Raw genomic sequence first — 99,981 nt, 5'->3', positions numbered from 1 at the left:
CAGAAGCAAGGGCCCGGCGATAGGACATGCAATTGGGATTGACAAACCAAGGCCCGTTACAGAAGCCCGGATGAGCGTCAGCGACATCCGGGGTCGCACAAGCTGCCGAGGAGACCCCGCATGTCGCTGACGCTCATGCGGGCTACGCGCTCTCACTCAGTTGAACAGATCTGGCTCCTGCGCCGTGATCCAGTCCCACAGCGGCTGGAAGCTGAAATAGCCGCCCTTGTGGGTACCGACTTGCCCCGCCGTGTGCTTGGCGATCTCGTGCGGAATGGGTTTTGTGGGCCCCGCGGCCTCGGCCAGCAACTGCGTGCGTGCGGCATTGTCCATCGCGATATACCACCACGCCGTCGCCTCGATGGTCGGGCCGACCGTCAGCAGGCCGTGGTTCTGCAGGATGGCAGCCTTCTTGGTGCCTAGCGCGGCCGCGATCTTCCTGCCCTCCTCGGCATCGAGCACGACGCCGGTGAATGGATCGAACAGCACGTGATCGTCGTAGAAGGCGCAGGAATCCTGCGTCAGCGGATCGAGCAGCTTTCCGAGCGCGGAAAACGCCTTGCCATAGGTCGAATGGGTATGCGCGGCGGCGATCACGTGCGGATGAGCGGCGTGGATCGCGGAATGGATGACGAAGCCGGCCTGGTTGATCGGCTTGTTGCCGATCAGGATGTTGCCGTCGTGATCGACGAGCTGCAGGTCGGAAACCTTGATCTGGCTGAAATGCGTCGACAGCGGATTGATCCAGAACCGGTCGGGGAATTCCGGATCGCGCACGGTGACGTGGCCCGCCAGACCCTGATCGAAGCCGTAGCGCGCAAACAGCCGGAAGGTCGCGGCCAGGCGCTGCTTGCGATGCAGCCGGTCCTCCTCGAAGGTGGCTGCGGGCGCACGTTCGACCAGCGCAAACTTCCTGGGGCGTTCGACGATCTCGTTCATGGTCGTTTCCTCCTGCTCGGCTGCGTCGATTGAAACCGTGTCTGCGTCAGCTCAGCGCTGCCTCAAGCGCCGATTGAGCCGGCGCGCAAGGTGATCGCCGACCGTCTGCACCGTCTGCACCAGTGCGATCAGCACGACCACCACTGCCAGCATCATCTCCGGCATGAAGCGCTGATAGCCGTAGCGGATGCCGAGATCGCCGAGGCCGCCGCCGCCGACGGCGCCGACCATCGCGGAGTAGCCGAGCAGGCTGACCACCGCGAGCGTCAGCGCCAGCACGAGGCCGGGCAGCGCCTCCGGGATCAGCACCTTGAACACGATCTGCAGCGGCGTCGCGCCGAACGAGGACGCGGTCTCGATAAGGCCGGCATCGACCTCGCGGATGGCCGCCTCGACCAGCCGTGCAATGAACGGCGTCGCTGCGACGGTCAGCGGCACGATCGCGGCGCCCGAGCCGATCGAGGTGCCGGCGACGAGACGCGTGAACGGGATGATCGCGACGACGAGGATGATGAAGGGCGTCGAGCGCGTCGCATTGACGACGACGCCGAGCGCCGCGTTGACGGCGGGAGCCGCGAACAGCTCGCCCTTGCGGCTGGTCGCCAGGAAGATGCCGAGCGGCAGACCGAGGGCGGTCGCGACCAGCGCCGCGGTCGACACCATGAACAGGCTCTCGCCGGTGGCCTGGACGATCAGGTTGATGAGCTCAGGCGACATAGCCGAGACGCTCCGCTGCGAACTGCTGTTGAGAGAGATAAGCGAGCGTCTGTCGCGCCGCGGCCTCGCCACCGGGGATGCCGAGGATCAGCGATCCGACAGGCTGGCCGCCGATCTCGTCGATGCGCGCCGACAGCAGCGCGACGTCGATCGACAGCTCGCGGGCGAGCCGCGCGACCAAGGTGTCGCCGGCATCGGTGCCGCGCACCTGCACGCGAATGACCGCCTGCCCGATTCCCGTCGGCTCCTGCACGAGCCGGCTCGCCAGCGACACCGGAACGGCATCGCCGAGTGCTTCGGCCAGGAAGGTCTGCGTGGTCGGGTGCTTGGGATGGGTGAAGATGTCAGCGACATGGCCGCGCTCGACCACGCGTCCGTCATCGATCACGACCACCTCCTTGGCGAGCTGGCGGACCACCGACATCTCGTGCGTGATCAGGATGATGGTCACGCCGAGCTCGCGGTTGATGTTGGCGAGCAGGTCGAGAATGGCGCGCGTGGTCTGCGGATCCAGCGCCGAGGTTGCCTCGTCCGACAGCAGCACGTCGGGCCGCGTCGCCAGCGCGCGCGCAATGCCGATGCGCTGCTTCTGTCCGCCGGACAGCTCCGACGGATAGCGGTCGTGCTTGTCGGCGATGTCGACCAGCTCGAGCAGTTCGCCGACCCGCGTTCGGATATCGGCCTTTGTCCAGCCGGCGACCTCGAGCGGCAGGGCGATGTTGTCGGCGGCCGTGCGCGAGGACAGCAGGTTGAAGTGCTGGAAGATCATCCCGATCGAGCGCTGCGCCAGCCGCAGTTGCTGCCCGCTGAGCGCCGAGATCTCGCGCCCATCGACGATGACCCGGCCGGTGCTCGGCTTCTCCAGCCCGTTGATCAGCCGCACCAGGCTCGACTTGCCGGCGCCGGAGCGCCCGATCACACCGGTGATCGAGCCGCGCGCGATGGCAAAATCGATCTCCTTGAGCGCTGCGACGGCCGGCTTGTCGCGATAGGCGGGATAGGTCTTGGAGAGCGCCTCGAAACGGACCATCGGCGCGGCGACAGCGGCTTCGGGCACGATCGCTTCCACCGGCCGGATCGGCTCGGCAACAGCGAGGGACGAGTGGGCATTCATGAGAGGACCTTGACTTGACGTGCTGCAGCGCACGCATTCAGCTCACCATCGCCCGCGATCAGCCCCGAGGCAATTTCAGAAATGCCCGAAGTCATGGACGAAGCTTCTCGAGCGATGGCGCGTCGTGAAACATCATGCTCCCCGATGCATTCTCAGCTGTCATGGAACACCAGCGTCCGCAGCTCGATGCTCTCGCGCGGCGCGGCATCCGCCGGCGTGGTCGGATCGACGAAGGCGGTATGCGGTCCGAACCGCGTGCGGCCGTCGGTCGCCGAATCGTAGCATTTCAGCAGCAGCGCCTCGTCCACCGTCATCTCCGGAAAATAGAACCAGCGATGCGCCGGATTGTACGTGACCGAATAGGTCTCGCCGTTGCGGTTCGGATAGATCAGATCGGAGGCGACGAGATCCTCCGGCGCGACGGTGGTGCCATCGCACATCGCGAGCGGGCTGTCACGGAGCGGGCCGATGATCGGGCGCCAGAGATTGATGACCTGGACCCGCCCTCGCAGCAGCGCGTCAGCCTCGTCACCGAGGTGCTCGCGCACCCGATTGACGCCCGATGTCACGGTCTGGTCGACATGGACGCGCGTCGCCGGCTGACGCGGCCCGCCATCGCGGACATCGGGGGCGCCGGGCACGCGCTTGCGCACGGTGTGATCGAAGATGACGACACGATCGGCCCGCAAGGTCGCGCGAATGAAGGCCTCCGCCGCCGGGTAATAGACGGAGCGGATTTCCTTTTCATTGGTGAAGTCGCGCACGAAGGTCGGGTGCCGCACCAGCGCAAAGCCCTCGCGGTCGAGCGAGAAGGATGACGCGATCGGGCGGCCGTCGAACACCGGCACCCGGTGCGGCTCCGGCAGCGCCGTGGATTTCGGCTCGCCCGGCGGCGGATCGAACGCGTAGGTCCGCGGCTTGGACGCAATGGGCGCCAGATAGTTCAGCTCGGCGAGCACGAAGGGCAGCGCTTCGATCTTTCTCTCGACCAGGCTCATGGGATGTCTCCGGGCAATTTCATGCGATTGCATGGAGCTTGATCGGCGCCGGCGGACAGAACAAGCCGATGCTCGAAATAGCAACGGTTCTGCTTCCGAGGCGGCCCGGCGTAGAAAGAGCTTGCCCACCGATTGAAGCTTGCAACCGTCGTTTTCTTCCGCTCGCCGCCTCCCACGCGAGGGCATGGCTGGCATGACATGGCCGCAACCGAGACTCTGCCGGCGGTCGCGTCGACCCAGCAGCAAATTGTTGCACGATCACACCGAAATTCGCCTGTCCCATTTCATTGACGACCTTCACCCTGCTCCTACACTGATCGATATTGCAACGCGCTCCCGACCAACAGCACCCATCCGACGCAAATGTCAGCCGCAGCTTCGCAGGTCTTCGCCATCGACCTGGGCCCGTACCCGGCCTTCGTGTTTGCCGCGAGGGATCACATCGCGGCGTAGAGCGTGGTGCGATCACCGGCCTTGCTGCGGGCAATCGACTCTTTCTGCCGGCTCAAACGTCCCGCGCAGGCAGAACGGCTCGCGCTGCGCGAGGCGACCCATGGCGAGACGGCGATCTATCTCGACCGCGCCGACGAGTTGGCCGACGACGCGGTCTGTCGCCTGCTCCTGGTTCATCTCGGCCCGGGCTGACGCCGCGGGAGAGATCGCTCTCGCCGCGGCGCGAACGCCCTACTCCGCAGCCTCGCTGAGATCGAGCCGTGCCCGCGGGCTCTCGCCGGTCACCACCGACACCCGCTCACCCCAGCGCTCCTCGGGATAGTAGTCCCACACGGCATGATGCTGGCTCGCCCAATTGTCCCACACGAGCAGCGAGTTGGGCTGCCACTGCACGCGGGTCTGCAGCGCAAGCTGGCTTTCGACATGGCGGAACAAGAGCTGCAGCAGCGCGTCACTCTCCCGACGCGTCAGCTGCACGATGTGCGAGGTGAAGGACGCGTTGACGTAAAGGAGTTTGCGGCCGGTGCGCGGATGGGTCACGACCACCGGATGCTCTGACTGAGGATAGGTCTTGCCGGGATCGGGCTTGGCGCCGTAGCCGGCGGTCCAGGCCAGGGAGCCGTCATGGATCGCGGTCAGGCCGTCGAGCAGGTGCTTGATCGGATCCGACAGGAATTCATAGGCAAGATACATGTTGGCGAAGGCGGTGTCGCCGCCGAGCGGCGGCGTCTTGGTCACCCGCAGCAGCGAGACCGCGATCGGGCTCGGGTCGCAGGAGACGTCCGGGTGCCAGCCGTCGCCGGCGGTGAAGCGCGAATTGGCGTCGGTCTTCCACGACAGGAATTCCGGATCGAATGGCCCATCATGACGGAAACGCGTCGCCGCCAGTTCGTGCCGATGCAGCGACTTGCCGAAGCGGCGCGCGAAGCGCTTGTGGTCCTCCTTGGAGATGTCCTGATCGCGAAAAACGATCGCCAGATTTTCGTCGAGCGCGCGGTGGATCTCCGCGAACTGCGCCTCCGGCACATCCTTGGAAAGATCGACCCCGCCGATCTCAGCGCCGACCGTCGGACCGAGTTGCCTGACCTCGATCGTCTCATAGGGTTCGCGCTTCCGGCCGTTCCAGGCCTGGATGGCGAGCTTGTCGTTGAAGTCCCTGTAGAAGCTCATGAGCGATATCCTTCGATGGCGATGGGATGAGTTAGACGGAGCCGCGGCGCAGCCGCCCGCCACCGCTGGTGACGAGCGCACGGGCTGCGCGCTCGGCATCGCGCGCCGATGTGAAGGACTGCCCTTCCAGGCTGTCGAACGCGCGCTCGGACGAGAAGAAGCTGAAGCCGCGCTCGTCGGCCGTGACGATGCCCGCGGTCCGGTTGAAGACTTCGATGACAAAGGCTGTCGGCATGACTGATCATTCGCCGCCTTGCGCAGCGGCGCTCCTGTCGGATCTGCAAATCGATGATTGAGGTGAATTCGGCTGCAGCGATCAGCAACAGGCCCCGGTCGCCGCCGAGAAGCAGCGTCCGGCAAGGCGCTTGCGCACCAGGCGGCGGGCTGCAGATCTCATTCTCATCTTGGCGAGTCCCGGTTGAGCGATGACGGCGCTGAATATCTGCGCAGGATGCGTTTTGGTCAATGAAATGGGCATTCAAAGATCAGAGCGCCGCGCGCTATTTGTTTCATGGCGACACACATCGACGCGAATAATCATTCAGATCGGCGCGAGATCAGATTGCAACCCATTTGCAACGCATAGATGCAGGATACGACGGAAAACCCGCACCGTGGGACCTTCTACTGCCAGGTCGTGAGCGCGAGAAACAGCGGCATGTTCAACGCGGCAACCGCCGTCTGAAAGCTGATGATGCCGGCCGCGACGCGGTGGTCGCCAGCCAAGAGCCGCGCCACGATGCAGGCAGAGGGCGTGCAGGGCTGCGCGTTAAACAGAACGAGTGTGATGAGCGACACCCCCTCAGGCCGCGGCGGCGTCCGATGCCGTAGGTAGCCATTGGGACCAGCGCCAGCCTGACCACGCTGGATTGCAGAATTGGCCCGCACCAGATGAGAGCAAAGCTCGGACGCCAAAGCGCGCCGCGAGGCGACTTTGCACATTTCGGAGTCGCTCCCGCCGCCTTCGTCGAGATCGCGATGGGCTCGCAAGCAACAATCAAATCGCGCCGAGCTTCAATCATACTTTGAGGTGTCTACGCTCGCGCGCGGCTTGCGATACTTGATGGCCCATAGCTATCGCGCTGGAAGGTCAATCGCAATGAGCCAGGCATCGGCCAAGACGTCGTTCTCCCCGGGCATGTCCACAAGCTTGATGTTTGCCATGGCGAGCGCCGCCGGCATCGCCGTCGCCAACATCTACTACAATCAGCCGATGCTGGCGTTGATCGAAGCCGAGTTGCCCGGCCGTCTTGCCGGACTGATCCCGACAGCGACGCAGCTCGGCTACGCCGCCGGACTGTTCCTGCTGGTCCCGCTCGGAGACATCGTCGAGCGCCGCCGGCTGATCATCATGCAATTCGCCTTCCTGGCCGCCTCGCTGGTCCTCGCCGCGATCGCGCCGAACGCCTTGCTCGTCGTGCTCGCTTCGCTCGCCGTCGGCCTGTTCTCGACCGTCGCCCAGCAGATCGTTCCCCTGGCAGCGCATCTGGCGACCCCGGAGCGTCGCGGCAGCACGGTCGGTACCATTCTCGCCGGCATCCTGACCGGCATCCTGCTGAGCCGCACCCTTGCCGGCCTGGTCGCGACGCATGCCGGCTGGCGCGAGATGTTCTGGCTCGGCGTCCCCCTGGCACTCGGCGCGGGAGGCCTCATGGCGTTGACGCTTCCGCACAGCCCCGCCGCTTCGAAGCTCGGATATCTGCAACTCCTCAACTCGATCGGTCATCTGTGGCGCGAGTTTCCGGAGTTGCGGCTTGCAGCCGTGACGCAAGGCTTGATCTTTGCCGCCTTCACCGCGTTCTGGACCGTGCTTGCCTTCCGGCTGCAGGCCCCTCCGTTCGGGCTCGGCGCCGATGTCGCTGGCCTGTTCGGGATCGTCGGCGCCATTGGCATCCTCGCTGCTCCGCTGGCCGGGCGCTTTGCTGATCAGCGAGGTCCGTCCTTCGCCGTTCTCGGCGGCGCGATCCTGACGCTGGTCTCCTGGGCGGTGTTCGGCCTCTGGTCGTCGCTGACGGGCCTGGTCGTCGGCGTCATCCTGCTCGATCTGGCGATGCAGACGGCCTTGGTCGGCAACCAGCATATCGTCTTCGCCTTGAGGCCCGAGGCGCGCGGCCGGCTGAACACCGCGCTGATGGGCTGCATGTTCCTGGGCGGCGCATTCGGCTCCGCGGCTGTGACGGCTGCCTGGCAATCCGGCGGTTGGCCCGCAGTCGCGACGCTCGGACTGGTGCTCGCCGGGTTGGCGACAGCGGCGCAGGCCAGGAATTTCCTTCGCCGGAAGGCCGGGACGAGCGGCGCTCCGATCAAAGGGCGCAGCGAGGTCTGACGGATGACTTCAGCCGAACGGCACTCCCCGAGCTCGATCAAGGAAGGCGACGTCGCATGAGAAGGGCGCGTGTTGTCATCGCAGCAGCGGCGATCGGCATCGTCGGAGCTGGAGCCGCTCTGTTCTATGCGTGGCAGCCGGCTCTTGCACCGATCACGCCGCCGGCTCCGGCCACGTTCGACCAGGCACTTGTCAGAAGGGGCGCCGAGCTCGCCCTGCTCGGCGATTGTCAGACCTGCCATACCGCGCCCGGCGGCCGCACTTTTGCCGGCAGCCTCGCGATGCCCACGCCGTTCGGAACGATCTACTCGACGAACATCACCCCCGATCCGGAGACAGGCATCGGGCGGTGGTCGGAGGCCGCGTTCGCGCGAGCTTTCCGTGAGGGCGTCGATCGCGAAGGACGGCACCTTTACCCGGCATTCCCCTACGATCATTTCACGTTGATCTCCGATGACGACGTTCGGGCGCTCTATGCCTTCTTCATGTCGCGCGAGCCCGTGACGTCGACGCCTCCGCCCAACGCCTTGCCGTTTCCAATCAATGTCCGCCTCGTCCTCGCGGGATGGAAGCTGCTGTTTCTCGATCGCGGCCGCTTCGAGCCCGACCCATCGCGTGACCAGCTTTGGAATCGCGGGAAGTATCTCGTTGAAGGGTTCGGCCATTGCGGCGGCTGCCACACGCCACGAAACGTGATGGGAGCCGAGAAGACGTCGCGTGCGTTTGCGGGCGGCGAAGCCGAGGGCTGGCGGGCCTACGCCCTCGGCGCAGCCTCTCAAGCGCCAACCCCGTGGAACGAAGCAGCGCTTACGCAATATCTGTCGCGTGGTTTTCATCCGCTTCACGGCGTCGCCCGCGGACCTATGGCCCCCGTGGTCGCGAACCTCGCTCAAGTCCCACAGCAGGACATCATTGCCATGGCCCGTTACATGGCCTCGCTGTCGAAGCCTGAAACCGCTGAAGCAAACGCCCAACCGGCTCAACCATTGCCTGAGCAGGGCCCAGGAATTGTCCCGCAATCCGCGGGCTCCCAGGCGCCCACGCCCGTGGCCGGCACGGCAGATGGAGCCGGCATCTACGCGACTGCGTGCGCGTCCTGTCACGCCAGCGACCGCCCCCTCCCCTTGGGTGCGATCCGGCTTTCACTGTCGACCGCGATCACGGACGACAGCCCGGACAATCTGATCAACATCATCCTGAGCGGAATTCCGGCCTCGAACGGCACGGCCGGTCCGATCATGCCGAGCTTCTCGAGCGCGATGAGCGCGGGGCAGATCTCCGACCTCGCGCGCTATCTCCGCAGCAGCTTCACCACCGCCGCGCCCTGGGCCGACGTCGACGACACCGTTCGAACGGCTATTGCCGAACAGCGGAAAGCCAGGGCCCAAAGACTCAACTCGGATCGATGAGGGGTATCGCCATGCTCACAATCACGCTGAATGGTACGCCGCGCGACATCAGATCCTCGCCGGATACGCCGCTGCTCTACGTGCTGCGCGATGAGCTCGGCCTGAATGCCGCCAAATATGGCTGTGGCCTCGGTCAATGCGGCGCCTGCACCGTGATCCTCGACGGCGATGCGATCTTCTCCTGCATCACGCCGGTGATGCTGGCGGCCGACCGCGAGGTCACGACGCTCGAAGGTCTCGGGACCGTCGAGCATCCCGGCCCGCTCCAGAAGGCCTTCATCGACGAGCAGGCGGCGCAGTGCGGTTATTGCATCCCCGGCATGATGATGCGGGCCAAGGCGCTTCTCGACAAAGTGCCCGTGGTGTCCGACGCGTTGATCCGCGAAGAGCTCCAACCCCATCTGTGCCGCTGCGGAACGCACATGCGGATCCTGCGAGCCATCCAGCGTGCCGCCAAGGCGGTTGCGACCTCGACGACGGCGGACGTCGCGCCATGAGCACGATCGTCACACGCCGCGATGTCTTGGCCGGCGCCGGCGCGCTGGTTCTGTCCTTCAGCATTGCCTCCCGACGGGCCTGGAGCCAAACGGCAACGTCCGCTGCTCCGCCAAAACCATCCTTGCCCGGCAGCCTGGCCGGCACGCCGCGGCTCGATGCCTGGATCCGTATCGATACAAGCGGCGATATTACGATCCTGACCGGCAAGGCCGAACTCGGACAAGGGCTGAAGACGGCGCTGCTGCAGATCGCTGCGGAGGAGCTCAAGGTCGATCTGAACGCACTTAAGCTGATCACTGCCGACACCGGCCTGACCGCGGACGAGGGTTACACGGCAGCGAGCCATTCGGTTCAGGATTCGGGAACAGCCATCCGCAACGCGGCGGCGCAAGTTCGCGAGATACTCATCGGCGAAGCGGCCCGGCGCCTCGATGTCGATCGGGCCATGCTCCACGCCGAGAATGGCGCGGTGGTCGGCAGCAACGGAGCTCGCCTGTCCTATGGCAACCTCGTCAGCGATCATCTCCTCGAAGTCAGCGCCGCGCCAAGCTCGAAGCTCACCGCAACCGCCGACTTCGAGGTCATGGGACGTCCGGTGCATCGCGTCGATATCCCCGCCAAGGTCACGGGCGGAGCGGCCTATGTCCAGGACATGCGCTTGCCTAGCATGTTGCACGGGCGAGTGATCAGGCCACCGAGTCCGGGTGCCGTTCTCGAACGCGTCGACAGCTCAGCGCTCCAGCACATGACCGGAATTGTGAAGGTGGTGCGCGACGGCAATTTTCTTGCCGTCGTGGCCGAGCAGGAATGGACGGCGGTCCAGGCCATGCGCGTGCTGGCCACTCACGCGACGTGGCGGGAAACAGCGACGTTGCCGGATCAAGAAGGGCTAGCCACCACGTTGATGGCCCTGCCGTCGGAAGACACCGTCATCCTCGACCAGGGGCAACATGGCGAAGCCGGGCACGCGATCGAAGCGACATTTACCCGCCCCTATCTCGCGCATGGATCGATCGGTCCGTCCTGTGCCGTCGCCCAAACGCAAGATGACGAGTTAACGATCTGGACGCATACGCAGGGCGTGTTTCCGCTTCGCAAGGCGATTGCCGAACTGCTGCGGCTGTCGCCGGACAAAGTGCGCTGCATCCATGCCGAAGGCGCCGGTTGCTACGGCCATAACGGCGCGGACGATGTGGCGGCTGACGCCGCCCTGCTCGCCGTCGCGCTGCCGGGCCGCGCCATTCGCGTCCAGTGGATGCGGGAGCAGGAGCATTCCTGGGAGCCGTTCGGTCCGGGCATGGTGACGAAGCTGCGCGCTGCCGTCGGCCAGGATGGGATGATCAGCGACTGGCACCACGAGGTCTGGAGCCAATCGCACATGATGCGGCCGGGTCCTGCCGGAACGTTGCTGGCGGCCCGCGACATCGCGAACCCGTTTCCGCCGGCGCCTCCGGTCGCGCTCGCGCAACCGGAAGGCGGCGGCGATCGAAACGCGATCCCGCTATACAAGCTTCCCAATGCAAAGGTCGTAAGCCATTTCCTCCCGGAGATGCCGCTTCGTGGTTCGTCGATGCGCTCGCTGGGTGGCTATCTCAACGTGGTCGCGATCGAAAGCACGATGGACGATCTCGCGCGCGCCGCCGGCCACGATCCCGTCGCCTTCCGGCTCTTGCATCTCGACAACCCGCGTGGCCGTGCCGTCATCGAAAGAGCCGCCGACGAATTCGGCTGGTCGACGCGGCCTGCGCTGAAACGAGGCGGCGGTTACGGCTTCGGCTTTGCTCAATACAAGAACCTCGAAGCCTATTGCGCCATTGCGTTGGAGATCGCCGTCGACGACCAGACGGGCGTCATCAGCATCGCGCGCGTGATCGCAGCGGTCGACACCGGCGAGGTCGTCAATCCCAACGGCGTACGCAACCAGATCGAGGGCGGGATCATCCAATCCGCGAGCTGGACGCTGTTCGAGCAGGTCAGCTTCGACCGGACGCGGGTCACGTCGATCGATTGGTCGGCCTACCCCGTGATGCGTTTCGCCAGCGTCCCCGGCACGATCGACGTCCACATCATCGATCAGCCTGGCGCGCCCTTTCTCGGCATTGCCGAAGCTGCGCAAGGCCCGACCGGCGCCGCCCTCGCCAATGCGGTCCGCGACGCCATCGGACGGAGACTCTACCACCTGCCGCTGACCGCCGCGCGCATCAGAGAGGCCATGAACGCATCATGAGAGACGTTGCGGGAGATCTTTCGTGATCGCCAAGCCCACAGCTTCCGCACCTGGCGATTCCGACATTGCAGCGCGACGATGCCTCGAAGACTTGCTGCCGCCGGCCTTGAGCGTCATCGCCGGCATGGTCGATCTCACCGGCTTCTTCATGCTCGGCCACGTCTTCACCGCGCATATCACAGGAAATCTCGTGGTCGCGAGCGCGGCGGCCGTCGACGGCGGTCCCGTCTATTGGGCGCAGCTCGCAGCGCTTCCCATGTTCGCGAGCGCCCTGGCACTCCTCTGGCTCATCGCCCGGCTTTCAAAGCGCCGCGGCGTCTCGCTCGTGAGATTGTTGCTCGGCCTGCAGACCGGCCTGCTCGCCGCAGTGTTGCTGCTCTGCGTAACGGGTCGGCTTTCGGCAGCACCGCAGAGCCCGGTTGCGGGGATCGCCGTACTGCTCGCGGTCGCCGCCATGGCTTCGCAATATGCGCTGCTCCGGCTGGCGCTGCCTCAGGCGGTGTCGACCGCGGTCATGACCGGAAATCTCGCCAACGTCGTCCTGGGCCTGATGGACGCGCTCACGAACGGACATCCCCTGATGCGCGCGGACGATGGCCGGCTGAGGCGGGCTCTGCATCTGCTGGGCGGCTTCCTGACCGGCTGTCTGGTGGCCGCGCTGGCGATGCCGCTGATGCGGGAATGGGCATGGGTCCTGCCCGTCGCACTGGCTGCCGTGCTGACCATTCATCCCCTGCTCTGGGCCGACGCCGTCGGTGGATGATCGGCCGCGCGCGAGATCGATGCTGTTCAGGACTCGCGGCGGCGTCACGATACGCGATCATCTTCGCGTCCCGTTCGGGACGCGACGGGCTCCTCCGCAACGGGGATGCTGATGTCGAACGTGCTTCCCTGTCCGAGCGTGGATCGAACGCCGATCGTTCCCCGATGCAGTTCCACGATCGAACGGCAGATCGCCAATCCGACGCCCATTCCGGTCGTCTTGGTCGTGAAGAACGGATCGAAGATCTTGCTCCTGATCTCGTCCGACATGCCGCAGCCGTTGTCCTCGATCGAGAGTCGCACCGTGCCATCATCGGCGGCGACGGTCCTGATCACCACGCGGCGGACGGCCTGCTCGGTCTCCGCCATCGCGTGGATCGCATTCGTCACCAGGTTGAAGATGACCTGCTGAAGCTGAACGCGGTCGGCGGAAATGGTGCGCCGCTGCTCGGCGAGCTCGACCATGATTTTCACGTGACCGGCGTCGAGATCATCTGCGATCAGCCGCACGACTTCCTCCACGACCTCCTCCAGGGAGATTGGCGAGAACGTGGCCGGCGCCTGCTTGCCCAGCGATCGCAGCGATTTCACGATGTCGGCGGTACGGCGGCCGGAATTCCTGATCCTGATCAGCCCTTGGGTCACCTCCGCGATATCAGGCGTGTCCCTGTTCAGCCACCGCAGCGCCGCCTCGGTCTGCGTGATGATGCTGGCGATCGGCTGATTGATCTCGTGAACGATCGAAGCGGCGAAGCTGCCGAGCGCCGTCATCTGCGAGGTCCGCCCCAGCTCCGCGCGGGCCTCGCGCAATTCAAACTCCGCCTCGGCCCGCCGTCTGTTTTCGTCGATCAGGTTGCGATACAGCCTTGCCGCATCGAGCGAGATCGCAGCCTGCGCCGCAAGCACCTCCAGCATGGCGGTCCGGCTCGGCGTGAAGACGTTGGCGGAGAGAGAGTTCTCCAGATACAGCACGCCGACGAGATCACCCCGCTTGATGAAGGGAATGCAGGCCAGCGAGCGGGCGCCGCGATGGCGCGGCCCGGGAGCGTCGAGCTCGGGAGCATCCGTGGACACGTCCGCAAAGGTGACCGCTTTTTTCGTCCTCATGACGGATGTCAGCAGCGAGATCGGAAGATCATCGTCGGACGGAACGGCGCTGTAGAGATCGACCCGGATGCCCTGGTTCTCCACCCACGCCGAGGCCTCGATGCCCGGCACGCCGTCCTGAACCAGCAGAAACAGCCCGAACTGCGCGCCTGCATGGATGATCATGCTGCGCATCAAGGTGCGAAGCACCTGCTCGAGTCCGACCTCCTCGGCCAGGGTCTGCGCCGCCGCCGTCAGAGCCGCGAGATCGAGCTCCCGCTGGCTGACGGCGTCCTCCGACAGGCTGGTTCTCTCCGACCTCTGCGGAAAGCGAACCGCGAGATGGGTGGCCTTGCCGGTCGCCCCCCATTGTCGGTAGCAAGCCTCCGCAGCGATCAGGCACCCCTGGGCCGGAGCAGACAGACCCGCCTCCAGATAATATTGCCCCGCCAGTTCATGAGCCAGCGCCTGGTCATGGATGAAGCCGGTCTTCTCGGCGGCACGGGCCGCCTGCTCGTACAATTTCTGCGCGGCCGCGCCGTCGCCGCTCAGCCGCGCAGCCTCGGCTTCGAGCAGAAGCGACTTGCTCTCGAACGTATCCGGGTTCAATCGCGCCCAGGCAGCAAAGCGCGCGCGGGCCGCATCGAGGCGCGCCACCTTGTCGTCGACCGGCCGGCCGCCCGCGATCGATCGGCACGACGCCAGCGCGAAGAAGAAGCAGCACTGCGCCGTATCGATGTGAGCCGGCGCGGACCAGGATAGATCCATCGCCATTTCGAGATGGCGCAGCGCAGCGCCATCTCGATTGAACAGGAATGCCGTGACGCCGGCGTAATGATGCACCCAGAATTGGGTAATGACTGACGCGGCGGAGGCGTCGTCAGGACCTCGCTGACGGTCATTTTCGCCCGTCAGCAGCGCAGTGGCGAGGCGCATCTGGGCGTCCAGGATGAGCTCGATATCCCTGTATCCTATCTCGCTCGTGTATCTCAGTCCCTCCGTGATCTCGGCCCGAACGGCCGGGAGCGGTTCGCCGACCACGAGGAGATTGGAGGCGACATGATTGCGCGCGTAGCACGCCATCCCGAGATCGCCCGCAGCCTGCCCCACACGGACGCCGTCGCGGGCCCGATCGAGCGCAAAGCGCATCGGCTTGGTCCAGACGCTGACCTGGTCGAGCGCAAGGAGCGCGGCAGTTCGCTGTGCTTCGTAGCCTTCCCGCTCGACCATCCGGCAGGCCGTTTCAGCCCAGAGCAATCCCTGCTCGTAAGCCGCGAAGTGATGCGCACCGTAGACGCCGAACCATGCGAGGCCATAGGCCGATTCCGGCGTAACGCCATGGTTCAAGGTGACTTCCACGATCTTGAGAACGTGAAGAAAGCGCAGGTCACCCGGCACGAAGGACGAGGAGATCAGCGTCGACAGCAGGGGAAGTGCGGTGCGCGCAACCTCGTCGGAGGCGTCGGGGAGAGCCAGAAATCCGTCGGGGGTGAGTTCTTGCAGCCGCACGCAGCAGGCTTGATAGAGCCGCTCCAGATCATCCAGAGCAGGCAGACGCTCGATGGCAATACCGATCGCCGAGAGGCCGAGCAATGCGGCCTCGATCGCCTGATTATATTGCGACCTGATGATCAGCGCTAACGCCCGCAGACGATAGGTGTCGGCGATTTCCACGGGCGCGACGGCGACATCCAGCAAGACGTCGAGTCCCTGCAGGGCTTCCTCAACGCGGGCGAGCGCAAGCAGGCAGTCGCAGCGCAGCCACTCCGTGGCGAATGCCGGAAACTCGGGATCCGCCGCGCCGCCATCCGATCGCAGGTCGGCAGCGACATCGAGAAATCGCAAGGCCTGGTCCACTGCTCCCGTGGAGCGCGAGTGACGGGCCGCGGCCAGCAGCACGCGGGCGAACGCAAGACGCTCGCCATGTTCCAACCAGCTTCGATCGGCGCGTTCGATCTGCGATGCGATGTCGAGCGTCAGGTCGGAGCCGCAGTCACGATGAGCGAGGAAATGGCGAGCAATGCGCAAGTGCTCGATCGGCCGACTCTCGTCGTCGATGAGCGAGTAAGCGGCCTCACGAACGCGGTCATGCGAGAAGGTGAGGTGGTCCCCGCCGCGAGCCAGCAGATTGGCCTGCATGAGCTTCTCTGCCAGCTGAAGGGTCTCGTCATGGGACGTCGCCATCAGGGCGGAGAGAACACCGATCGACGCATGCCTGCCCAGAAAGGCGAGCGTTCGAAGCAAATGGCGCTCACGCTCCGGCAAGGCCGAGAGGCGCCGCGCCATGAATTCCACGACGGTACAGCCTTGAAGAAGGCGGGCCTGATCCCATCCCCATTCCCGCCGTCTCGGGTCGAATGCGATGACCTGCTCGTCGGTGAATTTGTGCAAGAGCTGGCTGATGTAGAACGGGCTGCCCTTGGTCTCGCGATGGATGATTGCCGACAGCTCTCCGATCCGATCAACAGCCTGGCCCAAGGCAAAAGCGACCAGTTCGGCAGTCTCGACCGGCGCCAGAGAGGACAAACGGATGTCGGTGCAGGGAATACCCGAAACCATGGCTTCATCGGACAAATCTCGCCACAGACGGTCGACACCATCGTCGCTGCGGCAACTGCAGATCAGCAAGATGGGCGCGGAATTCGCACCGAGCATCGCCTTTGCGAGGTCCAGACTGGCGCCATCGAACCACTGCAAATCGTCGAAGAACAGGATGAGCGGCACCTGTGCCGAAGCAATGGCAGCGAACGTTTCGCGCAGGATCCGCGTCGTTCGAACCTGCGCGAGATGAGCTGGCACCTCGGGGAGTGGCTGGCTTCCGCCCTGCACGAGCTCGACATCCGGAATGAGATCGGCCAACAACCGGCTGCAGCCGGGCACCTCGGCGAGGCGGCTGTGCACGGCATTTCGAACGTGCTGATCATGCGAATGGAGACTTTCCAAAGCCGAACGCAACGCCTGGACGATGGGCGCGTACGGGATCGCCTTGCGCAGCGGGTCTCCTTTTCCCGTAGCGCTGATGGCGTCATTCCGGTCCAAGCTCTTCAGCAGATGGCTGACGAGAGACGATTTCCCCGTTCCCGGAGCCCCCGACAACAACACTATCTCGGTTCTGCCGGATTGCCGAACGTTGCGGAACGACTGCGCGAGGCGCTCGACTTCCGCGCGGCGGCCGACGAGAGACTCAGCGAGCCGTTCCCTGACTGCGAACGTCGCTTCAGGGCTGCGGTAGACGCCGTCGCGCCCTGCCCTCGTCTTCGACGCAATGATGCCCGCGACATCGGCCCGAAGCTCTTCGGCGGATTGATATCGCCGGCTCGGCTCCTTTGCCAACAGCTTGAGCAGAACCTGATCGATGACGGGCGGAATCCCCGCCCGAACCAGGCTCGGCGCCGGCACGGTGATGGCGACATGGGCATGGAGCCACTCGGCGATGCTCCCGGCAAGCAAGGGAGGACGACCAACCAGGAATTCGTAGAGGATTGCGCCGAGGGCGTACAGATCGCTGCGCTGGTCAATGACGGGCCGTTCGCGTCTGGTCTGCTCAGGTGCCGCGTATCGGAAATTGGTCCCGGCGAACTCGGGGACGTCGGATGCAAGCTCCTGTCCCGACACATGCGCCCGTCCGAAATCCGCGAAACGCACCCCGCCCTGCTCATCAATCAGTACTTTGGCCGGCTCGAGAGCGCCGTGAACAATGTCGGACGCGTGAACCCGCATCAGCGAGATTGCCGCGCGTTCGGCAATCCCAAGAAATCGATCGAACGGGACCTCTCCCGGAGGAGTGTCCGCCAGCGTGTGATACACATCGGCGGGATAGACCAGGACGATCTTGTCTCGATGGCCGACATAGGCAGGTCGCTCGGCCGCGTCGCCACCAATCCGGGCTGCAATGGCCGCCTCGCGCTCCAAACGCGTGCCTGCCGACGTCCCGGCCGCCGCACTCCGGACGCGCCACCTTTCCCCCGCTTTATCCGCGGCGAAATAGGTCTCGATTCCCTCGGCCTGACCGGCAAACGTCAGGGCAAGGTCGGACCACCAACGGCCATCGATAGCCTCGTAGAGACTGGCCAAGCCGGATACGTCCTCGGCGGGCGTTTTGGCCTGACATGTCGTCTTGCACGTTGCCAAGCTTGGATCTCACCGCTGACGTTGACCTGATGTTCAGGCCTATATCAGCCACCTGGCCGGGTCTTTGCATGAACCAGCGAAGTTTTTGCCAGAATTGATATCCTTGATCCGGCGACCGGCCCGGCCCACATTGCAGGGCATTGCGAACGCGGATCGACGATGTGGAGCTAGACCAGATGCCGGGGCTTGAGGCGTTCGGAGACCGGAAATTCCCTGCTGCAGACCTTCTGCTGTCGTCCGAAGGGCGCGGTTGGCAAGGGGTTGGCCTCCAGGTTCGCAGTCATCCTGCGTGCGACATACCGGCCCCGATCCCTGATGAGATGGAAATCACCCTGGCGATTGCAGGCTCTGCGTCGGGACGGGTGGAGCGTTGCGCCGGCGGCAGCTTTCAGAAGACGGCCGCGAGATCCGGGACATTGTGGTTCTGCCCCATCGGCGTCACCGAGGATTCGATCAGGATCACTGAGCATCTTCCGGAGGTGCTGCACATTTTTCTGGCAAAGTCCCAGTTCGAGAGTTTGTCCGAACTGAGCTCGAGATCGCTAACGCCGGCGAGTGTCGCCTATCTTGCCGATGTCAACGACGAACTGGTGCGGCAGATCTGCCTGCGGATCTATCGCGAGGCTCAAGAGGAAAGCAGTGGTGGAAAGCTGCTCGTCGAATGTCTCACACAATCTCTGGTCGCCCATCTCATCACGAGCTATTCCAGCGACGGCCCTCGATTGGACCTGGATCACGGCAGCGGACACGGCAAGCTCGACGACGTCAGACTGACGCGGGTCCTGGAGTACATTCAGGCCAACATCGACCAAGATATCTCGCTCTCCAAGCTGTCGGACGTGGCCTGCCTGAGCAAGCACCATTTTGCCCGGGCGTTCCGAGAAGCAACCGGAACACCGCCGTACCGCTTCATCAGTGAACGCAGACTCGATCATGCACTCGATCTGCTGAAGCGCAGCGACCTGCCTCTGGCGACGATCGCGCATGTCTGCCGCTTCTCGTCGCAGGCAACTTTTTCACGAGCCTTTCGTCGTCACGTCGGCGTCGCGCCGGGGGAGTTTCGTCATCGCGCCCGAATCTGAGCGTCAGCTCTAAGCTGACGATGTCATTCTATTTCGACGCAGACGGGACAACTAGATCTGCTCCTGCGGGAGCGCTGCTCGGATCGATCGAAACCGTCGCGGTCAGGCCAGCGGCCAGCACAACCGATGGAGGGACATTGTCGAGCGCGATCCGAACCGGGACCCGCTGAGCCAGACGCACCCAGGTAAACACAGGATTGACCGTCGCGAGGCCGGATGGATCGGACTCGGCGTTGGGGACGGCGATCCCCCGCTCGATGCCGACGACGGATCCCGCCAGCGGTTCGGGATAGGCCATCAGGGCGACGCGCGCTTTATCGCCAACCCGAACTCTGCGCAGCAGCGTCTCCTCGAGATAGGCATCAACCCAGAAGCTGTCCTTGTCGACGACCGACAGCGCGCGCTGGCCGCTCGTCGCGTAATCACCCGGCTGAATAACCAGGTTGGTGACGTATCCATCGACAGGCGAGACGATCACGGTGCGACTGAGCGCCAGGCGCGCCTTGTCCCGGTTGCTGAGGGCCTGACGGTAGGTCGCAGCCGCCATGTCGGCCGCCGCCGTATAGATCTGCTGCTCCTCCTTCGAGACAGCCAGCGAGGTCAGGCGGGCGCGCCGCTCGGCCTCGGCCTGCTTGTTGTCGAGATCGGCCTTCGCGCTGGCCACGGTTGCTTCCGCGCTCGCCAGCGCAATTTCAAAGTCGGCCGGATCGATCTTCATCAAGACATCACCCTTGCGCACGGACTGCGCCGCCTTAACGTCGAGCTCCGCGATCCGGCCCGAGACCTGCGGGGTCACCGCGATGACGTATGCCCGGACCGTGCCGTCGCGCGTCCATGGCGCCGCCATGTAGGCCTGCCACATCATCCACGCCGCATAGGCGGCAACAGCAACCGTGCCGAGCGTGACCAGAACCGACAGGATCTGCTTCGGCAGCGTCCGACGCTTCTGCGGAGCATCAACGGCGGTCATCGCAACGCTCCTGAGACGACCACGATGGCGGAGAGGACGATCACGTAGATGGATAGGTTGAAGAGGCCGGGATGCCAGACCAGCCGATTCATTCGCAGCCGCGCTCCGAGAAAGCTGAGCGGCAGGGTCGCCACCCAGGCGAGCAGCAGCATCCCAACAAACGGCGCGAAGTAGACGCCGAACAGATTGATCTCCCGATACATCTCGTCTGAACCTCACTTGAACGCCGTGCCGGGGAGCTGCCAGAAGCGGAGCGGCTCCGCCAGCAATCCTGCATGATTGTCGATCGCATCGATGATGACAGCGGCGTCCGATTGGCACGCGATCCGCGCTTCGTCAGTCGCAGCGTCGACGGCCCGGTTCTCGCGACACCATGACATGAGCATGGATCGCGCCGCGAATGGACGGCCCTCGGCGAACGCCTTCAGCGCGGTCCGAACCGCTCGCTGTGTGCAGACGTCCGGAGCCGTCTGCTCCAGCCGCAAGGCTGCCCGGCCCACCGCATAGAGCGTGAGCAGGTCAGCGGCATCCTCCACCGAAGCTTGCAGTGGAAGCACCTCGATGCGTCGCGCCATGATCGCGGTCCAGCGGCGTCGATCCGGCGTCCACGCGCCGGCCATCAGACGACGAAGGTCTCGCGCCGACAGAGCAATGAGCCGCCGCGCGCGAACCACTGGTGGTATGACAGGGATCGCGACAAAGAACAGCGCGCCCACCGCACTCCCCGCCATGATCGCCAGCGCGAGATTGAAGTATGCGGCCGCGTCGTAGACGATCGGATTGCCGACTCCGAGTAGCGGCAGCGACGAGATCGTCATCGCAAGGAAGACAACGCTATGCCACTGTCCCGCCTGCATCGCGCCCAGCCAGACGAACAGCACCGACAACACACTGATCAGCGCGGCGAAACTGGAGAAAGCGGGCAACACTCCGAAATAGAGCACGCCACCCACGACGGCCATCAGCGTGACCCCGATCGTATAGTCCCGTGCGAGATCGCGCGCCAAGTCTCCGAACGACGCAAAGATCAACGTCGCGATCACGGCGAAAACGATCGCGAACGGACCCGAGGGCCACGCCGTGACCACCCAGAACCAGGCGGTGCACATCACGGCCGCCGCGGTCCGGGCGCCGTTGACGAGAGCCGGAAGCGGATCGGCGATCACCGGAAAAGCCGGCCAGCCTGCGCGCCCCGTTCCGATCAGCGAGCCTCTTGCCAGCACGCCATCGGCTGACGCCTCGAGGCTCAGCAGGATGGCTGCCGCTGCGTCCGACAGCGATGCACTCACGGCATGGCGGCTGCGCAACCCGTCGATCTCAGCAAGCGCGGCCTGGCAGTCCCTTCGCAATCCAGCCGGATCGCTTTCGAGCTGCGCGGTGTCAATTGTCCCGAGCACCTCCAGGAGCCCTCCCCGGCCGACCATCGATGCAGCTTCGTCGTGACCGTGGGCGGCGTTGCGCCAGCTCGTCAGCGCATCCAGCAGCTTCATCGGAATCCTGCGCAGCTGGCCGCGATCGCCAACGAGCGACTGCTCCCCCAGCGCCGCGTCGATCGCAAGGTTCAAGGGACCCAGCTGCCGCGCGATCACGATGCGTTCGGCACGCCCTCTCCCTGTCACCGACCCGGACGCAACATCCGCGCAGAAGCCGCGAAACAGCTTCACCGAGATTCGAGAGACGGTCTGAGAGAGGAGCCGTCCCGCAGTCCCTCGATCGGTCAACAGTGCCACAAGACACGCGGCGCCCACGCCGATACAGATCTCTCCGACGCGGACGATGGCCAGGAATGCGGCGGAGGATGGATCGGTCACGGTGTCGGCGAAGATGACCGCACCGGTAATGCCCGCCAAGGCAGCGGCGTAGGCAGCCAGGTTGCGCAGCAGGGTTGCCGCCGCGGCGCATGCGCCGCAGAACACGGCCAGCAGCAACAGCATCGGCTCGCGCTGCTGAGGACAGATCGCAAGCAACGCCACGATGACCACGGCTCCGATGCCGGAGCCGATCGCTCGAAATCGTCCCTTCTGAATGGAGGCACCAAGATTCGGCTGGCAGACGATGGCAGCCGTCGTTGCAGCCCAGAACGCATTCTGCAACTCGAGATAATAGGTGATGAACAGAGCCAGGCAGACCGACGCAGCCAGGCGCAGACCGAACAGAATCCGTGGCCCGAGCGGTTGAAACCACGCCAGCGTTGCGTGCCGCAAGTCCCGCCAATTCAGTCGACCACCGCGACCGTCTTCGTACGATGCAGTCATATCGGGCGACACCCCTGACGCTGAACGCAATCCACATGGCTTCAGGGACGAACGACCTCCATCATACCAAGGTTTACCGACATCGCTTCACGAGAACGATGAACGGAGCTCCCTTGCGGCCATGGCTGAGGAGAGGCTGGACAAACCTTCGTTTGCCTGCCCGGCCGTTCGAATTCGAAGACTGTCATGACATTTGAAAACGATAAGCGAGACCGCCACGCAAGTGATAAGGCACGGCAAATGGTTGCCGGTTGCACGAGGATCGAACGATGAAGAAGCTCTTGGTGTTGTCAATTGTGGGCGTCGGAATGTTGACGGCGACTGCGGCCTCCGCTGCGTCCAACAAATGGTGCGTCGACTACGGTTCGGCGAACAGCCTCGAGTGCGAGTACCAGACGCTGGCGCAGTGCCGGGCGAGCGCGTCGGGCGCCGGTGGAGAATGCACCGCCAATCCGGATCTGCTGTTCGCCAAGGCCCATCCGGCGACGGCGCACTGAGCCACTCGAGACGCATCCGGGACGCGCCGAGCTCATCGGCGCTCCCGCTTTCCTTGTATGCCCGAGCCCAATCCGGGCGATTGTCAAATCGGCCGAGCTGATCTCAGCAATGGCTCATTTGCCGCGGCGCCGAAGCCGTCTCGACATCCGATTGCATCGCAAGAACACCGGGCTCGTCCTTGCGCCGATGCGAAAGAGCCGCTCGGCTGCGCCCAGCCTGCGTCTTTCAAGAGCAACTCTCGGCTTAGCGCCCGCGCCCATTTGTTGACACCAGTCCAATATCTTTCCCTGTGAAACTGATCAGCCGTGCGGAGACCTGTCCTATTCCTGCGGACCCACCGTCACGGCGCCGATCGAATTGGCGGACGAGCGGGGAAGTTAACAACGAGCCGCGTCCCTGGTCGATTGTCTTCATGGCAGATCGTCGCGCCGATCCGCTCCGCAGCAAGGTCGATCACGCGGCTTCCAAACCCTGAGATCGATCGTGCGCCGGCCGGCATTCCACAGCCGGTGTCGGCGATCGACAAACGGCCCCAATCAGCCGCTCCACCGGCGAGGTGGATCACGATATCGCCCCGTTTGCCATCAACGTAGGCGTACTTGCAGGCATTCACGACAGCCTCGGCAACGATGAGGCCAAGGCTCGTCGCTGTTTCCGGTCTGACTGTCACGGGACGCAGATCGGCGACCAGCTTCCCCGAATTCAGAGACGGCAGGCAGAGAGGCCCGAGTTCCTCGGTCAAGGACGTCAGGTAGCTGGCGAGGTCGAGGCAGTCGACTTCGGGGGCGGAATAGAGCCTGCGATGCACGCCTGCGATGGCCTGGATTCTCACGCCCGCCATCTTCAAGCTCTGCCGCGCCCGGTCATCATGGATCTGCGTGCTCTCCAGCGAGATCATGGACGCCACCAGCTGAAGACTGTTGGCGATGCGGTGATGACTTTCGGCGTTCGCTTCGGAAGCGAACAGAGGCATCGGGAGCTTCGACATGCAATTGTCGACCTGACGCTCGTAGATCATTTGCCTATCTCCACATGGGTGGCACGACTATGCCAATCCGATCCGGCAACCGACACTGTACTCTGGTGTTAAATCAGCTCCTTTCACTCGCACGCTGGCCGACGCCGCTTGCAGCTTGCCGGCAGAGACAGGCTCAGCTGCCCAAGCTGTTCTCAACAGGCGCAGTGCCCCGCTCATCCCCCAAGCCATGCAGCGTCACGGCGTCCCGCCATTTTGCCGGTGTCGCGCCCGTGACCTTCTTGAACACGGTGGTGAAGTGCGCCTGCGTCTGGAAGCCGACTTGGATCGCGACCTGGACGATCGGCAGCTCTGTCTCCTTGAGAAGGTCCTTTGCCGCAGCAATGCGCCGCTGCAAGAGATATTGATGCGGTCGCATGCCGGTCGACTTGAGGAACAGCGCAGCGAAATGCATCCTGCTCAATCGCGCCGCAGCCGCCATGTCGGCCAATGTCACTTTCTCTCCGAGATGCGCGGTAATGTAGTCGCAGACCCGCCTGAGGCGCCATTTCGGAAGCCCGGCGCTCCCCGGCGGCCGCAGCTGCTGGATCGGCTCGACTTGCCCGTCGATGCTGAGGAGACGGACCATGGCGACGAGCCGAAGCGCGTCGGCATAGAGCGCAGAGAACTCCGAGGGGTCGCGCTCCGCGGCCGCGAGCGCCTCCGAGAGTCTGGTCACGACCGGATCTTGATCGGCGGAGACGCGGTGGTCGTCCTGGGAGGATCGATGCGCGACATCCGGAAAGCTCAAGAGAGTCTCTTGGCCGCCGTTCGCAGCACGGTGTCGCCATCCCTGCGGAGCCGCCGTGCCTGCGGCATCTACGCCGGTGACGATACTGATCGATGCGGCGATTCTCTTGAAATCGAACTTCTGAGACGGCGCGGATGCCCGCTCATGGTCCGGCTGATCAGGGGCTTCGGCTCGATGCTGGACGCAACCCGCCCTGCCGGGACCTGATTCGTCGGCGACCTGCCAAGACGGATACGACAACACTGACCTCCACATTGACGGTCACACGTCGCACGTGCGTATCCGTCCTATATGGAGAATAAGGCCGAGCCGACATCATACGCAGGTATGCGAAGGCTTACCGGCTCGAGCCCGCGGTCGGCATGTCGACATTGTGCCGCAGGGCTGCACTCACGCTCGTGATCTCGCGATTGCATCGATTGATGTCGCCGGCACGATCGGCATCGCGCGCGCGATCCAGCGCGCCGAGCGCCTGCACCAGTTCAGGATCGTCTTCTGCAACGGCCAGAGACCGTGGCGTCGGCTGATGGCCGCGCAGGGCCGACAGGCTCTCCGGTCGCCACGGCTGCGTCAGCGAGCGCGCCTCGATGGCCGCGTCGATGTTCGACTGCAGCATCGCAATCGAGCCGGCACATTGGCTGGCCTGCGCCGGACCAGATTCGGCGATGGACACGATCAGAATTGCAGCGATGGTCACTGTCCGGGTCACAGCGAGACTCCTTGTTTGGCTAAAGACGGGGCCGCGGCCGCTGGCCGGGTGCCTCCCTTGAGTGGGTGTTGCCACGGCCGTTCGCGCGTGTCGTGATCAAGACGATCAGTCAGTTCGACGAGAACCGACCGATCATCTTCCACGAACGTGTTGAATTTCGACGTTCGCACGATCTCAGCTCTGCGGGAAATCCGGCGACGGCTTGCTCTTGCCGCGAAACAGCCAATAGCCGTAGCCGATATAGGCCAGAATGACCGGCAGGATCACGACGATGGCGCCCGCGACGATGTGCTGCGTCCGTTGCATCGAGGAGGCCTGCCAGATGGTCATCACGCCCGGGATGGCCTCCGGCCACACGCTGGCGCCGAGCCCGGCGAGCGAGGTGACGAACAGCAGCAACGACAGCGCCAGCGGCGCCCATTCGCGCTCGCTCCAGCGCGTTAGCAGGACGCCGAACCAGGTGACCACCGCAATGATCGGCAGCGGCGCCAGCCACAGGAGATTCGGCCACGCAAACCAGCGCCCGGCAATCTCCGGTTTCGCGAACGGCGTCCAAAGGCTGATGAGCAGAATGGCGGCGCCGGAGCCGATCAGCGTCGGTAGCATCAATTCCCGGCCGAAATTCTGCGTCGACCCGCCGGTCTTCCAGACCAGCCAGCAAGCCCCCAGCAGGCCGTAGGCAGCGACCACCCCGAGCCCGGTCGCAATCGAAAACAGTCCGAGCCAGTCGAACGGCCCGCCCGCGAACGCGCCATTCGACACCGTGATGCTGCGTCCGACGAAGGCGCCGAGCACGGCTCCCTGGCAGAACGCGGCGATGAACGAGCCGACCGCGAAGGTCGCCGACCAGACGACTTCCAGCCGGCCACCCTGAGAGCGGAATTCGAACGCGACGCCGCGGATCACCAGCCCGAACAGCATCAGGCACAGCGGCACGTAGAACGCCGGCAGCAGGATCGCGAACGCCAGGGGAAATGCAGCCAGCAGCACCATCCCGCCGAGCACCAGCCAGGTCTCGTTGCCGTCCCAGAACGGTTCGAGCGTCGACATCATCACGTCGCGATCGGAGGCGCGCGGCGCAAAGGGAAACAGGATGCCGACGCCGAGGTCGACGCCATCCAGCACCACGTAGAGGCCGATCACGACCGCTGCGCTGACCGCGAAGAACGCGGCAAAGTCGAAGTTGGAGAGCATGCTCATTTCGCACCTTCAGCGGTTCGAGGAATCTGTCCGAGCGCCGCGGCCACCGTCGCCAATGGCACGGCCGGATGTGTCGGCAGTCCGCTCATCGGGCCCCGCCAGGCCAGCCGGCCCGCGTACCAGAAGAAGCCGAGCAGCAGCAGGTTGTAGAGGACAAAGGCGATCGCCATCGAGCTTGCGACCGCGCCGGTCGCGATCGGCGACACCGCCTGTGCCGTGCGGAACTGCCCGTAGATCACATAGGGCTGCCGTCCGACCTCCGTGACCACCCAGCCCGCGAGCGTGGCGATGAAGCCGAGCGGAATGCAGCCCATGCAGACATATTGGTACCAGCGCGCGGTGAACAGCCGACCGCGCCAGCGCAGATACAGCCCGGTGAAGGCGACGGCGAGCAGCAGCATGCCGCAGCCGACCATGACCCGGAACGCGAGAAACACGGGAAGCACGGGCGGGCGCTCCGATGCCGGCACCTCCTTCAATCCCTTGACCTCGCCATCCAGCGAATGCGTCAGGATGAGACTACCGAGCAGCGGAATCTCGAGCGCGTATTCGTTGCGTTCGGCCTTCTCATCCGGCCAGGCGATGACGTTGATCGGGACGCGTCGCGCCGTCTCCCAGCGCGCCTCGATCGCGGCGAGCTTCATCGGCTGATACTTGCGGGTGTTCAGGCCGTGCTGGTCGCCGATCAGCATCTGCGCGGGAACGAGCACCGCCATCAGGCCGAGGCAAACTGAAAAGGCCTTGCGGGCCGCCGGCTGATCGGCGGGACGGCCCCGCCAGAGCCAGAACGCGGACACGCCGACCACGACGAAACCGCCGGTAATGAAGCTTGCCGTCAGCATATGCGCCAGCCGGTAAGGCATCGACGGGTTCAGCACCACGCCCCAGAAGTCGGTCGCGACGAAGCGGCCGTCGGAGGCGATCGTGAAGGCGGTCGGCGTCTGCATCCAGGAATTGGCCGACACGATCCAGAATGCTGAAATCACCGTGCCGATCGCGACGATCAGGCAGGCCGCGAAGTGCAGCTTCTCCCCGACCTTCTCCTCGCCATAGAGCATCACGCCGATGAATCCGGCTTCGAGGAAGAAGGCCGTGAGCACCTCCAGCACGAACAGCGGCCCGATCACGTCGGCCGTCGCCCGCGCGTAGCCGGACCAGTTCAGCCCGAGCTGATAGGAGATGACGACGCCGGTGACCACGCCCATGCCGAAGGCGAGCGCGAACACCTTGGTCCAGAACCGCACCAGATGCCGATAGACGGGATTGTGCGTGCGCAGCCACAGCGCGCTCAAGACGACGATGAACCACGCGATCCCGATCGTAAAGGCCGGCCACAGGATGTGATAGCCGATCGTAAACGCGAACTGCAGCCGTGAGAGAAGCAACTGATCCATGTTTGATCCTGTTCAGTTCATGCGAGAAGGAGGGAACGGAGCGCAGGCGCCGCGTCTTCATGGGGCGGGACGGCAGCCGACGATGCCGTCGCGCGTCACGGCGCGATCTCCTGCCAGCGGCGCCTGGGCCCTGATGATCTTGACGGGGATCGATTTGTAGGACGGCGTCAGGCAGTCGGGATCGCGGAATTCGATCGCCACCAGCGGCTGGATCTCGGGGTAGTAGGACGCACAGCATCCGTCGGGCAGATCGTGGCTGACGAGGGTCAATCCCTGCACGATGCGATCGAGCCGTGCGAAGTCGAGCGCGGTGACCACGTCGACCACATCGCCCTCCGCGAAGCCGAGCCGCTCCAGTTCCCGCGGGTTCGCGAACAGCACGTCGCGACGGCCGAACACGCCGCGGTAACGGTCGTTGAGGCCATAGATGGTCGTGTTGTACTGATCGTGCGCACGCAGCGAGGTGAGCCGCAGCACTTCGGGATCCGCACTGGTCGCGTCCTCCTCGACACCGGCGAAGATCGCGAAATTTGCCTTGCCGTTGGGCGTGTTCCAGATCCGCATCGCCGCTGCATTCGGCAGCTGAAATCCACCGGGTTTGCGGATGCGATCGTTGTAGGCCTCGAACTCCGGGAACACCTGCTCGATCGCATCGCGGATCAGATCGTAATTGCCGGCAAGCGCCTCCCAATCGACGCGCGACCTGCCGGCGAGCGTCGCTTTGGCGATGCCGGCAATGATCGCCGGTTCGGAGCGCACCTGGTCGCTGGGCGGCATGAGAAAGCCGCGCGAGGCGTGCACCATGGACATGGAGTCCTCGACGGTGAGCGCTTGGCGGCCGGACACCTGGACGTCGTTGTCGGTGCGGCCGAGCACCGGTAACAAATAAGTCGTCCTGGCGGCCAGCAAATGCGTGCGATTGAGCTTGGTCGCGAGGTGCACCGCGAGGTCGAGCTGACGGAATCCCTTGAAGCAGGCCTGCGGGTCGGATGCGGCCATCGCCAAATTACCCCCCAGACAGATCACCGCCTTGGCGCGGCCCTCGCGCATCGCGGCGATGCTGTCGACCACCGAATGGCCGAAGGCGCGCGGCGGCTCGAAGCCGAACACGTCCCGGAGGCGATCGAGGAATTCGGTCGAAGGCCGCTCGGTGATGCCGACGGTGCGATCGCCCTGGACGTTGGAATGTCCGCGCAGCGGACAGATCCCCGCACCCGGCTTACCGATATTGCCCTTCAGCAGCAGCAGATTGGCGATCTGCTGCACGTTGGCAGTACCGGTGACGTGCTGGGTGATTCCCATGCCGTAGCAGACGATCGTGCTGTTCGAGGCGGCGTAGTCGTCCGCGATCGCCTCGAGATCGGCGCGTGACAATCCGCTGGCGCGCTCGATCGCGCCCCAGCTGCAACTTGCGAGATCGGCGGAGAACGCCTCGAACCCGGCGGTGTGGCCGGCGATGAACGGGTGATCGAGCAACGACGCCCGATCCGCGTCGCGTGCCGCTTCGTCCTTGGCGACCAGCGCCTTGCAAATCCCCTTCAGGGCAGCGGCGTCGCCTCCGACCTTGACTTGGAAATAGCGCGAGGCGATCGGCGTCGACGAGGTCGTTGCCATCTCGATCGGCGCCTGCGGCGCCTCGAAGCGCTCCAGCGCGCGTTCGCGCAGCGGATTGAGCACGATGATCTTGGCGCCGCGACGCGAGGCGTTGCGCAGCGGCGTCATCATCCGCGGATGATTGGTGCCGGGATTGTGCCCGATCGAGATGATGAGCTCGGCCTTGTCGAAGTCGTCGAGCGTGACCGTGCCCTTGCCGACCCCGATCGAACGTGGAAGGCCGACCGAGGTCGGCTCATGGCACATGTTCGAACAATCCGGAAAGTTGTTGGTCCCGAACTGCCGGCCGAACAGCTGGAAAAGGAAGGCCGCTTCGTTCGAGGCCCGTCCCGACGTATAGAGCTCGAGCTGATCGGGATGGTCGAGCGCATTGAGCCTGCCGGCGATATCGTCGAACGCGGCCTGCCACGCGACCGGTTCGTAGCGATCCGTCGCCGCATTGTAGCGGAGCGGATGCGTCAGCCGCCCCTGGTCCTCGAGCCAGTAGTCCGAGCGGGTCCACAGCGACGCAAGCGTATGCTGCGCAAAGAAGTCGGGGCCCGCGCGCTTGGGCGTGGACTCCCAGGTCACCGCCTTGGCGCCATTCTCGCAGAACTCGAACGCAGAGGTGTGCTTCGGATCCGGCCAGGCACAGCCGGGACAGTCGAAGCCGCCCGGCTGGTTCTGCTTCAGGAGCGTCGGAATGCCCTCGACGAGAAGCTGCTGCTGCTTGAGAGCCGAGGCCAGCGCCTTCAGTGCGCCCCATCCTCCCGCGGGATCCTCGTAGTCGCGAATTCCATCCGGGCGCTGCTTCGTCATGGTCGGCCTCCGCACATTTGTCGACTGGCCGGCGAGCGCATGACGGCTGCGCCATCATTTCGTTCGCCGGACTGGATACCTCGCCATCGCGGGCGCTTCCACGCGTTGCCCGCCTCTCGTCAGATGGAGATCTCGCGGCGGATGCGTTTTCATTTCGCATGATGTCTTGCGAACCGCTTGTCCGAGCATCGCATCGGCCCGAGGCTCGAGCCCCGGACAGACGAAGACGCGCCGCTCGAACGATGGCGCGTCCTCCTCGTGCGGACGTAGCCGTCTAGCGGGGCAACAGGTTCTGCTTGGCGAGATCGATCACCTCGTCGCCGCGCCCGCTCATCACCGCACGGATCAGCCACAGGCTGAAGCCCTTGACCTGCTCGGCACCGATGGTCGGAGGCATCGACAGCTCCTGCTTCGCCGTGACGACGTCCAGGACCGCGGGACCGTCATGCGCAAGGACCTCGGCGAGACAGGCTGGCAGCTCGCCGGGATCCTCGACCCGCACGCCATGAATTCCCATCGCGCGCGCCATCGCCGCGAAGTCGGGATTTTCCAGATCCGTGCCGAGCTCGACGAAGCCCGCAGCCTTCATTTCCAGCGCGACGAAGCCGAGGACGCCGTTGTTGAAGATGATGACCTTCACCGGCAGCTTCATCTGCTTCAGCGTGATCAGGTCTCCCATCAACATGGTGAAGCCGCCGTCGCCGGACAGGGAGATCACCTGGCGATCCGGCTGAGCCGCCTGCACGCCGATCGCCTGCGGCAGCGCATTGGCCATCGAGCCATGCACGAGTGAGCCGACCAGGCGGCGGCGGCCATTCATCTTCAGGTAACGCGCCGCCCAGATCGTCGGCGTTCCCACGTCGAAGCTGAACACCGCATCGTCAGCGGCGGTGTCACTGATCAGCTTCGCGAGATATTGCGGATGGACCGGCCGGCGCCCGGGCGTTCCCTTCGCGAGTTCGTCGAGCCCTTTTCGGGAGGCGACGTAGTGGGCGACGCTGTGATCGAGGTGGCCGCGGTCGGTCTTCGTCACCAGCTTCGGCAGCAGGGCCTCGATGGTCTCGCGGACACCGCCGACCAGGCCGAGCTCCAGCTTGCAGCGACGGCCGAGATTTTCGGCGCGGATGTCGACCTGCGCAATGCGCACGTGGCTCGGCAGGAATTGCTTGTAGGGAAAGTCCGTTCCCAGCATCAGCAGCACGTCGCAGGCATGCATCGCTTGATAGCCCGAGGGGAATCCGATGAACCCGGTCATACCGACGTCGTAGGGGTTGTCGTATTCGACATATTCCTTGCCGCCGAGCGCGTGCACGATCGGGCTCTTGAGGGCTTCGGCCAGCGCCATCAGTGGGGCATGGGCACCGGCGCAGCCGCGGCCGCAGAACAACGAGACCTTGCCGGCGTCGTTCAACAGCGTGGCGAGCGCGTCGAGCTCCTGCTCGGCGGGCGTCACCAGCGGCGCCGGCGGCAGCAGGCCCGCAGCCGGCGACACGCGCCGCTTGGACGCTTCACGCAACGCGACATCGCCCGGTATGACCACGACGGCGACGCCGCGGCGACCCACCGCCGCGCGGATCGCGTTCTCCATGACGTAGTCGAACTGCCCGGGGTCGGACACCAGCTCGCAGTACACGCTGCATTCGCGAAACAGGTTCTGCGGATGCGTCTCCTGGAAGTAGCCGCCGCCGATCTCCGCCGAAGGGATCTGCGCCGCGATGGCCAGCACCGGCGTCCGTGTCCGCTGCGCATCGTAGAGGCCGTTGATCAGGTGCAGATTCCCCGGGCCGCAGGAGCCCGCGCAGACGGCGAGCTCTCCGGTGACCTGGGATTCACCGGCCGCAGCGAAGGCCGCAACCTCTTCGTGGCGGACATGCACCCATTGGATTCCGCCGTGCTCGCGCAGCGCTTCCGTCAGCCCGTTGAGGCTGTCTCCGACCACGCCGAAGATGCGCCGGACTCCGGCCGTGTGAAGAGTTTCGACAATACGATCCGCAACATTGGGCATGCGCCCTGCTCCTTCGACTGGTCATGACGTCGTTGGCCTTCGGCGGCATCGCCTGGGGCCGAACCTGTCGGCAGGTGGAAAGTCCGTCGCGATTTCCCAAGCCCTCTTTCTCGGCGTTCGAACCGGCTGCACCTCTTCGAAGACCTGATCCCCCCTTCAACGTGCGATTTCGAAACGTCGCCTGACGCCGCCTCTTCATCTCTCGATCCAGCTCTCACGCATAGGAAAAGGCGGCGATAGCCGGCTTCTCGCTCGCAAGGACATCCTGACCATGCGCAACATGATCATCATCGCCGCGATGCTCGCCACCTCGGCAACGGCTGGAGGCCTGTGGTACGCGAGTTCCGGCGATTCACTCGCTGCAGCCGCTGTTGTCGCCGTGCCACCCGCGCCGGTGCCGGTGATCGCAGCCAAGGTCGCCCGCAGCGACGTGCCGATCTATCTGAAGGGCATCGGGACCGTGGTCGCGGACAAAACGGATGTGGTCCGCAGCCAGATCCAGGGCCAGCTCACCGAGATCAGCTTCACCGAGGGACAATTCGTCAAGGCCGGCGAGTTGCTGGCGCAGATCGATCCGCGTCCCTATCAGGCGGAGATCGCGCAGCTCAGCGCCAATCGCGACCGCGACACTGCGCAGCTCAGCAACGCTTTGGCCAATCTCAAGCGCGACACCCAGCTCGGCGACAAGGGCTTCGCCACGGCACAGCTGATCGAAAATCAACAGGCGCAGGTCACGCAGCTACAGGCGACAGTGAAGGCGGACCAGGCGCTCATCGACCAGGCCAGCATCCAGCTCGGCTATACGCGACTGACGTCGGCAATCCCCGGCATCACCGGCCTACGGCAGATTGACGTCGGCAACATCATCCATCCGGCTGATCCCAACGGACTGGTCGTCGTGACCCAGATCGAGCCGATCTCGGTCACTTTCGCGCTTCCCGAGACCGATCTGCCGCGGATCCAGGACCAGATGGCCCAGGGTCCGCTGAAGGTCATCGCCGACAGCCAGGACGGCAAGACCCGGCTCGATGAGGGAAAGCTGCTGCTCGTGAACAACCAGATCGCGCAGGGGACCGGCACCGTCGAGCTGAAGGCCGAGTTTCCAAATGCGCAGCACCGCCTATGGCCAGGCCAATTGGTCACCGTCAATCTGCTGCTGACGATGCGGAAGAACAGCCTCACCGTCGCCGGCTCCGCCGTGCAGCAAGGGCAGAGCGGCTCCTACGTCTATGTCGTCACAGCCTCGGGCACGGCTCAGTTGCGCCCCGTCACGGTCACCCAGATCAGCCAGGGCCAGGCGCTGATCGACAGCGGCCTTTCGGGCGATGAGACGGTCGTGGTCGACGGGCAGTCCCGTCTCAAGGACGGCAGCCCCGTGCAGCCATTGCACGGGAAGGCCGCGCGCGAAGCCGAACTGCAGAGCGCGGTCCAGGATGCCCTGCCATGAACCTCTCAGCCCCTTTCATCAACCGGCCGATCGCGACGTCGCTGTTGATGCTGGGCCTGCTGTTGTGCGGGCTGGCGACCTACAGGCTGCTGCCGGTCGGCGCGCTGCCGAATGTCAACTACCCGACCATCCAGATCTCGGCGCAGCTCCCGGGCGCCGATCCGCAGACGATCGCCTCGTCGATCGCCACGCCGCTGGAGCAGCAACTCAGCCAGATCCCGGGCGTTGTTCAACTGACGTCGTCGAGCGCGCTCGGCGTGGCCCAGCTGATCGTGCAGTTCGACCTTTCGCGCACCGTGGACAGCGCCGCCGTGGACGTGCTGGCAGCGATCAATGCCGCAAGTCCATTCCTGCCGCAGAACATTCCCTATCCGCCGACGATCAGGAAGGTGAACCCGGCGGAGACGCCGGTCATGCTGCTCGCGCTGACGTCGGACTCGCTGCCGCTCACCACCGTCGATGCCTATGCCGAGAACGTCCTGCTGCCGAAGATCTCGCAGATCCCGGGCGTCGGCCTGGTCGGTCTTGGCGGCCAGCAGAAGCCGGCGATCCGCATCCAGGTCAATCCCGAAGCGCTGGCGGCCCGTGGCCTGGCGCTCGAGGACGTTCGCAGCGTCATCGCCGGCGCCAATGTCGATCTGCCGAAGGGCACCCTCGACAGCCCCCGCGTCACCTATACGCTCAACACCAACGACCAGCTGCTCAAGCCGGAGCAATATGACTCGCTGATCGTCGCCTATCGCAACGGCGCACCGGTCCGAATCCGCGACATCGGCAAGGCCGTGGCAGGGCCCGAGAACGATCTGCTCGCCGGCTGGTACAACAGGGATCGCGCGATCATCCTGGCCATTCAGCGCGTGCCCGGCGCCAACGTCATCGAGACCGTCGACCGGATCAAGGCCCTGTTGCCGCAGCTTCAGGCCTCCCTGCCTCCGGCCATCAAGGTCTCGGTCGCCGCCGACCGGACGCTGACCATCCGCGCCGCGGTCTCGGACGTGCAGCATACCCTGCTGTTGACCATCGGCCTCGTCGTCATGGTCATCTTCCTGTTCCTGCGCAACCTCTGGGCCACCGTCATTCCCGCGGTGACCGTGCCGCTGTCGCTGGTCGGCACGTTCGCGATCCTCTATGTGCTCGGCTACAGCCTCGACAATCTCTCGCTGATGGCACTATCGATCGCGGTGGGCTTCGTCGTGGACGATGCCGTCGTGGTGATCGAGAACATCGTCCGCCATATCGAGAACGGACTTTCTCCGATGGAGGCGGCCGTCAAGGGATCGGGCGAAATCGGCTTCACCATCATCTCCATCACGCTGTCTCTGATCGCCGTTTTCATTCCGTTGTTCCTGATGGGCGGCTATGTGGGCAAGCTGTTCCAGGAGTTCGCCGTCACCATCACCGCCTCGCTGATCCTGTCGCTCGTCATCTCCCTGACGCTGACCCCGATGATGTGCGCGCGCCTGTTGAAGGACGAGAGCCGCACGCGACACGGACGGCTCTATCTGCTGTCCGAGCGGGCGTTCGATTCTCTCCTGGCGCTGTACGCGCGCGGCTTGAATGTGGTGCTCCGGCATCGTCTCTCGACGCTGCTGGTGATGCTCTCGACCATCGCGCTGACTTTTTATCTCTACACCGCGATCCCGAAGGGCTTCTTTCCGCAGGAAGACACCGGACAGATCGTCGGCATCACCGAAGCTTCTCAGGACATCTCGTTTCCGGCCATGTCGGAGCGCCAGCAGGCGATCGCCGGCGTGCTGTTGAAGGATCCGGCGGTGCAATCGGTCGCGAGCTACATCGGTCCGGGAGGACCGACCGCAACCCTGAACCAGGGCCGCATCTTCGTGATCCTGAAACCGCGCGCCGAGCGCGGCGTCAGCGTCGACCAGATCATCGCCCGGCTCAAGCCGGAGCTCGCCCGCATCCAGGGCATCGCGCTCTACATGCAGTCGGCGCAGGACATCACCATCGGCGCGCGGCTCTCCAAGACGCAATATCAGTACACCCTCACCGATGCGGACTCGGCCGAGCTGGCCCATTGGGCGTCGATCTATCTCGACCGACTGAAGCAGATCCCGGGGATCACCGACGTCGCCAGCGATCAGGCCAATGCCGGGCCGCGTCTGGACATCACCGTCGACCGCGAGGTGGCGTCGAGCTACGGCATCCTGCCGTCGACGATCGACAACACCCTCAACGACGCTTTCGGCCAGCGTATCGTCTCGACCATGTTCACATCGCTGAACCAGTATCACGTGATCCTGGAGGTCGATCCGCGCTTCCAATATGGCCCAGACGCGCTGAATCAGATCTATCTGCCGTCGTCCGGCGGACAGCAGGTGCCGCTCGGCACCTTGGTCCAGAGCAAGATCGTGCCGTCTGCGATCCTCGTCAATCACCAGAGCATGTTCCCCTCGGTCACGCTTTCCTTCAATCTGAAACCGGGTGTGGCGCTCGGCGACGCGGTCGCGGCGATCAAGGCGTTCGAGCAGGCGTCGGGAAAGCCAAAGTCGCTGGCGACCTCATTCCAGGGCAATGCCCAGGCGTTTCAGACCTCGCTGTCCGGCACGCCGCTGCTGATCGGCGTCGCGCTGATCGTCATCTACATCATCCTCGGCGTGCTCTATGAGAGTCTGATTCACCCGATCACCATTCTCTCGACCTTGCCGTCGGCGGGCATCGGCGCGCTGCTGCTGCTGATGGCGGTGAAGATGGACCTCAGCGTGATCGCCTTGATCGGCATCATCCTGCTGATCGGAATCGTCAAGAAGAACGGCATCATGCTGGTCGACTTCGCGCTCGATGTCCGGCGCACCCAGGGACTGTCGGCACCGGACGCGATCTATCAGGCCTGCACCTTGCGCTTCCGGCCGATCCTGATGACGACGACGGCGGCGCTGCTCGGTGGCCTGCCCTTGATGCTCGGGACCGGGACCGGATCGGAGCTGCGTCAGCCGCTGGGCTATACCATCGTCGGCGGCCTCCTGCTGTCGCAGATCCTGACGCTGTACACGACGCCGGTGGTCTACCTTTATCTCGATGCCCTCGGCGATTGGCTAAGCCGGCTGCGCCCATCGACGCCAAGCCGGCCCGATGCCGGCGCAGAGTCTGCTCCGGCACAGGCAATCCCAGGGGGCGATGACACGCCGGAGCCTGGCAGGCTCAAGCAAGCCGTCGCGTCCTAGGGCCGTCAAAAAGTCGTCCCCAATCGAGGATCAACTCGCGTGCAGACAATCCCGATCGAGGCGTATCTTCTCGTCGGCCTCGGCGGCGCCATCGGCGGAGCCTCCCGTTTCATCGTGTCGGACGGCATAGCGCTGCGATGGGGCACGACGTTCCCCTGGGGCACGCTGGTCGTCAATGTCACCGGCGCCCTGCTCATCGGCATGGTCGTTGCATTGGCGCGCGTCCATGGGGGCGTGTTTGCCGGCGCCTCCACGCATGACCTGGTCATCACGGGCGTGCTCGGCGGGTACACCACCGTCTCGTCGTTCAGTCTTCAAACCGTCAATCTCGTTCTGGACCACCGCACCGGGCTTGCGGCGCTCAACGTGATTGCATCGACCGTGCTCTGTCTGGCCGCGGTGGCGGTCGGCTATTTCGGCACGGTTGCTGTCGCGGGTCTAGGAGCGTGACAATGTCGGCCTCGCGCCTCGTCCTCTGCATGGCCGTGGGTCTTGGAAGCGCGCTGGGTGCGCTGTCACGCTACGGCACGACGTCGCTCATGGCGGAGCTGTGGGGCGGCGACCTCCTGGCGACGGCCTTCGTCAACATCGCCGGCTCGTTCATCATCGCCCTGTATGCTGTGCTCACCGACTCGCGCGGCCCCTTTCCGATGGGCGAGGTCTCACGTCAGTTCGTCATGGCCGGGTTCTGCGGAGGCTACACGACACGCTCGCTGATGAGCTGGGAGACGTTCATAATCATTCTCGATCATCATGCGTGTCGTGGCGCCGCCTATGTGTCCGGCGTCGTCGCGATGTCGTTGCTGGCAGCCGCATGCGGATATCGACTTGGCCGACGATTTAGCCGCCCAACCCCGCCCGCTGCCGTCGAAGAGTGCCGCGCGCTGTCTTGATCGTCCGCCTGCGTCGAAAAGAGGTCCGCGTGCTTCGAGCGCCGTGAGCTTTCCAGGCTCGGGCGTGCAATCGGAAAACCGCGCTCCGCCGATTCTCATCATCTCGGTCATGCGCTTTCGAACGAGGGCGCGATGCACCTCGATCCCCGAGACGAACCGCAGCGGAGAATTTTAATGTCGACATCAGCCGATCTTCAACCCATTCGCGGCGCTTACGGCGCAAGCGATCCCGGTCCGCGCAATTTCGAGCTCGACCGGCAGAACCCGGATATTCTGCGTCCGCCGCCGACCGACAACGGCTCGATCCCGAATCTGAAATTCTCCTTCGGCCTGGCGCATAATCGTCTGGAAGCGGGTGGCTGGGCGCGCGAGGTCACGGTGCGCGAACTGCCGGCGGCCAAGGGCATGGCCGGCGTCGACATGCGGCTCGGCCCCGGCGTGGTCCGCGAACTGCATTGGCACAAGGAGGCCGAGTGGGGCTACGTGCTCGAAGGCCACTGCCGCGTCACCGCCGTCGATCCCGATCGCGGGGTCTATGTCGACGATCTCGAGGCCGGCGACATCTGGCTGTTTCCCTCCGGCACGCCTCACTCCATTCAGGCGCTGGCGGAAGGCTGCGAATTCCTGCTGGTGTTCGACGACGGCAATTTCTCCGAGAACGAGACGCTGCTGGTTACCGAGCTGATGGCGCATATGCCGATCGAGGTCGTCGCCAAGAACTTCGGAGTCGCCGCGCAGCATTTCTCCAACCTCCCGGCGAAGGAGAAGTACATCTTTCCGCTGCCGGGGCCGCCGCCGCTCGACGACGTGCTCGCCAGGCTGCCGAAGACCCGGCCCGCAATGCCGTTCACGATCCACCGCGGGGACCTCAGGCCGACACAGTGGGACGGCGGCCGCACCACAGTCATCGATGTCAGGAATTTTCCGGTCACCAACATGGCGGCGCTGATCATCGATCTCGAGCCCGGCGCGCTGCGCGAGATTCATTGGCACCCCGACGCCGACGAGTGGCAGTACTACATCCAGGGCGAAGCGCGCATGACGGTGTTCGACGCCACCTCCAAGGCGCGGACGTTCAACTATCGCGCCGGCGACGTCGGTTATGTGCCGAAGACGCTCGCGCACTACATCGAGAACATCGGCACGACGCCGGTCCGGGTGTTGAATGTCTTCAACACGCCGCGGTTCAAGGACGTCCCCCTAAACCAGTGGCTGGCGCTGACCCCGCCGGACCTGGTTCGCGGCCATCTCGAACTCGATGACGTCGCGATGGCCGCCCTCGATCCGAATCCCCGCGGCGTGGTGCGCTGACGTCCTCCGCCCGGCCCACCGCTTGCGTGCAGGCGACTGCGCGCAAGCGTCATCTCCGCACGGTTGTGCGAGGCAAGGCCGCACACAAAACAGGCATTTGGCCCCTTGATGAGAAGCAAGCCGGCGCGATCCGCGCCACACCTTGTCACTCCGGCTGGCCGCCTAACACCTAGATTTAATGTTCTCTCGGGAAAGGCCTCGCTACCTCTACGACAGAGTACAACGCCACCCGTGGAGAGTCTCATGGCCTCATCACTTCCCTCCCCTGCTCCTGCCCCTGCACCGGCCTACAGCAGCCTCGCGTCCTTCGACGAGCACGACTACATGCGCGCGATCCAGCGCTATCCCATGCTGGAGAAGGACGAGGAAGCGAGGCTGTGGCAGCGCTGGCTGACGCAGCGCGATCGCGCCGCGGCGGATGCGCTGGTCACGAGCCATCTCCGGCTGGCGGCGAAGCTGGCCCGTGACTACAGGCGCTACGGTTTCCCGCTTGGCGACCTGATCGCAGAGGCCAATGTCGGGCTGATGATGGCGCTCGACAAGTTCGATCCCGATCGTGGCGCGCGCTTTGCGACCTGCGCCGTCTGGTGGATCAAGTCGGCGATCTACGACTATGTCGTGCGGTCCTGGTCGCTGGTCCGCATCGGCCGCACGCCGGCACAGAAGAAGCTGTTCTTCCGGCTGCGCGGTGAGCTTCGGCGCATCCGGCCCGAGCACCACGGCGCCCTGACGAAGGAGCTGGCGGAGGAGATCTCGACGACGCTCGAGGTCCCGCTGCGCGACGTGATGGAGATGGAGCAGCGCCTGTCCGGCGATCTGTCGCTGAATGCGCCGCTGTCCGATCTCGACGAGAGCGGCGAGTGGCAGGACCTGATCGCCGACGACACGCCCAATGCCGAGGCCATCCTAGCGGGCCACGACGAGCTCGATCGCCGGCGTGGCGCCTTGCAGGAGGCGCTGGTGCAGCTCGATGCGCGCGAGCGCTATATCTTCTCGGCGCGGCATCTCGGCGAGCGTCCGACGAGCTTCGAGGCGATCGGCCAGAAGCTGTTGATCTCGGCGGAGCGGGCGCGGCAAATCGAAGCACGGGCGTTTGCAAAGGTCGCCACCGCCGCCCGCCGGACCTGCGCTGCGTCGGCGGCCTTGCGTGACGGCCATCGATCGTTAAAGGCGTTCCCGGTGCCGCTCGGCCAGATGCCAGCGAGCGGCGCGGCACACGCAACGATATGAGCTTGCCGCCCGAAGGCGAGCGGCAGAGAGGGTCGGGATGACCAACGCCGAACTGTACGGCACGCGATTGGACGAGCATTGGCGCGGCCAGAGCTCGGTGAGCTCGCTCCTGGTGAAGGGACGCTCGAACAACGACATCACGGTCGCGCGCGTGATCGCCGGGCCGGGCTTCGGATTCGTCGAGCATGTTCCTCCCGAGGAGGGCTATGCCTTCTCGCTGGAGCTGATCGACTACCAGAAGGGAGAGCTCTGGCTCGGCGGCCGCAACACGCCGCAGACGAACCTGCTGCGGAATCACAGCGTGTTCTTCGATCTCCGGAACGGCGTCGACGCCAAGCTGGAGGATCCGTTCGACTTCGTTCACTTTCATATTCCGCGACGCTATTTCGCAGACCTCGCCGCCGCCGGCGGCATGTCGGCGGCCGACGAATTGCGCGTCGAGAGCGGCCACGGCTTCTTCGATCCGGTCCTGATGCATCTGGGGCTGGCGATGCTGCCCGCGCTCGACCGGCCGGCGGAGGTCAACCAGCTGTTCCTCGATCACACCATGATCGCGCTGTGCAGCCACATCGCGGGCACCTATGGGGTCGCGATCGAGCCCCGGGCGGTCGCCAAGGGACTTGCGGGATGGCGCCTGCGGCGGGCCAAGGATTTGATCGCGAGCCGCCTGAACGGCGACATCTCGATCGCGGAGATCGCGGCCGAATGCGGACTGACGCCGAGCTATTTCGCGCGTCAGTTCGCCGAGGCGACCGGCACGACGCCGCATCGCTGGCTGCTCAAGATGCGGGTCGAGCAGGCCAAGCAGCTGATGGCCGAGGGGCGGCTGTCGCTGGCGGATGTGGCGATGGCCTGCGGCTTTGCCGACCAGAGCCATTTCACCCGCGTGTTCTCGCGCGAAACCGGCGCGACGCCGAGAGCCTGGCGGGATCAATTGCGGCGCTGACCCCGCCGGCCAAACCGCTCCGATTTCAGTCCAGCAATCGGCAATTCGTTCAAGACGCAGGACCTCAGGGCGGGCCATCGTCATCGCCGAGGATGGGTGAGCGGCTGAGCCGGAGCCTCGCCCCTCAAGCAGAAAAGGAGCCCATGGATGCGAGACGCGCCCATTTCCGCCCGGCAGATGCCCAGCGGGCTGTCCGGGCGCTGGTCCGACGGCACGAACCCGCCCGGCCCATGCGCGCCGACGGCTGACCGCCGCTCCGATGATGCGCGCGACGGCGAGCGCCGGGCCGGTGCGACCGATGCGACCGCGGCCCTGCACCACTACGCCGCTCATATCTCGCGTGAGCTCCAGCATCCCCTGACCAGCCTGGTGTTCGACGCCGAGGCTGCGCTGCGCTGGCTCAGGCGTCCCCAGGCCGACATTGCCGAGGCGATCCGCGGCCTGGAACGCATCCGCGACTCCGCGCTGCGCGCGACGCGAATCGCCCGCTCGCTGCGAACGGTCGCCGCTCACGAGAGTCCCGCACTGGCTGCCGTGCTGATCGAGGATGCGCTGGACGCGGTCTTGCGGAGCGTCGCCAAGGATCTCGCGCGGCACCGGATCGTGGTCGACCGCGGAGTCCCTGCGACGCCGAAACATGTGCGCGCCGATCGCGAGCAGTTGCAGCAGGTTCTGCTCAGCCTCGTCGCCAACGCCATCGACGCGATGGCCGATGCGGCCGGCGACCGGGTGCTCACGATCGCGATCTCCGACCTTGGCGACACCGTCCGCTGCAGCATCGCCGACAGCGGCGCGGGGATGGCCGCGGAGGTGCGCGACGCCGCGTTCGATCCGTTGTTTTCCACCCGGCCCGACCGGACCGGCCTCGGCCTGACGATCGCGCGCGCGATCGTCGAGGCGCATGGCGGGCAGCTGATCGCGCAATCCGAGCCCGGGGGCGGCAGCACGCTGTCGTTCGAGCTCGGATCGGCGGATTGAACGGCTTGCCCGCAAGGCGTTGAAGGCAACGTGTTCGATCTCAGTCACCCCCGCGAATTGTGGCCGGTGCGGCCGGCTTCGTAGAGGAACCAGACGCGGCGCTCGGCGTCGTCGATCCAGTTCTCGATCAGGCTCGCGGTCGCGACGTCGCCATGCTCATCGCAGAGCTCGTGCACGCGGCGCAGCTCGCGCGTCAGCTGCTGATTGTCGCTGCGCAGCTCGGCCAGCATGTCCAGCGGATCGACGTAATCGGCGTCATTGTCGGCGATGCGCTGGCTGCGGACGATCTGTCCGATCGAGCGAAGCGCCATCCCGCCGAGCTTCCGCGCGCGCTCGGCAAGCGGATCGGTCATGGCGAAGATCTGGTCCGACTGCTCGTCGAGCATCAGATGATAGTCGCGGAAATGCGGACCGGACATGTGCCAGTGAAAATTCTTGGTCTTGAGGTAGATCGCGAAAACATCGGCCAGCAGCGCGCGCAGCGCCGCGGTGATGTCGCGCGTCGCATCGGACGACAGGTCGGTCGGGCTGGCGAGGTCGGGGCGGACGGGCGATGGCATGACTTCAGGTCCTTCATGATGGAGATCGGCGGGGCGGCACGCGCGGCGCTCCCGTCGATCTAGGCATGAGCACGGCGCGGCCGTATCCGATCCGCACGGACGTTTGCGCAAACGCACGCCGGCGGCGTCGCAATCCACGATCGGCGTGATGGCCTCAGGCCTCGCGGCGCTCCGCGCGAACACCGAGCAGGTCCGCCATGCGCACCAGCTCGGCGAGCGACTTCGCCTGCATCTTGCGCATCATGTTGCCGCGGTGGATCTTGACGGTGATCTCGCTGAGCGACAGCTCCCAGGCCACCTGCTTGTTCATCAGCCCGGCGGTGACGAGCTGCATGACCTCGCGCTCGCGCGAGGTCAGCGCGTCCCAGCGCACGCGGACGCTGTTCTCGCGATCGGCCTCGCTGCGGCGCTCCCGTGCCCGCGAGACGGCCTCGCCGACGGAGTCCAGCAGCGCGGTGTCGTCGAACGGTTTCGGCAGGAAGTTGACCGCGCCCGCCTTCATCGCCCTGACGGTCATGGGAATGTCGCCATGCCCGGAGATCAGGATGATCGGGATCGCCGCGTCGCTGGCGACCAGCTCCTGCTGGAATTCGAGGCCATCGGCTTCACCGAGCCGGATATCGAGGATCAGGCAGGATGCGGCGTCGCCGGCATCGGAGGCGAGAAATTCGGCCGGCCCGGCGAACACGCTCACCCGGTAGCCGGCCGAGCGCAGCAGGCTGCTGAGGGAATTGCGAACGTCTTCGTCGTCGTCGACGACGCAGATCAGCGGCAGCTCCTGCCCGTTCGGCGGCCGCGTCATGACGCCGGGCCCGATGGATCCGGCCGGTCCTCGCCGGCCGTGGCCTGCCGCAGGATCGCCTCGACGTCCTGCAGCAGGAGTTCGGGATCGACCGGCTTCTCGACGAACCCGGCCGCGCCGAGATGATCGGCTTCCGCGCGGGCCTCCGGCGTCGAATAGGCCGTCATCACGATCACCGGCATCCGGATGCCGCGGCGCAACAGCTCGCGATGCAGCCCCAGCCCGGTCATCCCGGGCATGTGCAGATCCGTGATCAAGCAGGCAGCGTCAGCGATGGTCGCGGACGACAGGAACATCTCGGCATTGGCAAAACCGGCGACCCGCAGCCCGACCGAGCGGAGGAAGCTGGAGATGCTTTCCCGCACGTCATCATCGTCGTCCACGATGCAGATGGTCATTGCCTGCGCCAATCTTGTCTCCTGCCGCATCCGCGTGCCCAGCCCATCATGGTATGACGGCTTCCCCCGCCGGAGCCCATCATATCAAGATATGGGTCGCAATCGCCGCGCCCCCTCTTGCCGCCCTTGCGCGGCAAGGCGAACGCCCAGCGTAGCGCCGGGTCCGTCGTGATCGAAGCCCGGGTTCCCGGCGCTGTGGCCTTCGATGATGGTGCGCCAGATCGACAATCCCCTCCCTTCCAACGAGGTCGACTTTATGGGCCGAGCCCCTGCTCAATTCAGCGATGACTCCGCTTGCAAACGAGCTTCGGATTGTTCCGGTTCGTACGCGACGGCTGCGACGGGATCGAACCGCCGTGCGCCATCTGCTGCGGATGTCGTCGTAGCGCTCCGGCGAGGAGCGAAGGCACGGCTGTCATATCGCTCCCGTCTGCCCCGCGGCCTTCTCAATCGGAGCGCCCGCGATCCTCTCGCGCTCCCTCCCGCCGCATGTCTCCACGTGTCAAACAGCAGGCATGGTTTCGCCGTCTCGCGGCGAGATCCGCCCGAGCTTTGTCATCGATCGACCTCTTCCTCCAACGAAGAGGCGCAGGGAAGACCGGGTATCGACTGATACCCGCGGTCCGCGTGCAGCAGATAAGCACGCGGCAGAACCACAGGTTCAGCCCAATATCCGGCCTTCCCTGCGCGACGGTTTTGCGGCTTATAGGCGCTCTCCCCGGGGACCGGCTGTCTTGCCCCCGTCACCAGCGGATCATCACCACCGGCTTGGTCTCAGCGTCGGGAGACCCGGACCACGCCACTTCGCCGTCGCCTCGCTCCGTTCGTCGGCACGGGCTTTTGACACCCGGCTGCGGAGCAACGCGCCCATCGCCTCTCCGGCTCGACGCTTCATGACGATCGCGAAACGTCCCTCTTCAGCGAGCCGGGATGCGCGATAATGTGCAGGTGATTTGCCCGACGTGACAAGTGATAAGTGCGCGACAAACTGGCACGACGGGCAGTTAGCGCATGCGGGGCATGCCGGACATGCGCGCGTTGCCCGTCGGCCGCTGACCGATACCGAGATCAAGCTGAACCGACGCGTGCTGTCCGCCTGCGCTGCGCGGGGCGACGGTCAGCACCTCAATGGCGGAAATTGTCTTCGATCGCGATCAGAAGAAGCAGCACGTTGTAGTTAAAACCGGCAATGCCAAAGGCTCGCTCAGATTTTACGCTGGTCGAGAGGGCGACTCTGTCCGGACCGAACTAAGCGTAGCCCAGGTGAAATAGCGGAGATTCGTTTGATTGACGCCGAACATTTCAACAGCCCGCGCACCCTTCATCCGACTAGAACTTCAGATTGAGCCCGGCGCGGAACGACTGGTCGCGGAGAGACTGCGACACCTGTGTGGTGTAGGAGAGATTGACCGTCGCCTGCGCCGATATCCGCGCGTCGAGCCCGGCCTCGACCACGGCGGTGTTGCGGGCAAGCGGCGTTCCAGTGATGGCGACGGGAACGGCGTCCCCGAAACTGACCATCGTGATTGGTGCGACGGTGCCGAACGCGTGGCGCCATCCGACGGTCGCACGGGCCGTGGTGGAGACGCCGGCGAAATCGAAGCCGGTCGCGGCATGCGTGCCGAGTGTGGTGAATGTCGTCTGTGCCGTTGGATTATGTCCAGTCAGCGCAGCAGCGCCGCCCGCCTCGCGAAAGGCATCGCTCGCGATATTGACGTAGGCAGCGCCGGCGAACGGTTCGAGATCGAAGCGACCCATCTGCATGCGATAGCCCAGCTCACCAAACACCTGCGTGGTCCAGGTGCCGTACGAAGAGGTCAGCCGATCGGCGAAATTGGGCAGCGCGATGGTCCGGCTCGCAGCCAGGTTCTGCCGGCTGCTAGCCAAGCCCGCGCGGAGCGCCAGTGCGCTCCATTCGGTCCCCGCATAGAGACCGACATGGGCGTTGTCGCTCGTGCCCGAGGCTCCGAGCGCCGTCACGTCAAGTCGCATCTGGCTGTAGCCTCCGACGAATCCGACGCGCCAGTCGCTGTCGCCGACGCGGGCATCGGCGCCCGCGAGCACGCCGCCGGTGGAGCGGCTCACGCGCGAGGCATTGCCGTCACTGTGGAGATGACCCCACGCGCCGAGCGCCTGGCCCCAGACCACGACGTCGTGAGTGGGCGTACCCGCCGGCTGAGCGGCGTCGGCGGCCGCATAGGCCATCATCGGCAGGGACGGTGCGCCTGCGGTCGCGAACGCGCTGCGCAAGCGGTCCATCACTCCGTCGCGCACGATGTGACTGTCCTGCAGCAGCACGGCGCGGCTCGAGGCATGGATCTCGCCGGACAACTGGTCGAAGGCGTGGCGCGCGGTCGCTTCGTCCGTCTGCAGCACGGCGCTCCACACGGCGTTGCCGCTGCCGAGATGGTCGATGGCCGCGCCGATGGCGCGCTGGTTCGGCGTGGTGCCGACAGCAGCAAAATCCGTACTGTTGCGGGTCAGCGTCAGGGTCACGCTCTGCGGATCGTAGCTGAGGCTCGGCGTCAGGAAGGCCAAGTTGGAGCTGACATCGGCGAAGGTGCCGGAGAGCCCGCCCGCTGCGGTGAGGATCGTGTAGTTGGTGTGCAGCCCGTAATTGCCGCTTCCGGCGAGGACATTGACGTGGGCGCCGGACAAGGTCGCCAGTCCGCTCGCCACGATGGTGTCGTGTTGTCCACCGGCGTTGACCTCGACCTCGTAGATCGAACCGGGCGAAAAGACGAGACTGCCTGCGGCATTGAGCGTACCGATCGAGTTGCCCGGCGCAATGGTTGCACCCGCGGCGAGCGTCACGGGTCCGATCGTGCCATTGCCTTGCAGCCGCGCCCCGGCGTCCACCGCGAGCGTGCCGCCGAGCACGCCATTCACCGCCAGCGTGCCGGCGGTAACCGTGGTCGCGCCGCTGAACCCGCTGCCGTCGCCGCCGAGTGTGAGCTTTCCGTCGCCGCTCTTGGTGAACGAGCCGCTGCCACTGATCACGCCGTCGAAACCGACGACCGTGCCGGCTGCGGTGTCGATCGCGCCTGCGCCCGTGAAAGCCAGGCCGCGCGCGCTGGTGAAGCTGCTCAGCGTGCTCAGCGCGCCGCCGCCGAAGCTGATGGCGCTGCCGGCGGCGCCGAGATTGTTGTCCGCGGAGACCTGGAGCACGCCACCCTTGATGGTGGTGCCGCCCTGATAAGTATTGGCGCCCGCGAGCACCAGCGTGCCTGCGCCGGATTTCGTCAGGCCGCCGGCCCCGGAGAGCGCCTGGTTGAGCATGAACGTGTTCGCCACGTCGGCGATGTCGAACCCGCCGCCGCCGGCTGCGAGCGTGATCGCACGGGAGGTCCCCGAAAACGACGTTCCGGTGACCTGCAAGGTTCCGCCGCTGAATGTCAGTGCGCCGCTGGCAAGGCCCAGATTGGTGTCCGACGAGACCGACACGGTGCCGCCGGTGAGAAACGTACCGCCGCTGTAGCTGTTGCTGCCGGTGAGCACCAGCGTGCCGCCACCGGCCTTGCTCAACGCGGTGCCGCTGCCATCGACGACCGTCGATGCGATCGTGGCGGAGATGTTGTTGTCGACATTGAAGACGCTGGCATTGCCGCTGGCGGGCGCGATTGCCAGCGAGCCGCCGCTCAGCGTGTAGCCGTTGGTGGAGAATTGCAGCGTGTCGAAGCTCTGAGGGCCGGCGACCGTCACCAAGCCGCCAGCCGCGCCGGCGAACACGCCGACCGATCCGCCCCAGAGGCCGTTGATCGCCGCCTGTCCGGGACTGCCGGTCCAGTTGGTGCCGGCGGCGCTCCAGCTGCCCGCACCGCCGTTGACGGTGCCATTGCCGGTGCTGTCGGCGCCGTCCCAGAACTGCAGGTTCTGTCCGGTGCCGAGCACTGACAGATTGACCTGGCCGGGAATCGTGGTCTCAAGCTGCGCGGTGGCGATCGTGAAGCCTGAGGTGGTCGACGTCAGCACCTTGGCCGCGAAATCGCCAGACAGCGTGCCGCCATAGGTGAACAGGCGATAGAAGCCGGCCGCGGCAATCCGTGCGTCGAGGGTGCCGCCGAGCGTGAGGTCGTTGCTCACATTGACGAGGTCGTTGCCGGTCGCTGGATTGCTGCCACCGACCACGCCTGGCGTGTTCAGCTCGAAGATCGAGGTCGCTCCCGAATGAAGCGTGAGATCTCCCGCGACGCTCAGCGTGCCCGGCGAGTTGCCGGCCGACAGCGTCCCGTTCACCACGGTCGACGACACCGCTCCGGAGCCGCCAAGCAGTGCGCCCGCGGCGACAGTAACGCCCGAGGAATTGGCGATTGAACCGTTGACATACAGCGAGCCCGCGCTGACGGTGGTCGCACCGGTGTAGCTGTTGCTCCCGGACAGCGTGAGTGCGCCGGTGCCGACCTTGGTCAGCGCGCCGTTGCCGTCGATCTCGCCGGCGAACACGCCGCTGCCATTGTTGGTCCCCGTAGTCAGGCTTCCTGAACTCAGATGAACGAAGGATCCGGCGCCACCGGCCAGGGACCCGATGGTCTGATCGACGCCGAGCGCAAGACTCGAGCCGGCATCATGCAGCGTGATCCCGACAGAGTTCGACAGCCCATTGGCGGTGCCGAGGCTGAAGGTGCCGCTGTTGTAGACGTCGATCGTCGGCGTATTCAGCAGGGTGCCGTTACTGGTGACGCGCAGGACGCCCCCGTCCACGACAGTTGCGCCTGAATAGCTGTTGATGCCGTAGAGATCCTGGACGCCCGTCCCTGTCTTGACCAGGCCGCCGCTACCGGTGATGTTGCCGAAATAGCCAGTATTGTTGTTGGCTCCCCCGAGCGTCAGCGTCGCCGTGCCCAGGGCAACGGTGGTCCCGCCGTTGCCGTTGATGCCGCCGACACTCTGGTCGAAATGATTCAGATCGTACGTGCCGCCCCAAACGATGAGCGCGCGCGTCGCGGCGATGGCGTTCGCCGTGCCCATCCGCAGCGTGCCGCCGTTCAGCGTCGTATCGCCGCTGTAGCTATTGGTGCCGCTCAGGGTGAGGGTGCCGGTGCCATTCTTGGTCAGGCCGCCCGCGCCGTCTATGACGCCGGAAAAGGTGGTGCTGGTGTTGTCGTCGCCCGCGGTCAGCGTCTGCCCAGCGGCGATCACCAAATTGCCCGCCCCCGCAAGCGAGCCGACCGTCTCGCTGGTGTTCAGATTATATGTTCCGTCGACCGTCAGCGGAGCCGTGGCGCTCATCGTCGCGCCGCCCGACGTTGTCAGTGTTGCGCCGCTGTCGACCAGATAGGCCCGGATGGAACCTGCCGTCCCCGTCCAAGTGGTGGTGTGCAGAAATGTGAGCAAGCTTGCGCCCGTGATGCTGCCGGCATAGTTGCCGCCGTCCACGGTGATCGGGGCGCCGAGGTTGCCGATGTTGCCGCTCCCTTGCAGGTTGCGAACCTGACCTGCATTGCCATTGAAGTCGAGCGAGGCGGTTGCGGCCACCGTGGTGCTCGCGAAGCCGCCGAGCGCAACGGCGAATTGCCATCCGGACAGCACATAGCCCCCGTCAATATGCACCGTGGGCTGCCCGTAGTTGGATATGGAGTTGACGACGATCGTGCCTTGCTCGCTCGCGGAGCCCAAGTGAAACGAGGCGTTAGTGCCCAGCCGTCCCAGAAAGACGGTCACGGAGCCGCCGTTCTGAACGGAAAGCGTGCCGGACTGGTTGTCGTCGACGCTGATATAGGCTGCAATGCTCGAGAGCGAGGAGACCGCGCTCAGCTGTCCGCCCTGCAGGTAGATCGGTGAACCAAACTGGTTGGGGCTGGAGATCGTCTGATAGTTGGTGATGTAGGTCTGCGCGTAGCCGGCGCTGGTGTCGATGATGAGCCAGCTTGCGCTCGCCAGCAGCGCGGCGCGCCACGAAGGCACACATCGTCGCTCGTGAAAATAGAAATCGCGGGACGTTGATGGGCCCGTCGCTGGCATTCGCGCCATGTTGTCAACCACGTCTTGCAAAGGTCCACGATCGCGGCGATCGCGCTCGACTCGAATGCTTGTAAATTGCACGTCGTGTACCAAGCAACGGAAGATCAGAAGCATGCAGTTTTTGTTCGGTGTCTTCGCGGGAACCCGACGATTCTCCCCGGGGTGGAACCCGTGCGGAGCTGTTCCGGAGCGAAGCGGTGCCGTTGAACAGTGCGGCATGACTGACCTTCGCCCACGCCGCGGAGAGGCTTCAGATCACCTGTGCGATGGCCCGCCTCGCAGGCGAGATCGCACGGATGCGCGTTATAAGTTTCAAACGGCAGGCATGGCTCAGCACTCCCGCGGCGAGATGCGCCCGAGCTTTGCGATCGATGGACCTCTCCTTCCGAAGAAGAGGCGCAGAGAAGACCGGGTATCGGCTGATACCCGCGGTCCGCGTGCAGCAAACAAGCACGCGGTAGAACCACAGGTTCAGCCCAATATCCGGCCTTCCCTGCGCGACGGTTTTGCGGGTTATAGGCGCTCTCCCCGGGGACCGGCTGTCTTGCCCCCGTCGCCAGCGGATCATCATCACCACCGGCTTGGTCTCAGCGTCGGGAGACCAGGACCACACCATTTCGCCGTCGCCTCGCTCCGTTCGTCGGCACGGGCTGTGACACCCGGCTGCAGAGCAACGCGCCCGTCGCCTCACCGGCTCGACGCTTCATGACGATCGCGAAACGTCCCTCTTCAGCGAGCCGGGATGTACGAGAATGTGGGCGTGATTTGCCCGACGTGACAAGGGAGAAGTGCGCGACAAACTGGCACGACGGGCAGTTGGTGCATGTGGGCTATGCGAGGATTGCCCGTCGGGTGGATGATTAGTCAGCCGATCAGCGACACCACCCGACGTCAACGCAGCGCTACCTGGCGTTCGCTCTCTCCATGAACACGCTGCTCGGGGCCCACGTGCTGCGTAGATTTCGGTACTCTCCCCTCATGGTGAGGAGCGCCGTTCTCCGCAGCCTGCCCCGCGACGATTGCTCGTGGCGGCGCGTCTCGAACCATGAGGCCACAGCCGGGGCCTCGCCCTTCGAGACGCCCGCCTGCGGCGTGCTCCTCAGGGTGAGGGTTGAAAGTCGTCCGGGCGGTCAGGAACGCACCAAATGCGTCCGTTATCTCGCGCGAAAGACGCAGCAATGACCTCACGCGAGTCCTGAACTGCCGACGTCCGGACATGCGGGTCGAGGAGCAAGTTACATGCACTGTTGTAGCAACGACCTCATCCCGCCACGTTCACGGCAACGCCGCGAACGGATCACGCACAGCGACACCCAGCGGCTCGAAATGGCGGAGGTTGCGGGATAGGATGGTCAGTTGATGCCGGCGCGCGGTCGCGGCGATGATGATGTCGGCAAAGCCCGGCGCATGACCGAGCCCCCGCGCCTGATCCGTCAAGGCGCCGGCGATCCGGGCAGCCTCGATGTCGAAAGGAAGAATGCGGTCAGCGTAGAGATGTACGACCGTCTCCAACCACGCGGCGATGTCGGCACTCTTGCGCGTGGCGCCGTCCCGCCGCAGCTTCGCGATCCCGTCCTCGATCTCCGCGACCGTCACGACCGATATGAACAGCGACGCCGATTGCTCATCCATCCAATCGACCAGCGCGGCAGGGACAGGGCGTCCTGGCGCCGCCGCCGAAATGACGTTGGTATCGACGAGATACACGACGTCAGAAATCGGCGGTTCGTACCGGAGACGGATTGCGCTCCGGCCCATCAACCGCTGCCAGCGGCGCCGCCATCAACAGCCGTCCAAAGCTCGGCACGTGAGATAGGCGTTCCCACTCCTCATAGCTCAAAACGACTGCTTCGCGCTTGCCGTGACGCGTGATGACCGACGGCTTGCCCTCCATCGCCTGATCGACCACGGCGGAGAGGTTGGCCTTGGCATCCCGAAGCTGAATCTCGCGCATGGTTCTCCCACTTTTAGATATGACTACAGTAGTCATTGTAGGGCGGAAGACCCGCTGCGGCAAGCCGTTGGGCGCCTAGGCGCCTGCCCGGAAGACCATGAGCTCCTCGCGGCCCTTGCAGCGCAAGACCGACGAATTCCTTTGGTCTTGATTCCACAGGAATATTTTGCGGGGTCATGCCGAGCTTCTCTTCATCAACTATCGGCTGCTATTGCCGGCACAGCAACAAGTCGTTTGTTAGTTCCATACAGACCAGCGCATCGCAGCGCCTCGTTCGGCTCATGCCGTCCCAATAGATTCTTCTATCTTCTCCAGCGCGAGGCTCAGCCTTGGAGCAACATAATCCAGAAAGGCGCGGCGCTTGAGCGGTTGGACCGGCTGCGGCTGGTGCACGAGGTTGACCGGCGTCGGACGATCGTCTTGACGGTGCAGGATCTGCACCAGCCGGCCGTCGGCGATCGCCGGCGCGACCTGGTAGGACATCAGGCGCGCGACACCGAGGCCGGCCGCCGCTGCCTCCACCACGGCGTCGGCCGTGTTGACCGAAAACCGCGGCTTGATCGGCACCGTGCGTTCGCTGGCGCCACTGCCGAACGTCCAGCTCCGGTAGGTCTGCAATCCTTCGAAGGCGATGCAATCATGATCGCGCAGGGCCTCGAAGTCGTCGGGCTCGCCGCGGCGGGCGAGGTAGTCCGGACTGGCGCTGAGGATCCAGCGCACGTGGCCGACCTGACGGCTGATGAGTTGGCTGTCGGGCATGCGGCCGATGCGGACCGCGACGTCGACATGCGCGTCGACGAGATCGATGACGTGGTCCGACAGGATCAGCCGCACGCTGACCGGCGGATAGGCGGCGAGGAACGCATGGACGAGCGGCGCGACATGAAGCTTGCCGAACATGATCGGCGCCGTCACCAGCAACTCGCCGCGCGGTTCGCGATACTCGCCGCTGGCCGCGCGCTCCGCCTCGGCCAGGTCGTCGAGCAGACGCCGCGCCACGGCCGCGAAGGCTTCGCCGGCCTCGGTCAGGATCAGCTTGCGGCTGGTCCGCACCAAGAGCCGCGCGCCGAGATGCGCCTCCAGTTCGGACATCCAGCGACTGACCGTCGGCAGGGGCACGCCGAGCGCACGGGATGCCGCCGAGAGGCTGCCGCCATCCACCGCCGCCACCAGCGTCCGCATCGCTTCGAAGCGGTCCATCATTCTTCCAATAATTGAAACCTTGGCTCTCGAAATTAGCGTCTACTGCTCAAAAATGGAAGAACGTAGATGGGGGTCATCAGCCAGCACGGCTGCCACGAAAGGACCACCAGATGACCCGCATCCCGACCCCCGCCACCATCGCCGACGCGCCCGAAGCCTCGCGTCCGCTGCTTGAAGGCGTCGCCAAGCAGCTCGGCAGCACGCCGAACATGTTCCGCGCCATCGCGCTCAGCCCGCAGGCGCTCTCAGGCTATCTCGCTTGGTCCGGCGCGCTCGGCAAGGGCTCGCTGCCCGCCGCGACGCGTGAACGGATCGCCCTGGCGGTGGCTGAAATCAACGGCTGCAGCTACTGCCTCTCGGCCCACACCTATCTCGGCCGCAACCTCGCCGGGCTGGACGACGCGGAGATCACCGCCAACCGCAACGGCGCGTCCAACGACCCCAAGGCCGACGCCGCCGTTCGCTTCGCCGCCCTGGTCGCGCACAATCGTGGTCATGTCACCGATGCCGATTTCGCCGCCGTGAAGCTCGCGGGCTACACCGACGCAGAGGTCATCGAGATTGTGCAGCACGTCGCTCTCAACAGCTGGACCAACTTCTTCAACGAAGTGTTCAAGACCGAGATCGACTTCCCGGTCGTCGAAGCCAGCAAGGCCGCCTGACCCCGAAGGGCCCCCCAAAGGCGTGAGGACGGTCCCGGCTGTCCTCACGCGCCAAGCGCCTGTCACCCCTTCATCGGAGCTTCCCCCGTGACTCTCTACAAGTTCGCCACCGTCCATGATCGCCAGGTGTTCTATCGCGAAGCCGGCGATCCGACACATCCGACCATCATCCTGCTGCACGGCTTTCCCACCAGCAGCTTCATGTTCCGAGACCTGATCCCGCTGCTGGCGGACCGGTTTCACGTGATCGCTCCCGACTACATCGGCTTCGGCCAGTCGGATGCGCCATCGGTTGCCGCGTTCGACTACAGCTTCGAGAATTTGACCGCACATGTCGCCGGGCTGATCGAGAAGCTCGGACTGAGCTCCTACATCCTCTACATGCAGGACTATGGCGGCCCTGTCGGCTTCCGGCTGTTCGCGCGCAACCCCAAGGCCGTCACCGGCTTCGTGATCCAGAACACCAATGCCTATATGGCAGGCGTCGGCGAGATGCCGGCGCAGGTCTTCCTGCCGCTGTGGGAGAAGCGCGATGCGGCCAGTGAGGCCCCCGCCCGCAGGCTGCTTGCCGCCGAGACGACGAATTATCAGTATCAGGTCGGCGCGCGCAATGTGGAGGCCATCAGCCCCGACAATTGGACGCATGATCAGGCGCTGCTCGACCGACCCGGCCATGATGCGGCGCATCTGAACCTGCTCGAGGACTACAAGACCAATGTCGCGCTGTACGACAGCTGGCACCAGGCCTTCCGCACCCATCGCCCGAAGACGTTGATCGTCTGGGGCAAGAACGATCCATTCTTCGTTCCCGCCGGTGCCGAGGCCTATCTCGCCGACCTGCCCGACGCCCGCCTCGTCTGGCTCGATGCCGGCCATTTCGTCCTCGACGAGAACGCCGCCACGGTCGCCGCCGAGATCAAGGCGAGCTTCGGCTGAGATCGTCCGCGCCAAGTCAGTCCGATCCGAACGCCTGGACTCCCGCTTCTGCCCGAACGACACAGGATGCGAGGCGGGGGTCCTCACCCGGCAATAGCTTGGGATCGCAGGTCCAGCTACTCCTTGAGCCAAGACACCAGCGCGGCGGCCACGCCGAGCGCAAGCGCTATTCCGGCGACGCAGGCGGTCCAGCCGTGCCGGTCGAACAGCTGGCCGAGCAGCGCGCTGCCCGCGAGGCCACCGAAGAAATAGCAGGCGAGATAGCTGCCGCTGGCGATGCCGCGATTCTTGCTCGCTGCTCGCCCGACGAAGCCGGTCACGGCCGCCTGCGCGAAGAAGGTGCCGACGGCCACCAGCACCATGCCGGCCAGCACGAGGGCGAGGTGCGCCGTGAGCAACAGCGGCAGGCCGGACGCGGCCAGGGCCAGCGCCGCCCAAAGCGTGACGCGGGTGCCGAGCCGGGTCGCGACCGGGCCCGCCAGCAGTGTCGTGACCACCGAGGGCGCGAACACGAAGTAGACGACACCGAGCGTCATCATGCCGAGCGCGAGCGGCGGCTGCACCAAGACGAAGTTGACAAAGGTGAATGTGCCGATGAACGCAAACAGGATGCAGAAGCCGATCGCGAACGCCGCGCGCAGGCGCGGATGGCGCCAATGTGCAGCGAGAGCCCTCCAGGGGCTTTCGCCGGGCTTGGCCTCGCTGATCGGCGCAACGCCGTGGATCGTCGCAGACACCAGCACGGCGCCGGCCAGGTTGAGCGCGGCGAACAGCAGGAAGTTCCAGGCCAGCCCGAGGTGATCGACCGCCGCCGCAGCAATCAGGCGGCCGATCAGATTGCTCGCGACATTGCCGGTGATGTAGGCCGCAAAGGCGCTGCCGGCATCGGCTGTGCTGCATTGCTCGCCGAGATGGGCCAGCGTCAGCGCAAAGGCGGAGGCCATGCACAGACCCTGCATGACACGCAGCGCCGTGAAGGTCATCAGACCCGGGGCCACCGCCAGCAGGCTGGTGGGCACGGCAAGCAGGATGAGGCTCAGCAGAATGCCGGCGCGGCGGTTGATCCAAGGGCTGAACATGCCGACGACGAAACTCGCGATGGCCATGCCGATGGTGCAGGCGTTGACGGCAAAGCCCATCGCCGCGGGCGTCACGCCGTAATGGCGCGTCAGCGCCGGCAGGATCGCCTGGGTCGCGAACAGATCGACCACGGTGAGAAAGGCGCTCAACCCGATGATGAGCGAGCGCCGTACGGCGTTGGGCGGATGGCCGACTACAGCGATTGCAGCTCGCGTCATCGGTGCCGCGGACATGTCCGTCATCATGGGAGGCGCTCCTTGAACGAAGGGGACAATGTGACGCCCCTCACGCGGTGCCGGGACGTCACATCGGGCAACGAGGCCGTTCGCCGAGACGAACGCGTTGCGTCCTGGTCGTCACATGTTGTGATCGTGCGGATCGCGGCGCACGTCGCCGACATAGAGAATGACGGTCTCCGTGCCGAGGTTCTTCCACCAGTGCGAGGTGCCATGCACTTCGGGGCGGATGTCGCCCGCCTTGTGCACGATCGGATCGACGCAGTTGGAGGCGTATTCGACGATTTCGCCCTGCTGCACGAAAATCAGCGCCGGCCGGTCGTCATGGCTGTGCCAGGGCACGATGCCGCCGGGCTCGATGGTCAGCTTGCGGAAACGCAGTTCGCGGCCCTTGATGTTGGCGGGCTGCTTCTCCAGATCGATCGATCCCAGCGTCACATCGGTCACGCCGACGGGCTTATCATCGACCATGGTGCGCGCATTCGGCTTCATCTTGTCCGCCGGACATTCGCCGGCCAACGAGGGCTGCGCGATCAGGACGGCCGCGCCGAAGACGGCGAGGCCGAGCGACAATGCGCGGGAAAGGCGGAAACGGTGGTCCATTAGGAATATCCTCTGTTAGTGGATCGAGAGCAGTGACGGCATTGTCATCGCGGGCCGAGTCTTTCTGAAATGCCGAGTGTCTTCCGGAACGATAGCGTGGAGCTATCCGTATCGGGACGAACGCGTCGCACGGAGCGCTTCGCGATTGGCAGCGGCTATCGAACTGATTGGACATCGGCATTTCCGACCGCCGACGTCGATCGCTAACGTGGTTTGCCGCACGGAGCGCGTCGGCGCCCTTTCAGGAACGGCGCGGCCGCCCTATTCTGCTGCTCTTGCCGGAGCCGACCATGACCGCTCTCTCTCCCGCCGATGCCGAACGGCTCAAGCTCGCGTTTGAGCGCTGCCGCGAGATGGATGGCCCTCTGAACGAACAGCTGCGCGCCTATGCCGACGCAGGGCGGGAGATCTTCCCCGCCTATGCCGCTGCCGTGGATCGGCTGGTCGAGCGGCTCGGAGAGAACGGCGGCGGCGCCAATGCGCCAAGGCCCGGCGAAGCCATGCCGCCTTTCATCCTGCCCGATGAGCACGGGCGGCTCGTGGCGCTCTCATCCCTGCTGGCCCAGGGGCCGGTGGCGGTGATGTTCTTTCGCGGCCATTGGTGTCCATATTGCCGGCTCAACGTCCGCGCCGTGATCGAGGCCCAGCCGCGGATCGCAGCCATCGGCGCACAGCTGGTCGCCATCATGCCGGAGACCCAGGAGTATACGGCCAGGTTCAAGGCCGATTGCGGCGCGGGCTTTCCGGTGCTGACCGATCTCGACAACGGCTATGCGCTGTCGCTGAACCTCGCGATCTGGCTCGGCCACGAGATCCAGCAATTGCTGTCGCACCAGGACCTCGCGAGGTTTCACGGCAATGATGGCTGGATGCTCCCGATCCCCGCCGTGTTCGTGGTCGGCCGCGACGGCGTGGTGGCGTCGCGCTTCGTCGATCCCGATTTCCGCCGGCGCATGGATGTCGAGGACCTCGTCGCGGCGCTGAGCCGGGCGAGCTGAGCGCTCGTCTCAGCCCGCAATGCTGCGCCAGTCGGCGCCGCGAAGCATCCGCATGACGGCCGAGGCCACGGCCGTGCGCTGGCGGCCCGCGACGCCGTAGAGGTTCACGGTCCGCCGTGCATCGAGACCGGCGATCGCGGTGCGCTTCAGCGTATCCGGCACCAGCGAGGTGTGGGGCATCATCGCAACGCCGATGTCGGCCTGGACGAGCTCGATGAGGTCGCGCTCCGAGCTGATCTCATGGCTGCGGTCGATGTCGAGGCCGTGCTCGCGCAGACTGTCGGAAATCCGGTTGCGGTGCTCGCAATAGGTCCGGCTCAACAGCTGCTCGGCCCGTAGATCATCGATCTCGACCGGGTTGCGGCCGGCGAGAGGATGATCCGTCCGCACGACGAGTTCGAAATGCTCGGTGAACAGCGGCCAGACATCGAGCCGATCCCAGCTCTCGTCGATCTCGGCAGCAAGACCGAGTTCGGCCTCGCCCTTCTTCAGATAGTCCGCGACCTCGCGGCTGTCGCCGCGAAGGAAGCGAAACTCCAGCCGGTTGAACTGCCGCTTGATCTGTTCGAGATGCGGGATCAGCAACGCCAGGTCGATCGAATGCGTGAGCGCGATCCGCAGCGCCCCGACCTCGCCGCTCTTGAACGAGGACGCCAGCGACCGGGCGCCGAGCGCGGCCTCATAGCACTGTTGCAGCAGTGGGTGCATGCGCTGGCCAAGCTCGGTCAGCTGGGCGCACGGCCGTTCGCGCCGAAACAGGTCGCCGCCGAGCTCCGCCTCGAGCTGCTTGATCGCGCGCGTCAGCGAGGGCTGCGTGACGTTGCACTCCTCGGCGGCCCTCGTGAAATTGAGCAGCCGTGCGACGGCGAGGAAGTAGCGGACCTGGTGCATTTCCATCGATCGCCTCCCTGCTCCTGTGTCTCGTGACTGAATAGCAAAAACCGGGCTGAAGGACATCCGGGCCGCAATAGCGCTCGCGTATCGTTTCGGAAGCCATGCAGTATTTCCGTTTCATCCGGCGGCCCCTCAGACTGTGAGCGACATCGGACACCCCGACATCTACGAGGGATCGGCCATGAACGTTACTGCGCAAATGCCGTCACCGGTTACCACCGGCAGCTTGGCCAGCAGGGTGGCGCTGGTCACCGGCTCGACCAGCGGCATCGGGCTCGGCATCGCACGCGCGCTGGCCGAGGCCGGCGCCGACATCGTGCTGAACGGATTTGGCGATGCGACGGAGATCGAAACGACCCGGGAGCAGATCGCGGCCGCATGCGGAGTCGAAGTGACCTACTCCCCGGCCGACATGACGAGCCCCGACTCCATCGCCGAGATGATCGAAACGACCATCGCCCGCTCCGGCCGGCTGGACATTCTCGTCAACAATGCCGGCATCCAGCATGTCGCGCCGCTCGAACAATTCCCGCCGCAGAAATGGGACCAGATCCTCGCGATCAACCTGTCGTCGGCGTTTCACACCACGCGCCTGGCGCTGCCGGCGATGCGCCGGAACGGCTTCGGCCGGATCATCAACGTCGCCTCGGCTCATGGCCTGGTCGGCTCGCCGTTCAAGGCAGCTTATGTCGCGGCCAAGCACGGCATCCTCGGCCTGACCAAGGTGACGGCGCTGGAGACGGCCGAAGCGGGCATCACCTGCAACGCGATCTGTCCCGGCTATGTCTCCACGCCGCTGGTCGAGGCGCAGATCGACGGACAGGCCAAGGCCCACGGCATCTCGCGCGACCAGGTGATCCGCGACGTGCTGCTGGCCCAGCAGCCGAACAAGCGCTTCGCGACGGTCGATGAAATCGGCAGCGTCGCCGCGTTCCTGTCGAGCACGGCTGCGGCCTCGATCACCGGAATAGCGTTGCCGGTCGACGGCGGATGGACGGCGCATTGAGACGTCCCATGGCCTCAGAACCTAATCAGACATGGCGAGGGAGCTGCACATGAAAGCCGTACACGCTGCAAACGCGGTCAACGACGAGCCGAGCCAGACCGTACTGGTTCTGCAGGGCGGCGGTGCCCTCGGCTCGTATCAGGCCGGCGTCTACCAGGCGCTGCATGAAGCAGGCATCGAGCCGGACTGGATCATCGGCACCTCGATCGGCGCCATCAATGCCAGCCTGATCGCCGGCAATGCGCCGGACAAACGGCTGTCGCGGCTGCGTGAATTCTGGAAGCGAATGGAGCAAAATCCTGTCTGGACTCTGCGTTCCGCTTTTCCGGGGTTCAACGAACGCCTGTCCTACTGGTCGACGATCACCAGCGGCATTCCCGGCTTCTTTCGTCCCAACCCGCTCGCCCATGCCGGCTTCTCCTATCCGCTCGGCGCCGACAATGCCGGCTTCTATTCGACGGCCCCGCTGGAGACGACATTGACCGATCTGGTCGATGTCGATCTGCTGAATCGCTGCGCGCCTCGCCTGACCGTCGGCGCGGCGCATGTCCGCAGCAGCCAGATGCGCTATTTCGACAGCCGCGACGGCGAGCTGACGGTGAAGCACATCATGGCCTCGGGCGCTCTGCCGCCGGCATTCCCCGCCATCCGCATCGACGGCGAGCTGTACTGGGACGGCGGCATTCTCTCGAACACGCCGACCGAAGCCGTGTTCGACGACAATCCGCGCAGGAATTCGTTGATCTTCGCCGTCCATCTCTGGAATCCGGTCGGCGCCGAGCCGACGACGATGGCCGAGGTGCTGAACCGGCACAAGGACGTGCAATACTCCAGCCGCATCGTGAGCCAGATTGCGCGGCAGCAGCAGGCGCACCGCCTCCGCCATGTCATCAATCAGCTCGCGGCGCGTCTGCCGGAGGGCGAACGCAACGATCCGGCTGTCCGCGAGCTCGTGAGCTACGGCTGTTCGACGCGGATGCATGTGGTCCGCCTGCTCGCGCCGCAGCTCGACCACGAGACTCATACCAAGGACATCGACTTCAGTCCCTCTGGCATCATGCAGCGCTGGGACGCCGGCTATGCCCATACCAGATCCGTCCTGCAGCGGAAGCCGTGGGTCGGCGAGTTCGACGCGCTCTCGGGCGTGGTCCTGCACGAGCACATGGACGCGATGCCGATCGCGGCGGAGTAACGACTCCGCCATGCGCCATCGCGACGGCAAAGAGCAGCGCCACCCTGGCTTCGATCAGGATCGGCTGCGCCACGCGCAGACGAGATGATCGAGCGAGACGCGCCCGCCGCCATGGGCCATGAGCGCAAGCGCCATGGCCGCCCAGGTGATGTGCAGCGGCCAGCCGTCGGGCACGGTGAGCTCGACGATCGCGGTCATGAACAGCAGGCCGAGTGCCGCGAACCGCGTCCCCAGACCGAGCACGAGCAGCACCGGAAACGTGACCTCGCCGCAGCCGGACATGAAGGCCATCACGCCTGGCGCCGGAAAATGATAGGGGCCGCCCGGCAGGTGCAGCATGAACTCGTCGGTGAACAGGGTCACGGCAGTGTCGCTCAGCTTCAGGAAACCGTCCCATTTCAGAATTCCCGATCGCCAGAACGGCACGGCGAGCGCGACCCGCAGCACCAATTGCGCCACCGAAGGCGGTGCGATCATCTGCACGAGCTGCTTCGCTCGATCGGCGAGCGCGCCGAGTGACGGAAGGTTCGAACCGGCTGCAAACCGCTGCTCTGTAGTCATCATGGATGTCCCGACGTGACGGATGTGAAGGCGCCGGCCTCGATCAGGCCTGCGATGTTGGCGGCGGGGTCGAACCGCGGATCGGCCTCGAAGGCCAGCGCAGCAGCCTCGCCGAGCGGCCGGCCGTCGATCAGGCTGGCGACGAAGATCGCGCCGCCGGGCGGCAGCCGCCGGACCTCGACGTCGAATTCCGGACGGACCACGAGGGCGTCCTCGGCACTCGACGCATCGATGCGTCCTGTCGGCTCGGCCGTCCTGTTCGCGGCAAAGATCGTGACGGCGGCAAAGGTCGAGCGGACGAGCCGCGTGGAGGGATGCGGCATGAAGACGGCGTCGGCGAGTTGGTCCGGCGGGATCATCGACAGCGCTGCGGGCGCCAGCGGCGCGGCGTCGGCGGCATGATAGGCGTCCAGCCAGGCGCGCTCGATCCGGGCGACGTCGGCGAGCCACGGCAGCTCCGCCGCATGCGAATATGTCTCGATGAAGCGCGGAAAGTCGCGGCCATATGCGAACAGCAGCGGTGATGTCGGCGGGGTCTGCCGCAGATGACTGCGCGCCATCTCGCGAAAGAACGCCTCGCCCGTGATCCGCTGCACCGCCGGATAGATCGCAGCCAGCGCATTGATCAAACTTACGGTGACGTTGTTGCGGTACACGTCATAGCGGCGGCCCGCCGGCCTGCCGCCAGGCCCGGTGACGCCGTCCGGCACCGCCGCGGTCGGCGCGAGCAGGCCCACGGCAAACGCCCCTGCGTAGTCGAACGATGCGTCAGGCTGCATGGCGCGTGCTCTCGGCGGCTCGATCGAGAATGCACTGCGCTGCGGCCGCCTCGGCCTTGAGCACCTGCCATTCCGGGATGTTGCTGTCCCACTCGACCAGGGTCGGCAGCGGTCCGCTCCGGGCGATGACGAGCTCGAACAGCTTCCAGACGGCATCCGCCACCGGTCCGTCATGGCTGTCGATCAGCAGCACATCGCCATCGTCGTCGCGCTGCTCGGCATAGCCGGCGAGGTGGATCTCGCCGACCATCGCGAGCGGAAAATCATTCAAATAGTCCAGTGCCGCAAAGCCGTGATTGGTCGCGGAGACGAAGACATTGTTGACGTCGAGCAGCAGGCCGCAGCCGGTGCGTTGCGCCACGCTGCGAAGGAAATCGGTTTCGCTGATCGTGGAGTCAGCGAAGGTGACGTAGGTGGCGGGATTCTCCAGCAGGATCGGCCGCCGGATCGCCTCCTGGACCTCGTCGACATGGTCGCAGACCCGCGCCAGCGTTGCCGCGGTGTAGGGCAGCGGCAGCAGGTCGTTGAAGAAGCTCGTGGCGTGTGTCGACCATGCCAGGTGCTCGGAGACGAGCGTCGGCTGATAACGCGCGACGAGCGCGCGAAACCGGGCCAGATGATCGCGGTCGATGGGCGAAGGACCGCCGATCGACATGCAGACACCGTGCAGCGACAGCGCATGATCGCGGCGGACACGCTCCAGCGCACGGTGCGGCGGGCCGCCGGCGCCCATGTAGTTCTCGGCATGGACCTCGAAGAAGCCGCGCTGCGGCGGCTCTCCGAGGATGGCGGGGAGATGCTCATGCTTGAAGCAGGTTCCTGCCACTCCCCCGAGCGGCGGAGGGAAGCACAGGGGCATCGGGATAGATTTCCGCAACGCGACCGCATCTGTCATGCTGTTCTCCCCTGCCCCTGTTGGTCACCAGCTCAGATCGGCTTCAGCGATCCGCGCTTGCCGTTGGGCAGCTCGATGTTGGCGCAGGTGCCGCCGGCAACGAACTTCCAGGCGTTACCCTGGTAGTCGGTCGTGGACGTCCCCTGGCAGGTCGTGCCCGGGCCCGCGGCGCAGTCGTTCTGGCCCTTCAAGGCGACGCCGAAGCATTTCTCCTTCTTCGCAGCGACGGCGGCATCGACCTCGGCCTTCGTCAGCGGCCCGGCGGCGGCGAGCGTGGCGAGTGCGGTCGAGACGGCGCCCGCCAGCGCGAGCGAGGTGATGGTGGTCTTGGTGGACATTCAAGTCTCCTCTCGGTTTGCTTCGCCCGGACCGGCGAATTGCACTGTCTCCTTCGGAGCGATCGGAACCGCCGTTAGCAGCAGTCCCGATCACAGGTCCGTGAGACATTCGACATGCGCCCGCGTCGTGCTGCGCCGGGACGAATTAGTCCGGAGCCGATGGCCGCGCGCCAATGCCTTGTGTCTATGGCCGCGTTAGCCAATGCGAATTGGCCTGCTCGGCGCATGGCGTGCAAAGACCTGACGTAACGAGCGGAGCCGTCGGGACGTAAGGCGATCAAGGCATGTCGGCCGGGCATGGAGGATGGACGATGGCTCCGCACACGTCGCATCGGAACGCTCGGTCCACCGCCTACGGAGTTACCGTCAGCATTCGCGTGGTGGTCTCGGCGATGGTGCTGGCCGCCATCCTGCTCACCGCGGTCGCGTGCAGCCTGGTGTGGTGGCGCACGGCCGATGCGACCAGCCGCCAGCTGGCCTCGACCATCAACGACCAGATCGTCGCCGCCGTCCGCAAGGAGGTGGCATCGATCGTCGACCAGGCACATGCGGCGCACACCGCGATCCGCACCCTGTTTCTGCAGAACGTGCTCGAGACCCGCGAGGCCGACAAGCGCGAGTTCGTGTTTCTCTCGCAGCTGCAGTCGCATCCGACGATCTCCTGGGCGGCGTTCGGCTGGCCCGACGGCTCGTTCTTCGCCGCGCACAAGCTCGGGGATCGCCGGCTGGAGATGATGGAAATCTCGCTGACCGATCATGCGGGCGAACGCCGCATCGATGAGTATGATGTCGTGCCCGGTGACATCGAATTCGCCAGCCGCCGCTTCGTGCCGACCGGCTTCCGCGTCACCGACCAGGCCTGGTTCAAGGCCGCGATCGCGGCCGACGGTCCGACCTGGTTCAAGATCGCGGAGCATCCGACCGGCGAGCGCGCGGCGATTGCGTTCGCCGGGCCGATCGACGTGTACCAGGAACGGCAGGGCGTGCTCGCGATCATCATCGAGTATACGCGGCTGTCGCGCTTCCTTGCCCAGCTGGAGGTCGGCCGCACCGGGGCCGCCTTCATCTTCGACGGCAGCGGTGCGCTGGTGGCGTCGCCCGACGCGAAGGCTGACGAGATCAACCCCGCGCGGGCTGAGCAGCCGGCGCTGCTGCCTCTGGCGCGTCAGGCGGTTGGTATGGCGATCGCGCAGAAGATGGACGAGGCCTGGCGCAGCCGTCTCGTCGATGCGGCCGAGGCCTATGAGACCACGGTGACGCCGCTGCCGTTCCCGGGCTGGCGGCTGGTGACGGTGCTCCCCGAAGCCGAGTTTCTCGGACCCGTGCAGGCCACCCTGCACCGGCTGATCCTTATGCTGGTGGCGGGCGCCGCGCTCGCGGCCATCGCCTCGGCGATCCTGGTGCGCTCCATGATCGCCGTCCCGCTCGCGCGCGTCGTCGGCGAATTGCGCCACGTCGAGGCGTTCGCGCTCGAAGCGGTGCGCCGCCATCCGTCGCGGCTGCGCGAGATCGGCAGCCTGTCGGGCGCCATCGCCGAAATGGCGTCGGGCCTGTCGGCGTTCCGCAAGTTCATCCCGACCGATCTGGTGCGCGGACTGCTGCGCCAGGGCGTCGAGGCGAAGCCCGGCGGAACGCTGCAGGAGCTCACCGTGATGTTCATCGACATCGCCGGGTTCACCGGAATGTCGGAGCGCATGGGCGACGGCATCGTCGGGCTGCTGTCGCGCTATCTCGACCTGGTGTCCGAGGTCGTCGTCGCGCATGGCGGCACCATCGACAAGTTCATCGGCGACGCCGTGATGGCCTTCTGGGGCGCGCCACAGCCGCAGTCCGATCACGCCTTGCGATGTTGTCTCGCGGCGCTCGCCTGCCAGCGCGCTATCGCCGAGGCCGGCCTCGTCGACGATCTCGGACAGGCGCTCCGGATCCGGATCGGCATCAACACCGGCCGCATGCTGGTCGGCAATATCGGCTCCGAGCTGCGGCTGAACTACACCGTGATCGGCGACGCCGTGAATGTCGCCAGCCGGCTGGAAGGTGCCAACAAGGCCTACGGGACGACGGCGCTGATGGGAGAGGCCACCGCGAACAGCGTCGGCCGATCGATCATCGTCCGCGAGGTCGACCGCATCGGCGTCTATGGCCGCGAGCAGGGATTGGCGGCCTATGAGCTGGTCGCGCCCGCAGCCGATGCACCGGCCGGCCTGCGTCCGAATTGGATCGTCATCTATGAGCGCGCTCTGGCGCGCTATCGCGTTCGCGACTTCCCCGGCGCCGTGGCCGGATTTGCGCAGGTGCTGATGGACCGTCCCCACGACGGCCCCGCGACCGTGATGCTGGAGCGCAGCAGGCGCATGCTCGCCGATGCCGGCGACACCGCCTGGCAGCCTGTAGCAGCCCTGACCGAGAAATGACGTCAGCTTCCCCCGAACACGACCAGAGCTCATCAGCGTTGGCACCCGGCTCGACAATTGTCGCTAAGACTAACGGTCGCGTCTTGCCGCAGGAGCCTTCCGGCGTTTCCCTCGGAGCAAGATGGCCTCATCATCGTTCGGCGCCCTCGCCCAACGCCGGCACGGGACATCGTCACGGCCAGCTTTCTCCACGTGTCAAACAGCAGGCACGGCTGAGCCGTCTCGCGGCCGCATGCGCCCGAGTTGTGCGATCGGTCGACCTCTCCTAACAAAGAAGAGGCGCAGGGAAGACCGGGTATCGACTGATACCCGCGGTCCGCGTGCAGCAAATAAGCACGCGGCAGAACCACAGGTTCAGCCCAATATCCGGCCTTCCCTGCGCGACGGTCTTGCGGCTTATAGGCGCTCTCCCCGGGGACCGGCTGTCTTGCCCCCGTCACCAGCGGATCATCATCACCACCGGCTTGGTCTCAGCGTCGGGAGACCAGGACCACGCCACTTCGCCGTCGCCTCGCTCCGTTCGTCGGCACGGGCTGTGACACCCGGCTGCAGAGCAACGCGCCCGTCGCCTCTCCGGCTCGACGCTTCATGACGATCGCGAAACGTCCCTCTTCAGCGAGCCGGGATGCGCGAGACTGTGCAGGTGATTTGCCCGACGTGACAAGGGACAAGTGCGCGACAAACTGGCACGACGGGCAGTCGGGGCATGCGGGGTATGCGAGGATTGCCCGTCGGGCAAGGCCAGACATATGAGGCACGGCACTTTCGAGACAATAAACTCCGGGCGTGACCCTCATGCCGACAACAAGGACAACCGCCAACTAAAGCTATCAACTGCCAAATTCCTCGGCGAGCGCAGCCGCGGTAACTCGGTTTACCACATCATCCCAAGACTCATCCTGCCGGGACGCACGCAACCGCGGTTTTAGATTCGAAAAGCGGACATGAACTTGTCTCCTCGACAATTTATCCGATCTGAGATAATATGCGAGGGCTGCGTGCTCATAAGTCGCATAGCCATATCGAACGCACGCGCCCAATTTCATCAGCGCGGGGCTCAATCTCACCTCCTTACCCTCTGCCGCACCCTGACGCTGCTTGAGCAGAGACGGAACGCCGAATAGATAGCTCAGCTCCGGCAATACGCGGATCACAAATTTCCGCGCACCCAGACACGTCTTCAGTTTTGTAACAGGCGTACCGAGCGCCTTCTCAAGATCGGTTAACGGATGTCCTCCGATCCATAGCTCCGTAAGCCGCTTCAGATATGGCAATGCCAACGCGCATTTCTGCTCGCCCAATTTGAGTGAGGAAATTTTCTTACCAAATAGGTCGTCAATGGTTTCCGGACGGAAAATCTGAGAAAAGAGATCACCATTGACTTCCATCCAGTGAAAGAACCACTTGAGCCAATCAGCGACCGTCTGATAATTCGGCGCTCCGACGAAATCTTTCGACAGACGATGCATCACAGGAAATGCGATACCCAACGTAGATGACACCTGATGGTCTACAAGATTTTCTTCCGTCTCCGGCCCCTCCTTTTTATGGAAGGCCACTGCAGACACCAGCCGCGTTTCAATCCACTGTTGGTCGCCGCGTCCGCGCGCTCGAAAGCCAGACAATGACTTTTTGACAGCCTCCTCCAGACCGACCGTGGATAATCGAGTAATTACGTAACGATCGACGTCTCTTTTGTCTGCTACAGCAGCATGCACACGATCAAGCACTGCAGTTAGCGGGTCATCGATTTCTAAGCACTGATCGGACTGCCCGAACACCTTCTGAAGCTTAGTCCAATGCGCTCCGATGGTGGCATTCTCCACGTCGATGCCAACCACCTTTCCAGGAATCACCAAGACAATCCCATTCGCATTCTGACCAGCACGACCGGCCCTTCCAGCCGCATTCAGCAACTCTTGAGCCTGCAAAACCTCACGACGATCTTTCGCCTCATCAAAGCGACTATCTTCGGCAATGATCACCAACTCGCTTGGAAAATTCATACCCTGCGAAACGGTCGAGGTTGCCGCCATAATCATCGGCCCATCCGGCCGCTGGTAAAGAGACTCACACAAGAGCCTCTCCTCTGGCAACAACAAGCCATGGTGAACGACGCACGGAGACGTCAACCTTCCGTCACGAACATCAACAAACATATGAGGCGCGCCACCGACCTCCAGCTCGGCCACTTCAAAAAGCCGCCGCTCATCTTCATTCAGATCAATTCCAGTTTCGCTAAATCGCTTCATTATTCTGTTTTTTGCGCTTACCGCATTTGGAATGGTTTGGAAAAACACCAACGTTTTCACACCCGCCATGGCGGCAGCCGACGCGATCTCAGATGACACCAATCCGGAGTTAGGGGTCAACTTCCACCACTTGCTGGCGGAAAGATTAATAGCCTTATCGATCAGACCAAGGAGCGCGTAATCTTCAATATCGCGAGTAGCCCACGTCTGCTTGAGGCTAAACAAGCCCATGGGAACGGTCTGGAGCTTCTGTTTGTCCTCGGTCGATGGCGCTTTCGTCTTTCGAGCACGGCCCATGCCAATCAATAGGTCACCTAGCCTTTTGACGTCCTTCTGCGGATAAACGACACTTCCACGTAGCTGTCTCGTGGGCTTCCATGGAAGCGACAGCGGAATGCAATTTCGGCCAGTAACTTCTTTAATCCAATCGGCAATCTCCTTCGTGTTTTTCATCATTGCGGAGAGCAGAAGAAAGTTGGCGTCGGGCACTAGAGTGGCGAAATTTAGCAAACACAGCATTGCATCGAGAGCTCGCCTCCCCTTGCCTTCTTCAGGGTGTAACAGATGGCACTCGTCGAAAATGAGCAAGCCGACGTCAGCAAAAACCGTCGGCTCGATGCTCATTTGAGCCAAACAAGACTCAGGTGTCATCACAAAAATTTCCGGCAGCTCAACATCATCGCTTAAGAAGCCGACCTCATCAAAACGCTCCTGTTCAATCTTGGTCCGCCTAAACGTCCTTCTAAGACCTACCGTTGTTTGACCGACCAAAGCGTTTGTTGGCGCAAGAAAAATCACTTTCTTGTCTCGAAGCAGCGTGGCGCAAATCTTCAACTCGGAAAGGGTTGATTTACCTGCGCCCGTAGGGAAGCTCACAGCAGCAGAGTTTTCCGACTCCAAGTACCCCTGCTCGATAGCGTCGCGGTGATTCCTCCATAGATAAGGTCGCTTGCGCGCGATCCGCCGCATCGCATTGAGCCATTTCTTCCCGTCGACTCCAGATGGAGGTGAAACGCCCGTTACAGCGCTATCTGACAAGTCCCCTGAGACTGCGAGCAGAAGGGAGGCCAAATGATGAGGGCCGGAAAACGCCCCAATCTCATCACCCAGCCAAACCTCTCCAGCAGACTTGGATGAAGAGCTCAATCGCAAGACCGAACGAAACAACTCTCTAGCCTGCCCCTCCTCTTCGCCTTGTAGAAGCTGAAGCGCGAAAACACGCACACCCGTTAGCAGTTTATAGTAGAGCGCCAGCGTTGCCACTTGGGGTGTAGTGTCTGCGGTAACCGCATCCTTCGGCGGTAGCGTAGACGCAGCGATAGCTCCGAGTTCTCCTCGCGCCAGCATTTTAAGAGAATTGATTAGCGCTAGCTCAACCGGTTGAGCCGCCTCCACTGTCATTTGGCTTGCAACTTCGCTCGCATCTGCTGTGGCTTCTGCAACAAGAAAGAGCAACATAGCCGCGATGTCAGAGGAGATACCATTTGCGTCCAGGTAAGTTCCGCTCGCTTGGCCGTCCGTGCCGATGCGCCTTGCGTTGAAACAGAGCTGATGCGCCGATCCGGCAACGAATGCTGCAGCGGCTCGGTCATCGCGGTCTGGCGAGACCGCGACCAAGATTTCATTCGTAACTGCCAGTCGCTGCATCTCTCTAACTAGCGCGACGATTTCTGGCTCGCCGCCGATCCCGCTCTCTCGCAGCCGGAAGCGTGCCGCAGCAACGAGCGCAAACGCCTCTGAAAGCTGCTCAGGAAGCCGCTCTCGGTTCAACCCATCAAGTGGCGGAGCGGTCCGAATCAGTTGAGCGGTTTCTGCGTCATACATGGACCGCCACCATCGCGTTCGCCTTCTTAGCGGCACGTTGCGCGAGCTTAGCCATCCACGCTCGCATATCGCTCAAATACAGCACTTCTCCGCGACGTCGGGCGACGTCCCCAGCTACCACGACGTCATACCCGTCGAAGAGCTTCCGATAACCGTCGGTTCCCTTATGCTCTTCATCGATCGTAATTGCGATGCGATAGTAGCGAGCATTTTTCCAGACAATGGTTTCCACCGCTGCGTCAACGTCGACGCCTTTTGCTGTCTCCAAAAGTCTCGTGACTTCTGCCGCCAGTTCGTTATCGCGTGTGCCATTCTGCATTTCCTGGAACTCTTTCCAGATACGATCGCGCACCATTTTACGCGCGTTTTCGGTCGCCTTCTCTTCGCAGATCACTACCGACGTCACTTGGCTAGTTTTTGGATCGACAGTTACATGAAGGCCGTCAAATCCCTTGTGAGCATGGATCATATGAGGGGGCGCGATAAGACCTTGCGGATTTTGCAGACGTGCTGCGATCCAGGAGATGACCTGAAACATCCAGCCATCACGATGCCACGGGGCTTTTGGGTCTGTGGATGTGAGCAGCTTTAGCGCGCCGGCTAATTCCGTTTCCTTGGCATCGGGAACGGCAAACCCGGTTTCCCTAAGTACTCGTCGTACATATCGGCTTTGACCAAGAGCAACCCTGGCAATCAGCTCTGCCAAAGCGTCGTCGTCTGTGATTGTCCAACTGCCACCTGTGCAATCGTGCTTACCGCCAATGAGGCTAAATTTGATCGGCATCCCGAAATCTCCTACTAGACCAGTAGGACATGACGGGAGATTGTTCAACTACAAGTGTAAAATCGGCATAATTCTATTGGGATCTTGCCTTCTTACGGCTCAGGCGCGTGTAAGACGTTGACCTGAGCGCGACTCCGATGAAGTCTTATCCTACTCCCACTCGATCGTCCCCGGCGGCTTGCTCGTCACGTCGTACACCACCCGGTTCACGCCCTTCACCTCATTGATGATGCGCGTGGCGGTGTTCCCTAAGAACTTCATATCGAACGGATAGAAGTCCGCCGTCATGCCGTCCGTCGAGGTGACGGCGCGCAGGCCGACGACGTAGTCGTAGGTGCGGCCGTCGCCCATGACGCCGACGGTCTTGACGGGGAGCAGCACCGCAAAAGCCTGCCAGATGGTGTCGTAGAGGCCGGCCTTGCGGATCTCGTCGATGTAGATGGCGTCGGCCTTGCGGAGGATGTCGAGCTTGTCGACCGTGATCTCGCCGGGGCAGCGGATGGCCAGGCCGGGGCCCGGGAACGGGTGGCGGCCGACGAAGACGTCGGGCAGGCCGAGCTCGCGGCCGAGCACGCGGACCTCGTCCTTGAACAATTCGCGCAACGGCTCGACCAGCTTCATGTTCATGCGGGCCGGCAGGCCGCCGACATTGTGGTGCGACTTGATCGTCACCGAGGGGCCGCCGGTGAAGGAGACGCTCTCGATCACGTCGGGATAGAGCGTGCCCTGCGCCAGGAAATCGGCGCCGCCGATCTTCTTCGCTTCCGCCTCGAACACGTCGATGAAGAGGCGTCCGATGGTCTTGCGCTTCGCTTCCGGATCAGTGACCCCGGCGAGCTCGCCGAGGAATAGCTTCGAGGCGTCCACATGCACCAGCGGGATGTTGTAGTGGTGCCGGAAGAGATCGACGACGGTCTCGGCCTCGTTGAGCCTGAGCAGGCCGTGATCGACGAACACGCAGGTGAGCTGGTCGCCGATCGCCTCGTGGATCAGCACCGCGGCGACGGCGGAATCGACGCCGCCGGAGAGGCCGCAGATCACCTTGCCTTTGCCGACCTGGGCGCGGATCTTCTTGATCTCCTCCTCGCGGAAGGCGTGCATGGTCCAGTCGCCGCCGAGGCCGGCGATGTTGCGGACGAAGTTGCGGATCAGCTTGGCGCCGTCCGGCGTGTGCACCACTTCGGGGTGGAACATCAGGCCGTAATACTTGCGTGTCTCGTCCTGGATCACGGCAAACGGCGCGTTCGGCGAGACGCCGGCGACCGAGAAGCCCGGCGGCATCTGGGTGATGCGGTCGCCATGGCTCATCCACACCTGGTGCTGCTCGCCCGGCTGCCAGACGCCGTCGAATAGCAGGCTCGAAGTCTTCACCTCGACGTCGGCGCGGCCGAACTCGCGATGGTGGCCGCCCTCGACGGTGCCGCCGAGCTGGGCGGCCATCGTCATCTGGCCGTAGCAGATGCCCATCACCGGGACGCCGCTGTCGAAGATCAGTTGCGGGGCGCGCGGCGAGCCTTCCTCGTGGACGGATTCGGGGCCGCCGGAGAGGATCACGGCCTTCGGGTTCATCTGCCGGAAGGCGGCCTCCGCCTTCTGGAACGGCACGATCTCGCAATACACGCCGTCCTCGCGCACCCGGCGCGCGATCAGCTGCGTGACCTGGCTGCCGAAATCGACGATCAGGATCTTGTCGTGGAGCGCGGCCACGGAGGTGTCGGTGGCGGCGGCGGTCGGGGTGTTGGGCTGGGCTGTCATGGCAAGGAATTACGCCGAGAGCACGAGTCCCGCAACCCTTGGAACGGGCGTGTGAGGCGGTGATTCCCAGGGAATGACGACATCCTTGGCAGCGGGCGGCAACGCCATTGCGCCGGGCGCAGTAGGCTCCCCTCCCCCCCGCGCGAAGCGAAGCTTCGCTAGGCGGGGACGGGTTGGGGGTGGGGGTCCCCGGCGGCAGTCTTTGCTGGGTACCCCCCTCCCCAACCCTCCCCCACAAGGGGGGAGGAGCGCAGTGTGCGTGGGGCGCCCGCTCGGCTCAGACGCGGATCAGATTCAGCGGCGCCGCGGTGGGGGCACGGTCGCCCTCCCCGTCATTGCGAGCGAAGCGAAGCAATCCAGAGTCCCACCCGAGCCCCTGGATTGCTTCGCTTCGCTCGCAATGACGGCGGAGAGAGCTTGACCGCGGAGGAACCGGCGGACGGCGGATGGGCTTAGGCCTTCTTCAGCACCGACACGAAAAACCCGTCCGTCCCGGTGCGGCGGGGGGTCATCAGCCAGCCTTCCGGGGTCTGCAGCGCGGCCTCGGCGAAGGCCTCGGCCTTGTCCCAGAGGACGGTGGCGGTCTGATCGGGGGGCTGGATGGTGAATTCGGGGTGGCGGGAGACGAACGCCCGCACCTGGTCACCGTTCTCCGGCTGGAGCACCGAGCAGGTGATGTAGGCGATGCGGCCGCCCGGCTTGACCAGACCTGCGGCCCGCTCCAGCACCTCGGCCTGGTCCTTCAACCGGATCTCCAGCGCGCCGGGGCGCATGCGCCATTTGGCGTCGGGGTTGCGACGCCAGGTGCCGGTGCCCGTGCAGGGGGCGTCGATGACGACCAAATCAGCGGAGGCCTTGATGTCGGCGAGCGGGTCGGCATCGCCTTTGGGCGTGCGGATCTCGGCGTTGTGGACGCCGGCGCGCGACAGGCGCTCGTGGATCGGGGCGAGCTGGCGCTTGTCGGCGTCGGTGGCGATCAGGCGGCCCTTGCCCTGCATCATCGCGGCCAAGGCCAGGGTCTTGCCGCCGGCGCCGGCGCAGAGATCGATGACCTGCTCGCCGGGCTTGGCCGCGGTGAACAGCGCCGCGAGCTGCGAGCCCTCGTCCTGGACCTCGATCGCGCCCTTGATGAAATCCTCCTCGGCATGAATGCCGGGATTGCGGGCGTCGGCGCCGAGCGTGATGCGCAGGCCGAGCGGCGACCAAGGCGTCGGCTGAGCGCCGAGATGCTTCAGCGAGGCCTGCACCTTCTCGCGCTTGGCCTTCAGCGAATTGACGCGCAAATCGAGCGGCGCGCGGCTGGCCATCGCCATGGCCTCCGCGACGCGGTCGTCGCCGAACACGGCGGCGAGATACGGGTCGAGCCAGTCGGGATAGTCGCCGGCGACAGGCGGCGGCGCGCCCTCGGTGGTGCGCGAGGCCAGCACCTTTTCCTCTTGCACTGAGAGAGGCGGCGGCGCGAAGCGACTGCCGTCGCACATCGCGGCGATGGTCGGCACGTCCAGCCCGCGCTCGAGCTTGAGCATGCCGAGCACCCGCGCCCGCGCGGTGTCGTCCTCCATCACGTAAGCGCTGGAGGCGCGGCGGCGGAGCACGTCCCAGACCAGCCCGGCGATGGCGGCGCGGTCGCCGGAGCCGGCGAAGCGGTGGCTGGTGCCCCAATCCTTCAGCGCCTTGGCCGCCGGTGCCCTGTTGGCCTCGATGGATTCGATGATGTCGATGGCGGCGGACAGCCGGGCGGCGGGGGTCATTACGGTATTCCGTTCTAGATCAGGAGAAGCATCTTCAGGGCGAAATACAGCCACATCGCCAGCAGCACCAGCGCCGAGGCGGTCCAGGCCAGAGAGCGCTTGTCTGCCCCGCTGATGAAGCCGGCATTGACGAAGCGGGTGACGACGAACACCCAGGACAGCAGCACGATCACCAGATCGGCATGGCGCAGCGGCAGCGCAATCGCGATCAGGGCGTAGAACAGGGTCGGCAGGCCGAATTCGTCGGCGGCGTCCGTGGCTTGGCCGCGCTTCCTATTCCAGAACAGCAGCGCGAAGGTCAGCGCGACCTCGACGAAGACGGGCAGCAGCACCATGGGCAGCGACATCGAAAATCCCCCTTTGGAATGACGAAGGCCCGGCGTGGTGCCGGGCCCTCCTGGATGAACCGGTTCCCTCAGGACTCCCGATAAGGGGCTGTGGTTCCCGTGATTTTGCGGTCGCGCTGAACTTTCACATCAAGTGTGGCTCAGGCCTTGGACTTAGGCCTTGTCGGGCCCGACCCGCACCAGCTGCTTGCCGAAATTGGCGCCCTTGAGCAGGCCCATGAACGCGTCGGGCGCGTTCTCCAGGCCCTCGGTGACGTGCTCCTTGTACTTGACCTTGCCGTCGCGGACCCAGGCCGACATGTCCTTCAGGAAGTCGCCGTGGCGGGAGGCGAAGTCGGAGACGATGAAGCCGCGGATCAGGAGCCGCTTGGTCAGCACATTGCGCATCAGCGCGCCGGCCCATTTCGGCGAGGCCGACTGGGTGTCGTTGTAATGCGCGATCAGGCCGCAGACGGGCATGCGGGCGAAGGCGTTGAACAGCGGGAACACCGCCTCGAACACCGGGCCGCCGACATTCTCGAAGTAGACGTCGATGCCCTTCGGGCAGGCCTCTTTCAGCTTGGCGGCGAGATCGGGATCGCGATGGTCGAGGCAGTCGTCGAAGCCGAACTCGGACTTCACGTAGTCGCATTTGTCCTTGCCGCCGGCGATGCCGATGGCGCGGGCGCCCTTGATCTTGGCGATCTGCCCGACCGCAGAGCCGACCGCGCCGGAGGCGGCGGCGACCACCACGGTCTCGCCGGCCTTGGGCTGGCCGATGTCAAGGAGACCCGTGTAGGCGGTCATGCCGGGCATGCCGAGCACGCCCACGGCGGTCGAGATCGGGGCGAGGCCCGGGTCGACCTTGGCGAGACCGCGGCCGTCGGAGATCGCATGCGTCTGCCAGCCGGCGCGGGCCAGCACGATGTCGCCGGGCTTGAAGCCGGGATTGTTGGAGGCGACCACCTCGCACACGGTCCCCGCCTCCATGACGCCGCCGACCGGCACCGGCTGCGCATAGGACGGCCCGTCGCTCATCCGCCCCCGCATGTAGGGATCGAGCGACAGCCAGATCGTGCGCAGCAGCACCTCGCCGGTGCCGGGCGTCGGCACGGCGTAATCCTCGAGGCGGAAGTCACTGGGCTTGGGCTCTCCGACGGGACGCGCGGCCAGAACGATGCGCTTGGCTTGGGACATGGTGTTTCCTCTTCTTTGTTGGTTGTGATCGGCAGATTTGGTGGCCTCATGGTTCGAGACGCGCCGCAAGAGGCGGCGCTCCTCACCATGAGGGTTGAAAGCTTCGCTGCGCCAAGACTCCTCGTCCTGAGGAGCGCGCCCACTTGGGCGCGCGTCTCGAAGGACGGCCGCGAACTCCGTCGAGCCTACGCCCCGCCCGGATAGTTCGGGCTCTCGCGGGTGATGGTCACGTCGTGGACGTGGCTTTCGCGCAGGCCAGCGCCGGTGATGCGGACGAACTCGGCCTTGGCGTGGAAGTCTTCCAGCGTCTTGGCGCCGACATAGCCCATGGCGGCGCGCAGGCCGCCGGCGAGCTGGTGCATGACGTTGCCGACCGGGCCCTTGTACGGCACCTGGCCCTCGATGCCCTCCGGCACGAGCTTCAAGGTGTCCTTGATGTCCTGCTGGAAGTAGCGGTCGGCCGAGCCGCGGGCCATCGCGCCGACCGAGCCCATGCCGCGATAGGCCTTGTAGGAGCGGCCCTGCCACAGGAACACTTCGCCGGGGGTCTCGTCAGTGCCGGCGAGCAGCGAGCCGACCATGGCGACATCGGCGCCGGCGGCGAGCGCCTTGGCGAGGTCGCCGGAGAACTTGATGCCGCCATCGGCGATGACCGGCACGTCGGCCTTCTTGGCGGCTTCGACCGCATCCATGATCGCGGTGAGCTGCGGCACGCCGACGCCGGCGACGATGCGGGTGGTGCAGATCGAGCCCGGGCCGATGCCGACCTTGACGGCGTCGGCGCCGGCATCGATCAGCGCCTGCGCGCCGTCGCGGGTGGCGATGTTGCCGGCGATCACCTGCACCGCGTTGGAGATGCGCTTGATGCGGTTGACCGCCTCCAGCACGCGCGAGGAATGGCCATGCGCGGTGTCGACCACGACGAGGTCGACACCGGCCTCGATCAGCTTCTCGGTCCGCTCGAAGCCGCCCTCGCCCACCGTCGTCGCGGCGGCGACGCGGAGCCGCCCCTGCGCGTCCTTGCAGGCGAGCGGATGCGCGACCGCCTTCTCCATGTCCTTGACGGTGATCAGGCCGACGCAGCGATACTGATCGTCGACGACGAGCAGCTTCTCGATGCGGTGCTTGTGGAGGATCTTCTTGGCCTCGTCCTGGCCGACGCCCTCGCGCACGGTGACGAGGTTTTCGTGCGTCATCAGCTCGGAGATCTTCTGCCGCGGATCGGTGGCGAAGCGCACGTCGCGGTTGGTGAGGATGCCAACCAGCTTGCCGGGGATGCCTTTGGACCCGCCGGTCACCACGGGAATGCCGGAGAAGCCGTAATCCTTCATCAGCGCCAGCGCGTCGGCCAGCGTCGCGTCCGGCGAGATCGTCAGCGGGTTCACCACCATGCCGGATTCGAATTTCTTGACCTGGCGCACCTGGGCGGCCTGGCCTTCGGGATCGAAATTGCGGTGGATCACCCCGACACCGCCGGCCTGCGCCATGGCGATCGCCATGCGCGCCTCGGTGACGGTATCCATGGCGGACGCCATGATCGGAATGTTCAGCGGGATCCCGCGCGTTACGCGCGAGCGGATGTCGACCTCGGAGGGAAGCACATCGGAGAGGCCCGGCTTCAAGAGCACGTCGTCGAAGGTGAAGGCTTCGCGAAGTGTCTGGACGGTCGCCATCGTCAACTCCTTGTCTGCGGCCGTAACGGCCGCGATGGGATCTAAGGATGAGCGGCGCCGCCGTCGAGACCATGCCTCGCCGTCGAATCGGAGCCCATCGGTGGGGTTGACGCGGGTCGATAGCATGGGCCTGTGACGAATCAAAGGGCCGATCCGCCCTCCTCCCGCGATTGCGAAAGACCGCCCGGATCGGCCCCTGATGCGCAACAAAACGTCGCCAAAGCCCCGATTCCGGGGCAGAAATTCCGCCGTTAGCGCCAGGCGCCCGGCGGCGGGCCGTAGCGGCGGATGGCGTCGACCACCTCGCGGTGGCGCCGGTCCTCCCGCCGCATGTGCACGGCAATCAGGGCGTGCGCCGAGGGCACCAGCAGCAGCACGTGGAAGAACAGGCCGAGCACCAGGCAGACCACACACAGCAGCAGGTTGAAGATGGCCGCGAACGGCTGCCCGTTGAGCAGCAGACCCAGCGGCGGCACCAAAGCGGCGAGCAGGTAGATCATCGGCACACCTCCAATCAGCGACGCGACAGCGTCGCGCTGCATTTGGGGGGCCATGCCGGCAGCGCAATGGCCCCGTTCGTCGCAGGGTGTTAAAGCCCCGGCGCCGGCTCGCCTCTGTCCCCTCCCCAGGATTCGATGAACAAGCAACGAATCATTCCGCTGATCGTCGCCACCGCCCTGTTCATGGAGAACATGGACTCCACGGTGATCGCGACCTCGCTGCCGGCGATCGCCAGGGATATCGGCACCAGCCCGCTGACCTTGAAGCTCGCGATCACATCCTACCTGCTGTCGCTTGCGGTGTTCATCCCGGCGAGCGGCTGGACCGCCGACCGGTTCGGCGCGCGGCGGGTGTTCTCGAGCGCCGTCGCGGTGTTCATGATCGGCTCGATCGGCTGCGCGCTCGCCAACTCCGTCGAGAACTTCGTGTTCGCGCGCATCCTGCAGGGCATGGGCGGCGCGATGATGACGCCGGTCGGCCGCCTCGTCCTGCTGCGCTCCGTCGACAAGAGCGCGCTGGTCGGCGCGATGGCCTGGGTGACCATCCCCGCGCTGATCGGTCCCGTGATCGGGCCGCCGGTCGGCGGCTTCATCACCACCTATTTCTCCTGGCACTGGATCTTCCTGATCAACATCCCGATCGGCATCGTCGGCATCATCATGGCGCTGCGCTTCATCGATCCGATCAAGAGCGACAATCCAGAGCCGTTCGATCTCTACGGCATGGTGCTCGCCGGCATCGGCCTGGCCGGCCTCGCCTTCGGCCTGTCGGTCGCCGGCCTCAACCTGCTGCCGTGGTCGGTGGTCGGCAGTCTCGTCGCGATCGGCGCGATCTCGATGACGCTCTACGTCCGCCACTCCTGGCGGACCAATTCGCCGGTGCTCGACTTCTCGCTGCTGCGGCTACCGACGTTGCGGGCCTCGATCGTCGGCGGCTTCATGTTCCGGCTCGGCATCGGCGCCCTGCCCTTCCTGCTGCCGCTCCTGATGCAGCTCGGCTTTGGCCTGTCGCCGTTCCAGTCCGGCCTCGTGACGTTCGGCTCCTCGGCCGGCGCGATGGGCATGAAGGCGCTGGCGGCGCGGCTGATCAAGGCCTTCGGCTTCCGTCACCTCATGACGGTCAACGCGGTCGTCAGCTCGGTCTTCCTCGCCGCCTGCGCGCTGTTCACGCCGGCGACGCCGCTCTTGCTGATCGTCATCATCCTGTTCGTCGGCGGCTTCTTCCGCTCGCTGCAGTTCACTGCGATCAACACGGTGGCCTATGCCGAGGTCGAGACCGCGCAGATGAGCCGCGCCACCACGCTCACCAGCGTCAACCAGCAGCTCGCAATCTCCGCCGGCGTCGCCGTCGGCGCGTTCTCGGTGGAGACCACGATGTGGGCGCATGGCGCGAGCGAGCTCACCGCCACCTCCTTCGCTCCGGCCTTCATCGTCGTCGCCATCACCTCGGCGCTGTCGTCATTCTTCTTCTGGCAGATGCCGGATGATGCCGGCAGCGAGATCTCCGGCCGCAAGGTCGCGGCGATCGCGAGCCGCAAGGGCGCCGAGAAAGGCGCCGAGAAGGCCGCGACGAAATCGGCCAGCGAAACCACGCACGACGCGCGGGATCAGAAGCTCGGCTGAGTGCCGCGGCTCAGGGCTTCCGCGGGGCGGACTTCCAGTAGTCGGCCAGGCGATCGGCCCACATCTTCGCGTGCAGCTCGGTGCCGGCGCGGCTCATGTGACAGCGGTCGTGGCGCAGCGGCAGCCCGATCTGGTCGGTGTCCGGACCGGGATAGACCCCGAGCGAGGGGTTCGGCACGGCGGCCTGCGCGGAACGGATGATCTCGTCAGGAATGGTGCCGCAGAGCGTCGCCTTGGCCACGAAGATCGGCGCGGTCACGTCGGCGGCGCGCAGGCCCGCAATGATCTCGAGATCATTGCGCAGGTAGGACAGCCGTGCCGCCTCCTTCATCTTCGCGGTCACCTGCAAGTGCGTGCCGTCCTCCGCCCCGTTGGTCGCGAACGCAAAGGCATTACCTTCGCCCTGATGCCAGAGCACCGCGCTCGGCTCGAGACCCACGTCGCGCAGCCCGGCAAGGGTCGACAGCAGCACCTCGAAATATTTGCCGCCGCGGGCGCGCCATTCCTCCACATAGGTGCCGCCGATCGCGGCAGGCGCAATCACGACGGTCTTCGCAAGCCCGCGATCAATCAGTTCGTCCCCGAGCCGGGTGGCGACGTTCTCTCCGTCGCTCGTGGTTCCGAGCAAGGGATTGCGCGCCACGTAGCAGCGGCCGTCGAACCGGTCGAAATTATAGAACCGGTGACGCGGCTGATAGAGCTTGCCGCTCCGATCCGGCGCACCGTTGTTGGCGATGTTCGATTGCCCTGCGGTCAGCAGCACCACGAGCCCGTCGCGCGGAATGGATTCGCAGGGAACCGGCGTGGCCTGGCTGCGCGCCTCCTCATTGTCCGGCAGCAGACAGCGCGATGCATTTCCACCCGCGATGAAATCCGCGTCCGACCCGTAGAGCACCTGCGCGAGATTGCGCCCCTTCAGCAGGTTCTGCACCTCGGGATCGTCGCTCGCGCCGTCGATCCGCCGATCGATGTCGTCGAAGACTGCGGCACGCGCACGCACCTGCGCCACCAGGGCCTGAAAGCTCGGTCGTGTCGAGATCGCGCCCACGGCGCAGGATACGCAGTTGCCGTCGCGCGACTTGGCCGAGGTGGTCGGCAGGCAGAGATCGCGCGGCGGCAGCACTTCCGCAGCGTCGGCTGGGACGGCCCAGCAGAGCAACCACAGACCGGCAACGATTGACATCGATACGCTTCGCATCGGCTCCAGCCCATCAACGAGGAGAGTTTGGCTATGTAACAAGGAATTGGACGATCACGTCATCCACCGTCATTCCGGGGCAATTCTCAATGCGCAACCGCGACGCGGCTGCGCGTTGAGAATTGAACCGGGAATCTCGACATGGTGGACGCAAGACAATCTCGAGATTCCGGGTTCAAGGCCGGCGGCCTTGCCCCGGAATGACCGGGGTGGTGACGCAGGACCATTGGACGCGCTCGCTCGCGGAGACAGGTCGCAAACAGGCTTTTCCATTATAGTCCGCTGCCATGAAGGAAAGCCGAATCGACGCGCGGCCGCTCGCCGCCATGGCAATGGATTGCTGGCCGACCGCGCTTCTGCTGGCGGGAACAATCCTCGCTGTCCCTGCCCTCGGCGGATTGGTGCGACCGGTCTTCATCCTCGGCTGCCCCCTCACGGGTTGGTTTGCATGGCGCCGCAACGCCGCGGCTCACGTCCAGTCGGCGATCCTCATGTTTGCCTTTGCCCCGTTCGTGCGTCGCCTGGTCGACGTCTCCGCGGGCTTCGACTCCTCGGGCATCATGCTGAGCGGTCCCCTGCTGTTCATCCTCGCGCCGATCCCGAGCCTCGTCCTCTCGCCGGCGGACAAGGCCGCTTCGCGCAATCCGTGGCTGGTGCCGCCGCTCATCATCCTGGCCTGCATCCTCTACGGCGGCGCGCTGTCGATGTTCCAGAACGACTGGTTCAACGCCGCCAATGGCGGAATGAAATGGGCCGCGCCGGTGCTCTATGCGATCGCGCTGCAGCAGCAGGCAAGATCCGACACCGTCCTGATCGACGCGATCACGCGCGCGTTCATGCTGGTCCTGCCACTCACAGGGCTCTACGGCATCTGGCAATATGTCGATCCGCAGGACTGGGACCGGTTCTGGATGGTGAATGCCAGCATCACCTCGGCCGGCTATCCGCTGCCCTATATGGTGCGCGTATTCAGCACGATGAACGGTCCAGCCAGCTATGCGACCTTCACGGCCACCGGCCTGCTGCTGGTCGGCTTCCTGCGGCCGGGATGGCTGGCCATGGCCGTGATGGCGCCGGCGGCGCTCGGCCTGCTGCTGTCGCTCTATCGCACCAGCTGGATCACGCTCGCCGTGGGCGTCTTGTTCTGCCTGTTCTTTCCCGCCACGCGAATGCGCTCCGCATCGCTGACGCTCGGACTGCTGGCCGCGGTGGTCGTGACCGTGCTGTTCACGCCATTCGCGGACGTCATCACCTCCCGTCTGGAGTCGCTCGGCAGCGTCTCGCAGGACAGCAGCGGCAGCGAGCGGCTCGAAGAGTTCGTGACGCTGTGGAATGCACCGAACAGCATGGTTCTGGGATCGGGCTTCACCATCCTGGACGTCGGGGTCGCCGGCACGATGCCGATCGACGGGCAGATCATCGCAAGCTGGGTGACGATGGGCATCCCGGTCGGGCTGATCTGCCTCGCGGCCTACATCTGGGTTGGTCTCACGGCCACCGGCGCCGCCTGGCGGCTGCCGACGCGCGAGGGCGTCGTGCTCGGCGCGCTCGCCATCAGCGCGCTCTTGATCCAGCTGCCGCTCACCAGCATCTCCTCGGGCGAAGTGTCGGCGCTGTTCTGGATGCTGGTCGCGATGGCCTGCCCGAGCGACCAGACGGCCGGCCAGTCCCAGCCCGCCGTCGGCCGACAGCAGCATCAGACCGGGGCCTGATCGGACGCGACACGCGGCGCGATCGCCGCAGATCGCGCCTTGCGCCTGGCAGGCGCCGCAAGTCCAACCAGCGCGAGCAGATGCAGTCGCTGCAGGACCACATGGGCGATCAGAGGAAGCACGACACCCGCCGCGGTTCCGGCCAACAGATAGAGCCAGGGCCAGGTCGGGATGTGCGCCTTGAGCATGATGATGCGCAGGCCCGAGCCGGCGAGGATGTGCAGCACATAGATCGTCATCGACGCGACGCCCACGGCGGCGAGCCAGCGGTGACGAGTGGGGTCGAGCAGCCGGCACAGCACGACCATGCCGGCGATTCCGAGCACGCAGGCCGGCAGCGAGGCGAGGCCGTTGGCGTCCATGCCGGACAGCTCCCCGCCGAGCGCCACCGCGGCGGCGAACGCTGCGGTGATCATGATCAGCAGCGGCCAGCCCCGCGGGCGCCATTCCGCCATCAGGCGGGCGCCGTACAGGCCGGCGACATAGAACGGCAGGTGATGCAAGGTCAACGCGAGATCCGGCCGGACAGGAAGCATGAGGAAAATCGCGAAGCCGGCGACCGCCAGTGAAACCAGCGCCGTCCGTGACGGGACGAGCACCGCGATCAAATGGCAGAGCATCAGTGCGTAGAGAAACCAGAACTGCGCGATCGGGCGATACCAGATCGCAGCGAGATCGCTGGGATGGATCGGAATGTTGGCATCCCGCGCCAGCAGCATCGTGGTCCCGCCCTGGATCAGCGACCACAGCACGTAGGGATAGGCGATGGTCCAGAGCTTGGCTTCGAGGAAGGAGCGCGCGCCCTTCCGCAGGCTGTGCTGCACATTCAGGCCGGCCAGGAAAAAGAACAGCGGCATGTGGAACGTGTAGAGCGTGTAGTCCATCCAGCGCGCCAGCGCGCCGTCCGGAAAGATGCCTGGGCGTACCAGGCCGCCGAGCACATGACCGTAGACGACCAGGATCACGCCGATGCCGCGCGCGCAATCGATCCACACCATGCGCGTGGTGTCAGCCGACGCCCTCTTCGTTCCAGCATCCATGCCCGACAGGCCCTGCCCTCGCGCAGCGCGTCCGGTCCATCATCCCTGCGACGCCCGCGCGGTATTCCGTCTCATCTTTACATACCGCACCGGGCTTTGCTGTGCCGTCACTTCCAGCCGAGACGTGGCGCATTCGAATGTTAGTCTTAATTAATCATAAGCCGCTGTTCGCCCATTCCTGAGAGCGCGAGACGGGCCATCCGCTCGGGCCGGCCAAGTTGCCTCACGAAGCGGGGCGTTCCTTGCGGGAACGGTCCTGGGCGCGCCTCGTTGCCCCGCCATGACCCGAGAACTCGCACCCGATCCCGCACCCGGCCCGGGGCTTACTCCCGCCCTCGAACGCAACATTCAGGCGCTGGTCGACCGCCGCAAGCGCGAGCGGACCGAGGCGACCGCGCAGCAGAAGGTTGCCGACGCCATCACGCGGTTCACGGGGTCGATGACCTTCGTGTACCTGCATCTGTTGGGCTTCGGCTTCTGGATCATCGCCAATCTGCATTTCATCCCCGGCGTGCCCGCCTGGGACGAGATCGCCTCGGTCGAGGCGATCTTCCTGTCGACCTTCGTGCTGATCTCGCAGAACCGGATGGCCGGCGAGGCCGACAAGCGCGCCGACCTCGATCTCCAGATCAGCCTGCTGACGGAGCACGAGCTGACGCAAGTCGTGACGCTCCTGAACCAGATGGCGAAGCAGATGGGCATCGAGCCGGACGCCAAGCCCGAGCTGCGCGACGCGTCCAAGGACATCGCGCCGGAACGCGTGCTCGACAAGATCGAGGAAGCGCAACGGTGATACGCGTCCGAGAGCTCTGCGCTGAGTTTATACGCTCGTCTCTCTCCACCGTCATTCCGGGGCGGGCGGAGCGTGAGGCCGACGCTCGTCAGCCTCACGTGGAGCACGAGCCCGGAATCCATAACCACGGCTGGTCATGAGATCGCTGTGGCCCTGATCCTCGTCACATGACGGCCTGTGGTTATGGATTCCGGGCTGGCGCTATGCGCCCCCCGGAATGACCAGAGAAGAGATTGCGTGCTCTCCCGCTATGATTCCGCGGCGTGTAGCGCGTAGGGTGGGCAAAGGCGCTGCCGTGCTGTGTCCTTGATGTGAGCTCGCGGTGGCGCCGTGCCCACCGACTCCCTCGGCCTGCGCGGATCGACGGTGGGCACGCCGCCGCCTGTGGCGGCCGCTTTGCCCCCCTACGGCAGCGGATGCACGTGAGCGAGGTGTGGCCTTATCACCGTCCCAAGAAGCCACGGCGGGCGAGACCTGCGAGGGCGCCGCGCAGGCGGGCGCGACCGCTGATGACGCCGCAGGAGGAGCTGAACAGGCGAACCACGAGCTGGCGTCGCTGCGCTTCGGTTGGCTGCAGGCGAAGGTGCGTCAACGTCTTCGACACAGCCTCGACGGAGGCATCGATCCAGCCGAGACCGTCGAGATGGACGGGCATCGCGCTTCCCGGACTGCAACGGCGCGAGCCAGTCACGCGCGCAGACGACAGCGAGAGCGCCTCGACGCGACACGGTACGACCTCGCCACCGCGTGCTAGCCACCCTGCCTCGTCCGTCGGAAACAGATCTTCAGCCCGCGGCAGCTCGAAGCAGACGAGGAACGCGATGAAGGAAATGAGCATCGCAATGCCGGCCCACAGCAGGTTGAAATAGTCGATCGACGAGATCTCGCTCGCGGCATTCGGCGATACGAAGGCCCAGACGATGGCCGCCGCCGAGCTCGCGGCAATCAGCCCGAAGATCGCGGCGAGCTTGCCATGCACGCGCGGCTGGGAGCGGTCGCCACCCTTGTCGGTGACCTTGAACGGGCGGCCGAACGGCCGGATCGCCGCGCTGACCAGGGTCGCCGTGATGGCGAAACACGTCACCGCGTGCGTCGCCTCCATGAACAGCGGCAACGTCTTGGACCGCGAGATCCAGCCCATGTAGATGATGGTGCCGAGCAACGCGGGCACGCCGTAGCGCAGGAACGAGAGATAGTCGGCCTCGAACGCCGGCACCCCTGCGAACCAATAGATCGGCGGCGCGATCAGGAGCAGCACCATGAACGGCTTGCACAGCCAGTTGAGCACGCCATGCAGGAAGTGCCAGCGCTGGGTGAAGCTGTAGCCGCGGCTGCGCATCGGACCGTCGCGCAGCAGCGCGACCTGGATCGTGCCCAGGCACCAGCGCGCGCGCTGGGTGATGTATTCTGGCACGCCTTCCGCCGACAGGCCGAAGCTGAGCGGCTCGTTGAGCCAGACCGTACGGAAGCCACGCTTGAGCAGCGTGTAGGTGAGATTGAGATCCTCGGAGATCGCCGCATGCGGGAAGCCGCCGATCTCCACGAGCCGCTCGCGGCGCACGACGAAAGACGTGCCGACGCAGAACGCGCAGCCCCACGCATCCTTGGCCGGCTGGAACACGTCGAAGAAGAAGCGCTGGTCGTCGACCCAATGGCCCGATGCCAGCAGATTGTGCTGGATCGGATCCGGGTTGTAGTAGAACTGCGGCGTCTGCACGACGGCGATGTCCGGCTCGGACAGCAGCAGGCCCACCGTGCGCTGCAGGAAATCGCGGCGCGGCGCGAAGTCGGCGTCGAGCACGAGAATGACAGGCGCGTTCGACTCCTGCCCTGTGGCTGCGAGCGCGTTGTTGAGATTGCCGGCCTTGGCACCCTTGTTGTCGGGTCGCGTCAGATGACGCGCGCCGACCTCGTCGCAGAACGCGCGCAGCCAGTCGCGGCGTGTGTCGTCGAGCACCCAGACCGTCTTGCTGCGGTAGTCGAGCGCCAGCGCGGCGAGGATCGAGCGCTCCACGATCTCCATCGGCTCGTCATAGGTGCAGATGAAGATGTCGACGGCCGGCTGCTCGCCCCGCTCAGCCAGCGCGCGCTGCGCGGCATCGGCCTGCCCCGAGCGGTCGACGCTGCGGGTGAGGATCAGGATCGACATCAGCGTGTAGGTGATCGCAATGATCTCCAGCGTGATGAACAATCGCGGCCACAGCGCCTGCAAGGTCAGATCGAACGCCGGCAGCGTGTCGTGCCAGCGCCACAGCGTGTAAATCAGCAGGAACGAGGCCGTGGTGGCGCCGAACAGGACGCGGTCGCGGAGCCGCGTCGGGTCGAGCAGCCGGGCCATGACGAGGAGCCCGAGCAGGACGCCGAGGTCGGTCGACAGGACCGACGGTGCATTGCTGGCGGTCGGAAACATCAGGGCACCTTCGCGCCGGTGAACGGATTCCAGCCGGTCTCGGCGAGCACGGCCCACGCGGTGGCGCCGAGATGCGGCCGCTTGTAGTAGAAGAAGTCCTGGATGGTGGTCGCGCCCGTCGGATCGATCGACAGCCCGGTGGTGAGGCGCGCGTTGCGCGTCGCATTCAGCAGTCCCGTCGCCGTCCGGTCGGCTCGCAATCCCGCGACAAGCCGCTCGCTCGCCGCGGCGTTTCCGACCATGCGATAAGCCAGCGCGGCCTGTGCGGTGCCCTCGACCCAGACGCCGTCGCGATCGCCGTTGAAGTCGAAACCGCCATCCACCGCGAGCTTGCTTTCGGCGAAGCCGAGCGCCTTGCGCCAGGCGGGCGCATCGGGCACGGCCATCCACGGCCAGAGCTGCACGTCGAGCGCCAGCAGATTGGCATCGGCAAGGCTGCCGTCGGGCTTGGTGCCGAGCAGGAAGTGATCGCCGCGGAAGCTGCGATCGAGCAGCCGTCGCGCCGTCAGCGCGGCGTCCCGATAGCGCGGCTCGGACGTGAGACGATGCAGCCACGACGCCACCGCGTAGACGTCGGCATTGTGCTCGGTCGACATCCAGGTGAGGCGCACCTGCTGCGGATCGTAGCCGTGGAAGCCGCCGCTGAAACCGTCTGTCCCGTGGCTCGCGTTGACGATGATCCAGTCCATCAGCCGACGCGCGCTCGACAGATAGGCTGCCTCTTCGGTCGCCTCATGCAGCGTCAGCAGCGCCAGCGCCGCCCAGGCGACATTGCCGGTCGCGGTGCCGTCCTGCGCGGGGTCCTCGCCCCAGATGTTGTTCTGGTGATCCCACCACCCCGGCAGCAGCGCGGCGCCGGCGCCGACGGGACCGGCGCGATAGGCGTTGCGGAGACGGCCGTCCTGGAAGCTGCGATCGTTGCCGGCCGCGTGCACCAGCGCATTGCCGATCACGCGAGCTTCGTTGACGTGCCCGCACGCGACGAGCGCGATCGCCGCCAGCGCGTTGTCATAGGTGAAGGCCGTCGTCGAGAGGCCGAGCGGCAGCCCCTCCTCATCGGCACCCGGCTCGTAGGAGCGGATGAATGCCGCATCATGACCGGCGAGCTTTGGCCCCACGGCCTGTGCAAGTCCTGCGCATAAAGGCGTTTCGGCGCGCAGCGGCATGACGCTGCCGAGCAGCGCCGTCGCGATGATGACCATGGATGCGAGCCTCATTGCGCAGACCCCGCATGCGCCGCCGGAAGCCAGTGCTCGTCCAGCTCAGGCGGTTGAACCGGTTGCGACCGCAAGGCGGAGTCGAGCTTGGTGACGCCGGCCCGCCGTATGGCTTCATCCGGCTCGGACGGATCAAGATCGGTAAGCGAGGCCACCAGGTGGCCGAGCCGCCGCCAGGTCACCGACATCGACGGTACGATGCCGTTGTCGCGGGTCACGGTCACCCACTGCCCGACCGTGCAGGCCGGCGTCGCGGCGGAAGCCGGCTGCGCTGCAGGCATGTCCTCGGCCGCATCCGGCGTGATCATCACATAGAGCTCGCGCCGCTCGGTCTGCGGAAACGGCACGGCGAAGCGCTCGTCGACCTTGTCGCTTGTCTTCGGCAGCACGGCGCTGACGGTGCCGCTGTGGAAGCCGCCGCCATCGATCCGCACCTTGGTGCCCGGCTTCATCGCTTCACCCTGCCGATAGGAGAAGATCGCGACGACGAAGCGCTTGTCGCAATCGACGACGGAAGCGATCGTATCGCCCGCGCTGACGTGGCGTCCAGTGTCGGCGCCGACCGCCAGCACCTTGCCGGGACCGGGCGACAATACGTCGGCGGACGCGAGCCTTGCCAGCCGCGCGCGCTCGGACTTGATCAGGCCTTCGAGGTCGCCGAGCACGGCGGATTGCTGCTTCTCCTCGATCTCCATGCGCCGGGCATCGAGATCGATGTCGCGGCGCTTCTGCGCAAGCATGTTGAGCGCGACCAGATCCTCGCCGACATAGATGCCGGCGTTCAGCGCCTTCAGCTGCGTCAGCTTCTGGTTCAGTTTCGCATTCTGCGCGTCGGTGTCGTGCAGCGCCGCCGCATATTGCTGCTCGGTCGGTTTGACCATGTCGAGGCTGGCGGCGTCGCGCGCGACCATGCGGTTCTGCCGGTCGACGATCGCCTTCTTCTCGCTGCTCTGCGCGTTGGACTGCGCCACGCGTGCGCGGAGTTCCTCGATCTGCGACTGCAACTGCGCCTTCAACTGCTCGGCTTGGCTCGCGATCTCCTGGTCGAGCGAGCCGACATAGCTGATGTCGGATTGATGTTTCGCACGGGTGGCGTCGAGCTTCTGGCGCGCGTCTCCCGCCTTCTCCTCCAGCGAGATCAGCGTGGTGCGGTCGAGCCGCGGATTGGTGATCTCCGCCAGGCGATCCCCGGCGTTCACCTCGCCGCCCTGCTTCGCGGTGAGCGTGTCGACCTGGCCCGCGATTGGCGAGGTCAGCAGCATGACGGGGGCGTCGACGACGGCCCGGTCGGACTGGTCGGCGACGATCGGCGGCACCACCGCCGTCAGCATCAGCGCCGACAGGATGCCGGCGACGCCGATGGCGGAGGCGCGCAGGATCACGGGGTGCCGCGGCGGACGCGCCGGTGTCGTCTGCGCGGATCGAGGAGGTGCGGCGGCCGGCTTGAAACCGTCATCGAAGCGATCGGTCATCGGGTCTCTTTCGGTTTGGGGTGACACGCCCCGAAAGACGCCTCCTCCAGTTGATCCGAGGTTCCAAGCCTCGGTCTCGATGGTTGAAGCGCAAACCAGATCACGCGGACATCGTTTCAAGCCGGGTCCGATGTTCGTCCCTTCTCCCGGTCACGTTATGTTGCACTGCAATGGCGCGGTTCCTGCTGGCCGCGCCACACTCAATCCTCATTCGCCTTGAAGCGTCCGAGTCCCTTCAAGATGAAAGGCGCGACGAGTGCGATCAGCGCGACAACTAACAACGTCGCGGAGATCGGAGATTGCAGCAGGGTCATGGGGTCGCCGAGGCTGATCGCCAGCGCGCGGCGCAACTGGCTCTCGGCGATCGGGCCAAGGATCAGGCCGACGACGACGGGCGCGATCGGAAAATCGAAGCGGCGCATCAGGAAACCGAGCACGCCGAAGCCCGCCAGCATCGACAACTCCACCACCGACGGCTTGGCCGCGATTGTGCCCATGGTCGCGAACACGAGAATGCCGGCGTACAGCCAGGGCGTCGGGATCTTCAGCAGCCGCACCCACAGACCGACCAGCGGCAGGTTCAGCACCAGCAGCATCGTGTTGGCGATGAACAGGCTCGCGATCAGGCCCCAGACGAGATCGGGGCGTTCGGCGAACAGCAGCGGTCCCGGGTTGAGGCCATATTGCTGGAAGCCGGCGAGCATCATCGCCGCCGTCGCGGATGTCGGCAGGCCGAGCGTCAGCAATGGCACCAGCGTGCCGGCGGCGGAGGCGTTGTTCGCAGCCTCCGGACCAGCGACGCCCTCGATCGCGCCCTTGCCGAACTCATCAGGATATTTGGTCAAACGCCGCTCGGTCGAATACGACAGGAAGGTCGGAATTTCAGCCCCGCCGGCCGGCAGCGCCCCGATCGGGAAGCCGAACGCCGTGCCGCGCAGCCACGGCTTCCAGGAGCGCTTCCAGTCCTCACGCGTCATCCACAGCGATCCTTTGACGGCCTCGATCTTCTCCTCGGTGTGATGCCGCCGCGAAGCGACGTAGAGCGCCTCGCCGACCGCGAACAGGCCGACCGCCAAGGTCGTCACCTCGACGCCATCCAGCAGCTCGGGCACGCCGAAGGCGAGCCGCGCCTGTCCCGTCAGCTTGTCGATGCCGACGAGGCCAAGCGTCAGGCCGATGAACAGGCTGGTGAGGCCGCGGATCGGCGAGTCGCCGAACGTTGCGGAGACCGTGATGAAGGCGACGCACATCAGCGCGAAGTAATCCTCGGGGCCGAAGCGCACGGCGATGTCGACGAGATAGGGCGACAGGAAAGCCAAGCCGATGGTCGCGATCGTGCCCGCGACAAAGGAGCCGATCGCCGAGGTCGCCAGCGCCGGGCCGCCGCGACCCGCCTTGGCCATCTTGTTGCCCTCGAGCGCGGTCGCCATCGAGGCGCTCTCGCCGGGGGTGTTGATCAGGATCGCGGTGGTCGAGCCGCCATACATGCCGCCGTAATAGATGCCGGCGAACATGATCAGTGAACCGCCGGGATCGAGCTTGTAGGTGACCGGCAACAGCAGCGCGACGGTGAGCGCCGGGCCGATGCCCGGCAGCACGCCGACGGCGGTGCCGAGGAAGACGCCGATCAGCGCATAGAGCAGGTTCATGGGCTGGACGGCGATCGCCATCCCATGCGCGAGCGCGGCGAAGGTGTCCATCAGAGCAGTCTTTCGAGCGGACCGGCGGGGAGACTCAGGGTGAGCAGACGATCGAAAGCCATGTAGATCAAGGTCGTCAGCAGCGCGCCGATGACGAGATCAGTGATAAAGGCGCGGCGGCCGAACGCCGCCGATGTCGTGACGAACAGCGCCGTCGTGGCGAGGATGAAGCCGCCGCCGAAACCGATGATGGCAATCAGCAGAGCGAGACCGACGAGGATCAGCAGCACCGCGACCGGATCCGCGCTCTCGCGCGGCGGCAGTTTGCCCCTGATGGCGTCGATCAGATTGGCCAGCGCGAGAATGCCGAGCCCGATCGCGATCACGACCGGCATGACCTGCGGCCCCATGCCGTACATCGTCGTCGCCGGGATCTGGTTGGCGTCGTAGACCAGCACCAGCGCGACGGCGGCCAGCAAGGCCGCAATGACGATGCCGGCCTTGTCGATGCCGGCCTTGTCGATGCCAGCCTTTTCGATGCCAGACTTGTCGACACCTCGCGGGGACGTCTCCGTGCCGGCGCTGTCCGTCATGACTTGACGAGGCCGACCGACTTCAACACGTCGGTGACGCGGACGTTCTCCTTCTTCAGGAAGTCGGCGAAGGCGTCACCCGCGAGATAGGCGTCATCCCAGCCCTTCTGCTTCAGGATGTCCTTCCACGCATCCGACTTCACCATCTTCTCGACGGCCTCGCTCAGCGTCTTCTTCTGCTCCGGCGTGATACCGGGCGCCGCCACGACCGAGCGCCAATTGGCGAGCACGAGGTCGATGCCCTGCTCCTTGAAGGTCGGGATGTCGACGCCGGGAATGCGGTTCTCCGAGGACACGCCGATCGCGCGCAGCTTGCCGCTCTTGATCTGCCCGTCATATTCGGACAGGCCGGAAATGCCCGCGGTGACCTTGCCGCCGAGGATCGCGGCGAGAGACTCGCCGCCGCCGGAGAACGGGATGTAGTTCACCTTCTTCGCATCGGCCCCGACGGTGCCTGCAAACAAAGCCGCCATCACGTGATCGACGCCGCCGGCCGAACCGCCGGCAAAGGTCACCTTGGCGATGTCAGCCTTCAAGGCCGCCGCGAGGTCCTGCGCGGTCTTGATCGGCGAGTTCGCAGGCACGACGATGACCTGGATCTCCTCGGTCAGCCGCGCGATCGGCGTCACCTGCTCCAGGGTCACCGGCGACTTGTTCATGGCGAGCGCGCCGACCATGACGAAGCCGTTGACCATCAGCTGGTTGCCGTCACCCTTGGCGCCGTTGACGAACTGCGCGATGCCGACCGTGCCGCCCGCACCCGCCACATTGGTGACCTGCACACTGCGCGCCACGCCCGACGCGACGAAGGCCTGCTGCATCGCGCGCGCGGTCTGGTCCCAGCCGCCGCCGGGCGCCGCGGGCGCCATCACCTTGAGCTCGAGTTGCTGGGCGGAGACCGGCGCACCGGCAAGGGTCATCAGCGCGACGGCGGCGCCGAACAGGCGCGTACGGAACGATGTCAAAGCAGTCCTCCGGGATGGGCCGAACCAGCGGCTCGCGTTTCTTCTCTTGCCTCTCATGCGCGGCATATCAGCGGGAAAAGCCGCCCCTGTCCAGACAGGATCGGTCGTCGCGCACGTCGGCACCGGCTCACCCCGCCTGTGCGCCTGCAGCGAAGCGCACGTAGGGGCTGCCCTCGTGACGCTAGCCGCAGGTCCAGATCATGCCGATCGGCGTTCGCGTCCAGCACGGCCCGAAGCTGCCGCCATTGTATTGGCCGCGGTAGAAGCCGGGACGGCCGAAATAGTGCCACTCGCCGTTGTACAGCATGTATTTCGGCGTGCCGTCGATGTACCAGTTCCGGCGGCTGCCACGCGGCGGCCCGTTGCGCATCGCCTCCTTGTCTGCGTAGAGCGGGAGGCTGTTGTTGGGCGGCTGCCTGTAGCCGGGCAGGAAGCCATAGCCCTGCCAGCGCTGCGCCTTGCGCTTGTGCGACGGTGCGGCGAACGCGATCGCGGGCACCAGCAGCAGGAGCGTCGCGATCGCGAGGATGGAACGGTACGACATGGCGGCAGCCTGCTGGATGGTGTGTCTCAACTATTCGACGCGATCACGGCACGGCAATGGCCGTTGCGTCACCGAAGATTTCAATGATGACGCCGGTGCGCGCGACGCGGCGGACGCGGCGGCGGCGCGTAGAACGGATTGAGGTCGCACATTGCCGAGCGGCCGGAGGCCGTCGCGCGACATTGCGGCAACGACGTATAGCTGCAGTCGATCCACTCGCCGCCGCCGAACCGGCCGCCTTCATAGACCTTCATGCACACGGGATAGCGCGGATCGTACGCCTGGGCTTGTGCCGCGTCCGACACGGCGACCCCGACCATCAAACCCAGCGCGAGGACGCTCCAGTTCAGGACACGCATGCAGGATCTCCGGAATTCGGTCTCGCCGGCCCAAAGCCGATTCCCGAGACCAGACATTGCACCTGCTCTGTATCCCCAGGGCGTGGCCGTCGCAATGACGCCATTACAACAGGTCCGTCGGCTCTCCGCCGCGGAACCCCATCGCCAGCACGTAGCGTTCCGACGAATCCTGCCGGCTCGCGGCCGGCTTGACGTGACGCACGCTGGCGTAATCGCGCTTGAGCTGGGCCAGCAGCTCGGCATCGGCGCCGCTCTGGAACGTCTTGGCGAGGAAGCTGCCGCCGGGCTTGAGCACCTCGCCGGCGAAATGCGCGGCGAGTTCCACGAGGCCGACGATGCGCAGCTGGTCGGTCTTGCGATGGCCGGTGGTGTTGGCCGCCATGTCCGACATCACGACATCGGCGCGGCCGCCGATCATTTCACGCAGCTTCTCCGGGGCATCCTCGGCATGGAAGTCGAGCTGGGTGAAGGTGACGCCCGGGATCTCGCCCATCTCGAGGAGATCGATCGCGATCACCTTGCCCTTCCCCGCCTCGGCGCCGACCCGGCGCGCCGCGATCTGGCTCCAGCCGCCAGGTGCGGCGCCTAGATCGACCACGGTCATGCCGGGCTTGAGCATATGATACTTGTCGTCGATCTCGAGCAGCTTGTAAGTCGCGCGCGAGCGATAGCCGTCGCGCTTGGCCTGCGCGACATAGGGATCGTTGAGCTGGCGCTCCAGCCAGAGTTTCGAGGACAGCTTGCGCTTGCCCCCGGTCTTGACCTGCACATGCATGCGGCCGGTGGTGTCTTTTGCCATCTTGATCTCGGAAGTCATTCCGGGACCGCCCGTCAGGGCGGGACCCGGAATCCAGAAGTTGTGTTACGGGAGCGAGATTCCGGGTTCGCGACAGACGCAAACAGCTTCGCTGTTTCCGTCCGGCCCGCCCCGGAATGACGTCGTCAAACCTTTGCTACGCCGTCCGCAGCGCGCCGTCCTCGCGCATCATCTCGACCAACATGCCTTCACGCAAACCGCGGTCGGCGACGCGCAGCCGCGGCAGCGGGAAGGATTGCCGGATGGCGTCGAGGATGGCGCAGCCGGCCAGCACGAGATCGGCGCGGTCGATGCTGATGCAGTTGTTCTCGGCGCGCTCCTGGTAGCTCATCGCCAGCAGCTTGCCGATCGTCGCCGTGATGTCGGCATCATTGATCCAGATGCCGTCGACCCGACGGCGATCGTAGCGCGCGAGATTGAGATGAATGCCCGCGAGCGTCGTCACCGTGCCGGAGGTGCCGAGCAGATGCATGCCGTCGAGATCGCCGCCATTCTCGGCTGCAAAAGGGCCGACATGCTCGGCCACGGCCTCGACCATGGCGGCATAGATCTCCGGCGTCACGTCGCGGCCGCCGAACCGCTCGGCCAGGGTGACCACGCCCAGCGGGATCGACATCCAGGCCTTGATCCGTGGTTCCGCATTCCGGTCCGCCGGATCACGCTCGATCCGCACCAGCTCGCTGGACCCCCCGCCGATGTCGAACAGGATCGCGCCGCGCCCGCCGGGGTCGAGCAGCGGCGCGCAGCCCTTAACCGCCAGCGCCGCCTCGGTCTCTCGGTCGATGACCTCGAGCTCGATGCCGGTTTCCGCTGCCACCCGGGTCCGGAACCCCTCGGCGTTGGCCGCCGCGCGGCAGGCCTCGGTCGCGATCAGGCGCAGCCGCCGCGCCTTCTTCGACTGGATCTTGTCCCGGCAGATGGAGAGCGCCGCGATGGCCCGGTCCATCGCCGCGTCGCTGATGCAGCCGGTGGTCGAGATGCCCTCGCCCAGCCGGACAATGCGCGAGAACGAGTCGACCACGCGAAAACTGTCGCCTGAGGGACAGGCGATCAGGAGCCGGCAATTGTTGGTTCCGAGATCCAGGGCCGCGTACACGCTGCTGCCGTTGCTGGCGCAGGCCGGTGTCGCGACGTCCAGACCCGGATGCAAGCCGGGCTCCAGGTTCCCGCGCGGCGTCGGACTCTCCCGCAGCCGCGTGTCATTGATCATTCAAATGTCTTTCCGCTGGCCGAGCCGGCCCAGATGGAAGTTCTCTTTGCCGAGACATTATCAGTGGAGTGCGCCGGCGCAACAGCCCCTCCGTCAGGCGTGATGCACCATTCCTAATCAACCGTTGTCCGGCCGCGGGCGCTGCACTATCTGGGAACAGCCCGTTTTGCGCTCCATCCAGCTCTCCGGATCCCCTTCCATGCAAGATCACACCGCCCCGGCCTCCCTCGAAAACGCGATTGCGCTGCAGAAATTCGGCGTCGGGCAGCCGGTCCGGCGCAAGGAGGACGACACGCTGGTGCGCGGGCACGGCAAATATACCGACGATTTCAACCTGCCCGGACAGGCGCATGCCTGGATCGTCCGCTCCAACCACGCTCACGGGATCATCAAGGGCATCGACACCACGGCTGCCAAGGCCATGCCGGGCGTGCTCGGCGTGTGGACCGGCGCGGACCTGGCCGCGGCCAATTATGGCCCGTTCACCTGCGGATTGCCGCTGAAGGGCCGGGACGGCTCGCCACTGCTGCAGACCAACCGCCCGGCGCTCGTCACCGACAAGGTGCGCTTCGTCGGCGACCCCATCGCGTTCGTGGTCGCGGAGACCGCCGCACAGGCCCGCGACGCGGCCGAGGCGGTCGAGGTCGATATCGAGCCACTCCCCGCGGTCACCAATGCCGAGGAAGCCACCCGGCCCGGCGCGCCGCAGCTCTACGACCACATCCCGAACAATGTCGCGCTCGATTACCATTATGGCGACACCGCCAAGATCGACGAGGCGTTCGCCAAGGCAGCGCACATCACCAAGCTCGACATCGTCAACACCCGCGTCGCGGTGGTGTCGATGGAGCCGCGCGTGGCGCTCGCCGCGTTCGACGGCAAGAGCGAGCGCTTTACCCTGCAGGTGCCGACCCAGGGCGTGTCCGGCAACAAGGCGACGCTGGCCAAGATCCTCAACGTCGCGCCGGAGAAGGTCCGCATCCTGACAACGAACGTCGGCGGCTCCTTCGGGATGAAGAACGTCTCCTATCCCGAGTACATCTGCATCTTGCACGCCGCGAGGGAGCTGAAACGTCCGGTGAAGTGGCGCGACGAGCGCACCACCGCCTTCCTGTCCGACAGCCAGGGCCGCGACCAGATCATCCATGGCGAGCTCGCCCTCGACGCCGACGGCAAGTTCCTCGCCGTGAGACTCTCCGGCTACGGCAATCTCGGCGCCTACATCATGGGCGTCGCGCCGCTGCCGCTGTCGCTCAACACCGGCAAGAACCTCGCCAGCGTCTACAAGACGCCGCTGCTCGGCGTCGACATCAAGACGGTGCTGACCAACGTCACGCTCATGGGCGCCTATCGCGGCGCCGGCCGGCCCGAGGCGAACTACTTCATGGAGCGGCTGATCGACACCGCCGCGCGCGAGATGGGCATCGACCGCCTCACCATCCGCAAGCGCAACTTCATCAAGCCGAGCCAGATGCCGTTCCCGGCGGCCTCCGGCGTGACCTATGATTCCGGCGATTTCGCCGCCGTGTTCGAGAAGGCGCTGCAGGTCTCCGACTATGCCGGCTTCGCCAGGCGCAAGCGCGAGAGCCGCAAGGCCGGCAAGCTGCGCGGCATCGCCGTCGGCTCCTATCTGGAGGTCACCGCTCCGCCGAGCGGAGAGCTCGGCAAGATCACCTTCGATGCCGATGGCGGCGTGACGCTCACCACCGGCACGCTGGATTACGGCCAGGGCCATGCGACGCCGTTCTCGCAGGTGTTGTCGGAGCAGTTGGGCGTGCCGTTCGAAAAGATCCGGCTGGAGCAGAGCGACTCCGATCTCGTGCGCTTCGGCAACGGCACCGGCGGCTCGCGCTCGATCACCGCGACGGGACAAGCCATCGTCGAGTCGTCGCAGCTCGTGATTGCCAAGGGCAAGCAGGCAGCGGCGCATCTGCTGGAGGCGTCAGAGGCCGACATCGAGTTCGCGGGCGGCCAGTTCACCATCGCCGGCACCGACCGCAGCATCGACATCATGGAGCTGGCGCAGCGCCTGCGCGAGGGCAAGATGCCCGACGGCGTGCCGGCCTCGCTCGACGTCGACCACAATTCGACGGCGACGGAGTCGACCTTCCCGAACGGCTGCCATGTCTGCGAGGTCGAGATCGAGCCGGACACCGGCGTGGCGCACATCGTCGGCTACACCGCGATCAACGATTTCGGCACCGTGATCAACCCGATGATCGTCGCCGGCCAGTTGCATGGCGGCGTTGCGCAAGGCATCGGCCAAGCGATGATGGAGCACCTGCGCTACGACGAAAGCGGCCAGCCGATCACGGGCTCACTGATGGATTACGCCCTGCCGCGCGCCTCCGACGTGCCGATGATGACGGTCGACAACCATCCGGTGCCGGCGAAGAGCAATCCGCTGGGCACCAAGGGCTGCGGCGAAGCCGGCTGCGCAGGGTCGATGGCATCAGTCATCAACGCAGTGATCGACGCGCTGTCGGACTACGGCGTGAAGCATTTGGACATGCCGCTGACGGCCGAAAAGATCTGGCGCGCGATCCAGGACGGCAAGGCGAAAACGGCGGCGTGAGCAAGGTTGCCGCTTCGATGGCGGCCTATACGGCCGCCATCGATCAACGTCCGACTAAGTTCGAGGCCCACTCTCTCCCTCGTCATGGCCGGGCTTGACCCGGCCATCCACGAGCCGAGGGCGACGCACGACATGGATGCCCGGGCCTTCGCCGCGCAGGCGGGACAATCCCGGGCATGATGATTGATTGCCGGAAGACGGCGTCATTGCGAGCGTAGCGAAGCAATCCAGAGTCCCGCCCACCACCCTGGATTGCTTCGCTACGCTCGTAATGACGGAGTATGAGGCAAGCAGCCCGCCTCGACCTCTGCTGTCATCGTCTGCGAAAGCGGACGATCCAGTACGCCGTGGCAGTCGTGATTGAACCGAGAGGCCGCGGCGTGCTGGATGCCCCGCCGGAGCCTGTCCTCGGGCTCGCCGAAGGCGAGACCCGTGGGCGGCGGGCATGACAGTTGTGGTTGGAGAAGCCGCCTGCCCATTCTCTCCATCCGCTACGCCGCCGCCTCCGCCCGCGGCTGATAGATCGCGACATGGTGGCAATGCGCCAGCGGCCGCGTGCCGTTCGCGACCACCAGCGCGTCGATCTCGACGAAGCGGTGGCCCTTCTTCTCGTAGTTGGCAACCACCCTTCCCCGCGCCGTGATCTCGTCAGTTTCGGCGATCACCGACAACAGCTGCATCCGGCTGCCGACGTGAATCCACGGGCCGAGCACGACATTGTCGACCAGCAGCCGGTTCATCACCCGCTGCAGCATGCCGGGATGGCCGAGCCGCTCGCTGGCATAGATCGGATCGCGCTCGCGGATTTCGTCGAGATACATCGTGGCCGCCGGTCCCGGCCAGGCGCGCGGCGCTGTTCCCAGCCAGCTGCCGACCGCGAAGGACTCCGCACTGACGGGAGGCCGCACGGCCGCTGGCGGAACGTCGCGATACTCAGCCAAGACGACCTGCGGCGCTGACGCGGGCAGCGACGCGGAACCGGTGGCGCAGAGCTGGCCCTGGCTCGTCACCTCGAGCGCGAGGCCATCGGCCACCCCGCTCGCCGTGACTTCGGCCATCTCGCCGTCATAGACCGGCTTGATGAACCGCGCCTCGATGAACCCGCGTTCCAGGAACGCCAGCCCCCAGCGCGCGACCGGCTGGTGCAGCATATAGGCCAGCACCTCGACACCCGGCACGAGACCGCCGGCGAAGCCGAAGCGGCGGGCCACGCTGTCGTCGTGCATCTTGTTTTCGGACTGCTTGGCCGTGTTGAACGCCTCGACCGCGTATGGCGCGATTTCGCCGGACATGCTTGCCTCCCTTTGACCCTTTTGGGCGATGGTAACGGCCCGAAAGCCCCTGGCAAGCTCAGCCTTTGGCTCGCAATTCCCGGCGCGATGGAGTACCAACCGGCCATCCCGAATGAAGGCCCGATGACGCTCCAAACCGCCCCGATCACCATCTATGTCGATGCCGACGCCTGCCCGGTGAAGGACGAGATCTATCGCGTCGCGATCCGGCACGGCCTGCCGGTGATCGTCGTCGCCGGCGGCTTCATCCGCGTGCCCGACGATCCCCTGATCACGCGCATCGCCGCCGGCAGCGGCATGGATGCCGCCGACGACTGGATCGCCGAGCGCACCACCGCCGACGACATCGTCATCACCGCGGACATTCCGCTGGCGAGCCGCTGCGTCAAGGCGGGCAGCGCCGTGATCGCACCGAACGGCAAGCCGTTCACCGAGGAGTCGATCGGCATGACCTTGGCGGTGCGCAATCTGATGACCGATCTGCGCTCGTCCGGCGAGGTCACCGGCGGCCCGCGCTCGTTCACGCCGCGCGACCGCTCGACCTTCCTCTCCACCCTCGACACCACGATCCGCCGCGTGCAGCGCCAACGCGCCGCGCGGGTCCAGCAACAGAGCTAAGCGACATGGCGCCGCCACTCATTCAACTCAAAGACATCCGCCTGACCTTCGGCGGCACCGCCCTGCTGCAGGGCGTTGAACTGTCGGTTTCGCCCGGCGAGCGCGTCTGCCTGATCGGCCGCAACGGCTCAGGAAAGTCGACGCTGCTGAAGATCGCCGCGGGTCTGGTCGATTGCGACAGCGGCACGCGCTTCGTGCAGCCCGGCGCCACCGTGCGCTATCTGCCGCAGGAACCGGATTTCTCGGGCCATGCGACGACGC

At 65.3% G+C, this 99,981-nt stretch carries 81 protein-coding genes (1 of these 81 only partly in view); 28 read left to right on the top strand and 53 right to left on the bottom strand.

Annotation, left to right across the window (positions count from 1 at the left end; translation table 11 throughout):
- Positions 1–156: 156 nt before the first annotated feature.
- From ACQR1Y_RS14305 to ACQR1Y_RS14290, 4 genes are all read right to left on the bottom strand, one after another.
- A complete protein-coding gene (locus ACQR1Y_RS14305; protein WP_434876913.1) occupies positions 157–969 on the bottom strand; it encodes a class II aldolase/adducin family protein in 813 nt (270 codons plus the stop codon).
- 21 nt (positions 970–990) lie between these two features.
- Positions 991–1,656 (bottom strand): methionine ABC transporter permease, encoded by a 666-nt coding sequence (locus ACQR1Y_RS14300; protein ID WP_315705772.1) that lies wholly within the window; start codon positions 1,654–1,656, stop codon positions 991–993.
- Positions 1,646–2,770 carry a methionine ABC transporter ATP-binding protein gene (locus ACQR1Y_RS14295; protein ID WP_434876900.1) on the bottom strand — a complete coding sequence of 375 codons (1,125 nt, stop codon included), beginning with the start codon at positions 2,768–2,770 and terminating at the stop codon, positions 1,646–1,648. The genes ACQR1Y_RS14300 and ACQR1Y_RS14295 overlap by 11 nt, the downstream gene beginning before the upstream one ends.
- Before the next feature lie 152 nt (positions 2,771–2,922).
- Positions 2,923–3,768, bottom strand: a complete 846-nt coding sequence (locus tag ACQR1Y_RS14290; protein ID WP_434876899.1) for a CmcJ/NvfI family oxidoreductase — start codon at positions 3,766–3,768, stop codon at positions 2,923–2,925.
- Between the two features lie 474 nt (positions 3,769–4,242).
- Here ACQR1Y_RS14290 and ACQR1Y_RS14285 point away from each other — a divergent pair, with 474 nt between their 5' ends.
- The gene (locus tag ACQR1Y_RS14285; RefSeq protein ID WP_434876898.1) at positions 4,243–4,413 is read left to right on the top strand and encodes a hypothetical protein; all 171 of its coding nucleotides are present in this window, start codon (positions 4,243–4,245) and stop codon (positions 4,411–4,413) included.
- 39 nt (positions 4,414–4,452) lie between these two features.
- On the opposite strand, the gene ACQR1Y_RS14280 is transcribed toward ACQR1Y_RS14285, so the two are convergent.
- The 3 genes from ACQR1Y_RS14280 to ACQR1Y_RS14270 form a co-directional block, all read right to left on the bottom strand.
- A complete protein-coding gene (locus ACQR1Y_RS14280) occupies positions 4,453–5,391 on the bottom strand; it encodes a TauD/TfdA dioxygenase family protein (protein WP_434876897.1) in 939 nt (312 codons plus the stop codon).
- Positions 5,392–5,422: 31 nt separating this feature from the next.
- Complete coding sequence (locus ACQR1Y_RS14275) at positions 5,423–5,626, bottom strand: hypothetical protein (RefSeq protein WP_434857432.1); 204 nt, start codon at positions 5,624–5,626, stop codon at positions 5,423–5,425.
- Positions 5,627–6,015: 389 nt separating this feature from the next.
- Positions 6,016–6,189, bottom strand: coding sequence for a hypothetical protein (locus tag ACQR1Y_RS14270; protein WP_434876896.1), 174 nt, complete (start codon positions 6,187–6,189; stop codon positions 6,016–6,018).
- A 301-nt stretch (positions 6,190–6,490) separates the two neighbouring features.
- Between ACQR1Y_RS14270 and ACQR1Y_RS14265 the strand changes: the two genes are divergently transcribed.
- The 5 genes from ACQR1Y_RS14265 (at position 6,491) to ACQR1Y_RS14245 (ending at position 12,614) form a co-directional block, all read left to right on the top strand.
- On the top strand, positions 6,491–7,717 hold the full coding sequence (locus ACQR1Y_RS14265) for an MFS transporter (RefSeq protein ID WP_434876895.1): 1,227 nt from the start codon (positions 6,491–6,493) through the stop codon (positions 7,715–7,717).
- Positions 7,718–7,773: 56 nt separating this feature from the next.
- Positions 7,774–9,126 (top strand): c-type cytochrome, encoded by a 1,353-nt coding sequence (locus tag ACQR1Y_RS14260; protein WP_434876894.1) that lies wholly within the window; start codon positions 7,774–7,776, stop codon positions 9,124–9,126.
- Between the two features lie 11 nt (positions 9,127–9,137).
- The gene (locus ACQR1Y_RS14255; protein ID WP_434857436.1) at positions 9,138–9,623 is read left to right on the top strand and encodes a (2Fe-2S)-binding protein; all 486 of its coding nucleotides are present in this window, start codon (positions 9,138–9,140) and stop codon (positions 9,621–9,623) included.
- Positions 9,620–11,851: a molybdopterin cofactor-binding domain-containing protein gene (locus ACQR1Y_RS14250; protein WP_434876893.1), complete on the top strand. Its 2,232-nt coding sequence runs from the start codon at positions 9,620–9,622 to the stop codon at positions 11,849–11,851. Before ACQR1Y_RS14255 ends, ACQR1Y_RS14250 begins: the two co-directional genes overlap by 4 nt.
- 91 nt (positions 11,852–11,942) lie before the next feature.
- Entirely contained in the window at positions 11,943–12,614 is a 672-nt protein-coding gene (locus tag ACQR1Y_RS14245; protein WP_434876892.1) for a DUF1275 family protein, read from the top strand.
- 44 nt (positions 12,615–12,658) lie between these two features.
- Here the strand turns inward: ACQR1Y_RS14245 and ACQR1Y_RS14240 are convergent, their stop codons facing one another.
- A complete protein-coding gene (locus ACQR1Y_RS14240; RefSeq protein ID WP_434876891.1) occupies positions 12,659–17,773 on the bottom strand; it encodes a trifunctional serine/threonine-protein kinase/ATP-binding protein/sensor histidine kinase in 5,115 nt (1,704 codons plus the stop codon).
- 233 nt (positions 17,774–18,006) lie between these two features.
- On the opposite strand from ACQR1Y_RS14240, the gene ACQR1Y_RS14235 reads away from it, so the two are divergent.
- Positions 18,007–18,912: a helix-turn-helix domain-containing protein gene (locus tag ACQR1Y_RS14235; protein WP_434876890.1), complete on the top strand. Its 906-nt coding sequence runs from the start codon at positions 18,007–18,009 to the stop codon at positions 18,910–18,912.
- 28 nt (positions 18,913–18,940) lie between these two features.
- Here ACQR1Y_RS14235 and ACQR1Y_RS14230 read toward each other — a convergent pair whose 3' ends face one another.
- Genes ACQR1Y_RS14230 through ACQR1Y_RS14220 form a run of 3 tightly spaced genes read right to left on the bottom strand, consistent with a single transcriptional unit; the run spans position 18,941 to position 22,086 of the window.
- Positions 18,941–19,882, bottom strand: coding sequence for an efflux RND transporter periplasmic adaptor subunit (locus tag ACQR1Y_RS14230; RefSeq protein ID WP_434876889.1), 942 nt, complete (start codon positions 19,880–19,882; stop codon positions 18,941–18,943).
- Complete coding sequence (locus tag ACQR1Y_RS14225) at positions 19,879–20,085, bottom strand: DUF1656 domain-containing protein (protein ID WP_434876888.1); 207 nt, start codon at positions 20,083–20,085, stop codon at positions 19,879–19,881. The genes ACQR1Y_RS14230 and ACQR1Y_RS14225 overlap by 4 nt, the downstream gene beginning before the upstream one ends.
- A gap of 12 nt (positions 20,086–20,097) precedes the next feature.
- Positions 20,098–22,086 carry an FUSC family protein gene (locus ACQR1Y_RS14220; RefSeq protein ID WP_434876887.1) on the bottom strand — a complete coding sequence of 663 codons (1,989 nt, stop codon included), beginning with the start codon at positions 22,084–22,086 and terminating at the stop codon, positions 20,098–20,100.
- A 320-nt stretch (positions 22,087–22,406) separates the two neighbouring features.
- On the opposite strand from ACQR1Y_RS14220, the gene ACQR1Y_RS14215 reads away from it, so the two are divergent.
- Positions 22,407–22,634 (top strand): DUF3551 domain-containing protein, encoded by a 228-nt coding sequence (locus tag ACQR1Y_RS14215; protein ID WP_434876886.1) that lies wholly within the window; start codon positions 22,407–22,409, stop codon positions 22,632–22,634.
- A gap of 341 nt (positions 22,635–22,975) precedes the next feature.
- Here the strand turns inward: ACQR1Y_RS14215 and ACQR1Y_RS14210 are convergent, their stop codons facing one another.
- The 7 genes from ACQR1Y_RS14210 to poxB all read right to left on the bottom strand — a co-directional run bounded on the left by ACQR1Y_RS14210 (position 22,976) and on the right by poxB (position 32,121).
- Positions 22,976–23,653: a sensor histidine kinase gene (locus ACQR1Y_RS14210; protein WP_434876885.1), complete on the bottom strand. Its 678-nt coding sequence runs from the start codon at positions 23,651–23,653 to the stop codon at positions 22,976–22,978.
- Between the two features lie 133 nt (positions 23,654–23,786).
- Positions 23,787–24,644: a helix-turn-helix domain-containing protein gene (locus tag ACQR1Y_RS14205; RefSeq protein WP_434876884.1), complete on the bottom strand. Its 858-nt coding sequence runs from the start codon at positions 24,642–24,644 to the stop codon at positions 23,787–23,789.
- A gap of 94 nt (positions 24,645–24,738) precedes the next feature.
- Positions 24,739–25,110, bottom strand: a complete 372-nt coding sequence (locus tag ACQR1Y_RS14200) for a hypothetical protein (RefSeq protein ID WP_434876883.1) — start codon at positions 25,108–25,110, stop codon at positions 24,739–24,741.
- 174 nt (positions 25,111–25,284) lie between these two features.
- Positions 25,285–26,310, bottom strand: coding sequence for a cytochrome d ubiquinol oxidase subunit II (locus tag ACQR1Y_RS14195; protein WP_434876882.1), 1,026 nt, complete (start codon positions 26,308–26,310; stop codon positions 25,285–25,287).
- Positions 26,307–27,704: a cytochrome ubiquinol oxidase subunit I gene (locus ACQR1Y_RS14190; protein WP_434857448.1), complete on the bottom strand. Its 1,398-nt coding sequence runs from the start codon at positions 27,702–27,704 to the stop codon at positions 26,307–26,309. Before ACQR1Y_RS14190 ends, ACQR1Y_RS14195 begins: the two co-directional genes overlap by 4 nt.
- Positions 27,705–27,761: 57 nt before the next feature.
- Positions 27,762–30,116 (bottom strand): FdhF/YdeP family oxidoreductase, encoded by a 2,355-nt coding sequence (locus ACQR1Y_RS14185; RefSeq protein ID WP_434876881.1) that lies wholly within the window; start codon positions 30,114–30,116, stop codon positions 27,762–27,764.
- Positions 30,117–30,390: 274 nt separating this feature from the next.
- A complete protein-coding gene (gene poxB / locus ACQR1Y_RS14180; protein ID WP_434876880.1) occupies positions 30,391–32,121 on the bottom strand; it encodes a ubiquinone-dependent pyruvate dehydrogenase in 1,731 nt (576 codons plus the stop codon).
- A 271-nt stretch (positions 32,122–32,392) separates the two neighbouring features.
- Between poxB and ACQR1Y_RS14175 the strand changes: the two genes are divergently transcribed.
- From ACQR1Y_RS14175 to ACQR1Y_RS14140, 8 genes are all read left to right on the top strand, one after another.
- Positions 32,393–33,568: an efflux RND transporter periplasmic adaptor subunit gene (locus ACQR1Y_RS14175; RefSeq protein WP_434876879.1), complete on the top strand. Its 1,176-nt coding sequence runs from the start codon at positions 32,393–32,395 to the stop codon at positions 33,566–33,568.
- Complete coding sequence (locus tag ACQR1Y_RS14170; protein ID WP_434876878.1) at positions 33,565–36,750, top strand: efflux RND transporter permease subunit; 3,186 nt, start codon at positions 33,565–33,567, stop codon at positions 36,748–36,750. Before ACQR1Y_RS14175 ends, ACQR1Y_RS14170 begins: the two co-directional genes overlap by 4 nt.
- A 48-nt stretch (positions 36,751–36,798) precedes the next feature.
- Positions 36,799–37,200 carry a fluoride efflux transporter CrcB gene (gene crcB / locus ACQR1Y_RS14165; protein ID WP_434857801.1) on the top strand — a complete coding sequence of 134 codons (402 nt, stop codon included), beginning with the start codon at positions 36,799–36,801 and terminating at the stop codon, positions 37,198–37,200.
- A 2-nt stretch (positions 37,201–37,202) separates the two neighbouring features.
- Positions 37,203–37,643, top strand: coding sequence for a fluoride efflux transporter FluC (locus ACQR1Y_RS14160; RefSeq protein WP_434876877.1), 441 nt, complete (start codon positions 37,203–37,205; stop codon positions 37,641–37,643).
- 174 nt (positions 37,644–37,817) lie between these two features.
- On the top strand, positions 37,818–38,954 hold the full coding sequence (locus ACQR1Y_RS14155) for an oxalate decarboxylase family bicupin (protein WP_434876876.1): 1,137 nt from the start codon (positions 37,818–37,820) through the stop codon (positions 38,952–38,954).
- Between the two features lie 243 nt (positions 38,955–39,197).
- Positions 39,198–40,184, top strand: coding sequence for an RNA polymerase factor sigma-32 (locus ACQR1Y_RS14150; RefSeq protein WP_434876875.1), 987 nt, complete (start codon positions 39,198–39,200; stop codon positions 40,182–40,184).
- A gap of 37 nt (positions 40,185–40,221) precedes the next feature.
- Complete coding sequence (locus tag ACQR1Y_RS14145; protein ID WP_434876874.1) at positions 40,222–41,130, top strand: helix-turn-helix domain-containing protein; 909 nt, start codon at positions 40,222–40,224, stop codon at positions 41,128–41,130.
- Between the two features lie 147 nt (positions 41,131–41,277).
- On the top strand, positions 41,278–42,108 hold the full coding sequence (locus ACQR1Y_RS14140; protein WP_434876873.1) for a sensor histidine kinase: 831 nt from the start codon (positions 41,278–41,280) through the stop codon (positions 42,106–42,108).
- Between the two features lie 44 nt (positions 42,109–42,152).
- Here the strand turns inward: ACQR1Y_RS14140 and ACQR1Y_RS14135 are convergent, their stop codons facing one another.
- From ACQR1Y_RS14135 to ACQR1Y_RS14105, 7 genes are all read right to left on the bottom strand, one after another.
- Positions 42,153–42,668: a Dps family protein gene (locus ACQR1Y_RS14135; RefSeq protein WP_434876872.1), complete on the bottom strand. Its 516-nt coding sequence runs from the start codon at positions 42,666–42,668 to the stop codon at positions 42,153–42,155.
- A 154-nt stretch (positions 42,669–42,822) separates the two neighbouring features.
- Positions 42,823–43,470: a response regulator transcription factor gene (locus ACQR1Y_RS14130; protein WP_434876871.1), complete on the bottom strand. Its 648-nt coding sequence runs from the start codon at positions 43,468–43,470 to the stop codon at positions 42,823–42,825.
- Positions 43,467–43,880, bottom strand: coding sequence for a response regulator transcription factor (locus ACQR1Y_RS14125; RefSeq protein ID WP_434876870.1), 414 nt, complete (start codon positions 43,878–43,880; stop codon positions 43,467–43,469). Before ACQR1Y_RS14125 ends, ACQR1Y_RS14130 begins: the two co-directional genes overlap by 4 nt.
- 1,317 nt (positions 43,881–45,197) lie before the next feature.
- Positions 45,198–49,772: an autotransporter domain-containing protein gene (locus ACQR1Y_RS14120; RefSeq protein ID WP_434876869.1), complete on the bottom strand. Its 4,575-nt coding sequence runs from the start codon at positions 49,770–49,772 to the stop codon at positions 45,198–45,200.
- Positions 49,773–51,104: 1,332 nt separating this feature from the next.
- Positions 51,105–51,536, bottom strand: a complete 432-nt coding sequence (locus tag ACQR1Y_RS14115) for a type II toxin-antitoxin system VapC family toxin (protein WP_434876912.1) — start codon at positions 51,534–51,536, stop codon at positions 51,105–51,107.
- Between the two features lie 4 nt (positions 51,537–51,540).
- Positions 51,541–51,783 (bottom strand): type II toxin-antitoxin system Phd/YefM family antitoxin, encoded by a 243-nt coding sequence (locus ACQR1Y_RS14110; protein WP_434857464.1) that lies wholly within the window; start codon positions 51,781–51,783, stop codon positions 51,541–51,543.
- 279 nt (positions 51,784–52,062) lie between these two features.
- A complete protein-coding gene (locus ACQR1Y_RS14105; protein ID WP_434876868.1) occupies positions 52,063–52,983 on the bottom strand; it encodes a LysR family transcriptional regulator in 921 nt (306 codons plus the stop codon).
- 113 nt (positions 52,984–53,096) lie between these two features.
- Between ACQR1Y_RS14105 and ACQR1Y_RS14100 the strand changes: the two genes are divergently transcribed.
- Complete coding sequence (locus ACQR1Y_RS14100) at positions 53,097–53,648, top strand: carboxymuconolactone decarboxylase family protein (RefSeq protein ID WP_434876867.1); 552 nt, start codon at positions 53,097–53,099, stop codon at positions 53,646–53,648.
- Positions 53,649–53,735: 87 nt separating this feature from the next.
- Complete coding sequence (locus ACQR1Y_RS14095; RefSeq protein WP_434876866.1) at positions 53,736–54,584, top strand: alpha/beta fold hydrolase; 849 nt, start codon at positions 53,736–53,738, stop codon at positions 54,582–54,584.
- Between the two features lie 116 nt (positions 54,585–54,700).
- Here the strand turns inward: ACQR1Y_RS14095 and ACQR1Y_RS14090 are convergent, their stop codons facing one another.
- Together ACQR1Y_RS14090 and ACQR1Y_RS14085 are read right to left on the bottom strand one after the other, a co-directional pair.
- On the bottom strand, positions 54,701–55,906 hold the full coding sequence (locus ACQR1Y_RS14090; protein WP_434876911.1) for an MFS transporter: 1,206 nt from the start codon (positions 55,904–55,906) through the stop codon (positions 54,701–54,703).
- Positions 55,907–56,020: 114 nt separating this feature from the next.
- Positions 56,021–56,503 carry a cupin domain-containing protein gene (locus ACQR1Y_RS14085; RefSeq protein WP_434876865.1) on the bottom strand — a complete coding sequence of 161 codons (483 nt, stop codon included), beginning with the start codon at positions 56,501–56,503 and terminating at the stop codon, positions 56,021–56,023.
- Positions 56,504–56,793: 290 nt separating this feature from the next.
- On the opposite strand from ACQR1Y_RS14085, the gene ACQR1Y_RS14080 reads away from it, so the two are divergent.
- Complete coding sequence (locus ACQR1Y_RS14080) at positions 56,794–57,501, top strand: peroxiredoxin-like family protein (RefSeq protein ID WP_434876864.1); 708 nt, start codon at positions 56,794–56,796, stop codon at positions 57,499–57,501.
- Between the two features lie 9 nt (positions 57,502–57,510).
- On the opposite strand, the gene ACQR1Y_RS14075 is transcribed toward ACQR1Y_RS14080, so the two are convergent.
- Positions 57,511–58,398: a LysR family transcriptional regulator gene (locus ACQR1Y_RS14075; RefSeq protein WP_434876863.1), complete on the bottom strand. Its 888-nt coding sequence runs from the start codon at positions 58,396–58,398 to the stop codon at positions 57,511–57,513.
- A gap of 178 nt (positions 58,399–58,576) precedes the next feature.
- Here ACQR1Y_RS14075 and ACQR1Y_RS14070 point away from each other — a divergent pair, with 178 nt between their 5' ends.
- Together ACQR1Y_RS14070 and ACQR1Y_RS14065 are read left to right on the top strand one after the other, a co-directional pair.
- Positions 58,577–59,401: a 3-hydroxybutyrate dehydrogenase gene (locus ACQR1Y_RS14070; protein ID WP_434876862.1), complete on the top strand. Its 825-nt coding sequence runs from the start codon at positions 58,577–58,579 to the stop codon at positions 59,399–59,401.
- A gap of 49 nt (positions 59,402–59,450) precedes the next feature.
- Entirely contained in the window at positions 59,451–60,593 is a 1,143-nt protein-coding gene (locus ACQR1Y_RS14065) for a patatin-like phospholipase family protein (RefSeq protein WP_434876861.1), read from the top strand.
- Between the two features lie 54 nt (positions 60,594–60,647).
- On the opposite strand, the gene ACQR1Y_RS14060 is transcribed toward ACQR1Y_RS14065, so the two are convergent.
- Genes ACQR1Y_RS14060 through ACQR1Y_RS14045 form a run of 4 tightly spaced genes read right to left on the bottom strand, consistent with a single transcriptional unit; the run spans position 60,648 to position 63,166 of the window.
- On the bottom strand, positions 60,648–61,154 hold the full coding sequence (locus tag ACQR1Y_RS14060; protein WP_434876860.1) for a DoxX family protein: 507 nt from the start codon (positions 61,152–61,154) through the stop codon (positions 60,648–60,650).
- Positions 61,154–61,933, bottom strand: a complete 780-nt coding sequence (locus ACQR1Y_RS14055) for an HvfC/BufC N-terminal domain-containing protein (RefSeq protein ID WP_434876859.1) — start codon at positions 61,931–61,933, stop codon at positions 61,154–61,156. The genes ACQR1Y_RS14060 and ACQR1Y_RS14055 overlap by 1 nt, the downstream gene beginning before the upstream one ends.
- Positions 61,923–62,828, bottom strand: a complete 906-nt coding sequence (gene bufB / locus ACQR1Y_RS14050; RefSeq protein WP_434876858.1) for an MNIO family bufferin maturase — start codon at positions 62,826–62,828, stop codon at positions 61,923–61,925. The genes ACQR1Y_RS14055 and bufB overlap by 11 nt, the downstream gene beginning before the upstream one ends.
- 32 nt (positions 62,829–62,860) lie before the next feature.
- Positions 62,861–63,166, bottom strand: a complete 306-nt coding sequence (locus ACQR1Y_RS14045; protein WP_434831343.1) for a BufA1 family periplasmic bufferin-type metallophore — start codon at positions 63,164–63,166, stop codon at positions 62,861–62,863.
- Between the two features lie 392 nt (positions 63,167–63,558).
- Here ACQR1Y_RS14045 and ACQR1Y_RS14040 point away from each other — a divergent pair, with 392 nt between their 5' ends.
- A complete protein-coding gene (locus tag ACQR1Y_RS14040) occupies positions 63,559–65,580 on the top strand; it encodes an adenylate/guanylate cyclase domain-containing protein (RefSeq protein WP_434876910.1) in 2,022 nt (673 codons plus the stop codon).
- 830 nt (positions 65,581–66,410) lie between these two features.
- Here the strand turns inward: ACQR1Y_RS14040 and ACQR1Y_RS14035 are convergent.
- The 8 genes from ACQR1Y_RS14035 to ACQR1Y_RS14000 form a co-directional block, all read right to left on the bottom strand.
- Positions 66,411–69,656: a DEAD/DEAH box helicase gene (locus ACQR1Y_RS14035; RefSeq protein ID WP_434876857.1), complete on the bottom strand. Its 3,246-nt coding sequence runs from the start codon at positions 69,654–69,656 to the stop codon at positions 66,411–66,413.
- Positions 69,649–70,440: a hypothetical protein gene (locus ACQR1Y_RS14030; protein ID WP_434876856.1), complete on the bottom strand. Its 792-nt coding sequence runs from the start codon at positions 70,438–70,440 to the stop codon at positions 69,649–69,651. Before ACQR1Y_RS14030 ends, ACQR1Y_RS14035 begins: the two co-directional genes overlap by 8 nt.
- 150 nt (positions 70,441–70,590) lie before the next feature.
- Positions 70,591–72,195, bottom strand: coding sequence for a glutamine-hydrolyzing GMP synthase (guaA, locus tag ACQR1Y_RS14025; protein WP_434876855.1), 1,605 nt, complete (start codon positions 72,193–72,195; stop codon positions 70,591–70,593).
- 452 nt (positions 72,196–72,647) lie between these two features.
- A complete protein-coding gene (locus ACQR1Y_RS14020; RefSeq protein ID WP_434876854.1) occupies positions 72,648–73,946 on the bottom strand; it encodes an RsmB/NOP family class I SAM-dependent RNA methyltransferase in 1,299 nt (432 codons plus the stop codon).
- Positions 73,947–73,960: 14 nt separating this feature from the next.
- A complete protein-coding gene (locus ACQR1Y_RS14015; protein ID WP_434876853.1) occupies positions 73,961–74,293 on the bottom strand; it encodes an MAPEG family protein in 333 nt (110 codons plus the stop codon).
- 153 nt (positions 74,294–74,446) lie between these two features.
- Positions 74,447–75,469 (bottom strand): NADP-dependent oxidoreductase, encoded by a 1,023-nt coding sequence (locus tag ACQR1Y_RS14010; protein WP_434876852.1) that lies wholly within the window; start codon positions 75,467–75,469, stop codon positions 74,447–74,449.
- 185 nt (positions 75,470–75,654) lie between these two features.
- Positions 75,655–77,142 carry an IMP dehydrogenase gene (gene guaB, locus ACQR1Y_RS14005; protein WP_434876851.1) on the bottom strand — a complete coding sequence of 496 codons (1,488 nt, stop codon included), beginning with the start codon at positions 77,140–77,142 and terminating at the stop codon, positions 75,655–75,657.
- Positions 77,143–77,393: 251 nt separating this feature from the next.
- Positions 77,394–77,642, bottom strand: coding sequence for a hypothetical protein (locus ACQR1Y_RS14000; RefSeq protein ID WP_009030401.1), 249 nt, complete (start codon positions 77,640–77,642; stop codon positions 77,394–77,396).
- A gap of 135 nt (positions 77,643–77,777) precedes the next feature.
- On the opposite strand from ACQR1Y_RS14000, the gene ACQR1Y_RS13995 reads away from it, so the two are divergent.
- Positions 77,778–79,265 (top strand): DHA2 family efflux MFS transporter permease subunit, encoded by a 1,488-nt coding sequence (locus tag ACQR1Y_RS13995; RefSeq protein WP_434857484.1) that lies wholly within the window; start codon positions 77,778–77,780, stop codon positions 79,263–79,265.
- A 10-nt stretch (positions 79,266–79,275) separates the two neighbouring features.
- On the opposite strand, the gene ACQR1Y_RS13990 is transcribed toward ACQR1Y_RS13995, so the two are convergent.
- Positions 79,276–80,448 (bottom strand): sialate O-acetylesterase, encoded by a 1,173-nt coding sequence (locus ACQR1Y_RS13990; protein WP_434876850.1) that lies wholly within the window; start codon positions 80,446–80,448, stop codon positions 79,276–79,278.
- A gap of 506 nt (positions 80,449–80,954) precedes the next feature.
- On the opposite strand from ACQR1Y_RS13990, the gene ACQR1Y_RS13985 reads away from it, so the two are divergent.
- Positions 80,955–82,175 carry an O-antigen ligase family protein gene (locus tag ACQR1Y_RS13985; RefSeq protein WP_434876849.1) on the top strand — a complete coding sequence of 407 codons (1,221 nt, stop codon included), beginning with the start codon at positions 80,955–80,957 and terminating at the stop codon, positions 82,173–82,175.
- Here ACQR1Y_RS13985 and ACQR1Y_RS13980 read toward each other — a convergent pair.
- A complete protein-coding gene (locus ACQR1Y_RS13980) occupies positions 82,160–83,173 on the bottom strand; it encodes an acyltransferase family protein (protein ID WP_434876848.1) in 1,014 nt (337 codons plus the stop codon). The genes ACQR1Y_RS13985 and ACQR1Y_RS13980 overlap by 16 nt on opposite strands.
- 322 nt (positions 83,174–83,495) lie before the next feature.
- Here ACQR1Y_RS13980 and ACQR1Y_RS13975 point away from each other — a divergent pair, with 322 nt between their 5' ends.
- Positions 83,496–84,008: a DUF1003 domain-containing protein gene (locus ACQR1Y_RS13975; protein ID WP_434876847.1), complete on the top strand. Its 513-nt coding sequence runs from the start codon at positions 83,496–83,498 to the stop codon at positions 84,006–84,008.
- A 442-nt stretch (positions 84,009–84,450) separates the two neighbouring features.
- On the opposite strand, the gene ACQR1Y_RS13970 is transcribed toward ACQR1Y_RS13975, so the two are convergent.
- The 10 genes from ACQR1Y_RS13970 to ACQR1Y_RS13925 form a co-directional block, all read right to left on the bottom strand.
- The gene (locus ACQR1Y_RS13970) at positions 84,451–86,418 is read right to left on the bottom strand and encodes a glycosyltransferase family 2 protein (protein WP_434876846.1); all 1,968 of its coding nucleotides are present in this window, start codon (positions 86,416–86,418) and stop codon (positions 84,451–84,453) included.
- Positions 86,418–87,635: a hypothetical protein gene (locus ACQR1Y_RS13965; RefSeq protein ID WP_434876845.1), complete on the bottom strand. Its 1,218-nt coding sequence runs from the start codon at positions 87,633–87,635 to the stop codon at positions 86,418–86,420. Before ACQR1Y_RS13965 ends, ACQR1Y_RS13970 begins: the two co-directional genes overlap by 1 nt.
- Positions 87,632–89,107, bottom strand: coding sequence for an HlyD family secretion protein (locus tag ACQR1Y_RS13960; protein ID WP_434876844.1), 1,476 nt, complete (start codon positions 89,105–89,107; stop codon positions 87,632–87,634). The genes ACQR1Y_RS13965 and ACQR1Y_RS13960 overlap by 4 nt, the downstream gene beginning before the upstream one ends.
- A 200-nt stretch (positions 89,108–89,307) precedes the next feature.
- Positions 89,308–90,807, bottom strand: coding sequence for a tripartite tricarboxylate transporter permease (locus ACQR1Y_RS13955; RefSeq protein WP_434876843.1), 1,500 nt, complete (start codon positions 90,805–90,807; stop codon positions 89,308–89,310).
- Positions 90,807–91,340 (bottom strand): tripartite tricarboxylate transporter TctB family protein, encoded by a 534-nt coding sequence (locus tag ACQR1Y_RS13950; RefSeq protein ID WP_434876842.1) that lies wholly within the window; start codon positions 91,338–91,340, stop codon positions 90,807–90,809. The genes ACQR1Y_RS13955 and ACQR1Y_RS13950 overlap by 1 nt, the downstream gene beginning before the upstream one ends.
- Positions 91,337–92,260 carry a Bug family tripartite tricarboxylate transporter substrate binding protein gene (locus ACQR1Y_RS13945; protein ID WP_434857805.1) on the bottom strand — a complete coding sequence of 308 codons (924 nt, stop codon included), beginning with the start codon at positions 92,258–92,260 and terminating at the stop codon, positions 91,337–91,339. The genes ACQR1Y_RS13950 and ACQR1Y_RS13945 overlap by 4 nt, the downstream gene beginning before the upstream one ends.
- 226 nt (positions 92,261–92,486) lie before the next feature.
- Complete coding sequence (locus tag ACQR1Y_RS13940; RefSeq protein WP_434876841.1) at positions 92,487–92,849, bottom strand: hypothetical protein; 363 nt, start codon at positions 92,847–92,849, stop codon at positions 92,487–92,489.
- A gap of 80 nt (positions 92,850–92,929) precedes the next feature.
- On the bottom strand, positions 92,930–93,208 hold the full coding sequence (locus ACQR1Y_RS13935) for a DUF3551 domain-containing protein (RefSeq protein ID WP_434857495.1): 279 nt from the start codon (positions 93,206–93,208) through the stop codon (positions 92,930–92,932).
- 103 nt (positions 93,209–93,311) lie between these two features.
- Positions 93,312–94,007, bottom strand: coding sequence for an RlmE family RNA methyltransferase (locus ACQR1Y_RS13930; RefSeq protein WP_434876840.1), 696 nt, complete (start codon positions 94,005–94,007; stop codon positions 93,312–93,314).
- A 154-nt stretch (positions 94,008–94,161) separates the two neighbouring features.
- Entirely contained in the window at positions 94,162–95,235 is a 1,074-nt protein-coding gene (locus tag ACQR1Y_RS13925) for a Ppx/GppA phosphatase family protein (protein ID WP_434876839.1), read from the bottom strand.
- Between the two features lie 199 nt (positions 95,236–95,434).
- Here ACQR1Y_RS13925 and ACQR1Y_RS13920 point away from each other — a divergent pair, with 199 nt between their 5' ends.
- On the top strand, positions 95,435–97,810 hold the full coding sequence (locus ACQR1Y_RS13920) for a xanthine dehydrogenase family protein molybdopterin-binding subunit (protein WP_434876838.1): 2,376 nt from the start codon (positions 95,435–95,437) through the stop codon (positions 97,808–97,810).
- A gap of 491 nt (positions 97,811–98,301) precedes the next feature.
- Here ACQR1Y_RS13920 and ACQR1Y_RS13915 read toward each other — a convergent pair whose 3' ends face one another.
- Complete coding sequence (locus ACQR1Y_RS13915; RefSeq protein WP_434876837.1) at positions 98,302–99,102, bottom strand: hypothetical protein; 801 nt, start codon at positions 99,100–99,102, stop codon at positions 98,302–98,304.
- A gap of 123 nt (positions 99,103–99,225) precedes the next feature.
- Here ACQR1Y_RS13915 and ACQR1Y_RS13910 point away from each other — a divergent pair, with 123 nt between their 5' ends.
- Complete coding sequence (locus ACQR1Y_RS13910; RefSeq protein WP_434876836.1) at positions 99,226–99,720, top strand: YaiI/YqxD family protein; 495 nt, start codon at positions 99,226–99,228, stop codon at positions 99,718–99,720.
- A 5-nt stretch (positions 99,721–99,725) separates the two neighbouring features.
- Positions 99,726–99,981, top strand: partial view of an ABC-F family ATP-binding cassette domain-containing protein gene (locus tag ACQR1Y_RS13905; protein WP_434876835.1) — the beginning only. Its footprint extends 1,556 nt past the window's final position; 256 of the gene's 1,812 nt are visible here — the first part of the coding sequence; the start codon lies at positions 99,726–99,728; its stop codon lies beyond the right edge, outside the window.

The sequence above is a fragment of the Bradyrhizobium sp. HKCCYLRH3099 genome (assembly GCF_051167855.1).
In the GTDB taxonomy this organism is placed as follows: domain Bacteria; phylum Pseudomonadota; class Alphaproteobacteria; order Rhizobiales; family Xanthobacteraceae; genus Bradyrhizobium.
This window is presented reverse-complemented; position numbering and strand designations above follow the sequence as displayed.

Coding starts and splice junctions, on each gene's coding strand:
- ACQR1Y_RS14280 (WP_434876897.1), bottom strand. CDS start 5,391: ATGAGCTTCTACAGGGACTTCAACGACAAGCTCGCCATCCAGGCCTGG.
- ACQR1Y_RS13995 (WP_434857484.1), top strand. CDS start 77,778: ATGAACAAGCAACGAATCATTCCGCTGATCGTCGCCACCGCCCTGTTC.
- ACQR1Y_RS13955 (WP_434876843.1), bottom strand. CDS start 90,807: ATGGACACCTTCGCCGCGCTCGCGCATGGGATGGCGATCGCCGTCCAG.
- ACQR1Y_RS13930 (WP_434876840.1), bottom strand. CDS start 94,007: ATGGCAAAAGACACCACCGGCCGCATGCATGTGCAGGTCAAGACCGGG.
- ACQR1Y_RS13940 (WP_434876841.1), bottom strand. CDS start 92,849: ATGTCGTACCGTTCCATCCTCGCGATCGCGACGCTCCTGCTGCTGGTG.
- ACQR1Y_RS14065 (WP_434876861.1), top strand. CDS start 59,451: ATGAAAGCCGTACACGCTGCAAACGCGGTCAACGACGAGCCGAGCCAG.
- ACQR1Y_RS14210 (WP_434876885.1), bottom strand. CDS start 23,653: ATGATCTACGAGCGTCAGGTCGACAATTGCATGTCGAAGCTCCCGATG.
- ACQR1Y_RS14170 (WP_434876878.1), top strand. CDS start 33,565: ATGAACCTCTCAGCCCCTTTCATCAACCGGCCGATCGCGACGTCGCTG.
- ACQR1Y_RS14070 (WP_434876862.1), top strand. CDS start 58,577: ATGAACGTTACTGCGCAAATGCCGTCACCGGTTACCACCGGCAGCTTG.
- ACQR1Y_RS14015 (WP_434876853.1), bottom strand. CDS start 74,293: ATGTCGCTGCCCATGGTGCTGCTGCCCGTCTTCGTCGAGGTCGCGCTG.
- ACQR1Y_RS14185 (WP_434876881.1), bottom strand. CDS start 30,116: ATGACGAAGCAGCGCCCGGATGGAATTCGCGACTACGAGGATCCCGCG.
- ACQR1Y_RS14265 (WP_434876895.1), top strand. CDS start 6,491: ATGAGCCAGGCATCGGCCAAGACGTCGTTCTCCCCGGGCATGTCCACA.
- ACQR1Y_RS13950 (WP_434876842.1), bottom strand. CDS start 91,340: ATGACGGACAGCGCCGGCACGGAGACGTCCCCGCGAGGTGTCGACAAG.
- ACQR1Y_RS13935 (WP_434857495.1), bottom strand. CDS start 93,208: ATGCGTGTCCTGAACTGGAGCGTCCTCGCGCTGGGTTTGATGGTCGGG.
- ACQR1Y_RS14045 (WP_434831343.1), bottom strand. CDS start 63,166: ATGTCCACCAAGACCACCATCACCTCGCTCGCGCTGGCGGGCGCCGTC.
- ACQR1Y_RS14135 (WP_434876872.1), bottom strand. CDS start 42,668: ATGCCATCGCCCGTCCGCCCCGACCTCGCCAGCCCGACCGACCTGTCG.
- poxB (WP_434876880.1), bottom strand. CDS start 32,121: ATGCCCAATGTTGCGGATCGTATTGTCGAAACTCTTCACACGGCCGGA.
- ACQR1Y_RS14175 (WP_434876879.1), top strand. CDS start 32,393: ATGCGCAACATGATCATCATCGCCGCGATGCTCGCCACCTCGGCAACG.
- guaA (WP_434876855.1), bottom strand. CDS start 72,195: ATGACAGCCCAGCCCAACACCCCGACCGCCGCCGCCACCGACACCTCC.
- ACQR1Y_RS14225 (WP_434876888.1), bottom strand. CDS start 20,085: ATGTATCGGGAGATCAATCTGTTCGGCGTCTACTTCGCGCCGTTTGTT.
- ACQR1Y_RS14130 (WP_434876871.1), bottom strand. CDS start 43,470: ATGACGCGGCCGCCGAACGGGCAGGAGCTGCCGCTGATCTGCGTCGTC.
- ACQR1Y_RS14055 (WP_434876859.1), bottom strand. CDS start 61,933: ATGCAGCCTGACGCATCGTTCGACTACGCAGGGGCGTTTGCCGTGGGC.
- ACQR1Y_RS14255 (WP_434857436.1), top strand. CDS start 9,138: ATGCTCACAATCACGCTGAATGGTACGCCGCGCGACATCAGATCCTCG.
- ACQR1Y_RS13970 (WP_434876846.1), bottom strand. CDS start 86,418: ATGTTTCCGACCGCCAGCAATGCACCGTCGGTCCTGTCGACCGACCTC.
- ACQR1Y_RS14140 (WP_434876873.1), top strand. CDS start 41,278: ATGCGAGACGCGCCCATTTCCGCCCGGCAGATGCCCAGCGGGCTGTCC.
- guaB (WP_434876851.1), bottom strand. CDS start 77,142: ATGGCGACCGTCCAGACACTTCGCGAAGCCTTCACCTTCGACGACGTG.
- ACQR1Y_RS14300 (WP_315705772.1), bottom strand. CDS start 1,656: ATGTCGCCTGAGCTCATCAACCTGATCGTCCAGGCCACCGGCGAGAGC.
- ACQR1Y_RS14030 (WP_434876856.1), bottom strand. CDS start 70,440: ATGCCGATCAAATTTAGCCTCATTGGCGGTAAGCACGATTGCACAGGT.
- bufB (WP_434876858.1), bottom strand. CDS start 62,828: ATGACAGATGCGGTCGCGTTGCGGAAATCTATCCCGATGCCCCTGTGC.
- ACQR1Y_RS14060 (WP_434876860.1), bottom strand. CDS start 61,154: ATGACTACAGAGCAGCGGTTTGCAGCCGGTTCGAACCTTCCGTCACTC.
- ACQR1Y_RS14215 (WP_434876886.1), top strand. CDS start 22,407: ATGAAGAAGCTCTTGGTGTTGTCAATTGTGGGCGTCGGAATGTTGACG.
- ACQR1Y_RS14110 (WP_434857464.1), bottom strand. CDS start 51,783: ATGCGCGAGATTCAGCTTCGGGATGCCAAGGCCAACCTCTCCGCCGTG.
- ACQR1Y_RS14235 (WP_434876890.1), top strand. CDS start 18,007: ATGCCGGGGCTTGAGGCGTTCGGAGACCGGAAATTCCCTGCTGCAGAC.
- ACQR1Y_RS14155 (WP_434876876.1), top strand. CDS start 37,818: ATGTCGACATCAGCCGATCTTCAACCCATTCGCGGCGCTTACGGCGCA.
- ACQR1Y_RS13960 (WP_434876844.1), bottom strand. CDS start 89,107: ATGACCGATCGCTTCGATGACGGTTTCAAGCCGGCCGCCGCACCTCCT.
- ACQR1Y_RS14105 (WP_434876868.1), bottom strand. CDS start 52,983: ATGGACCGCTTCGAAGCGATGCGGACGCTGGTGGCGGCGGTGGATGGC.
- ACQR1Y_RS14260 (WP_434876894.1), top strand. CDS start 7,774: ATGAGAAGGGCGCGTGTTGTCATCGCAGCAGCGGCGATCGGCATCGTC.
- ACQR1Y_RS13965 (WP_434876845.1), bottom strand. CDS start 87,635: ATGAGGCTCGCATCCATGGTCATCATCGCGACGGCGCTGCTCGGCAGC.
- ACQR1Y_RS14275 (WP_434857432.1), bottom strand. CDS start 5,626: ATGCCGACAGCCTTTGTCATCGAAGTCTTCAACCGGACCGCGGGCATC.
- ACQR1Y_RS13915 (WP_434876837.1), bottom strand. CDS start 99,102: ATGTCCGGCGAAATCGCGCCATACGCGGTCGAGGCGTTCAACACGGCC.
- ACQR1Y_RS14000 (WP_009030401.1), bottom strand. CDS start 77,642: ATGATCTACCTGCTCGCCGCTTTGGTGCCGCCGCTGGGTCTGCTGCTC.
- ACQR1Y_RS13975 (WP_434876847.1), top strand. CDS start 83,496: ATGACCCGAGAACTCGCACCCGATCCCGCACCCGGCCCGGGGCTTACT.
- ACQR1Y_RS14250 (WP_434876893.1), top strand. CDS start 9,620: ATGAGCACGATCGTCACACGCCGCGATGTCTTGGCCGGCGCCGGCGCG.
- ACQR1Y_RS14145 (WP_434876874.1), top strand. CDS start 40,222: ATGACCAACGCCGAACTGTACGGCACGCGATTGGACGAGCATTGGCGC.
- ACQR1Y_RS14010 (WP_434876852.1), bottom strand. CDS start 75,469: ATGTCCCAAGCCAAGCGCATCGTTCTGGCCGCGCGTCCCGTCGGAGAG.
- ACQR1Y_RS14085 (WP_434876865.1), bottom strand. CDS start 56,503: ATGGACCACCGTTTCCGCCTTTCCCGCGCATTGTCGCTCGGCCTCGCC.
- ACQR1Y_RS13985 (WP_434876849.1), top strand. CDS start 80,955: ATGTTTGCCTTTGCCCCGTTCGTGCGTCGCCTGGTCGACGTCTCCGCG.
- ACQR1Y_RS14230 (WP_434876889.1), bottom strand. CDS start 19,882: ATGACCGCCGTTGATGCTCCGCAGAAGCGTCGGACGCTGCCGAAGCAG.
- ACQR1Y_RS13990 (WP_434876850.1), bottom strand. CDS start 80,448: ATGTCAATCGTTGCCGGTCTGTGGTTGCTCTGCTGGGCCGTCCCAGCC.
- ACQR1Y_RS13920 (WP_434876838.1), top strand. CDS start 95,435: ATGCAAGATCACACCGCCCCGGCCTCCCTCGAAAACGCGATTGCGCTG.
- ACQR1Y_RS14075 (WP_434876863.1), bottom strand. CDS start 58,398: ATGGAAATGCACCAGGTCCGCTACTTCCTCGCCGTCGCACGGCTGCTC.
- ACQR1Y_RS14035 (WP_434876857.1), bottom strand. CDS start 69,656: ATGTATGACGCAGAAACCGCTCAACTGATTCGGACCGCTCCGCCACTT.
- ACQR1Y_RS14080 (WP_434876864.1), top strand. CDS start 56,794: ATGACCGCTCTCTCTCCCGCCGATGCCGAACGGCTCAAGCTCGCGTTT.
- ACQR1Y_RS14090 (WP_434876911.1), bottom strand. CDS start 55,906: ATGACGGACATGTCCGCGGCACCGATGACGCGAGCTGCAATCGCTGTA.
- ACQR1Y_RS14195 (WP_434876882.1), bottom strand. CDS start 26,310: ATGAGCATGCTCTCCAACTTCGACTTTGCCGCGTTCTTCGCGGTCAGC.
- ACQR1Y_RS14190 (WP_434857448.1), bottom strand. CDS start 27,704: ATGGATCAGTTGCTTCTCTCACGGCTGCAGTTCGCGTTTACGATCGGC.
- ACQR1Y_RS14160 (WP_434876877.1), top strand. CDS start 37,203: ATGTCGGCCTCGCGCCTCGTCCTCTGCATGGCCGTGGGTCTTGGAAGC.
- ACQR1Y_RS13980 (WP_434876848.1), bottom strand. CDS start 83,173: ATGGTGTGGATCGATTGCGCGCGCGGCATCGGCGTGATCCTGGTCGTC.
- ACQR1Y_RS14100 (WP_434876867.1), top strand. CDS start 53,097: ATGACCCGCATCCCGACCCCCGCCACCATCGCCGACGCGCCCGAAGCC.
- ACQR1Y_RS14290 (WP_434876899.1), bottom strand. CDS start 3,768: ATGAGCCTGGTCGAGAGAAAGATCGAAGCGCTGCCCTTCGTGCTCGCC.
- ACQR1Y_RS14040 (WP_434876910.1), top strand. CDS start 63,559: ATGGTGCTGGCCGCCATCCTGCTCACCGCGGTCGCGTGCAGCCTGGTG.
- ACQR1Y_RS13910 (WP_434876836.1), top strand. CDS start 99,226: ATGACGCTCCAAACCGCCCCGATCACCATCTATGTCGATGCCGACGCC.
- ACQR1Y_RS14295 (WP_434876900.1), bottom strand. CDS start 2,770: ATGAATGCCCACTCGTCCCTCGCTGTTGCCGAGCCGATCCGGCCGGTG.
- ACQR1Y_RS14020 (WP_434876854.1), bottom strand. CDS start 73,946: ATGACCCCCGCCGCCCGGCTGTCCGCCGCCATCGACATCATCGAATCC.
- ACQR1Y_RS13925 (WP_434876839.1), bottom strand. CDS start 95,235: ATGATCAATGACACGCGGCTGCGGGAGAGTCCGACGCCGCGCGGGAAC.
- ACQR1Y_RS13945 (WP_434857805.1), bottom strand. CDS start 92,260: ATGACCCTTGCCGGTGCGCCGGTCTCCGCCCAGCAACTCGAGCTCAAG.
- ACQR1Y_RS14150 (WP_434876875.1), top strand. CDS start 39,198: ATGGCCTCATCACTTCCCTCCCCTGCTCCTGCCCCTGCACCGGCCTAC.